Origin of the sequence: Paenibacillus beijingensis (assembly GCF_000961095.1) — a bacterium.
GTDB classification, from domain to species: Bacteria; Bacillota; Bacilli; order Paenibacillales; family Paenibacillaceae; genus Paenibacillus_O; species Paenibacillus_O beijingensis.
Map to the genome: position 1 here is coordinate 1664044 of NZ_CP011058.1, position 115343 is coordinate 1779386.

Sequence of the window (115343 nt, forward strand, 5' to 3'; positions counted from 1 at the left end):
AATGGGCGACCTCAGTTGGCGCACTGCCAACGCAGTAACCATGGTTCTCGCCGCGGGCTGCATCTTGTTAGCAATGGCGTTCTGCAGGCCGTGGGGTGAGCGGTTGCCCTCGTGGCTGGTGGCTCTTCCTGTGTGGGTGGGCACCGGTCTTCTCGTACCTATGCTGCTGCTGGCCCCGATACTCGGTCCGGCCGCCATTACCCGGGATATGGAGGCAGGTACCTCCGACTTCTGGGTCTACGAGCAGATCTTCGTCATGGTCTCGCTGGTCGGGGTCGGTATCTGTCTGCCTATTGCCTTGGCAGGGTACGCCAAGGCACGGTGGCCGGAGGCACTTGGCGGTCCGATCGACTGCGGGGAACTGCCGGGACACACCCGGAAACTCCAGATTACCCTGGCCAGGTTTGTCGCAGGCGGCTGCATCTTGCTTGCCATTATAAAGATATTCTGGGCGACGGGCGGCACTCTCGGCATCGAGCCTGCCATGCTGGATGACCGCGATATATGGTGGCGCCTGCTGTCGTTGAGTACCGGCGTATGGGCCTTCGCGGGGGCGTGGGGCTTGCTCGTGCTTACTACCCGCCGTGGCTCGCGGAGGTTCCTGCCCCCCATGGCGGCTGCATGGATCTCGTCGGGAATGCTGTTCTCTTACAATCTCTTCAACCGCTTGTCCACCTCTCGCCCCGATGCCCAGCCCGCCCCGGAGTACCCGCTGGCACAAGTTCTGACCACGGAGGCAGGGACCGTCCTGGGGGTGATGATGGGGATGATCATCCTTCTGGTGCTGCATGATCGCCGACGCGCCTTGCGGGGCGAATCAGCTTGAGACGTAATAGCAAATACAGCTGATTCCAATTGAAAATAGTAAGAACAACGAATAGCCAGAATCCTATGTAAGTTGTCAAGCGGGGTTTCTTTGTGGACCGAAAGGATTGCGGAAAACATTCCGCTAACGGATAACGACAGCTCAATAGAAGCAATTGCTGCCTGCCGGAAAGGACTGGAACATCCTGCCGGAAGGCAGCTCTTTTTCACTTCAACGGTCTTTGGCTTTATTAAGAAGTATCCGGTTCCGGGACAATCACAGACGCTGCCGCAGCTGCCGAATCTCCTCCAGCAATCGCAGCCGCTCTTCCTCTTCGTCAGGTTCTTCCATGCTCATGAGTTGAGCCAGCCGCAGCTGCAGCTGGACGCGCTCGTTGTCCCGTCCCTGCTCCTCGGGAGAAAGCGGGCGGCTCCGGTCCTTGAAGCGGTATTCGTCATAAGTGCCGGAGAACAGCTGCGGGGCACCGGCTTCGTCCATCACGATCAAACGGTTTGCCGCCCTGCGGATGAAATAGCGGTCATGGCTGACGACGACGAAGGCGCCGGCATACTCCAGCAGCGCTTCCTCCACCCGCTCGCGGGTATCGATATCGAGGTAATTGGTCGGTTCGTCGAGCACGAGCAGGTTGGCCCCGCTGAACAGCAGCATGAGGAAGGCGACACGGCACTTTTCCCCCATGCTAAGCTGACCGATCCTCTTATAGGCGTCCTCCCGCGAAAAAAGGAAGCATCCCATAATGGTGCGTGCCCTCGTCTGCGTCATGTCCGGAAGCTTGAGCAAACTTCCCAAAATCGTTTCCTCCGTCTCGAGATGGTCAAGCTCCTGGGCAAAATAGCCGATTTTCGCCTGTGGATGCAGCCGGACGGCTCCGGCCATCGGCTGCAAAAGTCCCGCGATCAGCTTCAGCAGCGTCGATTTTCCCGCCCCGTTCGGTCCTAATACGGCAATCCGGTCGCCCCGGTTCACCGACAGTCCGAACTGCTTGAACAGCTCCCGGCCGGTCTCATGGGCAAAGCCCACACCTTCCATCCGCAGTAGCGCCCGCGCGGCAAACGATTCGGCAACGAGCTGCATATGAAGCCCTGCGGCCTCGCGCGGCTTTTGGACCCGGGCGCTTTCCAGCCGCTCGAGAGCGGCCTCTTTCGCATGCAGACGGGAGACGTTTTTCTTCGATTTCGACCGGTAAAAATCGTTTTGCCCCGCTGAGCGATGCGCCTGATGAAACCACTCCGAATAACGCCGGATGCTTTCCAGCAGCTTCTCGCGTTCCTGCTCCTGCTTCTTGTACGCCGTTTCCTGCGTTCGCAGCTCCAGCTCCTTCTGCCGGCGGTAATCGGTATACCCGCCCGTATAGCGGCGGCAGCCACCGGCTTCCAGCTCGATCACGGCGTCCGCCGTGCGGTCGATAAATGTCCGGTCGTGGGACACGTACAAAACCGTGCCGGGATAGGCGCGCACCCACATCTCCAGCCAATCGAGCGACTCCTCATCCAAATGGTTGGTCGGTTCGTCCAGTACGATAAATTTCGGTTCCCGGACAAGCAGCGCCGCCAGCTGGGCTCTCGTTTTTTGACCGCCGCTTAAGCTGCAAAACGGCTGCGTCCACAGTGACGGATCGAGCCTCATCAGCCCGAGACTTTTCTCTACCTTTACTTCCCACGCATACCCGTCCAGCTGCACATACCGTTCGTACATCCGGCCGTACCGCTCCAGAACGGTGTCCATCGCTTCCCCGCCGTACATCTCTTCCGCCGCATGCTCCGGCGCTGAATGACGGCCGCTTGCCTGTCCGTTCACCCACTCCGGCGCTGCAGGACGGCTGCTCGCCTGTCCGTTCATCCGCTGCTGCAGCCGCTCTAGCTCCTGCTTGAGCCGGTACAGCTCCGCCGATCCGGACTGCACGAATTCAAGCACCGTATCATCGGGACTTACATCGACATGCTGCTCCAACCAGCCCCAATGCTCGAGCGGAAGTTCCCGGCGGATCGTCCCCTGGTCAAAATCAATTTTTCCGAGCAGTCCCTGCAGCAGCGTCGTTTTGCCGGCGCCGTTGCGCCCGAACAGGGCGAGGCGCTCTCCCTCTCTTACTTCAAAAGAAACCTGTTCGAATAAAGCGGCCCCGCTTAAACTTTTATGAAGATCGATCGCTTTGACAATCAGCATCGACATCCCTCATTTCCGATGAAAAATAAAAAAACCGCGGCCAGCGGCACACGGTCGGAAACGTACGGGGACTGCGAAAAGTACGGGAATGAAGACGCGAGAGCCGCCCTTCCGGCCGGTTGCATCCACCCCAATACTTGTTCACGGCTCTATGATGAGAGAGTCCCAAATCGACACACGTATCCCTGACCGGTTCGCCGCCTGGCGAACGCAAAGCTGACGCTTTGACTCGTTGTCATCCGGAAAATACGTGTTATTTCTTCATCGGTCGATTGGTCCTCCGTTATTCGTCGAAATGAGTTAACATGATGATTATATATTGGCAGACGGCTGATTTTCAAGCGATTGTGCAAAATTGCCTACGAAATCACGCCGGTCATCTTCTCCGGCCGCACGTACTGGTCAAACTGCGCCTCGGTCAGCAGCCCGCTGCGGACGGCGCTTTCCTTCAGCGTCAGCCCTTCCTTGTGGGCCTGCTTGGCGATTTTCGCCGCATTCTCGTACCCGATATGCGGGTTGAGCGCCGTCACAAGCATAAGCGACTGCTCCAGGTTGCGCCGGATCGTCTCGCGATTCGGCTCAATGCCGACCGCGCAGTGCTCGTTGAACGACAGCATCGCGTCCGCCAGCAGCACGACCGACTGCAGGAAGTTGTAAATAATGACCGGCTTGTACACGTTCAGCTCAAAATTGCCCTGGCTGGCGGCAAATCCGATCGCCGCGTCGTTGCCCATCACCTGGCAGGCGACCATCGTCAACGCTTCGCACTGCGTCGGATTGACTTTGCCAGGCATAATCGAGCTGCCCGGCTCGTTCTCCGGAATCGTCAGCTCGCCGATGCCGCAGCGCGGACCGCTCGCCAGCCAGCGGACGTCGTTGGCGATCTTCATCAGGTCCGCCGCCAAGCCTTTGACCGCGCCATGCACCCACACCAGCTGATCGTGGCTGGTGAGCGCGTGGAACTTGTTCGGCGCCGTCTCGAAGCGGGTGCCCGTCAGCGCCGTCACCTCCTCCGCCACGGCGGCCGCGAAGCCGGGATGCGCGTTAATGCCGGTGCCGACCGCCGTTCCGCCCAGCGCCAGCTCGCGGATCGCCTCGACGCTGCTGCCAATCATAGACGCCGACTTCGCGAGCATAGCCTCCCAACCGCTGATTTCCTGCCCAAGCGTAATCGGGGTGGCATCCTGCAAATGCGTGCGTCCGATTTTCACAATATCCGCGAACGCTTTGCTCTTCTCGCCCAATGTCGTTTGAAGTGTCTTCAGCGCCGGCAGCAGCCGCTTCTCGACTTCCAGCACGGCCGCGATATGCATCGCCGCCGGGAAAGTGTCGTTGGAGCTTTGCGAACGGTTCACGTCATCGTTCGGATGAATGCGGTGCGACTGCCCTTTACCCTGCTCCTCGAGCAGCTGGTTGGCGCGGCTAGCGATAACTTCGTTGACGTTCATGTTCGTCTGCGTGCCGCTTCCCGTCTGCCAGACGACGAGCGGGAACTGGTCGTCCCAGCGCCCCGCCACTATTTCGTCCGCCGCGCTCTCGATCGCCTCCGCCTTTGTCTTATCCAGCACGCCGAGCCTTGCGTTGGCGCGGGCGGCCGCTTTTTTCACCACCGCCATCGCATGAACGGCCGCAAGCGGCATCCGCTCCCAGCCGATCCGGAAATTTTCGCGGCTGCGCTGCGTCTGCGCGCCCCATAATTTGTCCGCCGGTACGCGGATTTCGCCCATCGTATCCTTTTCGATCCGGTATTCCATGAACGGTACACCCTCCTTGGCTTCATTCGTACTTTCACCGCACAGGCGTTAATGCAAGCCGTTTCAGCCGGACAAAGATGTATTCGCTCGGGCAGGATTTCCGCCTGTATCGTTTACGAAGTTAACATTTCACGCCGCAGATCTTTCTTGCCGGAAAATATTGCTCACCTAAAAAAAATGCGCATAAAATTTTCTCACGAAAACAGAAAAAAAAACCGCCTTCATAACGAGCGCTGCGGATCATAAAGAAAAAGAAGCCGGAACAAAAATAAGCATCCTGCATGAGGCAAAATGCCTTGCTGCGCCGGTTCGATTCGTTCCGGATGAGGGAGTCGATGGATGCCGGGTTATTTTCTAACGGCTGCCACAGCCTCTAATTTAATGAAAATGACCCCTTTAAAATTCTAACGGAGCTGAGCGCAGCTATTGTATGCAAGAATAGTCCTGTTTCAACGAAAACGATCAGATAAGGTCTCTCACAACCGTTAAGATTGTGCAAAAGGGCATTTTGAGCATCATAACGTCTTTGCAAGCCGTTATCCACAATTCTTAGATTCGCATAATTTCCTAAGCAAACAAGAAATGCTCTGCAGCTTCATTTTCTCACTTGCGCGCGGCGCCCGTCAACAATGGAGGGCTATTTAAAACCCAACAATTCCCAGCATCTGAAACCAGAGCAGCATCATTTCTGCAGCCAAATCAGCAGCATTCCCCGAACGCCTGTACGCTCTACCGCTCCCCCATGCATCACTGTGTCGGCACAGAAAAGCCGTATTTCCGAAAGACATCAAGCGATTCCTCCGATTGCAAATACTGATAAAAAGCGGCGGCAGCGTCACGGTTCTTCGTCGCTTTGACGATGCCGGCCGGGTATACGATCGGCTTGTACAGGGAAGGAGCGACGGCAAAAGCGATTTTCGCCTTGTCTGTCGCAAGGGCGTCGGTGCGGTAAACGAACCCGGCGTCGGCGTTGCCGGTCTCGACGTAGCTCAGCACTTGGCGCACATCTTTCGCCTGCACCGTCTTCAACTGCAGCTTGTCCCACAGGTTGGCGGCGGTAAGCGCGTCGCGGGCGTAGCTGCCGGCGGGTACGCTTTCCGGAATGCCGACGGCAACCTTGCTTACGGCGGGATTTTGCAAGTCCTCCAGCTTCGTTATGCCGCTTCCCTCGGCCGGGACGACCACAACGAGCTCTCCGGCCAGCAGATTCGTCTGCTCGGCGGCGTCAACAAGCCCTTCATCGACGAGACTCTTCATATTTTTGGACGAGGCGGACAAGAACAGATCGGCGGGTGCGCCCTGTGAAATCTGTTTCTGCAGCGTGCCGGAAGCGCCGAAATTAAAGACCAGCTTCACATCCGGATGAGATGCCTCGTAAGCGGCCTTAATCTCATTCAGCGCATCGGTGAGGCTGGCCGCCGCCGAGACGGTCAGTTCCGCGGCCGCACCCGCGTCAGCCGCGCCTTCGCCGGTTCCGCTCTGCGTCCGATCGGGTGCGGCGGAGCCGTTATCCTTTGAAGCGCTGCCCCCTGCTCCGCAGCCTGAAGCTGCCATAACGACAAGCAGTACGAGCAGGCTGATCCAGCCTGTTTTCACTATCACATTCACTTTCATTTTCACTCCAATAGCCTCCTGTTCATACTTCGATGCCGTCCGCAATATCAACTGGATTTAACTAAACATGTTTAATTGTAACAAAATATAATACACTGAATTGAACTTGTAAAATACGAAAATAAAATAGCGAACATTCGTTTGCTATATGTCCCGTTCTGAACTATACTGACATCACCAAAGCAATCGATCACGATACGAGAAAGGCGAACGGAATCATATGAAAGGATCTTCCCATCTCATAACCGGCACCGGCGTCTCGCTCGCCTGTGCCGCTCTGCTGCATACCCCGCTTACTCCCGCAGCAGCCGCTGCGGCCGTTATCGGCAGCCTGCTGCCGGACATCGACGAGCCGGGCGCGCTGCTTCTCAGCCGTTCGCTGCCGAAGCCGGCGCTGCGGCTGCTCAAAGCGGTGCTGCTTATTGCCGCAGCCGCGGTCTGCTGGCTCGCCCGCCCGTACGCGCCGTGGAACTGGGCCGGGTGCGCGCTGCTCGCCCTGTCGGTGTTTGCCACCGACCGGAAGCTGCGGCAGGCGCTCATGCTGCTGATCGCCGCCGCGCTGATCACCGCCGGACTAATCGGCATTCCATGGTTCGTGCTGCAAGGCGGCTTTCCGCAATATATGCTGCTGCCGGGGGAGCCGCTCGCGGCCGTCATCGGAGGGGTGCTCGGCCTCTGCGCACTGCTGCCGCATCGGGGATTTACGCATACGCTGTATGCAACTGCAATCTGGACCGGGCTGCTGTATTGGATCGCGCCGGCGGAGCCTGCCGTTTGGCAGGCCGGCGGCATCGCCTACCTGCTCCACCTGCTCACCGACGCTTTGACCCAGCGGGGAATCCGCCCTTTGCCGCCGCTTGAATGGAAGCTGTGCATCCCGCTCATGCGGACCGGCAAATTCAGCGCAGCCGTATTCGAAACGCTGTTTATCGGCATGACGTTTGTGCTCGTATGGATCGTGTTTGTGCAGATGGGCGGTTGGAGGCTGTGGATAGGGTAAAGCTGCAAAACGAAGTATGGATTGCGCCTGTGGGTAATGTGAATAACTTCTGTGGACAATGTGTATAAAATCCGGTTTATCCCCTGTTAGAGCGGCTGTGGACCTTTTAAAACGCTAATGTTATCCACAACTTTGGCTGCTGCGGTTGAGAACCGGACCAGCGGCTAACGGAGGCTTCCGCCTATAATGCGGTTAAAATAACGGGTCCGGCGGCGGTGACGGCTACCGTATGCTCGAACTGCGCCGACCATGAGCCGTCTCTCGTCTGGGCGGTCCAGCCGTCGCTGCCGATCCACACTTCCGGTCTGCCGATCGTCAGAATCGGTTCAATCGTCAGCACCGTTCCGTCCCGCAGCATTCCCCCGCTGCCCGCCCGCGCCACATGGCTTACTTCCGGCGGCTCGTGAATGTCACGGCCGATCCCGTGACCGACGAAGCTGGGCACGACTGCGAAGCCGCTGCTCTCCGCATGCTGCCGAACCGCTTGGCCGATATCGCCGATCCGCCTGCCGGGAAGCGCCTGCTGGATGCCCCGGAACAGCGCCTGTTTCGCCGTCTTCAGCAAATATTCCACCTGCGGGCTTCCTTTGCCGATCGTATAGGTCCATGCGGAGTCCGCTTTCCAGCCGTCCACATCGGCTACCATATCGATCGTGACGATATCCCCCTGCTGGAGCGGAACGGTATCCGGAAACCCATGGCAGACGATTTCGTTAACCGATGCGCAGGTTGCGAACGGATAGCCCCGGTACCCTTTCTGGGCGGGACGGGCTCCGCGCTCGACCATCATCCGCTCGACAAAACGGTCGATTTCAAGCGTCGTCACTCCCGGAGCGATGCGGCGCGCGATGGCTTGATGACACTCGGCCACAACTCGCCCCGCTTTTCGGATGCAGCCGATCTCCTCCTCCGTTTTCAACTCCGTCATTAACCTGCCCCCTTTTTCACAATCCTCCTCCTACTTTATTCCTCCTGAATGTCCTTCATTCCATCGGACGCGGCGGCAAATCGTCATCAAGTTAGTGACGGCAGCTGGCAGCCGATAATCCTATGCCCCTACCCCGCTCCACAGGCGGCAAACGGCAATGGCCGCAACCGATAAACGGACGAAAAAAAAGCCCTGCCCGCGAGGGAGCCTTGGGTGGCTCCGGTTCGCAAGCAAGACTTGTATGGCCTGTTCGAAAAGTAAGGAAAAAGGTCAGCCCACCGATGAGTTGAGCCTTCCGAGCTCGTGCTCGACCAAAACGGTCAGTTCGTCTTCGTATCCCCCCGTAATCCGGTATTTGCGGATGTATTCCTTGACGAATTTGCGCGGATCTTTCGGCTGAAAAATTCTCGTAAGTTCTTTAAGGCTTTCCTTGACTTCATTTTGGCTGTGCTTCGCCATGAAATCTCCTCCTTAGACGTTGGATGGTCGTCCTAAACAGTTATGACGAGAACGTATACGGCAACTAGCCGCCTCTACCCCCTTCGGTGCAGGCACTCCATGGACAAATTCACAATAATCTTACTTTTCACATTATTATACCACTTCATGCACAACAATGAAAAGAGAATGCATTTTTTACTGCATTTTAATACTCTTTATCCTGAAAATGAAACATATCTGCACAGTAATAAATGAGTTGGTGGCCGCTCACCTCCCCTGTCTGCGCTTTACGATAAAGGCGGCGTGCTGCCCGCTTCCCTTCCGCGCTTTACCGTTTCATCTTATGCGCCGCTTTCGGCAATATTGCCGCAGCTCCCGGGGAAAAACAAACGGCGCCCCGCTCGTTATTGAAGCGCGGACGCCGTTATATCCATCAAGTCATTTAATGGTGCAGCTGCGGCAGCGACGGCAGACCGACGCTCACCTTCGTTCCTTTGCCCGGCTCGCTCTCGTAAACGAGCTTGCCGTGGTGGTTCTCGATAATTTTATAACTCATCACAAGCCCAAGACCCGTACCCTTCGATTTCGTGGAGAAGAACGGTTCGCCCAGCTTGGCAAGCTTCTCCGGCGGAATACCGATTCCCTGGTCCTGCACGGTCGTCCAAATCATGCCGCCTTCATCTTTGCTTACCTTGATCGTAATGGTGCCCCCGCCCGGCATCGCTTCAATGCCGTTTTTGAGAAGATTAATAAAAACTTGTTTTAATTGATTGGCTACTCCGTGCACATATAAGTACTCTTCCGGCACCGTAAGCTCCAGCTGAACATCGTTCATAATCGCCTGCGCCTCGATCAGCATGACCACATCCCGCAGCACCGCATCCAGCGCAGTCGGAAGAAAATCCATCGCTTGCGGCTTGGAAAGCACGAGCAGCTCGCTTACGATCTGCTCGATCCGCTCCAGCTCCATCGCCATGATGGAAATATAGTTGCGCTTATTGTCTTCCTGCATCAGCTTTGTAAACCCTTTCAGAGCGGTGAGCGGATTGCGTATTTCATGCGCGATTCCCGCTGCCAGCTGCCCGACGGCCGACAGCATTTCCGACTTGCGCAGCAGCTCCTCGGTTTCCTTGCGTTCGGTTATATTCTCGGAAATTTTCATGTAGTGAATCGTCTCGCCGCGTTTCAGAATCGGCAGCAGCTTCGCCTGCTCCCAATAGGTCTGGCCGTTGCAGCCGATTCCCGCAAGCTCGCCTTCCCACGAATCCCCGCGGCGCAGCTTGTCCAAAATTTCCGCATACCGGACGCCGGAAGCCTGCCAGTCGTTAAGCCCCTCCAGCGGCTTGCCGTACATGCTCTCCGCGCTGCAGCCGACCATCTGCAAAAACGTGCTGTTCACGAACACGATGCGCCCTTCCAGATCGGTGATCGCCACCATGACCGGGCTTTGCTCCATGGCGTTCGAGAGCCGGAGCAGCTCCTCGTTCATTTCCTTCAACTCCGTAATATCGACGAATGTAATAATGATGCCTTTTGTAAAATGTTCAAGCGTCCGGTAAGGCATCATGCGCATTTTGTACCATTTGCCCGTCTTGCTCTTGATCTCCTTCTCCAACGATCTGAGCAATTTCAACACCTGGGCGGCATCCTTGATGAAGTCGTTGTACAAAAAGTTGTGCGAGATATGGCTGAACGGCCGGCCGATGTCGACGTCGAGCAGGTTGATTTCTTTGGTGACGGCCGGTGTGAAGCGGCGGACACAAAACTGCGTGTCGAGGAAAATTGTGCCGATCTTCGTGCTCACCAGAAACAGATCCATATCGTTGTTCAGTTCGGTTAACTCCTGAATTTTGAACTGGTACTCGGCATTGATCGTCACCAGCTCTTCGTTGACCGCTTGCAGCTCCTCGTTCGTGCTCTGCAGCTCCTCGTTGGCGGCGATCAGCTCCTCGTTTGTGCTCTGCAGCTCTTCGTTGGACGTCTCCAGCTCCTCAATGGCGGCCTGCAGCCTCTCTTCCGTATCGCGGAGCTGCTGCTCCAGCCAGAGCATCTGCCGCCGGACGTTTTCGTCCAGATCGGCCTGGGAGAGCTGGTTCTCCTCTTCCTCCCGGACCGGCTCGAACGTAACGAGCATATATTCGTTGTATGCTTTACCCGAAGAAGAGAACGGCTTGACGAGCACATCGACCACCTCTTCCCCCGACGGTGTTTGCACGAGCCGATTGCGGAAGCGGACCCGCTTCTCTCCGGCGCGGATTTTGTTCGCAGCGGTCACGATCGATATCGCAAGTCCGGGCTCCATCATTTTATGAATATTCCAGCTCGGCCGTCCTTCGGCGGGTGACAGATACGGCTGAATTTTGCCCGTCAAATGCCTCACGTCCAAATTCTCGTCCAGAAGGAGCGAAGGAGGCATATGCTCGTTGACAAAGGTGCTGTACAGCTCGCTGTTTTTCCGGTTCTCCGCGTGCTCCGCCGAAATGCTGAACCTTCGCCGCTCGCGGCCGTCCAGAACGGTCACCCCGCCGGAGCTTCTGTCAACGGGCAAGGGCGGCGCAGAGACCGATTTGCGCGAAGCTTTATGCCGGAACACATTCCACTTGCTGTTGTAAGGCTCGAACATGTGACTGAGCTTGCCGATTGTTTCGCTAGGCCCCAGGAATAGAAACCCTGACGAGCTGAGCGCAAAGTGGAACAGGGAAAGCACCTTCAGCTGCATATCCGACTGCAAATAAATGAGCATGTTCCGGCATGAAATGAGGTCCAGATTGCTGAACGGCGGATCCTTGGTCAAATTATGGGGCGCGAACACGACGACCCGCCGCAGCTCCTTCGTCACCTGGTACGTATCTCCCTGGCGGACGAAAAACCGGGTCAGATAATGCTTGTCCACGCTATTTTCAATGCTGAGCGGATATACCCCGTGATTGGCGTAATCGATCGATTGCTTGTCGACGTCCGTTGCAAAAATGCGCACGGTAAACAGACACGCCAGCTTCTGCTTCTCCAGCTCTTCGATCACCAGCATCGCCAGCGTGTAAGCTTCTTCTCCCGTGGAGCAGCCGGCCGTCCAAATCCGCAGCTCCGGGTTGCCCTTGCCGTTTAACTTTTGCATAATGAGCTGCGGCAGCACTTTCTCTTTGATGATGACGAACGCTTCCGGATCGCGGAAGAAATGGGTGACATGGATAAGCAAATCCTGGCGCAGCGCGGATATCTCGTCCGGATTCTCGTCTAACCACTCGGAATACGCCTGGATATCCGCCGATCCTGTAATGGCCATCCTTTTTTCGATGCGGCGCAGCAGACTGTTTCTTTTGTAATAGCTGAAGTCAATGCAGGTATGCGCCCGCACTTTCTCCAATATGCGCGCGATCGCCTCCTCCGTGCGGGGATCGGGCAGTGCGCCGATCGTTCCGACGGCCGAAGCGCTCGGAATAAGCGAGCTTGGCAATTTCAGCTTCTGCGCGATCCTCTCCGGCGGCAGCACATAGTCGACATGTCCCGTCTCAATGGCGCTGCGCGGCATGCCCTCGAACTTGGCGGACTCTTCGTTCTGGGCGAAGACGATCCCCCCGGCCCGCTTGACGGTGGCGATTCCGCGCGAGCCGTCGCTGCCCGTTCCCGACAAGATGACGGCAATCGCCTGCGCCCCTTGGTCGATGGCAAGCGAATGATAGAAGTGGTCGATCGGAAAATGGATCTCGTCCGGATGCGGATCCGACAGCCACAAGCTCCCCGAGCGGACCGTCAACGATTTGCGCGGCGGGATCAAATAAACCGAGTCGCTTTCAATAACCATCCCGTCACGCGCAATATGAATCTCCATCGTTGTATAGCGGGCCAAAATTTCGTTCATCAAACTTTTATGATCCGGTGACAGGTGTTGAATGACGACAAAGGCTAATCCGGATTCCGTACTCATGTTTTGGAAAAAGTTTTTCAAGCCGTCAAGCCCTCCCGCCGAAGCTCCGATCCCGACGATCCGGACCGGATTAGAAACCGATTCCTGCCGGTCATTCGTTTCGGAAACGGAGCCGGGCTGAATCAGTGTCATACATTTCGCCTCCCCTTGTAGTTTCGCCAGGGCGAAAGCTGCCCTCATTCGCTTCTCGGATGAACGTTGCTTTTTTCCAAACAACACGGTTGTCACTACTATTCTCTGTGCTTCGGGCCGTTTCCTTTTCAGCCTCCGGAAAGTTTTTTGCGTAACGGGAAGCGCATCCTCGCCGCTCCCGATAAGCACTTCTTTTCTCTATGCCAGGCGTTCAAAACCGCCTTGCGTTCAGCCGCTGCCCCTCTTCAAACTCGATTGGCCCGGGAGTTAGCCGGCATCCGCCATAAACGGTGAATTTTCGCGTTTTTTCGCTATGGAAAGACCTGAATCAAGCCTGTAAAATGAACTGGAGATGTAGTCTGAAGGAGATATACAAGGCGCTAACATGCCTGCCCCTTTACAAGCAGCAGTTTGCGCCCTCGCTTCGGTAAACCGGTGAAATGTGGGAAAACATTTGTCGCGGCAGCGGATGAGCAACGGCATCCGGATGTTGCCACTGGCTTATGTAATTTGAACACGATCGGATGTTGTTAAACATTTACCACAAATGGGAATATTTTAAACAGTTCAAGCGGATGATTGCTTTTGACAAGATGGGCTGAAGAAGCGCATCGTCGGCGCCTAAGCAAACGCCGGCCCGCCGGCCTGCTGAGCTTGTCTTTCTCGTTAGCAGACGGACGGGCCTCCCGCGCAGCCTTCTCTTTCGTTCAAGCGAGGCGGATTTCGGTAATGCAGTCTGGCGATTCATATTGTTCGTCGCGGATTGCGTTCGTTACGGGATACGAGCGCAGCTGGAACGGCTCGAGCGGCTGCAAATGCTTGCGCAGGAGGCCAAATTCCTTCACGGAAGGATTCAGCCAGTCGCTCATCCCTTCCTGATCCAGAACGACCGGAAGCCGCTCCTGCCAGAGCGCCATCGGTCCCGCCGAAGGCACGGTAACAAGGGTTACGGCCCGCATCAGTTCCCCTCCCGGGGAGCGCCACTCGTCGTATAATCCGGCCATGCCGAATAGATTGCGGCCTGGAACGATAATATGCATCGCCCGGGGCGCTTTCTCCCCTTCCGTCCGGCGCCAGCCATAAAAGCCGCTGCCCGGAACGACGCAGCGCCCTCTTTTCAGCATGCCGTCAAAATATGATCTGCTCTCCAGCCGGACAGCGTCCGCGTTTACCGCGTCTTTGGCCCAAAAAGGAAACAATCCCCACCTGCAATCGTCGATGATTCTTTGTTCATGACGGTCGTTCATGACGATGGATACCGTTTGCGTAGGCGCAATGTTATACCGGTTTGTATAACAGCGTCCGGCCTTTACAACCCCGAACATGTCCATAATTTCACTGACTTCCGCCGTTAATGAATAACGTTCGCACATTTTGAAGTACCCCCTGGTTTGTTTATAACCAGTATTTGCAAGGGGAGGGACACTATGCGCGGGAGAGGTGAAAAAGGTGAGGCAGCGCTCGGAGAAGGTTTGAATAATTCAATGGACATGCGGCCGCGATTCTCCGAGAAGATCAATAATGCGGTGAAAAGGCGGACGCGGCGCGGCGGGGTTGATCTTACGCTGTTGCAGCCGGATCGTTTGATCGTATCCCTCTAGGGTTACGATCCGTCTAAGCGCATGCTTCCGAAGCGGCTTTCCTTCAGAAAGCCTTCAGGCGAACGCTTCGCTTCTCCAGATTCAACCCCGCCGCTCTCGCTCTCCTTTTTCAGCCTATTCCGTAAACCGCTTGCGGAAGCGGTGCGGCGGAACGCCGGTATGGGCGGCGAACAGGCGCGAGAAATGCGGCGTTTGGCGGAAGCCGGTTTCTTCCGCCACGCGCGAGATCGGCCAGTCCGTCGTCAGCAGCAGCAGCTTCGCCTGATCGATACGGTAATAAAGCAAATATTGCTGCGGCGTGCAGCCGTACACTTCCGTCATGCAGCGTGCGATGTAATTGGCGTGCAATCCCAGCTCGCCGCTCAAATCGGTATTGGTCACTTGAAAACGGTAATGGGCTTTCAAATATGCGGCCGCACGCTCGGCGACCGATACGGCCGCTTTGGCCGCGTCGGAACGCCAGTCTTCCTCCAGCAACCGCAGCAAATCCAAAAACCGCTGCTGCCGGCCCCAGAAAGCGGCATGTGTGGAGCTTTGCGCCGCCTCGTGCAGCTTGGCCAGCGCCTCCCCGATCCGCTCGAAGGAGGACAGCGCCATCATCTTCGGCAGCCGGATCGCATATGTATAGTGATCTCCGCGCAGCGTCGCCTCGCGGCTTCCCCCGCTTTCCTCCCAAGCGCCGGCCGCCTGGAAATGAACCCAGTCAAACGTCGTCCGCTCCCGGCACGGCCGGATTGAATAATGCCTTTTGTCGGGTCTGAGGATGAGCGCTTGTCCCGGCTTCACGGTCCATGCCTGCTCTTCCTCGCCGATATGCAAAGCCCCCTCCTGAACAACGAGCAGGCCGAAAACCCCCATATTGACGCGGCTCGGATGCTCTTCGCCGGAAGCATACGTCACGCGGTTGGAATCGATAAAATAAGGAAGAGGCGGTGAACGAAACGTTACAATAAACGGGTCTGACAACTTAATCTCTCCTGCCTGTACGCTTTAAAGCAGCTAAAGTACTTTACAATTGCTTAGTGCCCTAATTTTGACACTCCGCACGGCTAAAGCCGTGGGATTCTTAGCTAGCCCATGCGTCCGCAGTCCGTTTCCGGTTTGGACAACTGCCAAGTTCGGGGTTATGCCATTAACCCATCCTAAGACAGTGCATATAGCATCTTAGGCTGACAGACTGTTAGCCATCTGTCACAGGCTGCCGCATGATATTGACTGCGCCAACCCGATCCCGGTGGGAGTGAAACCCGCATAAACACCGATACGTTCGATCCGTTGCTTTGTTGCGTTTGCCGCATGCCGGGCATGTTTGTGAAGTGTATGCAGGGTTCACTTCCATCACTTTGATGCCGGCCAATGCCGCTTTGTACGCAATAAACTTTTGCAATTGATAGAATGACCAGTTATGCAGGTTTTTAGCGTTTTTACGACTTGTTCTTGTCGTTTGGCGAATGCTCGTCAGTTTCTCGACTTTGATCACGGAGACTTGCTCTTCGATCGCCAGGTTCACAATCGTTCGGCTGATTTTGTGGTTTTGGTCGGTTATGTAGCGGTGTTCCTTGTTCTGTTGCTTTCGGATCGCAGACAGCTTTTTAAGCTTTCCCATCTTTCTTCGACGCGAATTGTACTTGCGGCGGATGTACTTGTTTTGTCGGCCGTTGCCGACAAACCTGGTTTTGCCTGTTGATGTGACAACGACGGCGGGAACCTTTAATCCCAGATCAATTCCCATCGTGATATCGCCAGCCGCTTCTTTTACTTGCAGTTCGATAGAAAGATGAACATACCACTTTCCCGACTTTTCGACGATTTTTAGTAGCCCGGACTTTCCGCTATCTAGAACATGTTGCTCCCGCTCTTCGATTCGGGCGGATACTGTGAGCCGCCGCACTTTTCCATCCGCCATGACAGGAAATGAAACGGTGTTTTGGCCAATCGTATAGTTCTGATTGTTGACGTAGTAGGCTCTTTGCTTTAGAATTGGGCGCTTTCCTTGCTTCTTTGTCTTTTTATGGATGCTTCGCGCATCTCGAATGGCTTGGTTCCTTATGGCGGAAGGAAGATTGGCCTCAACATCCTTGGATGTCAGTTTTGGAAATACCCCAGCTGTTTCCGCTTGTTCGGTCAGCCGATTCACCGTTTGGATATATTCGTTTCCCATCTCCTTCAATAACGAAACATCGTTTGGAAATATACGTATTTGAACGGTTACCGTTTGCATCGGTTCACCCCCTTGTCTTTTGTTCTTCTACGTGCCGCCTAGTCATTTCGCTGGATACGTTCCCTGCCGTACTGACAAAATAGGCTCGCGTCCAAAGACTCGGCAAGTGCTTTAAATGGTTGAATTCTTGACGCAGCTGCAGTGGTTGGTCCTTTCAATTTGGCCATGATGTCCTCTGGAGGAATCCGTCGGCAGCACGTTTAAGAATAGATGTACAAATCAGGCATCACTTCCATCGCAACAATGAGCAAACCGTTAGCCTTACAAAGCTCTTGCATAAGTTCTTTAAATCGCGACGTCAATACCTTTCTTCGGTATCGCGGAAAAAAAACAAAATGATAGTTGATGAGCGATACTGTCGTTGCTGTTCTTCTATACTCTTGTCCCATACATCAATTGTATTAGCTTATACATAAAACTCCAACAAAAACATTAAAAAAAGTAGGACAATTAAGCTGTCTAATGACAGCTCTTGTCCTAAGCCGATTCATCCCATGCCTGAAGGCCAGGGCTTTCTCGGCTTAGATTCTGTAACAGAGAGTGCTGTCAGGGAACAGGCGCAAGAGGGGGCAGAGCGCAGGGATCATGCAAGCTTAATATCAGCTGTGCCGGAATAAGCTAACTCAAGCTAATATTAGCAAAACCTGAACAGGGGCTGTCTCAGAAGTGTCCATATGAATGAGCAACTCCCAAATCTGACGCAAAAGGACCTCCAGTTCCGCCATGGCAAAGCGGAGCCGGAGGTCCTTCCTCGCTAAACCTGCGAATACAAGATATTATTGATCGTTATTGCGTGTTTGGAGGGAAAACCTGCGATGGGCGATGCGGAGTGAGCCAATGGTACGGCCGAAGCCTAAGCGAAAGAAAATGCAAAAACCGATTGTGGGTATGCAGTGAAATTGCGTGTGGACCGAAGCCCAAACTGCGAAGGCTGTCCACTGTAAGCCAATTGTACGAAGACAGAAGGAAACCGTGAAATTGGGGTAAGTAGGGACGATGTGTGTTAACGAACCGGTAAAGGATCGTCTCTTGACCGGTTCGTTTTTTGAAGCTAAAAAACTTGATTGCTTCTACTAAATATCTGCTTATGGGACAGCCTATTGCAAATCCCGGGAAGCAGGAGGTTGAAACTAATGCGCGATGCAATTCAGGCGCCCTTCCGTATAGCTGCCGGCCATGCAGGTGCCGATCAGCCGTATGTAATCAAGCGCTCTTGCCAAGCTTCCTTCATCGGTCCGGTATACATGCCGGCGGCCGCTCATGACCGAGCATATTTCGATGCGCTGCGGCAGTTGTCCGAAGGCGTTCATACTGACAGCAACCGCCATGTGCACAATCGCCTCCCTTAGCTCCTCACGGTCATCGACAATGAATTTGCGAACGATGGAAGGGCTGCCTTCCTTCGATGCAAAGACCAGATGATACAGCATAGCCAGCTCCTTGCGCAGCTCCGGCACCGGCGTGCTGACCCGCTCGAAAGAAAGGATGGGCTCGTCGTTCTCCGCACCGCCTGCAAGAAACCGGCTTAATCGGTTTGCCGTCTCGCTTTTTACCGTGACATAACGCTGCTTCATGCCGAATAAATAGGCCCGGTTGCTCCATCTGGCTTCCAGCAGCCGATGTACCGCTTTCGCGTCGCGGGCGGTCCGGGGCAATGCATAAAAGTCATTGACGGCATGATTGACGGCATACTGCACCAGATGCTGCCAGCGAAGGGCCGGCGTCCGCCGGTCCATAGGCAGGAAATTTCCCGGAGGAGCGTTCACGGCAGCAACCGCCTCATCTGCTGCTCCCCGTCCGGCTCCCCGCTCAAAAAGCAAATATTGCTCGACGGTATAATCGTCTATGCGTTCCCACGCCCGCGGCTTCATCGCCGTGTCCACCCCGCTTCGCACGTTATGATCCCGCAGCCGCAAGCAGTCCGGCCATCGTGCGTCCCAATGCTCTGCACGTTTCCTTTTCCCCGGACGACGGGTCCAGTTCCAGCTTCAGACTCTCTGCCGCGATGGCAGATCCTCTTTCCTTCAGCTTCTGTTCCAGTTGATCCACCGCGCCGCAAAATTCCGGATAAGAGGAATCGCCCGAGCCGAATACGGCGGCCTGTCGCCCTTCCAGCGAAATATCGTCCAGCTCCTCATAAAAGTCGACAAACTCATCCGGAAGCTCGCCGTCTCCCCATGTGTAGGTGCCGAGAATCATCGCCTTGTAGCTCAGAAGATCAATCGCCGACACGCCGGATACTTCCTTCACGACCGGTTCCGCGCCCCCCTCTCGGACCCCTTCGGCAATCGACTCGGCCATCTCTTCGGTATTGCCCGTCAAGCTCGCGTACACAATAATAATTTTTTCCAAAATGAAACCTCCTTAAGTTTTTGCGTAAGCAAAAACACTTCGTAAGCATAAGCTTAGCTTCGCATCGTTCTCATCGCGTTCCCGGTCTATAAAATTTCATCCACAGGCAATGTTTTGATCCCCTCAAAAATTGTTGCGATATATAGTGAACCGTTCTGCAAGTCGGCGTCCGCTACCGGTCCCCCGAGCCGGACCGAATACATCGTCGCTTGCCCGAGCAGGTAACCGTAGCGGTAAAGCCCTTTGTCCGTGCACAGAAACACATTTTCGCCTTTGTTCATCACATTAAAGACTATCGTTCGACGGTAGTGGACACGGTCAAATCCGCCCTTTTTATTGCCGACAACAAGCCCGCCGTTCTCGGTAGCGCCAATAAGATGCCCGCGATATACCGCCAAACTTGTCACACCTGTGCCAAGATTGAAATCGGCCCAGCTGTCCGTAAGCCGGTCGTACACGGCAATGCCCTTGTCATGCGCCAGAATCAGGTATTGGGGCACATTCAGAAAGTCGTATACCCGCCGTTCCGGGTATCCCACCATCTTCCACGAACCGGAGCAGCAGCTCCACAGCCCGTAAGCAGTGCCGGCATATGCGCATCTCCCAGCGATTCTGAGCTGAAAACACGGAATTTCCAGCTCCTCCATCTCCCATTCGCCTTGCGAATAGGACATCAATCCTTCATTCGTACATATATATAATTTCTCGCGGTAAAGCCTCATCCGGTTAACCGTCCGCAGCTCCTGCGAGTCGTCTGTAATTTCGTGCCACAACCCGCCGTTCTCCTTGCAGTAAATCCCATGGCCCATCGATGCGGCATATATCGAATCCCCGTCCGCCAGTAACGGAAGAAAACGAAAGCGGCAGCCAATTGCGGCATGGTTTTGTTTCGTTCAGCATCTCTTCACTCCTTTCGGCAACATTCCCCGGAATTTGGGCCTATGCGGTCTTAGGCGAACTTACGGGAATTCATCCAAGTCCAATTGGTTGATAATGATTATCACTTTCATGTAGATGATAACCGTTCTCATTTATTCTGTCAATGCCGCATTTTTTATTCTCCGTTTTGTTATTCTCCGTTTTTTCATTCACCAATTTTCCTTTTGTTTTTCATTTCATTTCTTTTCATAGGCTTGATTGACAAAGACTCGTCCTGCGGGGTATAACAAACATGAACGAGAACGTTCGGATATATACGCCCGTCCCCTACCGGGGACGGGATTTTTGCACACTCTAATGATAGAGCTTCTAATAAAAGAATGCCCGGTGCGATTGTCCGGGAAATTGGGGCTGCTTGCGAGCCGCAAACAACAAGGAGAGGACTGAAATGAAGACGATGACTTACCCGCCGACTGGACCGATGAAAATCGAATTGGAAGATATGATACAAGCCCAGATGCACTTGTCCGAGGTCATTACACGCACCCCGCTGCAGCATAACCGGGTGTTGTCCGAGCGCTATGCGTGCAATCTGCTGCTGAAACGGGAAGATCTACAGGTTGTCCGCTCCTTCAAAATCCGCGGAGCTTACCATCGCATCCGTTCGCTGGACCCCGCCTCGCTGGCCAAAGGCGTCGTTTGCGCAAGCGCCGGCAATCACGCGCAGGGCGTTGCCTATTCCTGTCAAACACTCGGCATCCCGGGCAAAATCTATATGCCAAGCACGACGCCGCGCCAAAAAGTAAACCAGGTGGCGTTTTTCGGAGGCAGCCAGGTTGAAATCGTCCTGACCGGCGACACGTTCGATGACGCTTACGCGGAAGCCGTCAAAGCAAGCGAAAGCAGCGGCATGCCGTTTATACACCCGTTCGACGACCCGGCCATTATCGCCGGCAACGGCACGATCGGCAAAGAAATTATGGACGACTCCGCCTCGATTCCCGACTATGTGTTCGTGACGATCGGCGGGGGCGGACTTGCTGCCGGCGTCGCTTCTTACATTAAAGCGGTATCTCCCCGCACAAAAATTATCGGTGTCGAGCCAAAAGGCGCTCCTTCCATGAACGTGTCGCTGAATAAGGGGAAAGTGACGCCGCTTGATACGATCGACAAATTCGTGGACGGCGCCGCCGTCAAGCGGGTTGGAGATTTGACGTTCGACCTGTGCCGGGATCTGCTCGACGATATCGTTCTCGTACCGGAGGGCAAAGTATGCACCACATTGCTTGAGTTGTATAACGAGAACGCGATTGTTGCGGAGCCGGCCGGAGCGCTGCCGATTTCCGCGCTGGACATGTACCGCGACGAAATCGTCGGCAAATCGGTCGTCTGCATCGTAAGCGGCGGCAACAACGATGTGGACCGGATGCAGGAAATGAAGGAGCGCTCGCTCATTTACGAGGGGCTTAAGCATTATTTTATGGTCAACTTTCCGCAGCGTGCGGGCGCCCTCCGCGAATTTCTCGACGATGTACTCGGTCCGGAAGACGATATTACCCGTTTCGAATATACGAAGAAGCATAACAAGGAGAACGGCCCCGCCCTGGTCGGCATCGAGCTGAAGCGGCAGGAAGACTACGCTCCGCTGATGGAACGGATGAACCGGAAAGGCTATCAGGTGATCGAGCTGAATAAAGATCCGATGATGTTCAATCTGCTCATTTGATCGAAGGAAGGAAAATGATAGCCGCGGCCCGTAACGGGTCCGGCTCTTTTTTTGCATGCGCTTCGCGTTACGGCTGGGGTTTGGATATTTGTTTTTGAGCGCATATAATAATGGATAAGGAATATGGCCAGATTAGGCCGTAAATACTTTGAATATGGAGCTGTTGCATGAGTTTAATTCAGGAATGGATATCGAAATTGAAAGGTATGAATTTGCAGGATCTGCAGCAAACGCTGGAAAGCTATTCGGCTTTCGGTCCGCTTCCCGGAATTTTGCTTCCTTTTGCCGAGGCGTTTCTTCCGTTTTTGCCGCTGTTTGTATTCATCGCCGCCAACGCCAACATTTACGGCCTCTGGCTCGGATTTCTGTTCTCATGGATCGGAGCTTCCGCGGGAGCGATTACGGTGTTTTGGCTGGCGCGCAAGCTCGGCGGCAGCTTAGGCACACGTCTGCAAAAACGGTTTCCGCGCGCGAAAGGTTTTTTCAAATGGATTGAACGGCGGGGGTTCACGCCGATTTTTCTGCTGGCCTGCTTCCCGTTTTCGCCGTCGGTGCTCGTTAATATCGCCTCCGGGCTGAGCACGCTGCCGTTTCGCACGTTTGTGATCGCCGTTTTACTCGGAAAGGCGGTCATGATTTTTTCGCTGTCGCTGCTGAGCTTTAATATCGGCAGCCTTGCCCCATGGCGCATTGCCGTCACCGGGGCCGTCGTGCTGCTCATGTGGTACGGGGGTAAGCGGCTGGAAGCGCGTTACCAGCTGAAGTGACAGCCGTTTCCGTTCATAATCCGTTCCCTCCTGGAGCACACTGTTAAGGTATCGTCCGGTATCTTCTGCTGAACATTTAGTGGTCAGACTGTTGTTTTGCTACAACAACGAAGGAGGAAGCCCATGTCTGGTGAACAGCCGTCCGATAAACAGCGTCAAGCCAAAAGTGCCCAATCACTTGCCGACCAAACCGGCCGGGGCAAGGAGCGCGCCAGCAAGCTGCAGTCCGAGGCCGATCTTGCCGCCCTGCTGAAACACGGCCAGTAGAGAGCTATAGCAGATGCTTTCGAAGTGGTTTTGCCATTCGGCAAAACCTAAGCTTATGCTTTCGAAGTGGTTTTGCCATTCGGCAAAACCTTTAGGAGGGAAAAAGATGAGCGAAAAACAGCGTCATTTCGAAATGGAGCCGATGTCCGGCGAGCATGTCGACGTCGACGGTGTGTACAAAAATGAATGGGGTCGCGAGACGAAGCTGAAGCGGGGCGACGTGTTCCCCGCCGATCCCCAGCTGGGAACGACGGAGTGGGAGCTTGCCGAGTTGGACTTCAACAATCATCATCAGGGCCATACCGATCCCCGTCTCGTCCCGCACGACGACGATGACGATCCCGAGGCGCATATGCAGCATCCGCGCCGTCATAACCGCAAGCCGCACCGCGGCGACCAGTAAGCCGGGCAAAGCCGGAGAGGTCGATTCGCGAATTAAAAAGCCTGATCCGCCCCCGCGTACGGACGCGCCGGATCAGGCTTTTTAAACGGCAGATCGGTTACGTCCAAACGAGCCGTTACTTCCATGCGGGAAAATCGTTACTGTTTTCAATTTCGCTAAGTCCGCTTCACTGCGCCTTCTTCGCCGCGCTTTCCGTCCGGTTCAGCACCTGCTCGACAACCCGCTCCAGCCGCCGCAGATGGAAGCCGTATTCGAACAGGCCCGAGGCGACGAACACGAGCCGCATCCGCTCGTCGGGATTATTGCGCAAATAGTCGGTCAGCTGATCGGCCAGCCTCTTTTCCTGGCCCTCTTCCGGCTCAATCGTCACATGCGGCTTCATTTTGCCGTCCATCTTAAGCAAAATTTGCTCGTGGTATTTGGTCAGCTCTTCAATCTGGCTGTCGAAGCTGCGGGCCCACTTGTCCGCACCCGGCGAAGCAAAGTAATGCTCCTCGACCACGTCGAGCAAATCCGCCCCTTTTTGCAAACTTTTAATCATCTGTTTGGCCATCAGCAGCTTTCTGGCCCGCATGATTTTTGTGCTGGGGCGGATGGAGCGCTCCTCGGCAAGCATGTCGTAGCGGTCCTCCAGTTTGCGGAGCATGCCGTGCAGCTTTTCTTTTTCGGCATTGTAGACGCTCTCCTTCATCTCGTCGGAGATCGCGGTGCGCAGCAAGACCGACAGCTGATGGTACGCATCGTAAGCGACCGAATGAAACTGCCTGCGCGGGCGCGGCGGAAAAATAAGGACGTTGACGGCAAAAGCGGATCCCATTCCGATCAGTACCATCAAGATGCGAGGCAGCGCGGACATAATGTCGGATGTGCTCGTTTCCATGACGACGACGACGGTAACGAGCGTCAGCCCGATTGTACTTTCCATTTTGAGCCGGATGTTAATGAGAATCATGGCAATGCATACAAGACCGACCGCAATCGGCGTATGTCCGAATACCCGCAAAGCAAGCAGCGCCATCCCGGCACCGATTACGTTGGCTTGAACCTGATCGGTCATCTGCTGCCAGGAACGCTGCACGCTCGGTTGGATCGCAAATATGGAAGCGACAGCCGCTACCGTAGGTACAAAATGAAACAGTTCGCTTAAATAGATCGCCAAGGCGACGGCCATTCCGGTCTTAAGCACCCGGGCGCCAATCGTCATAGGATGAGTGCCCCTTTCGTTATCGCAGCAAGCGTTATTTTGGGCTTCTTGTCTTCCGCGTCATGTTAGCCGCTACTCATTATAACGGAAGCCCCGGCCGCTTTCCAGCCGCAGGCACACAGCTGCCGCGCAGCGGGCATTCATTCGTCAACCTTCTGCTCCCGCTTTCGCATGAGGCAAAATAATTTGAAAGGACGTGCCCTTGCCGAGCTCGCTTTCCACGTTTATTTTGCCGTTGTGGTTATCGACGATTTTATAGGAAACCATCAGACCGAGCCCCGTTCCTTTTTCCTTCGTTGTATAAAAGGGCTGGCCCATCTTCGACAGCTGCTCCTCGTCGATGCCCGGCCCGCAGTCCACGATGGAGATGACAATCTCTTCGTTTATCGGCTGCAGCGTGATGGCAATCGAACCGCCCTCGACCATCGCTTCAACCGCATTTTTCAATACATTGATAAAAACCTGCTTAATCTGCGTCTCTACCCCGTATATCCACAGCGGCGATTTGCCGAGGTCCGCCTGAATCTCAATGCCAAGCAGCGCGGCCTGCGATTCCAGCAGCGTAATCGTATCGGCCATAATGACCCGGACGTCCATATAATTGAGCTCATAAATTTGCGGCTTGGACAGCATCAGCAGCTCGCTCACGATCGTCTCGATGCGGGTCAGTTCGGACTTCATGATGTCATGGTAGTTTTTTCCGAGCTGACGCCCTGAAGACATGAGCTGCAGGAAGCCCTTCAGCGACGTAAGCGGATTGCGGATTTCGTGGGCGATTCCCGCCGCCAGCTGGCCTGCCACATACAGTTTCTCGGAGTTGATCAGCAGCTCCTCGTTCTTCTTTCGCTCGGAAATATCGCGGATAATCGCTTGAAACACCTGTTTGCCGGAGAAGAAGGACTTGGTCAGGATCAGTTCCGTATGGAGCTGCTTGCCTGTCGCCGTGTACCAGTCAAGCTCCAACAAACCGGTCGCATCCTCCGGGCACGCTTTCTCATTGCCGGTGTCATTCAATAGCTTACGAATATCTTCGTGATGCTTCGGATGAAGAAACGGATAGATGGATTGGCCGGCAAGCGGGTTGGCGGGATCGACCTCGAACATCCGCATGCCGGCCCGGTTCACATACTCCCATTTGCCGCCTTTAATGAGCGCGATCATATCGAGAGAATTTTCAACCAGCAGCTTGTACCGCTCGTCCATCTGGTTGTACCGCCGGTCCGCGAACCATGCCGTCAGGCTGAACGCCAGTATAAGCAGCGCGGCGATGCCGAGCAGCAGCGCCATAATCATGACCGATTGGTTCAGCCGGTCGGCGGTCAGCACATCGGTATATTCGACGATTAACGCTTTCATTGCCATCAGGTGCATGCCGAGCGCCGATGCGCCGAGCAAGCAGCTGCAGAGCAGCTTGAATGAGCGCGATTTGCGCTCGAATAAATATATTGTAACCGCCGCACCGAGAAAAATAATCAGCGCCGACAAAACGGCAGGAACGCAGTGGAGCTGAGCAGCGTTAATCGGATTGACCAATACGGTAAAATAGTGCTCCAGCAGCGAACCCAAGCAGATCAGCAGCGCCGAAGCGGGGATGCGGATGGGCGAGCTCCTTCGGCTTCTCAGCACCAGGAAGGAAAGGTATGCCCCGATAGCGGGCATTAACATTGCGGGAAAGGACGGCCAGCGGACATTAATCATATAATCCGAAGCCAGCATCGCAACAAAATGCATCGCCCAGTTGCCAAGCCCGAATACCGCAGCCCCCCCGAACAGCCAGTAGCGTTTGCCTTTCGGATGGCTTTGTTTCAAATGCTCGATCATGCTGAACATCGTATAGGATGAAAAGGTGATAATAATAAAAGCGAGGAGCAGATACACAATATCATTGGCATTATGCATACGTTAATAGCTCTCCCCGTTTTCAAAATTGGACGTCGCCATTTCTTTTCGACAATATCGGCGGAAATCCTTTTCCTGCTGTCGTATGTGACTTAAATTATATCCAAGCGGACGCTTGACGCGAAAGGGACGTGTCAGAGAACGGCAGATTCGGTTATAATAGAAGGCATTCAACTTGTAGGAAAGGATTGGCCTTCTATGAAATGGATTAAGGAATTTAAAGAATTTGCAATGCGCGGCAACGTGATCGATCTGGCCGTCGGGGTTATCATCGGGGGAGCGTTCGGCAAAATTACGACATCGCTCGTCAACGACATCATTATGCCTCCGATCGGCTTGCTGCTGGGGGGAAGCAATTTTAAAGATTTGTACCTGTACCTCGGCTGGAACAACCCTTACGCTTCCTTGGCCGAAGCAAAGGATAATTCAGCTCCGATCATTACGTACGGGCAGTTCATCAGCACCGTGCTCGACTTTATTATCGTGGCGTTCTGCATCTTCCTCATTGTAAAAGGAACGAACACGCTGCGGCGCTTCCGGCAGGACGATCAGCCCGCTTCGGAGAAGCCGAAGGATAAGGAATGCCCGTACTGCCTATCCAAAGTTCCGGTTAAAGCGACGCGCTGCGCCTTCTGTACCTCCCATCTGGAGCCCGAACAGAAAAGCGGGATGATGACCGATACCGACGGGACCGTGAAAGGATAACGGACCGCTGAACCGTTCAAACCGCCGCCATTATTCGCATAAAAAGGAGGGGCCTGCATGGGCACCGAGTTCTTCGATATTTACGATGAAGAGTGGAAGCCGGCCGGCATCGCCAGCCGGGCGGATGTGCACGCGCACGGCTGGCGCCATATGACGTTTCACTGCTGGGTGACGCGGCGCGAAGGCGGCCGCCATTATGTATGGTTTCAGCTGCGTCAGAGCAGCAAAGATACATTCCCGGACTGCTTCGACATTACCGCGGCGGGCCATCTGGCTGCCGGGGAAACCGTTCGGGACGCGCTGCGGGAGCTCAAAGAAGAGCTCGGCATTGACGCAGCGTTCGAATCGCTGCTTCCGCTCGGCTCCCACGACGAGGTAACGGCCGGCACTGCCGGCGGCGTCCCGTTCATCGATCATGAGCGCAGCCATGAGTTCGCGCTTCCCGTCGATGTGCCGCTGTCCTCGCTCAAGCTGCAGCATGAAGAAGTGGCCGGCGTATATGAAGCGGAGCTTGCGGCTGTAATCGACCTGTTTGAAGGCAGACGGAGCGAAATTATCGCGCGGGGAGTCGAATCCACCGCCTCCGGAGAGCTGCTCCCTGCCAAGCGGACGGTTACGGCGGACCGCTTCGTGCCGCGCGACGGCGGCTATTACGCCGAGCTGTTCCGGACGATCCGGCGGCTCACCTGATTGACGGGCGCTTTGTTATGGTTTATGGCTGGCCAATCAGGTGAGTGTCGCCCTGCGGATAACTCGGCTTCCCCCTAAAGCTCTTTCCATCAGCATATGCAGGCAAAACGGTGCTGGTGTTGCATTCTGGCTGCGAGGCACAGTTGTTCTGTTCCCAAAACAGCAAGCGCGTGCCCCGGTCCGGGAAACACGCGCTCTTTGGCTATACGTATCGGTGTAGGGCTTCTCCGCCCTTTTTCTCTTCCGGCTTGTCGCTTCTCGTTACCGGCTGACGAACCAAATCACAACACAGGTCCAAAAAGGAAGCGAAAGCACAAGTCCATTGATCGTCCCGACGATTAAGCTGCCTTCACGTCTGATCATAAGCTCATCTCCCCTGCTTGCCGTTTCTGTTAACCATTGTGTCCCGGATTCAGACTTTGCAAACGCGGTATAGTTCTATTATAACCATTAAAGCGCAGACATTAAAGCGTTTTCATGAATGTTTGGTGCGATTTTCTCTTCTTATTTATATGGACCGATCTTGACGAATATGCCGCATTTCGAAGGAAGGGCCGGAAGCCGGGAAAAAGAAGAACAAAAAATAAGCATCTGCACGAGGCAAACGGTCTTGCTGCGCATCATACCGGCAGGCAATCCGCTTGGCAGCAAGGGCGCGCCGCGCCGGGTTAGACCTTCCAGCGATCCCGCACGTTTAGGCTCCGTTCGAGTCCGCCCGGTTCGATTCAGACCGGTTCGACTCAGCCCGTTCGATTCGTTCCGGATGAGGGAGTGATGGATGCCAGGTTATTTCCTAACCAGGTTATTTCCTAACGGCTGCCATTGCCGCTAATTTAATGAAAATGCCCCGATTAGAGTTCTAACGGAGATGAGCGCAGCTATTGGCTGCAAGAATAGCCCTTTTTGGGCGAAAGCCATCAGATAAGGTCTCTCACAACCGTTACATTTTGCAAGGGCATTTTGAGCAAAATAACGTCTGTGCAAGCCGTTAGCTCTCGAAGGTCATGGAGTGCAGTTCCCCGCGCGAGGTTGCGGGCTGAACCTGCGACCCATCGCTGCCAGCGATGTGCCCGATCCACAATTCTTAGATTCACATAACTTCCTAAAACAATCAAAAAGCGCGGCTTCCGATTAATCCGGAAAACCGCGCTGGAACTGTTGATATGGAATGGTGCTGATGAGAGGACTCGAACCACCGACCTACGCATTACGAGTGCGTTGCTCTACCACCTGAGCTACATCAGCACAACGCTTATTATAATACACAGCGGCGGAAGCAAAGTCAAGCCTTTTCCGGCTGTTTTTTTGTTCCAAAATGGTGGTTTTTTGAGTCCCGGCCTACCAGTTCGTTTTGAATGGGCGCTCTTCGGGTAAAGATGGATGAGGCTGTCAGTCCTTACTATTACCGAAGTTACTGGAGGCGTTAAAGATGCCCTACACAAAAATTTTGGTCGGTTATGACGGCTCGGAGCAGTCGGTGCGGGCGCTGCGTTCGGCTCTGGAGCTGGCTTCTTACTGCAAATCGCTGATCGAAGTCGTTCATGTTTATAATATTACCCCGATCGTGATCGGTGATACGGTGGCGGGAATGCCATCGGCTGTGCAGGAATCGACCAAGCTGCAGGCGGAGACGGTTGCGGCGGAAGCCCGCACCATAATCGCATCCAGCACCGACACGCCGATTGATGTGTCCATTGTTGAAGGCGATCCCGGCAAAACGATTGTGAAGACCGCGCGCGAACGCGGGTCGGACCTGATTGTGGTCGGCAGCCACGGCAAAAACGGGATCAAGGAGCTGTTTATGGGCAGCGTCAGCCATTATGTGGGACAGCATGCTCCGATGCCGGTACTGATCGTGAAATAGCGCTTGCGCTGCAAAAAGAACCGGATCAACGTTTGCTTCCATCAGCCGGCGTGATCCGGTTCTTTTTGATGATGCGGCCCGTTTTGGTCCGTCAGCTGCGGGACGGGCGCGCTGTATTTCACGGGCAGACGCAGCGTGAAGACGCTGCCCTTTCCTTTTTCACTCTTGAGCTCAAGCTTTCCGCCGAGCAGTCTGGAAAGCTGCAGGCTGATGGACAAGCCCAGGCCCGTTCCGCCGTATTTCCGGGTGACGGCGCCGTCTTCCTGCTGAAACGCTTCGAAGATGAGGCTCTGCTTCTCTTTGTCGATGCCGATCCCGGTATCCTTGACCGAAAAGCCGACCCACTCCGGTTCCGCAGCCGTCACCGGCTGGATGTTTACGACAGGGCGTTCATTTCGTTGGAAGCGAAACTGCCCCCAGCCCCGTCCTTTGCCGCGCTGGGAATGCGCCGGCAGCGCCCCCTTTTCTTTCCGCTTATCGGCGAATACCGACAGTTCGACGCTGCCCTGCTCGGTGAATTTGAACGCGTTCGTGAGCAGATTGCGGACAATTTGGCTGGCGCGCAGCGCGTCCGTCTCGATCGTATGCGGAACGTCGGAATCGACCGCCACCTTGAACTGAACGCCGCTCCGCTCCGCGACGGGCATGAACTGGCATTGGATCGTGTGCACCAGCTCATGGGGAGAGGTCGGCTCCGGATTGACATCCATTTTCCCCGCCTCCACTTTCGACAAATCGAGGATGTCCTCGATCAAATGCAGCAGTTCATGACCGGCTGTATAAATAATGCCGGCATGCCGTACATCTTCTTCGCCGTATTCCCGCTCCTCGTTCTCGCGGATGAGCTGCGAGATGAGCAGGATGCTGTTAAGCGGCGTCTTCAGCTCGTGAGACATGTTGGCCAGAAATTCGGATTTGTAGCGGGAAGCCAGCATCAGCTGCCGGGCCTTCTCTTCCAGCTCCCGCTTCGCTTCCCGCAGCGCTTTCGTTTGGCGCCGCAAGATAAGATTCATATTTCTCATCTCTCCGAAGCGCAGCTGCTCCTTATGAAAATCCCGGATCATATAAACAAAGAATGCACTTAACACAAGTGCCGGCAGCAGCGTCAATCCTGCGATATGCTCCCAGTAATAACGAAACGGGATGACGCCCAGCAGCGAAATATTGAGACAGTTGAGCGTGTTGATCACGGCGATGCTGGCCCCGGCCTGCCATAAAAACCGCAATTTCGATTTTTTAAGCACAACGTGCAGCAGCGCTCCTGCCAGTCCCAGTATCGCCATGTTAGCCACTCCCGCCCACGCGGCTTCGCCCACTCCAAAAAACAACCTTCCGAGCCCGATGCCGAGCCCGATAACAAATATGGTAGGGGCGCTGTTAAATACGAGCACCGCCATAATGAGCGGGATGAAACGCAAGTCAAACAGCGCGTTGTCTGACAAACGCAGCCCGAACAGCATCGTGAGCCAGCCGGCGGCAATGAACATGACGATGGCGGCATATTCTTTGGCAGTGTCGCTCAAGCGGCTGAACATTGTTTTGTACCCGAGATTAAACAGATAGGCGAGCGCAATCAGCAAACAGATATTGTTGAAGAACACTTTGAAAAATGCCATGTAATCCTCCTAAAGGTTTTGCCGAAGGCAAAACCACTTCGTAAGCATAAGCTAAGGTTTTGCCGGAGTCAAAACCACATCGTAAGCATAAGCTAAGGCGTATATGGACCATTCGTATTCGTGTACAACGCATATCGTCTACTCTATTTTACGATAGAATGCCGTTTCAATCACCACCGGGCGAATGCCCGCATATGGTGCTAGTAAATGGACTACAGGAGGACGATGATCGATGGCTGAGCAGCAATACCCGGCTCCCCCCGCAAACGGACTGTTTCCGGCCGTTCTGTATAAAGCCGCGGAGAACCACGGCGGACGGATCATGGATATCCGCAGCAAAATGGCCGACGTCTGCATGCGCCACAAACACCGGCATATCCGCGTGCAAACGGTGGACGGCCATATATATGAAGGCTCCATCCTGCACGCCGACCGCTGCTTCATTTATTTGCAATGCACCGCGCGCGGCAGCCGCGCTTTCTTCGGCCCTTATAACGCGATTATTCCGCTCGTGCTTTACGAGCTGCTGGTCATTACGCTGCTCAGTACGTAGTTGTCGCTGCCGGCAGCCTGATCCGGCGGAAGCTCTTCAAGCAGTCGATCAAGCTCCACGGCGCATTCGGCAGCGCTCCGGTACCCCGATTCATCTTCGGTGAGCAGCTTCCGGATCACCCGAGCGATCTCCGGAAACAGCTCAAGCTCCTCCTCCCAGCTGCGGGAAGGAGCGTCCTCTGGCGGCTTATAGCCGGAGTAGAGAAGAAACAGCAGCAAATGTCCGGACCCGTGCAGATCGCTCGCCGGATAAGGTCTTCGCATCCGTTGCTTGAGCGAGCCCCCGGCATCTTCCGGCTTGTCCTGCTTAGCGGCCGGGTCGTCCGCACGTTCCTCCCCGATCGGACAAGCCAACCCGAAATCAATTAACGTAATTCCCGCCGCCCCCATCATAACGTTAGGAAGCCGGACGTCCCGGTGTACATACCCGGCTTCATGCAAGCCGCTCAGCGTCTGCATCAACTGCCGCAGCACAACCAGCGCCTCCCGCTGTCCGAATACTTCTCCCTTGTCCATGATCAGCCGCTCCAGATCGTTGCCCTGCACGAGCTCTGTCACGAGCGCTTCCCGCCGTCCACAACGAAAATAATCGAGCCGCTGCGGAATGCCTGGCAGAAGGAGCCTGCACATGATTTCATCCTCTCGCCGCAGCAGATGAATGCCGAACCGGCCCTTACTCGGCTTGTTAAGCTTGAGCATCACTTGCCGGCCGCCGCTGTCGCGGGCGGCATACGCCTGTCCATAGCTGCCCATCCCCAGAAAGCGCTCAATCCGGTAACGTTCCGCAATCGTTTTTCCTTCCCGAAGAGGGTAATCCAGCCACGTTTGCCTCACATTCCGTATCCATGTCCCGATTCCAGCCATGACATACCCTCCGTTCTTTGCTTCATTCTTTTACGGGTGCCGGCAGCATTCGTTTCGAAAGCGTTTCGCGAAAAGTGAAACTAATTACCCGCTTGGACGTATAAAGAAGCAGCAAGCAAAAGTCGAAAGGAACGGAGGTGGAATTGATGCTCAAACATCTCATCAAAAAACTTCTTCATTCCGCGACAGGCCGTCACCATTCCCATAACCATTACAGCAGCAGCGATTACAAGCACCATCGTCGTCCGGGATCGTACCCGCCCCCGCGCAAAGGAAGCGGATACTACGGTTCATCCCGTTACAAACGCAGAAGCAGCAGCAGCTATTCCAGTTAATCGACTCTGCACGAAGCTCATAGGAGAACAAAGTGAGACCGCCTCCCACTGCAGGCGGTCTCACTTCGGTGCGCTTGCCAAAAGCTGCAGTTACCAAACGGTTGGCAAAGCAATCAGCTGCTTGACGTCTCTTTCATATTCCGTAATAACGTTTAATATACACTATCTAATCCTACTATTTATCCTTTTCAATTTTCACTCGGTGCATGAAGCGATCGTCCGAACCGTCCGATCAGGAGGTGAAGATCAATGATGAACATCATCCGATTCAAAAACCGGTCCGTTCCCGTCTATTATACGCCCGGACAAGAAAGCTCGCTTAAGATGCTGCCGGAAAAACTGTACGAGATGGAAATGGACTTTGAGTTCCGCAAAAGATGGAAGCGAATCAAGTCGGTGGAAATGGTGCGCGATGTCGCTATTTTTCAATACAACGACGGAACGAAGCTGTACCTTGAAGTTGGCTAAACCGTCAACGGTCCCCGCTTAACGGGTCGGCCAACATGAAACGAAAACAGACGCGAAGCATGGGCTGCCTCGCGTTTTTTTCTTTTATTATGCCCGGGCAGTCCCGGATCGCGCTTCCGGACCGCCGGCTATTCAAGAGACGGACACAACGTTTAACGGATAGCCTTCTTCGATATAAATGCCGGCTTCGTATTCGTCGAGCCGGTTGTCCGTAATGATCTCGTCGAACGAATCGAGGCTGGCGAAGATCGCGAGCGAGTTGTAGCTGAATTTGGCGGCATCGACAAGCAGGACGCTTTTGGCGGCCGCGTTCATGGCGGTCTGGCGCGCGCCGACGAGCATCGGCGACCAGGCCATGGCGCCTTTGGCATGGGATACGGCCTCGCATGTCAGAAACGCCACGTCAACCGTCAACGAACTAAGCATTTTCTCCGCATAAATGCCGTCGAGACTGTACGCCCACTTGCTCAGCCTGCCCCCCGTGCAGTAGACATCGAAGGTGCCGAAGCGGTCTTCGTTCGAGAGCAGCAGCGCGGTATGCAGATCGCGGGTAATGATTTTCAGCCCCTTGAACCTCTCGAGCTCCTCCACCATGGCCGCGACCGTCGTGCCGGCGTCCAGAATGACGCTCATCCCGTCCTGGATATGCTTGACCGCCTCTCTGGCGATTGCCATCTTCTCCGCTTTATGCTCATTCGCGCGCTGATCGTAGTTGGCGCCCATAAATCGTTTGACCTTGATCGCGCCGCCATGGGAGCGCTGGACTTTGCCTTCGGATTGGAGCAGATCCAAATCGCGGCGTATTGTCATTTGCGATACGTTGAACTTCTCCGCAAGTTCAATAATCGTAACTTGGCGCTTCAGTTCGAGCAGCTTCATTATTTCATGACGTCGCGTCCCCGTAAGCATAAGGTGATTCCTCCCCGAAACTTGCTTTGTATGGTTGCAATTATATCGTTCCCAGGCCGTCGTTGTCACTACGAACTCATTCCATAATTTTGTTAAAACGCACTATACAAACTTTCGTTTGTGTGATATAAGTAAAACATATTGATAGTTTTATGTTCATTTGGTGTTAGAAATTGTGACTCATTACACAGGAACAGCATTGGTTTACCCCCTTTTTTTCTTCGTTCGGCTATCGGATTTTACATTCATATATTTCATGTGAGGTGAGGTTCATGGGATTCAGATATACCGGGAATGCCTACGATCGCCGCTTTCTGCCCCGGTTGACGACGAAAGAAATTGAAGCGATGCCGAAAGATGAAGTCTTAATCGTTCTGCCTGTCGGCGCCATCGAACAGCACGGGCCCCATATGCCCGTCTACACGGATACGCTGCTTGGAGAAGCGTTGATGGCACAGGCGTTCGAACACCTTCCCGAAGAAGCTCCGATCTGGCTGCTTCCCTCCGTCAATTATGGCAAAAGCACCGAACACGCGGCGTATCCCGGAACGATCACGCTGTCGGCCCAGACGCTCATGATGGTCCTGCAGGATATCGCCGCCTCTCTCGCTCGCAGCGGATTCAAGAAGCTGCTGCTCTTCAACACCCACGGCGGCAACGCCGATCTTCTCGGCATGATGGCCAGAGAAATCCGCATCGCGACCGGCCTTGCCGTCTACCGGCTTGACCCGGGCTCGGTCCGCTACAGCGATTCATTCACGGACGATGACGAGAAAGCAAGCGGCATTCATGCCGGAGACGTGGAAACGTCCCTGGTGATGGCCGTCTGTCCGGACTGGGTCCACCCCGAATTGGCGCTGCGCGAGATGCCGCAATTTCCTCAGTCGCCCTCGTTCTCTTTCCGCTCCAAATCGTTCGCCTGGATCATGAGCGACATCTCCCGCAGCGGGATCGCCGGCGACGCAACGAAAGCAAACCCTGAAAGAGGCAAGGAGATGCTCGAAAAAGCAGGCCCGCTGCTTGCCGAAGCGTTAATGGAAATCGCGGCGTTCGATATGAGATCGCTGCAACAATAACAGAGCGGAGGTGCGTCAGCGCATGGAAGCAGCTATGAGCACAAAAGAATGGGTGCGGATGGAGAGGCTGTCCAAGGTGTACCCGAACGGAACCGTCGCCGTCCAGGATGTCAACCTCTCGATTCGCGAAGGCGAATTTCTCTCTTTCGTCGGCCCGTCGGGCTGCGGGAAATCGACGATCTTCAAGATGATTACCGGTCTCTCCGAACCGACGGGAGGATCGCTCGAGGTTATGGGCACTTCTCCCAAGCAGGCCCGCAAGCAAAGCGACACGGCGTTCGTCTTCCAGGATCATACGCTTCTGCCGTGGAGCTCCGTCATCGATAATGTGGCGCTCCCCTTGGCGCTTCGCGGAATCTCGCGCAAGGAGCGCAGGCAAGAGGCGGAACGCGTGTTGGAACTGGTCGGATTGAAGGATCATACGAAGTCGATGCCGCGGCAGCTGTCAGGGGGCATGAAGATGCGGGCTTCGATCGCCCGGGCTCTCGTCTCGAAGCCGAAGCTGCTTCTAATGGACGAACCTTTCGGAGCGCTGGACGAAATTACCCGGCAGACGCTTCAGCTTGAGCTTCTCGATCTGTGGCACCGCGACAGAGAGATGACCATCTTGTTCGTCACGCATAACGTATTCGAGGCCGTGTTTCTTTCCACCCGGATCGCGGTCATGACGCCCCGGCCGGGAAAGGTGGCCGCGATGATCGACGTCCCGGTGCCTTTTCCCCGCGACGAAACGTTCCGCACCACACCGGAATTCGGGCAAATTGTCCGCTCCGTATCGGAAGCGCTGAAGCATTGAAACGCCGAATGAAGCTGGGAGGTTGATTCGCTAATGACGGTTGACTGGACGAAAGAAATGCTGGACGTCGTCGGGGAGGAGCATCTGCTCCTAAGCCCCGATCAGCGGGATAAGCTGTCCAAAGATTATTACTGGTACTCGCCGGTGCTGGAGCCGCTGCTGCGCGACAAACGGGCGGACGGAATCGTACTGGCGGAGTCGGAAGAGCAGGTCGCACAGGTGCTTGCCGCCGCTTACCGCAGCAATATTCCGGTCACGACCCGGGGAGCGGGAACGGGCAATTACGGACAGGCGGTTCCGCTCGAGGGCGGCATCGTGCTGGATCTAAGCCGGATGGACAAGGTGCTGGAAGTGACGGATGCGTACGCCCGCGTTCAGGCCGGCGTCCGGCTCGGGGCGCTGGAGAAGCTGCTGCGGGGGCAAGGAAGCGAGCTGCGGATTTATCCCAGCACGTTCATGAAGGCGACGGTCGGCGGATTCGTTTGCGGCGGCTCCGGAGGGATCGGCTCGATTACATGGGGCAATCTGTGGGACGGCAACGTGCTGGAGGCCGTCGTGTACACACTGGAGGAGACGCCCCGCAGGCTCGTCGTACGCGGGCCGGAGCTCATCGCTTACATTCATAATTACGGCACGAACGGCGTTCTGACGGAGCTGACCATTCCGGTCTCTTCCAGCGTCCCCTGGAGACAGACCGTCGCGCAATTCGACGATTTCGAATCGGCTTGCCGCTTCTCCCATGCGGTAGCGACCGACGACTCCATCCGCAAACGGCTGGTCGCACCGGTCGAATGGCCGATCCCTTCCTTTTTCAAACCGATCGTCAAACAGCTGGAGTCCGGCGCAAGCGCATGCCTGCTCGAAACCGAAGAAGGGACCGAGGACGCGCTTGCCGCCCATGCCGCATCGTTTAACGGCCGGATCGGTTACGTCATTCCTTACGAACAATACCGCAAAACGATCGGGCTGTCCGACTTTACGTGGAACCATACCACTTTATGGGCTTTGAAGACAGACCCTTCGCTCACCTATTTGCAAGCCGGGTTTCATCCGGTCGACTTCCTCGGGCAAATCGGCCAAATCAAGGAAAAATTCGGCGACGAAGTGCTGATGCATTTGGAATTTATGCGTTCGGGCGGCGTCGTCGTGCCCGCAGCGCTTCCGATCGTCCGCTATACGACTCATGAGCGTCTGTACGAGATTATCGGCTATTTCCGTTCGATCGGCGTCAGCATCAACGATCCCCATACGTGGATGCTCGAGATGGGAGGGCGCGGACAGCTGGAGGCGATGCTCGCGGCCAAACGGTCCAACGATCCGCGGGGGCTTCTTAACCCGGGCAAGCTGAATACTCCGGTAACAGAACCGATAAGGAGCGATGAACCATGAAGGATACGATATCCGAAAAGGCGACCGCAGGCGTTCACCCCCGCAAATCGGCTTCGGCGCCGGGAAGATCGTCCTCGAAAGGGAGAGCATTTTGGGTCAGCAAGCTGCCGCCCGTTTCGGCGTTCGTCGTGTTCATCGGCGGGTGGGAGCTGTTCTGCCGGCTCGCCGGAATGAAGCCGTATTTGCTGCCCAAGCCGTCCGATATCGTCAGAGCCGCGTCGGAGAACGCCGCGAATTTATGGGTTTCCGTGTACACGACCATGATCGAATCGGTGCTCGGATTTCTGATCAGCATCGTGCTCGGGGTCGGTTTCGCCATCATTCTGGCCAGCTCCAAGCTCATCGAGAAGAGCATTTACCCGTACGCCATCATACTTCAGACGATTCCGATCGTCGCCGTCGCCCCCATCATCGTCATATGGTTCGGGGCCGGAATAAACGCCATCGTCACGATCGCCTTCCTGATCGGTTTTTTCCCGATGCTGTCCAATACGCTGATCGGCCTTAATTCTGCCGACCACAACATGAAAAATCTTTTCTACCTGTACAACGCTTCACCCCTGCAAACGATGTTCCGCTTGCGGATACCGGCCGCTCTTCCCTACATCGCCGCAGGTCTCAAAATCTCCTGTACGCTCGCCGTTATCGGCGCCATCGTAGGCGAATATATCGCAGGCATCGGCGGAGGCAAAGGCGGTCTCGGCTATGCGATTACCGTTGCCGCTTCCCGTCTCCAAACCGCTTATCTGTTCGCCTGCGGCCTTTCGGCATCCCTGCTCGGGATCGCCTTCTTCCTGATCGTGAACGGCCTCTCCAAATGGCTGCTCAGCTCCTGGCACGAATCCGAGATGAACTCCTCGGAAGGTTAATGAAATTAGAAGCGGAAGGAAGGTGACGGCCATGCCGGAGCCATCGGCGAATATGGAAGCCGTTAACGCAAGATTGCCGCTTGCGGACGGCGGCGGATTGTACAAACTGACGATCAAGGACGGAAAGTGGGCTTCGGTGGAGCCTCAGGCAGGTCCGGTCGTATCGGAGAGGCACGCGCCGATCTCCGCGATCGGCCCCGAGCGGCTTGGCGTATCCCGAGAGATCGACCTGCAAGGACGGGTGCTGCTTCCGGGCTTTGTGGACGTTCATATGCACCTGGACAAAGCGTACTCGATCTCCCATGTCCGCAACCGGTCCGGAACGCTGCTGGAGGCGATCGAGAACTACCGGTCGGTCGCGCCGTCGTTCAGCAAAGAAACGATCCGGAGCCGTATCGTCAAGACGGCGCTTCAGGCGGCGTCCTTCGGATCGGCGACATTGCGCAGCCATCTGGACGTTCCGATTCACCTCGGCCGGGACATCGCTTTCCGTACGATCGAAGCGGCTTTGGAAGCTCGGGAGCTCGTGAGCGGCTTCATCGACATCCAGTACTTCCCGATGTATTTCTACGAACCCGGGATAGAACGCGAGCTGTCCGAATTCGCATCCGAAACGCTGAGAATGGGCATCGACGGCGTCGGCGGAGCCCCTCATCTGTCAGCCGATCCAATAGCGAATATCGAATGGGCGTTCCAGCTGGCCCTTGCGTTCGACAGGCCGATCGATCTGCACAGCGACGAGTCCGACGATCCCTCTGTGAAGACGATTGACACCTATTGCGACCATGTGCTTCAAAACGGTTACGCCGGAAAGGCGACAGCCGGGCATCTGTGCTCGCTGTCGGCGATGGATCAGAACGAGGCCGACCGTCTGATCGCCAAGATGGCGGAAGCCGGGGTTGGGGCGGTTACGCTTCCCGCGGTCAATCTATATCTGCAAGGACGGGGAGATAAGGGCAACGTCAGACGCGGCGTCACCCGGGTGCGGGAACTGTCGGAAGCCGGCGTTCCCGTCGCAGCCGCTTCCGACAACATCCAGGATCCGTTCCATCCGTTCGGCCGCGGCGATATGCTGCAGATCGGCCTGATGACCGCCTATGCGGCGCATCTGGCACGCGAAGAGGACATCGGTCACGTGCTGCGGATGCTGACGCACGTTCCGGCAGCCATTGCCGGTCTTCAGAGCTATGGAGTCGCAGCCGGTAACCCGGCAAGCTTCGTCGTCATCGATGCCCTGTCGGCGGAGGAGCTGTTCCAGGAATTGCCTGCCACACGCTGGGTGTACAACAAGTCGCGCTGGATCTACGCTTCCGAATTGAAGAAGCAAGGAATCGATCCGCAATGGTCGGCGCTAGCCGGCGGCTCCCGTTAACGTGACCGGTCTCCTCATGGTGACTATCCGCACAGAAGCGGATGCACAAATAGATTCTTATAGGATAAGGGAGGAAGAAACATGCTTACGAAAGATTTGTCCGGCAAGAGGTACAAATTAGGTGCGCTATCGGTTATGCTGGCCGTCGTTCTGAGTATCTCCGCATGCGGTTCCGGCGGCAACAACTCCGCATCCACAAACGGCGGATCGACAAGCGAATCTTCAAGCACGACAACCGAACCGGCCGCACCATCCTCTTCCGACTCCACAACGACTACCGAGACCAAGCTGACGGCCGTTACCCAGGTGACCAACTGGTTCGCGGAGCCGGAGCATGGCGGACAGTACGCGGCGGTTTCCAAAGGGTTCTACAAAGAAGCAGGTCTTGACATGACACTGCAGTCGGGCGGTCCGGGCATTTCTTCGACACAGATCGTCGCTTCGGGCAAAGCCGAGTTCGGAATGGGTTCCGCGGACGAAATTTTACTGGCACGGCAGAACGGCATTCCGCTCGTGGCGATTGCGGCCATCTTCCAAAAGAACCCGCAAGGCATTATGTTCCATAAAGGAAAGTACAAGGATCTCTCCGAGCTTAACGGCAAAAAAGTTTATGTAGGCAGCGGATCCGCATACTGGGAATATTTGAAAAAAGCGTACAAGCTCGACAGCGTCCAAGAGTTGAAATACACCGGATCTCTGGCCAACTTCGTCGCCGATCCGGAATCGGCAACGCAAATTTACGTCACGTCCGAGCCGTTCACGATGCAGCAGCAAGGCGTGGAGGTCGAATATTTCCTCAACTACGATCTCGGCTATAAGCAGTACGGCAACATTTTGTACACGACGGAAGATTACATCAAGAATCACGCCGACATTGTCAAAGCCTACGTCGAAGCTTCCATTAAAGGCTGGATGTACTACAAGGACAACACCGAAGAAATCAATAAAGTGATGCAGGAGAAAAACCCCGACCTGAAGCTGGAATCGATGGCGTACGGCGCCAAAGCCCAGGAGCCGCTCATTTACGGCGGAGACGCGGAAGCGAACGGTGTCGGCTACATGACGCCGGAAATTTGGGAAAGCCTGCAGAAGCAGCTGGTGGATATCGGCATGCTGAAAAAAGCCGACCCAATCAGCAGCGTATTCACAAACGATTTCCTTCCTGCCAAATCGTAAAGGCCGGCAAAAACAGAGGGGGCTGCGTGCGATCGCGCCGCGGTCTCCTCATTTTTCAAGGATGGGAGGAATCCGGATGGCTAAATTGCTGGTCGTTTATTTCAGCGCATATGGGCATATTCACCGCATGGCGGAAGCGGCTGCGAAGGGGGCTAGTGAAGACGGGCATACGACAAGGATTGTGCGTATTCCGGAATTTCGCTCCCCCGACAATATAACGGCATTGCTGGATCACCCCAGCCGCAGACAGCGGCGCGATGATGATGATTCTCTGTCCGGCACGTTCCGCATCGGAGCCAGATGGAGCAAGTACGAGGCGTCCCAGGAGGAGCAGAAAGGCGTGCCGGAGGCAACCGCGGACGATCTGCGCTGGGCGGACGGTATCGTATGGGGATTTCCGACTTATTACGGCTCGATGCCGGCTCAGGTCAAGTCGTTTCTCGATATGTCGGGAAGCTTGTGCGCCGGCGGAGAATTGGAAGGCAAGCCGACGGGAGTCATGACGAGCGCGGGATCGATTCATACCGGCCACGAAGCGACCATTCTGACTTCAATTGTGCCGCTGCTTCATTTCGGGTTGATTTACGTCGGTCTTCCTTACTCGCAGAATCCGGAGTATTTGACGGCGGACGCAATCGGAGGCTCGCCATACGGACCTTCGACGCTGGCCGGTCCGGACAGCTCGCGGACGCCGGACGAACGGGAATTGCTCATGGCCGGCAGACTGGGCGCAAGAGTAGCCCGATTTGCCGAGGCAACCAAAGGAATTAAATAAGCTCAGCGGGGATAAACGATGACGAACACATATGAATTGATAATCCGAAATGCCCGATTGGCAGGCAGCGGCGGGAGGCTCGACCTCGGCATCCGCGACGGACGTTTCGCCGCGATCGGCCAGTTAGCGGCGGCCGAAGCCGAAGCTGTCATCGACGCGGAGGGAATGCTGCTGCTTCCGCCCTTCACGGAACCGCATGTCCACCTCGATACGACGCTTACAGCCGGCAATCCCGTCTGGAATGAGAGCGGGACGCTTGCGGAGGGGATCTCCATCTGGACCGCGCGCAAAGCGGCCCTCACGAAGGAGGACGTGATCGCCAGGGCGGAGCGGACCATCCGAATGTATATCGGGTACGGCGTCCTCCACCTTCGCTCGATGGTCGACATCGGCGACCCGAAGCTGACCGCGCTGGAAGCGGTGCTGGAGCTCAAAGAGCGTTACCGCGAGCAGATCGACATCCAGGTGACGGCCTTTCCCCAGGACGGAATCGTATCGTGCCCGGATAACGAACAGCGGATGGAAGAAGCGCTTCGCATGGGAGCGGACGGAGTTTCCGCCGTCCCGCATCTGGAGCGCACCCGCGAAGACGGCGTCTTGTCCCTGCAGAAAGCGTTCCGGCTTGCGCAGCGGCAGCAAGCTTACGTTCATGTGTTCTGCGACGAGACGGACGACGAAGCTTCCCGCTTCCTCGAGGTATGCGCTTCTCTGGCGATCGAAACCGGCCTGTTGTCGCGGGTAACGGCGGCCCACGCAAACGCCGCGGCTTATTATAACGAACCGTATTTTCAAAAAATTGTCGGGCTCGTCAAGCAGTCCGGCCTCTCGATCGTCGCTTGTCCGCTCATCAACAGCGTCATGCAGGGCCGTTACGACGCTTATCCGAAAGGAAGAGGCATTACGCGCATCAAGGAGTTTGTGCGCACAGGCGTCAACGTCGCCTTGGCCCACGACGACATCCGCACGCCGTTCTATCCGCTCGGAACGGGCAATCCGCTTGATGCCGCCCACATGGCCGCGCACCTGGCTCATATGAGCGGACGCAGCGAGCTGCAGGAGCTGATCGGCATGATCACGGCGGGCGGTGCGGCGGCGATGAACCTGGGGAACGCTTACGGATTTTCGGGCGGAGCGTTTGTGGAAGGAGCTCCCGCTTCGTTCCTGCTCTTCGACGCGGAAGATGCGGGCGACTTGATCCGCAATCGCCCCTCTCCCCGTTATGTCGTTCGCAGCGGACGCGTCATCGCAGAGACGCTGCCCGCCGTAACGAAAATTGTTGGCGGCTGATGAACACGGGTATCGCACCCGTCCGCACGCTGTACTGCCAAGAGCACGACTAGCGCGATTAACGCATGGCTAGCACCCGTTTCGCTCTCGTTTAGCTCATGACTAGCTCACGATTAGCGCACGTTTAGCTCATGACTAACACACGATTAGCGCTTGACTAGTAGAACGATCCCGAAAAACCGTTACGGTTACGGGTTGTTCTTGGATGCTAACGGAAGCAGTGGACGTTATTCAGCTCATTTTGTTCGATTTGTAAATCTAACGGAAGTATCGGACCTTATTTCTGTTAGTCGGTCTGAACGTAACCCATTTTAAAGAGATTAAGTGCTGTGAGTTCCGTTAGCTATCCAAATGGGCTCATAAATGCAAAATAAGAGCACTGATTTCCGTTAGATCATCGGAAGGTTTTTCGGAGCGATCTACTTGCGCACGACTTGCGTACGACTGCGCACGACAAACAAACCCGGCCGCACGTTGGCCGGGTTTGTTTGTCGTCAGGTTTGCCGTCAGGCTTGCACTCAGGCTTGCACTCAGGCTTGCACTCAGGCTTGCACTCGCTTACTCCGGCTGCGCCAGCACGGTTTCGATCCGGATCAGCTCTTCGTCGGTGAACGTAAGATTGTCCAAAGCTGCGACATTGTCTTCGATTTGGGAAACGCGGCTTGCCCCGATCAGCGCCGACGTCACCCGCCCGCCGCGCAGCACCCACGCAAGCGCCATTTGGGCAAGCGACTGGCCGCGCTCGCGGGCGATATCGTTCAGCGAGCGGATCTTGGCCAGCTTCGCCTCGGTAATTTGATTGCCGCTTAAGAACACGCTTGGGCCGGCCGCACGCGAATCGGCCGGAATGCCTTCCAAATAACGGTCGGACAGCATTCCCCCTGCAAGCGGCGAGAAAACGATCGAACCGATCCCTTCCTCATCCAGCACATCCTGCAATCCGTCCTCGATCCAGCGGTTGAACATCGAATAGGAAGGCTGGTGGATGAGGCACGGCGTTCCGAGCCGCTTCAAAATGACTGACGCCTGGCGGGTCTGCTCCGCGCTGTAGCTGGAGATGCCCGCATAAAGCGCTTTCCCCGACCGGACGGCGTAATCGAGCGCCATCATCGTTTCCTCGAGCGGCGTGTCCGGATCCGGACGGTGGGAATAAAAAATATCGACGTATTCCAAACCGAGCCGCTTCAGGCTTTGATCCAGACTGGACAGCATATATTTGCGCGAGCCCCATTCGCCGTAAGGACCCGGCCACATATAATAGCCGGCTTTGGTCGAAATGATCATTTCATCGCGGTAGGCCGCGAAATCCGCTTTCAGAATGCGGCCGAAATTCTCTTCCGCCGATCCTGCCGGCGGACCGTAATTGTTCGCCAGATCAAAATGGGTAATGCCGAGGTCGAAGGCACGGCGCACCATCGCCCTTCCGTTCTCATAGCGGTCATTGCCGCCGAAATTGTGCCACAGCCCCAGCGATACAGCCGGGAGCTTCAGGCCGCTGCGTCCGGTGCGGTTGTAAGTCATTTGCTCATAACGTTCGTTTAACGCCTGGTAAGACATGAATGACAATTCCTCCTCGTATGTAGTGGAAGATCTGCACCGCCGGATGATTGCGGTCTCTTTATTGTAACGTACTGTCCATAGAAGTAACAGCGCTTTCTTATTCTTTACCGGCGGCGTGAGAGCGCTCATGAAAAATTAATATTAACGGCCGGCAGCGCTTTTGTCCTGCAAAAACGGCTCTTTTCCGAGGCTCTATTAACATACGGCCCAAATAAAGAGTTTAAAAATTGGATCCGTAACTTTTGAAGCGGTGCCGTCTGTGATATGCTGATAAAAAAAGTTTGATCCTCCGGATCCGACAGAGGGAGTGAAACGATGAGCACCAATTACCGGGTTGCCATATACAAAGAACAATATACGATGGTCGAATTAGTGGAAGAGGACAGCCGCTCCAGCGTAACGATTTGTCCCGAAAGAGGCGGAATCGCCATCCAGTGCCGGTTGAACGGATATGAACTGTTCTACCTGGACAAGGAAACGTTTCTCGATCCCGAAGCGAATATCAGGGGCGGCAATCCCGTGCTGTTCCCGATCAGCGGTCAGCTCGAAGACGGGCAGTATGAATGGAACGGCACTACATATACGATGAAAAATCATGGTGTTGCGCGCACCGAGCCGTGGGAAATTGTCGAAACGTCATTCGACGGACGGGCTTCAGTTACGCTGAAGCTGACCAGCAGCGCGAAAACGAAGGAACAGTTCCCGTTCGATTTCGAACTGCTCTTTACGTACACGCTGCGCGGCGGGGAACTTCTCATCGAGCAGCAGTACCGGAATCTTTCGGATACCCCGATGCCGATGTATCCAGGGTTTCATCCGTACTTCGCCACCAATGAGAAGAACATCGCATACAAGACGGACGCCACGCGTTACTTGGATTACAACGACATGATCGAAAAAAAATACGAGGGCGCTTTGAATTTGGAAGGCATGAAGGAGTCTGCCGCACTGCTGGATCCCGTCAAGCCCGAAATTTCGTTTGAGCTGTCGGACGCCGTCAACGTCCGCATGAAGTACAGCGACCTGTTCAAAACGGTCGTGCTCTGGTCCGTCGACGGCAAGCCGTTTGTGTGCGTCGAGCCTTGGATGGCGCTGACCGGCGAGCTGAACCGCCGGGACGAGCTGGTCTTCGTTGAGCCGGGAGACGCCGTAGAGGCCGAGCTGACCTTCTCGTGCGAGCCCCGCTCCGCCGCCAAAACAAACTAAGCCGCTAAAAAGCTGCTCCTTGCTCCAACGCCCCCCTTTTTCACGATGCCTTGCGCATCTTTGAAAGGGGGTTTTTTGGCGTTCACGGTGGACATCCGTTTGGCACGTATGAAATCGGTTCAGCCGTTCCAAAATAGGGTAATGGCCTCAAAGAACGGCACGATTGCCGTTACAGTCCATTCTGCCGCATGAAAGGCAGGTTAATCGAAGGAGGTAACGATCATGTCTAATTCGCAAACGGCCCCGGCCAAAACCACATTCCCGCCGCAGCATCAAAACAAGCAGCCGGGAATTGAATCGGAGATGAACCCGCTTCCCGTCTACGATTCGCCGGATTATCGCCCCGGCGGCAAATTGGCAGGCAAGAAAGCGATTGTGACGGGAGGCGACAGTGGGATCGGCAGAGCTGTAGCCGTCGCTTTCGCGAAAGAAGGCGCCGATGTCGCCATCGTCTACCTAAGCGAACAATCCGATGCCGAGGAAACGAAGCGGGTCATCGATAAGCTTGGCCGCACCTGTATGCTTATTCCGGGCGATGTCGGCGATGCCGCATTTTGCGCGCAGGCGGTGGAGCAAACCGTCCGGCAGCTCGGGCAGCTCGACATTATCGTCAACAATGCCGCGGAACAGCATCCGCAGCAACGATTCGAAGATATTACGGAAGAGCAGCTGACGCAAACGTTCCGTACCAATATTTTTTCGATGTTTCATATGGTTAAAGCGGGCTTGCCTCACTTGAAGCCGGGCGCCGCGATCGTAAATACCGCTTCGATCACCGCTTATAAAGGAAACCCGATGCTGATCGACTACTCCTCCACCAAAGGAGCGATTGTCACGTTTACGCGGGCGCTGTCGAACCATCTGTCCGAACGCGGCATCCGCGTCAACGCCGTTGCGCCGGGTCCGATCTGGACGCCGCTCATCCCCTCTACATTCGACGCGCAGCAGGTGTCCCAGTTCGGAGCCGACACGCCGATGAAACGGGCCGGACAGCCGCATGAGCTGGCGCCCGCCTACGTCTACTTGGCTTCCTCCGACTCCTCGTACGTGTCGGGACAAACGATCCATGTCAACGGCGGCGATGTCGTGAACGGGTAAACGGACAACGAACCGATCAAGGGGCATCCTTGGCCGGTTCGTTCGTTTTTCAGTGGAAGCCTTCGCAATTTGGGCTATGGTACACTCGCAGCTCCATTGCATCCCCTCCCGCTATCGGATCGGGACTTGTTTTCAAACGCTGCAATCGCTCTGCACGAAGGGGGAATTTTTGAAATACATGCGTTCGTTCGGAATCCGCGCTGTCAACGGAGCGGGAGGTCCTATTGCCTCCTATTTGGGTCTTGCTCGTTCATGCAAACAGTTATGAAACAGCCTCTTTCTTTTTCGAAACGTTGCCTGCTCTGTTGATACTTTCGGCACCTCGCGCAGTTCGCCGCGCAAGGTGCGACGGCGCGTGATGGCTGTCAACCTCATACCCCGTATGGATAGCAATAAAACGCGGCTGCCTCCGGATCACCGGATCGCCCGCATCGCCGGAACGGCCGGCATCGCCGGCAGCTGCATGTTCTAGCTAAGAGCAAAATAAAAAACGCTCCTTTTCAGCGGAACTTGCGTTCCGTCTTCAGGGAGCGTTCTTGTCTGTTTAAGCTATTGGCGCTATCGCTTACAGCTTAACAACGTTCTCGGCTTGCGGTCCACGGTTGCCTTGAACAACGTTGAATTGAACTTGTTGTCCTTCGTCAAGCGTCTTGAAGCCTTCGCCCGTAATCGCGCTGAAATGCACGAACACGTCGCTTCCGCCTTCAACTTCGATAAAACCAAAGCCTTTCTCCGCGTTAAACCATTTTACAGTACCAGTTTGCATGGAGTATGCCCTCCTTTTCCCGCAATTTTGATCATTTTATACCGAAAAAAAGATCCACACACTAAGGGACATCTTGAACCCCCAGCACGTGAATCAGGTTTCAAAATAATCAATATGTAGTTATCCTACCACAACCGATAACCATTTGCAACCTGGACTGGATAGAAAGGTAAAATTTTCTGTTCTTTCCAGTTCCGCTACTGCTTTTTCTGATCCGCTGCGCCGATGACCGGAACGGCATCTCCAAAGTATTCCTCCAGCGTAATGCCTTTATCGTAAATTTCCTGCGCGATCTTTTTGCCGACATAGCGAATATGCCACGATTCGTACATGTATCCGGTAATCTTTTCTTTGCCTTCAGGGTAACGGATGATAAAGCCGTATTCCTGCGCATGCTTCGCCAGCCACTTCGCAGCCTCGGTGTCGCTGAAGCACTGCTCTGCGGCGCATTTGCCGTCGCTGCCGGCCATATCGATCGCCAGACCCGTCTGATGCTCGCTGTACCCCGGCTTGGCGCTGTACCGGTTCGCCGCTTCGATGCCGTCCTTCTTCGCATAGTTGTCAAACAGCGTCTTCTGCCGGGCTTCCGAGCGGTAGCCGGATACGCCCGCCAGCGCTACCCCGTCCGCCTTGGCCCCGGCGACAAGCTCCTCCAGCGCCGCAGCCGCTTCCTTGCGCAGCTTGCGCTTATCGATCTTTTCCGTAAAGGTGAACGGAATATCGGGATAGACGAGATCGTCCGGCACATACCCTTTGGGCAGCCGGTACGTTTTGTTGACAAGCACGGATTCGCTCTCCGCGTTCGCTACGACCTGCTCCGCCTCGCCGTCGCTGCCGCTTGATGTTCCGCCGGCTGTGTCCCCTTTGTCCGCCCCGGAACCGGAGCTGCCATCGTCTTTGCTTCCGTCCGGCCGGCTTCCATTGCCTTCCGAACCGCTCCCGTCGCCGCCCGCTGCGGGTGGCGTGCTTGATGCCGGGTCAGAGCCCTCAGCCGGCTTTGTCCCCGGCGCGGTTTCTGTGCCCGGCGCAGGAGCCGTGCCGTCCTTGGCGTCCGCTTGCGAACTTCCGCCCGCGGATGCGCCGTTGCCCGCAGATGTGCCGCTGCTGCCGCCCTTTCCGTTCTCCCCACCGCTCACGGATTGTCCTCCGCTGGCAGCGGAAGTATCCGGATTATGCCGATCCGCAGTCCCTTCCAAGAATATCGCCCCGCCGCTCTTCATCCACGCGAAAAGGCCAACCGCGATGATTGCCATTACGATCAGCGCGGAAAAAGTCGTTTTTTTCATCATGCCGCTCCTTTCAAGTCCATACTGCTAACCGATTGTTATACGATACAAAACGATCATAACGGCCGATAAGTTGCGCCTTAACCCGTACCATCATATCGCGTGCGGACCCAAAGAGACAAGGTTCACTTGAAGCGGGCGACCGGGAAGCTTATGCTTGAAAGTAAGATTGGTTTAATATGGGGAGGGTATGCTATGGAAGAACGTACGATTGTAACGGAGCCGTTTGTCATTGATCTCGGCAGCGGACTCAAAGTACGGGGAGAAGTAAGATGCGCCGGATTGCCCGGGCTGAAGCCGGTCCTGCTGATCGCGCACGGATTTAAAGCGTTCAAAGATTGGGGCTTCTTCCCTTATATCGCGGAACGGTTTGCGGCCAGCGGTTTTTATACCGTTACGTTCAATTTCAGCTGCAACGGCGTGAACGAGACCGATTTTGACGAGCTGGACAAATTCGCGGTCAATACCTACTCCCGCGAACAGGGGGATCTGGCAGCCGTCCTGCACGCTGTCCAGCAGCGGCAGCTGCCGCTCGCAAGCGAGGCCGACGCCCGCACGGTCGCGGTGCTCGGCCACAGCCGCGGCGGCGGAAACGCTATTCTGTTCGCCGCGGAGCATCCGGCGGTGAAAGCGGTCGTGACCTGGAACGGCGTCGCGCGCGCCAATCTGTTCGACGCATCGTTTGAGGCGGAAGCGGCAAGCAAAGGCGTCGCTTATACCCCCAATGCCCGGACAGGCCAGCAAATGCCGATCTCGCACGTTTTTTTCGAGGATTTGAAGTCCCAGGGGGAACGGTTCAATATTGCGCAGCGGCTTTCCCGGCTGACAGAGCGGATTCCCGTTCTGCTTGTGCTAGGCAGCGCGGACAGCGAGCGCATCGTCACCGGCTTCGGGGCGCTGCGGGAAGCGGCCCCCGCCGCCCGCCATCATCTGATCGAGGGCGCCGCGCATACGTTCGGCGCCGTTCATCCGTTCGCAGGAACGACGCCCGCGCTGGAGGAAGCGCTGAACGTATCGGTACGCTTTTTTGCGGAAAACCTATAACAGATGGATGATATAACCAGTCCTTTTTTATCTCTTCTTAAGGTTTAGGCGGTTGTTCTCTGTTATAGTTGCACTCAGGGCTGCTGTTAAAACATGCATCTTAGACTGAAGGGAGTTATGCAAGGAATGAAAGAGAAAGATTTCAATCCACAAGACGAGAATCAGCGTAATGCAACAGAGGAAGAAGTTGCGGCGCAAACGCCGGAAACGGCTTTGGAAAGTGGTGAGAAGCCGTCCGCGGCGCGGAATGGCGACGAAGACCGCGAGCTGGAAGAGACGGCTGAAGCGTCGGCCCTGTCTCCGCTCGGAAGCGCCGTTTCGGGCGCAGCAGCGGAAGAGGAGCGCGAACGCGCACCGAAAAAATCCGGTGCTTCTCTCGGCTGGATGATCGTTTCACTCGTGCTTGCAATTCTGCTTGTCGTCGTTCTGATCAAGCCGCCGTTCGGCGGAAGCGGGAATGAAACCGTTGCAACGGTCAACGGCGAGAAGATTACACAGGATCAATTATATGATTCGCTTGTCAAATCCGGCGGCAAAAACACGCTTGATTCATTGATTACCGAGAAGCTGGTAGATCAGGAAGCGAAGAAACAGAACGTTACGGTAACGCAAGCCGATCTGGACAGCGAGCTGCAGGAAATTAAAAAACAGTTCGGCACCGAAGAGCAATTCAACGCGGCGCTGCAGCAATACGGCATGACGCTGGACGATCTGAAAAGCCAGATGAAGGCGCAGGTTCAAATCCGCAAAATTTTGCTGCCGAAAACAAATGTGACGGACGAGCAAATCAAGCAGTATTTCGAGGAAAACAAACAGTCGTTCAATACGGCGGAGCAGGTTGAAGCATCGCATATTCTGGTGGCCACCGAGCAGGAAGCCGACGCGATCATCAAGCAGCTGAACGGCGGTGCCGACTTCGCCGCCATTGCCAAAGAGAAATCGACCGATCCGGGCTCCAAAGATAACGGCGGCGCTCTCGGCTATTTCGGCAAAGGAGCGATGGACCCCGCATTTGAAGAAGCAGCCTTCAAGCTGAAAGTGGGCGAAACCAGCTCAGAGCCTGTGAAGTCTTCGTTCGGTTACCACATCATTAAAGTAACCGGGCATAAAGAGGCCCACACGGCGACGCTGGACGAACAAAAAGAAACGATCAAGAAGACACTCCAGGATCAGGCGATTCAATCGATGTCCGCTTCGTGGATGGCCGATCTCAAATCCAAAGCAACCATTACGAACACCTTGGACAATGCGGATGAAGGCGCGGCCGCTCCGGGATCAACCGATACCGGTGCGCCGGCGGCTCCGGAAGCCGAAGGTACGAAGTAATTCCCCTGTAAGGAAAGTAAGCATCACGTTTATGAAAAAGAATAGCGGCGCCGATACAGGCGCCGCCGGACAAACCGCCGGAGCGATCCGGCGGTTTTTTTCTTCTTTCCTTGAAGCACGGTGAATAAGCAGCCGAAGTGTCGATACCCTTATTCGCGTTTCTTCCGCCGGATTTGGGCAAGCGTCAGCCCTGTCAGTCCCTCGTGCTGCCCAAACGCCCGGTATTTGCCGGAAGCGATGCGCTGCGACGTGTAAATGCCGCTGTGGCCGGAGAACAGGTAGCTGACCGAGCAGACGATAAAAAGCGGGATCGCGCCTTCGGCGCCGAACAGCTCCAGCCCGAGAATAAAGCAGGCGATCGGCGTGTTCGCGGCGCCGCAGAAGACGCCGATCAAGCCAAGCGCCGCCATGAACGGAACGGACAGTTGCAGCAGCGGCGCAAGCGCGCTGCCGAGCGTCGCTCCGATCACGAACAGCGGCGTCACTTCTCCGCCCTGAAAGCCGGCACCGAGCGTCAGCGACGTTGCGATCGTTTTCCACAGAAACGCAAGCGGATCGGCCGCTTGGCGGAACGCTTCCTCCAGCAGCGGCAGGCTCAATCCGATGTAGTCCCGCGTTCCGAGCAGCGCCACGAGTCCGATGATGAGAACGCCGCCGGCAAAGCCGCGCAGCGCCGGATTGGGCACGGCAGCGGCGTAAGCACGCTTCAGCGCATGCGTCAGCTCGCTGAACAGCCGGCTGGTCAAGCCGAATAGAATCGATGCCGCCGCCACTTTGGCAATAACGGCGGCCGACAATGCGGGAACGGCTCCTATGCTGTATGCGGAGTGGCCGATTCCCCACGCTCTCGTCGTCCAATCGCCTATTAACCCGGCGCTGAGACACGGGATAAGCGCTTCGTAGCGGAGTATGCCGATCGCCGCCACTTCAAGGCCGAACACCGCCCCCGCCAGCGGCGTGCCGAACACCGCGCCGAACCCGCCGCTGACGCCGCACATGAGCAGCAGCCGGCGGTCGTACGCATCCGCGCGGATCAAGCGCGCCAGCCCGTCGGACAGCGCCCCGCCCATCTGCACCGCAGTCCCTTCGCGTCCGGCGGACCCGCCGAACAGATGGGTCGCGATCGTGCCCGCAAGCGTGAAGGGCGCCATCCGCAGCGGAATCGTTTCCCCGCCATCATGAATTTGCTCCAATATGAGATTGTTGCCTTTACCCGAATTGCCGCCGAACTTGGCGTACAGCCAGCTTACCGCCGCTCCGGCAATCGGAAGCAAATACAGCAGCCACGGATGATTGACCCGCGCGCCGGTCGCCCAGTCCAGTCCCGCCAAAAACAAGGCGGACGCGGAGCCTGCAAGCAGGCCCACCGCTCCGCCGAGCACGATCCATTTCACAAATGCAGCCGGCAGCGTCACATAGACCGGCTTGCCCCCATCCTTCATTCCTTCCCGCTCCTTCTCATCGTAAGCACAAACTTCTGCCAGACGCATGCGCCGGCGGGAGTCAACGGCCGCAGCCCGGCGTTATCGCACATCCTTTTCCTCAAAACGACGTTTCCCTCACATCGCGGCGGTGCGCCGCCCGGCTGCGCCGCACGAGATCGAGCAGCGAAGCCGGGGCGGGAGCGGCATAATAGCCCGCATCCTCATCAGGCGCAAGAATGACGCCCAGCTGATGGTGCTCGCCTTCATAGCGGGCGCGTTGCGTAAATTTCAACTGGCCTTCCAAATTGAACAGTTCAAGCTTGCAAAAGGCGGAATTGATGTGCAGCGCGGCGTGCAAATCCTCCTTCGTGCGGACGCGCCGCCCGTTCACCTTATGGAGCACTTCGCCCGCCATAATGCCCAGCTGCTCCGCCGGCGTTCCGGGAACGACGCCCAGCACGCGCAGTCCCCTCTCATCATGGACATACAGCGGACTGCGTTCCCGTTCCCTGCGGACGCCCATCCGGATCAGCACCTCGTGCAGAACAAGCGAACAAATCGCGGCGGCCGGCACAAGCGGCGGCCAAAAGACCGAACCTGCGGCCAGCGCCGCCAAAATCATGCTGTACACCAGCAAATTGCGCGCGGTAAGACGCGCCTGCGAGCCGGGGACGACGGAACGGGTCAGCTCCGTGAAGCCGATAATGGCGGGCAGCGCAATAAGCGTCCAGCCGCCCGACCCATCCGTGCCGCCGAGCAGCGGCGTCCACGGCAGCCCGATTCCTGCCGCCGATCCGCCGGCCGCGGCGGGCATAAGCAGCAGCAGCGGAACCGGCCAGTAGCCTTGCAGCGCATAGCCGCCGACCAGCTTCCCGCGTTTCCCTTCCAGAAACAGCGGCGTAGCCAGCCGCGCTCCTTCGGCCCGTACGAGCAGCGCCTCGGCCGCATGGAGCAGCGCCACAAGCAGCAGCAGACCGGGAATATCCAGCTCCGCCAGCGAGCGGACGAACGTTCCGATGACGCCTTCATGGCTGCCGAGCGGCGTGAAGCCGGCCCCCCACTGCAGCAGACCGAGCAGGCCGGCGCTGTATGCGAAGCACAAATAGCGGACACGGAGGAGCAGCAGCACGAGCGTCATTCCCCACAGCCACAGCGTCGCATCGGGCGTGAGCGTCAGCCCGATAAACACTCCGGCCGCCGATACCGCGGCTCCCGCCAGCGCGCCCGCAACGATCGCACGCACAAGCAGGCGCGGCCAAATGTGCAGACGGACATGGAACAGCTTTCGCTCCATGCGCGTCTGCCGTATATAATGAAGCACAATGAGCAGACCGGCTACATAATAGAAGGGCTGCGCGATAAGCCCCATTAACGCTCTCCAAGCCTGCTCCAGCAACTCCTGTGCCGTTTCCAACATCTCATCCCCTTTGTCGATTCGGTTTCGCAAATCTATTGCTCAAGCATGATGCTTCGGCATGATACCGGTTAACGAATGCTTTCCGATCGTTGTGACGAAAAAACTTGTAAAGAAAAAGGTTGGCTCCGCAGGGCGCGAAGCCAACCTTTAACCCATTCGACATAAGACCATGATTTCCTGCCCGGGATAAATCGGGTATGCCGGCAAGATTCGCCCCCCGTTATCACTGCCCGCCGCCGAGCCGCGCTTTCAACGTCTCGATTGCTTTGGCCAATTGGCTGTCGTTCTGCGGACAACGCACCCATTTCCTTGCCGCCTGCTCAAGCGACTGCTGGGTCTTCACATCGGCAATTCCGGTCGGCTCCAGACCGCCGCTCGTTTGGAAGGCCATAACCGCCTCTGCCGTCTCCCGGCTGTAATAGCCGTCTTTGCGGCCGGGATCGAATCCGAGTCCCTGCAGCATCGTCTGCAGGCTTTTCACCTCGTCCCCAATCGTATCCGGCTGCAGCGTCTTCGCCTTGGCCAGCCGGGCTACCGTATAAAGGGAAGGCGGAGCCGCCGGCACATCCGGCTTGATGCCTTTCTCATGCACCCAGTTGCCATCCGGCGTCAGCCATTTCGCAACCGTCATCTTGACGAGATCGCCGCCCAAACCGTTATCGTAGCTGATCTGAACCGTGCCTTTGCCGTAGGACGTTTCGCCAACCACTACCGCTCCGGCCGATTCCTTGAGCGCTCCCGCCAATATCTCCGAAGCGCTGGCGCTGCCTTTGTTGATCAGAACCGCGATCGGGTACGATTTGCCTTTTCCCTTGGAAACCGCCCGTTCGGCGGGTGCACCGCGATACTGGACCTGCACGATCGTTTTGCCGCTCGGGATGAGAGGCTCGACGATTTTTTCGACGACCGGCAGCACGCCGCCCGGATTGTTGCGCACATCGATCAGCAGCGCCTTCATCCCTTTTTTCTCCAGCTCGCCCAGCTCGTCGGCAAACCGTTTCGCCGTGTTCAGGGAGAATTGGCGGATTTCGATAATGCCCACTCCGTCCGGACGCAGGCTGCCGTACACGGTCTCGACGTCAATGTCGTCCCGTACAAGCACAAGCTGAATCGGCTGCGCCATGCCGGCCCGGCGGATCTGCAGCTTCGCCTGACTTCCTTTCGGACCGCGCAGCTTGGCGACGGCTTCCTTAAGCGGAAGCCCGCTCATGCTTTGCCCGTTGACCGACAGCACGATATCTTTGGCAAGCAGCCCCGCCCGCTCGGCGGGTGAGTTTTTGATCGCGGACACGACGACGATATTGCCGTCCTCCATCGTAATTTCCGCGCCGACGCCGGTAAAGGAGCCTTCCACCGTTTCGGAAAACTGCTCGGCGATGTTTTTTTCCATGTACGTGGAATAAGGATCGCCCAGCGCCTCCACCATGCCGCTCAGCGCCCCGTCTACAAGCTGCTCCCGGTTTATATCCGTAAAATATTTGTTCTCGATCAGCTCCATGACGGTGTTCAGCTTGTCCAGCTCTTTGGGCGTGAGCCCGCCCTTCCCTGCCGCGGATGACGCAGACACAGCGCCTGCCGCCGGGGCCGGAGCCGTTAAAGAGAAATACTTTTCCGTTACGGTCAGCGTGATCAGCACCGAACCCGCCATCGTTAACGCCATAAATGCGGCGACTGTACGACCTTTAAACAGCAAGCTTCCACCTCTTTCCCTCTTCTTCCAGTTCCATCAACATCGCCTAGTATATGACAATCTTATCCTAAATATTTATACCGGCTGATGGCAAGAGGAACGTCCGTACCCGGGAGAATGACGGGACAAGCAAGAAGGTGCGCTCGCTATTTCAAATACGGCATCGGGTTGACCGCTTCGCCGTTTTTGCGTACTTCAAAGTGCAAATGGTTGCCCGTCGATTGGCCGGTGGAGCCGACTTCCGCGATTTTTTCGCCGCGTTTGACGTTCTCGCCCTTTTCCACCTTGATGCCTCCATTGCGGATATGACCGTACACCGTCCACAATCCGTTGCCGTGGTCGATAATGACGCAGTTGCCGTATCCGGTCATCCACTGGGCGAGAATGACGACGCCCGATTCCGCCGCGTAGATCGGCGTTCCCTCCGGATCCGCAAAGTCAACGCCGGCGTGCAGCTTGCGCTTGTGCGATATCGGATGAATGCGGTAGCCGAAAGAAGAGCTGATCCGGTAATCGCTCTTCAGCGGCACGGCCAGCTTGCCGCCCGTGTAATACGTTCTCACGCGCTGCCTCTTGCGGATCAGCTCTGCTTCCTTCTTCGCCAAGTCCATAACGAGTTGCTGCTGGTCTTCGCTGATCTCCTCAAGTTCCTCCAGCTTGGCATTATAGCTCAAAATCATAACCTGCTTCTGCGATTCCTTGGACCCGAGCAGCGTCTTGTAGTCATTCAGCTTGGCGTACATCGTCTTCACTTCCGCAAGCGATGCCTCCACTTCCTTCTTCTTCTCAATGACCAATTCCTTGTCTTTCTTGTGCTGTTCCAAAATTTCCTTGTCCTGATCCATAATGGAGTGCAGCGAATCCATCCGGTCCAAAAAATCGCTGAAGCTGGAGGCGCTCATCAGCACGTCCAGATAGGAGACGACGCCATTCGTGTAGCTCAGCCGAATCCGGGACTGCAGCAGCTCGTCGCCGGACTTGATGCGGGCTTCCGCCTCATCCAGACTGCGCGCCGCATCTTCGAGCTTAGCGGACGTTCTGTCGATTTGACCCTGCACCATATTGATCTGGTTGCCGACCGTATCGATCTGATTGATCACATCCTGGAGCGACTGAGCCGTCTGCGCTTTCAATGATTGCACGACGCCGCTGTCGTGCTCCGCCTGTTTCTGGCTAAGGGCCGCCTGCTGCATCTGCTTGCGAACCTGCGCAAGCTCTTTGTTGATCTTGTCCACCTGCGAAGCCGCTTGCCCCTCGGCCGGCACATACATAAGCGAAACGAACAGCAGGGCTGCGAGCAGAAAAATGCTTTTTCTCAACGGGTTCACCTACACTTTCAAATACTTGCGCACCGATATCGTGCTTCCCCAAATGCCGATGACGGTTCCGATTCCGATAATGAGCGCTGCGATAAGCGGTCCCGCTTCGCCGACGTTAACGAGCGTGATCATGTTCAGTCCGAGTTCCACTTGAGAAGCATTGACCAGTCGGTAATACCCGTACAGCACGACGCCGGCCGTCAAGACGGAGGAAATGAATCCGATGAGCGCGCCTTCGACGAAGAACGGCCACCTGATGAACGAATTCGTGGCTCCGACCAGCTTCATAATGCCGATCTCGCGGCGGCGGTTCAAAATCGTAATTTTGATCGTGTTGGAAATAAGAAACATCGCCGTCACCGCAAGCCCAAGCACAATGGCAAGCCCGACGTTGCGGACGAGCCGGGTGATCCGGAACAGCGTTTCAACCGTTCCCTTTCCATACTTCACGGCGAGAAAAGGCGGCGTATCGCCCGTCTTGTTCATCGCTTCGATTTGCGCTGCCGTTTCGGCTACGGTCTGCGGATTGAACAGTTCGATCGTAAACGAGTCCGGCAGCGGGTTATTATCGCCGCTGTAGCCTTGCAAAAGCTCCTGCCCGTCTTTGCCCAAGTTTTGCTGCAGCATCTTAAGCCCTTCCTCCTTGGAAACGAACGTCACGTTCTTTACCTCGGGAATATTGCGGATTTTCGTCTCCAGGCTGTCAATCGTGTTCTGTTCGGTTCCGAGCTGCAGGTAAGCGCGGATTTCGACTTGGCTTTCAAATTGGGCGGCCAAATGGTTCACGTTCAGCGCCAGCAACATAAACACGCCGAGAATAAACAGCGAGATAAAAATCGAGCTCATGGAAGCAAACGACATCCAGCCGTTGCGGATGACGTTGCGGGATCCCTCTCGCAAATGGCGGACGAAGGTACTAGCTTTCATAACCGTACTCCCCTCTTACCTGGTCGCGGGCGATGAGACCGTCCTCAATGGCGATTACGCGTTTGCGCAAACGGTTGACGATCTCCCGGTTATGGGTGGCCATGACGATCGTCGTGCCGCGGAAGTTGATTTCCTCCAGCAAATTCATAATGCCCCACGACGTCTCAGGATCGAGGTTGCCGGTCGGTTCGTCGGCGACGATCACCGTCGGGTTGTTCACGATGGCGCGGGCGATCGCGACGCGCTGCTGCTCGCCTCCGGAGAGCTGGGCGGGCAGGCTGCCCATCTTGTTCTTCAGTCCGACCAGCTCCAGCACCTCGCTTGTCCGTTTCTTCATGATCCGGCGGGGAGCTTCGACAACCTCCATTGCAAACGCGACATTTTCATAGACGGTAAGCTTGGGGAGCAGTCTGAAATCCTGAAAAATAACGCCGATGTTGCGGCGGACATACGGGATCTTGCGGGGCTTGAGTTTGCCGATATTAAATCCGTTGACGGAGATTTGACCCTTAGTCGGAAACTCCTCCCGGTAAATAAGCTTCATGAAGGTCGACTTGCCCGCTCCAGAAGGGCCGACCAAATACACGAATTCATTGCGGTCTATGCGAACGGAAACGCCGCGCAGCGCGTGAGTGCCGTCGGCGTACGTTTTCCAGATGTCTTGCATTTCAATCAACTATGATCACATCCTGTTCATTTTCAGAATGTACTAGTTCGACAGAAAGCGTTGAATTCCTCTTAAAACGGATGGATTTCCGCAATTTTCACGATTCTCATAATCGGCTCGTGAACATTTCCCGCCGGCTTACGCTGATATTTTTCGACAATCAGCCAGGGTAAAGGACTAAAAACGCCGGCCGGCGCGTATATATGCAGTGCGGCAAGCACTCTCCCGAAGGAGGAGTGAACGATGAAACGATTGCATCTGGCGCTTATTGTGCTGCTTGCGCTTCTGCTGACGGTTTCGATCGGTTGGGGAATGGTCTGGCTTTATGCGGCAAAGGATACGGTCCCCCATGTGAGCGCGGACGGCTCGGGCAGCGGGTGGCTGAGGGAAGCAAAACAGTCCGCAGCCGGACCGGGAATGGCAAGAAGCCGTTGACGGCTTTAAAGGAGGGTAACGAAGCAGCAAATAAGGGAGGGGTGCATCCGTGGATGCCCCTCCCTCTTTATGCGGCGCTTTGCACGCCGGACTGTTTGGCTTGCCGGCCAAATCGGGCCGGTACCGGTCCGAACAAAATCCAAGACCATCCGAGCAGCCGGTATGCGGCCAGCAGGATTACGATCGATCCCCCGAGCGCAACCACATATCCTCCGGCAATCCAGGAGTGATAGATGAGCGGCTGCGCCGATCCGGGAGGAAATTTACGGTAAACGTACAATATGAGCGGATGAACCAAATAGATGCCGAAGGAAAGCGCGCCCAGATCGGTCAGGGCGGATACAATCCACTGCGGCCCTTTGCGGTACAGAAAACCGCATAGCTTCATGAGCGCGAGCGTGGTGAGCACGGTGAACGCGCTGTAGCCGGCCTCGTACCAGTAGCCTTTAATGACTACGCCTCCCGAGCGCAGCTCATAGTACATCCAAATAAAAGCCGCCGTTACAGCCAGCCAAAGCGCGGTCATGACGACCGTCCATATTGTACGCCGCCTGCCTGACTCTCCGCCGTTCCCGGCCTCTTCCCCGCTTCCGAACCAGCGCTTGAAAACCGGATAACACATGCCGAAGAAGGCGCCGATCAAAAACGGGGTGAAATACGACAGCGACCAGCTTCCTTTGGAAGCGACATGAAGCACGTTGCGGTTGAGCAAATAAAACCCCCACTGGATGATCAGCCCGAGCGGAACCGCCAGGCGCACCGACATTTTCAGCCGTTGAAAAAGCAGCAACAGAAGCGGAAACAGCACGTATAGCTGAATGGTAATAATGACATAGTAAAGATGCGTGTAGGCTTTGCCTGACAATAAGTGCTGCCAGAACAGCGAAAGCATCGCGCCTGGATTCCATGCCCGATGATTCGCCATATGCCCGAGCAGTTCATACCCTGCCGAGATAACGATATATGGAATCAGCAGCTGCGTCAGCCGCTTCCAGTAAAAATTGCGGAGCATGCCCAGCGTCAGCGGTTTATCGTAATAGTTGTAGAAGAGCACAAACCCCGTTAGAAATATAAATGCAGGTACGCAAAAGAGCGCAAATGTATTCAGAAAAACATAGACGCCCAGCATCGGCGAGTCGTGAACGCGGACAACCGCAGCCGAGGTGGCGTGCACCATAATGACGCCGAGGATAGCGAGCCCCCGCAGCAGCTCCAGCTCCGGAATTCTCTCCTTGCGCATGGCCCCGTGCGAGGCGCCTGCTCCCGCATTCCGGTCCGAACGGGATAATTCCGCGCCGCTCTGCTCCTTCACGGAACCCGCCGCAATTTTTGTAGTTGCCATAAGAATTCGGAGTACCTTCCTTTCGCTCAATTTTGGATGAAATAACCAACCGACAGTTACTTCCAATCTATCACAGACCGTTTCGTTTGGCACCCCTTTATTTTTGCAAATGTTTCTTAACGGCTCCTTAAATGTGTTAAATAATGGGGCGCATTCCCCCGAATAATTAACGATTTAAAAGCCGCGACCGTTCCGGGCGCAGCCTGATTCCAAACCCATATTTAGTTTGAATCTATGACAAGCACTTCGGTCAAATCACCCAGTCGCCGATCGGATCCTGCGTAAACTCCTGCGGCGCGCGCCCCTGGATGATAAGCTCCGGATTTTTCATCGTCACTTTAGCGCCTGCCGGAACCGACTTGGAGATGGACACGTTGCTGCCGATGACGACGCCTTTGCCGATCACCGTCTCGCCGCCAAGAATGGAAGCGCCGGAATAAATCGTGACATCATCCTCCAGCGTCGGATGGCGCTTTACGCCGTTCAGCGACTGCCCGCCCCGCAACGAGAGAGCGCCAAGCGTAACGCCATGGTAGATTTTGACCCGATCCCCGATCACGGTGGTCTCCCCGATTACAACGCCTGTTCCATGATCGATAAAAAACGAGGAGCCGATGGTAGCGCCGGCATGAATGTCGATCCCGGTGACGCTGTGCGCGTATTCCGTCATGAAACGTGGAATTAGCGGTACTTTCAGCACATACAGCTCATGCGCAAGGCGGTAGATGCTCGCGGCAAAAATACCGGGATACGAAAAGATGATCTCATCGACGCTGTTGGCGGAAGGGTCGCCGTCAAAGGCGGCCTGCACATCGGTCGCCAATACGTGCCGTATGGCCGGAATTTTACTCAGAAACTCGTAAATGATCCGTTCGGTTTCCTGCTCCACACTGCCGCTGAACGGGTTGTTCGGATTGACATGATGCCGCAGAACGCGGCTGACCTGCTCCGACAATTTCTCATAAATTTCAATCAGCACCTCGCCGATCCGGTACTCAATTGTCGCGTTAATAATATTCTGCTTGCCGAAGTATCCCGGAAACAGCAATTCCCGCAGCAATTGAATGATTTCAATGATCGTATCTGAGTTAGGAAGCAAACTGGAGTCCAGCGAAATTCTCAGCGGCAGCTCGCGATGACTGTAAGCAATCTCGGAGATGAGACGATTGATTTGGTTATGAAAAATGTTGTTCATCCTTGCCTCCTTCTTGTTCTCGGCAGAAAGTTATAGGGAAAAAACCGGACGCAAGTCCGGTTCCTCCCCTAACATGATTACACTATACTTGATAATACCGGCTGCCGCTCGTCAGCTTCTGCAGCACCGACACGAGCGCATCAATCTCCCCGCAGGTATTGTAAAAAGCGAGCGAAGGCCGCACGGTGCTCTCCTGACCGAATCTTCGCAAAATAGGCTGTGCGCAGTGGTGACCCGAGCGTACCGCGATCCCTTCGCGACTAAGCGCGCTGCCCACTTCTTCCGTTTTATAGCCGGAGAGTACGAAGGAAAGGACGCTCGCCTTGTTTTGGGCCGTGCCGATCAGCTTCAAGCCAGGAACTCGCCGCAGCGCTTCCGTACCGTATTCCAGCAGAAAATGCTCGTATTTGTTAATCGTCTCAAGGCCGATCGCCGTAACATAATCAATGGCGGCCCCAAGCCCGACGGCATCCGCGATATTGCCCGTTCCGGCCTCGAAGCGGAAAGGCGCCGGATGAACGACCGTTTTCTCGAACGTGACATCGACAATCATATTGCCGCCGCCCTGGTAAGGCCGCATCGATTCGAGCACTTCAGGCTTTCCGTATAATGCCCCGATTCCCGTCGGACCGAACACCTTATGACCGGAAAAAACGTAAAAGTCGCAGTCCAGCGCCTGCACATCAACCTTCAAGTGGGAGACGGCCTGCGCGCCGTCCACAAGCACCTTGGCCCCGTAACGATGAGCAAGGCTGACGATCTCCTCCACCGGCGTTATCGTGCCGAGCGCGTTCGATACATGCGTCACCGCCACAAGCTTCGTCCTCGGGCCGAGCAGCTTCTCGTATTCGCTAAGCACTATTTGTCCGGTCTCATCGACCGGAATGACGCGCAGCTTGGCCCCGGTTTCGGCGCATACCAGCTGCCATGGGACGATGTTGGCGTGATGCTCCAGCCACGAAATGATGATTTCGTCGTCCTTCTGCAGGAAATGCTTGGCGTAGCTGTGCGCCACCAGATTAATCGCTTCGGTCGCCCCGCGCACGAACACAATTTCCTTCGCCGAAGGCGCGTTCAGAAACTTGGCGACTTTCTCGCGTGCGGCATCGTATGCGTCCGTCGAGCGCGCAGCGAGCTCATGCGCCGCCCGGTGCACGTTGGAATTCTCATGCTCGTAGAAGTAGGAGATGCGGTCGATGACCTGGCGCGGCTTATGCGTCGTCGCCGCATTGTCGAGCCAGACCAAATCCTTCCCGTTCACCTTCTCCTCTAGAATCGGAAAATCTTTTCGGATCACGTTGACATCGAACCCGGCGAGGTTCGCGGACAGGTCCGATGCCGGCACGATGATCGGCGAGAAGCCTTGTCCTTTCGTGGTCAGGCTCGGCTCCGGCTGTGGAATGCCGCCCGCAAAGCCGGGAATAATCAGATCGCTGTGGGCGGGCGCTGCGGGATGCGCAGGAAGATTGTGAATCTGTGGCTGGTCATACGAATCGGCGGAATCGGCGGAATCGGCAATCGCCTGCAGCCAATCCTTTTCGCTCAACACCGTTCTCGATGATAGCGCCGTCGGCGCGTAGGATTGCCAAGCCGGACTGGTGTTAGAATTAGGATTGGGTGAAGCGTTAAATTCCGGGAAATATTCGTTTGCCAGCGCCTCCAGCACCGACGGGTCCAGAAACCGGTTATTGGTAGTCATAATAGTTACCTACGTCTACGTCTTCCAGCACCGCGACCGCATCATCGGCCAGGATGGCTACCGAGCAGTATAAAGAAAGAAGATAGGAACCGATGCCGTTTTTATCGAGGCCCATAAACCGGACCGACAGCCCTTTGGACTGCTCGCCGGGAACGCCTGCCTGGTAAAGGCCTACAACGCCTTGTTTCTGCTCGCCGGTGCGGACAAGCAGAATGTTCGTTTTCCCGCCTTTGCCCTTCGGCGATTTCTGACCGTCCACGAACAGCTTGTCCGTCGGAATGATCGGTATGCCTCTCCACGTCAGAAAGTGCGCGCCGAAGAGCTGCACCGTTTGCGGTGGAACGCCGCGTCTTGTGCATTCACGGCCAAACGCCGCAATCGCCCGCGGATGCGCCAGGAAGAAGGAAGGCTCCTTCCACACCTTGGAGATCAGCTCATCGAGATCGTCCGGAGTCGGCGGGCCGAAGCGCGTCTGGATGCGCTGCGATTCGGCGGCATTTTTCAGCAGGCCGTAGTCATCGCTGTTAATCAGCTGGCTCTCCTGTCTTTCCTTGATGCTTTCGATGCTAAGACGGAGCTGCTCTTTGACCTGATCATAAGGACTGCTGTACAGATCGGATATATGCGTGTGTACATTAACGACCGTTGAAATGGCGTTCAGCGTATATTCGCGAGGCTTGGAGCTGCAATCGACAAAGCCTTCTGTAATGTTGACATCGTCGCTCTGGCTGCACAAAATATCGAGCGTCGTCTCGCCTTCATTGACTTTATTCAGCCTGAATATCCCCGTCTCCAGCCCCTTCCACTCAAACAGCCGCGTCAGAAATCTTGGTGTGACCGCTTCGAATACCGGGGCTGTTTTCGTTACATTAGCAAGCTGGTAGGCTGCGGACGAGCCCAATGTCTTTACGCTATTCTCTTGTTCTGCCATTTCATATCCTCTCCTGATCCATGCAGTAGTGTAGTCAAATTGCGGTTAATATATGGCAATGCTCGGGTCGATTTCACTCGCCCACGCATTAATCCCGTCTTTAAGGTTGAGCAGCCGGCCGGTATAGCCTGCCTTGCGCAGCGCCCGGATCGCCAGGATGCTGCGCTGCCCTACTTTGCAAACGACAACCGTATCGATCGCGGGGTCCAGCTCTTCCTGCCTGCGGACAACCTGGCCGAACGGAACCGCCTTCGTTCCCGGAATTTTGCCGATCGCCAGCTCATGCGGCTCCCGGATATCGATGACCTGCACCGGCTCGCGGCTGTCCAGACGGCGCTTCAGTTCCGCCGGCGCAACCTCCTCAATCGGTTCCTCCTGCTCCGCCGGCGGCTTCAAACCGCAAAACTCCTCGTAATCGATCAATTCCGTAATCGTCGGATTTTGTCCGCAGACCGGGCAGTTCGGATCCTTGTTCAGCTTCAGCTCACGGAACTTCAGCTTCCAGGCGTCGAACAGCACAAGGCGATTGATGAGCGGCTCGCCTTTGCCAAGGAGCAGCTTGATCGTCTCATTCGCCTGGATGGTGCCTACGATACCGGGCACGACGCCCAATATGCCTCCCTCGGAGCAGGTCGGCACGAGTCCCGCCGGCGGCGGAGACGGATAGAGACAGCGGTAGCAAGCTCCCTTTTCCGCGTGAAATACGCTGGCCTGCCCTTCAAACCGGAATACGGACCCGTATACATTCGGTTTGCCGAGCAATACGCAGGCATCGTTCACCAAATACCGCGTCGGGAAATTGTCTGTGCCGTCCACGACTACGTCAAAATCTTTGATGATGTCCAGGGCGTTCTTGCTGGTCAGCTTCTGCTCGAAGGCGACGATGTTTACTTTCGGGTTGATGTTTTTGATCCGGTCCTTCGCCGAAGCGATCTTCGGGCGGCCGATATCGCGCGTTCCGTGAATGATCTGCCGCTGCAGGTTCGTCTCATCGACAAAATCGTAATCGACGATTCCGAGCGTCCCGACCCCGGCTGCCGCCAAATACATGGCAAGCGGTGCGCCGAGCCCTCCCGTTCCGATGAGCAGCACGCGGCTTTTTTTTAACTTCCGCTGTCCTTCCACACCGACTTCCGGCAAAATAAGATGGCGGCTGTAACGCGTCACTTCATCATGGGTCAGCTCGGGCAGATCGGCGGGCTCGTTGGTGCCGCCCACGACGGGCTCGTTGCTCGCGGCATACCCGTGATTGCCGGTGGCAGCAGACTCATGCGCGCTGCCAGCGGAGGACTTGTGAGCGCTGCCCACGCCGGAGCCGCCCGCAATAGAAGGCACAAGCAGGATCGTATCACCGTCCGAGACCGGGGTTTGAAGACCGTCCTTCTGACGGATGTCATCCTCGTTTAAGTAAATATTGACGTAGCTGCGGAGCTTGTTTTCTCCCGTGAACAAATGACGCTGCAGGTCATCGAACCGTTCCGTTAACCGAGCCAGAGCCTCTTCGATGGTGGCGGCCTGCACCTCAACCTCCGATAATCCGTCTGTGAACGATCTTAAAGCAGTAGGTATGAATAACGTTACGCTCATCGCTTTACTCTCCTCGTATGATGGTTTCGGCATTAAAAGCGGACCGGTCATGTTTCAATTCCCAGGAAGTCAAATCCCCCGCCTCGCCTGCACGGACCGACACAATGATGTACGAATACAGCGGCCACGCATGCTCCAAATCGAATGCAGAAGGGATGGCCGGATGATCCGGGTGCGAATGGTAGAAGCCCACAATGTCCAGACCATGCTTGCGGGCGTACAGCTCGCTGCGCATAAGCTCCTCGGCGCTGATCAGAAAACGGTTATGCTTCGCTTCGTCCTGCCGCGCATTGGAGCTGCGCCGAAGCTGCGTGACGGTTTTGTTGTTATCCGCCCCGAACTGACCAAACAGGATGCCGCAGCATTCGTAAGGATAATCCTCCTCGGCATGCTTGTTAATCTCCTGAATCTGTTCATCCGTCAGCCTGATCATGTTGAACTCTCCTTTGCCCATAGCCCGTCGCTAAGATAGCGCAGCCCGCTGTCGCACAAAATCGTAACGACCACCGAGCCCGGCGGAAGACCGGCGGCAAGCTGCAGAGCCGCGGACACATTAGCCCCGGAGCTGATCCCGACGAACAGCCCTTCCTCCCGAGCCAGCCGCAGCTGCATCCGCTGCGCCTCCTCCGTCGATATATCGATCTGACCGTCCGCTACCTTGCTGTCATAGATGCCGGGCAGCAGCGTCGTTGCCAGATGCTTCATCCCTTCAAGCCCGTGCAGGGGCGAGTCGGGCTGCATCGCAATGGTCCGTATGGAGGGATTGAGCTGCTTCAGCCTCCTGGAAGTTCCGATGAACGTACCGGAAGTGCCCATGCCTGCGACAAAATGAGTAATTTTCTTATCCGTCTGCTCCCAGATCTCCAGCGCGGTGCCGTTATAGTGCGCCTTCCAATTCTCCGCGTTGTTATACTGGTCGGGATAAAAATACTTCTCCGGCTCCTCTTCAGCTATTCGCTTGGCGGCAAGCTGAGCGCCGTCCGAGCTTTGCAGCGGATCGGTTTCGATGATCTCGGCTCCATAAGCGCGCAAAATGCGTTTTCGTTCGATATTCGCGTTTTTGGGAAGACAAAGCGTAACGCCGTAGCCAAGAGCAGCCCCAATCATGGCATAGGAGATGCCGGTGTTGCCGCTCGTTCCGTCGATGATCGATTTCCCTTCGGTCAGCTGTCCCGAACGGATCCCATCCAGAATCATCGCTTTGGCAGCCCTGTCTTTCACGGACCCGCTAGGGTTCAAGTGCTCGGCCTTGACATAAACGCTGACACCTTGCCGCTCCAGCTCCCCCGTTACGGTGGAGAGCCGAAACAAGGGAGTATTCCCTACGCATTCCACAATGCGGTAGTTGGTATGCACGCAGATGATTCCTCCCGGTCATGAACGTATGTATGATTATGATTGCTTTTAAAGCCCTATAAGCAGCCTGGTTTATTCCTTACTATTCTTATAGGATTTATCATATTATAATTTGGGATGAATTTTCTGTCAATTAAATGTTTTAAGGACATCACAAAAAAGACTGCGTCCGGTTGGACGCAGTCTGATTCAGTCTGCTTTACAATTTCATTTAAACGATTATGTGCCGTGTTGACGTGTAAAACCTAGTTCCGCGCCGCGTATTCTTCGACCCAGGAAGCGGCGGATGCAAGCGCGCTCTCTGCGCGTCCGATCGCCTCGGACACCTGCTTCTTCGCCGTGCCGCCGTACACGTTGCGGGCGTCAACGACCGCTTCCGGCTGCAGCACCGCATAGATGCGGTCGTCGAACAGCTCGGAGAACTGCTTGAACTCGTCCAGCGTCAGGTCGAGCAGATATTTGTCCTGCTGGATGCAGTACAGCACCGTCTTGCCGATCACTTCGTGCGCCTGGCGGAACGGCAGCCCTTTGCCGACGAGGAAGTCGGCGATATCGGTGGCGTTCGAGAAGTCCTGGTTGACCGCCTTTCGCATCTGCTCCTTGTTCACCTTCATCGTAGCGATCATCGGCGCGAACAGCTGCAGCGCGCCCTGAAGCGTGCGCACCGTATCGAACATGCCTTCCTTGTCTTCCTGCATATCTTTGTTGTACGCGAGCGGCAGCGACTTGAGCACGGTCAGCAGGCCGACCAGATTGCCGTAGACGCGGCCGGTCTTGCCGCGGACAAGCTCCGGCACATCCGGATTTTTCTTCTGCGGCATAATGCTGCTGCCCGTACAGAACGCGTCGTCCAGCTCGACGAAACGGAACTCGGTGCTCGACCAGAGGATCAGCTCCTCCGACAGACGCGACAGATGCGTCATAATGAGCGAGGCGTTCGCCAGAAACTCAACGATAAAATCGCGGTCGCTTACGGCGTCCAGACTGTTTTCGTAGACGCGGTCAAAGCCGAGCTGCTCCGCCACAAAGTGACGGTCAATCGGGAACGTCGTGCCGGCTAGCGCGCCCGCTCCGAGCGGCAGCACGTTGATGCGCTTGTAGCTGTCCTGCAGACGCTCCAGGTCGCGGCCGAACATCGAGACGTACGCCATCAGATGATGCGCGAACAAAATCGGCTGCGCGCGCTGCAAATGCGTGTAGCCCGGCACGATCGTGTCGAGGTTCGCTTTCGCCTGCCCGATGAGCGCTTCCTGCAGCTTCTGCAGCAGGCCGACGAACTCGACGACCCGCTTGCGCAGATACAGATGCATGTCCGTCGCCACCTGATCGTTGCGGCTGCGGCCCGTATGCAGCTTGCCGCCGACCGGCCCGATATCGTCGATCAGCGCTTTTTCAATATTCATATGAATGTCTTCATCGGATACGGAGAACTCGAGCTCACCTTTGCGGATCCGCTCCAGCACGCGCTGCAGGCCGCCCTTGATCGTCTCGACGTCCTCGGCCGGCAGAATGCCCTGCTTGCCCAGCATCGTCACGTGCGCGAGACTGCCTTGAACGTCCTCTTCGGCCAGTTCCTTATCGAACAAAATCGATGCCGTATATTCTTCCACCAACTGGTCGGTTTTTTTGGTGAACCGCCCACCCCACAATTTGCTCACTTGGCTACGCTCCTTATTGCTTTTTGCTCTGTTCCACGCCCGACGATACTTTCAGACGGAGCGCGTTCAGGTGAATGAAGCCGGTCGCGTCGTTCTGGTCGTATGCCTGGGAAGGATCGGCCTCCATCGTGGCGATATCCGGGTTGTACAGGCTGACCGGGCTTTTGACGCCGGCGCCGATGACGTTGCCTTTATACAGCTTCAGGCGGACGACGCCCGTCACGTTCTTCTGGCTTTCCGTTACAAGCGCCTGCAGCGCCAGACGTTCCGGCGCAAACCAGAAGCCGTTGTAAACGAGCTGCGCATATTTGGAAATGAGCGAATCGCGAAGGTGCATGACGTCGCGGTCCATCGTGAGCGACTCCATTTTGCGGTGTGCAGTGAACAGGATCGTACCGCCCGGCGTTTCGTACACGCCGCGGCTCTTCATGCCGACAAAACGGTTCTCGACCATGTCGATGCGTCCGATGCCGTGCTTGCCGCCGAGCTCGTTCAGCTTTTCCATGACACCAAGCGGGTTCAACCGTTCGCCGTTAACGGCGACGCAGTCTCCGGCTTCGAACGTCAGCTCCACATACTCGGGCTGATCCGGAGCATCCTCCGGCGCCACGCTCAGCACATACATGTCCTTATTCGATTCCGCGCTCGGATCGAACCAAGGATCTTCCAGCATGCCGCTCTCGAAGCTGATGTGCAGCAGGTTGCGGTCCGTGGAGTACGGTTTGGCGGCCGAAGCCGTAACCGGAATATTGTGCTCCTGCGCGTAGGCGATCATCTCGGCGCGGCCTGGGAACTGCTCACGGAATTCGTTGCTTCTCCAAGGCGCGATCACTTTGATTTCCGGCGCCAGCGCGGCGGCCGTCAGCTCGAAGCGCACTTGGTCGTTGCCTTTGCCCGTTGCGCCGTGGGCAATCGCGGTTGCGCCTTCGGCGCGGGCGATTTCCACCATGCGCTTGGCGATCAGCGGACGCGCGATCGACGTGCCGAGCAGGTATTGTCCTTCATACAGCGCGCCCGATTGGAACATCGGGAAAATGAAGTCCTTCGCGAACTCTTCCTGCAGGTCGTCGATATATACTTTGGAAGCCCCGGTCGCAAGCGCTTTGGCTTCGAGACCGTCCAGCTCCTCCTTCTGGCCGATATCGGCGGTAAAGGCGATAATTTCCGCGTCGTACGTTTCTTTCAGCCATTTCAAAATAACGGATGTGTCGAGGCCGCCCGAGTAGGCCAGCACGATTTTTTCTTTTGCCATAATAGTCCTTCGCACCTTTCTCATGCTCAAAATAATTGCTCACACAAACGCGGGAGGCGTCCGCTTCTGGCGCTGCGGCCCTCCCGATGTGTAACCCGGATCCGGAAACTCCGACCGCCCGGGTGAACTTACATAATCGCCGCCATAATGGCTTTTTGTGCGTGCAAGCGGTTTTCCGCCTGGTCGTAAATGATGGAGTTGTGGCCGTCAATGACGCCTTCGCTCACTTCTTCGCCGCGGTGGGCGGGCAGACAGTGCATGAACAGGTAATCCTTGTTCGCGTATTTCGCCAGCTCTTCGTTCACCTGGTAGCTCGCAAAAGCCTGCTCGCGCTCTTTCTGCTCCTCCTCGAAGCCCATGCTCGCCCAAACGTCGGTGTAGACGACATCGGCGCCGCTGATCGCTTCTTTCGGATCGCGGCATATGACGATACCGGCTCCCGTCGCCGAGGCGACGTCCTTCGCCTGGTCAACAAGCTCCGGATCGGGCTCGTAGCCTTCCGGCGTCGCAACCGAAATGTTCATGCCCAGCTTGGCCGCGCCCATGATGAGCGAATGGACCATATTGTTTCCGTCCCCGATGTAGGCAACCTTAAGCCCTTCCAGCCGTCCTTTGTGCTCAAGCACCGTTTGGTAGTCGGCCAGCGCCTGGCAAGGATGCGAAGCGTCGGTCAGGCCGTTGATGACGGGAACCGTCGCTCCGCGCGCCAGTTCGATTACGGTGCGGTGAGCGAACGTGCGGATCATGATGCCGTCCAAATAACGCGAAAGCACTTGCGCCGTATCCAAAATCGGCTCTCCGCGCCCGATCTGCAGATCGTTGCGGGACAGGAACAGCGCCTGGCCCCCGAGCTGGTACATGCCCACTTCAAACGATACGCGCGTGCGGGTGGACGATTTTTCGAAAATCATACCAAGCGTTTTCCCTTTGAGCGGATGATAAATTTCGCCCGCTTTTTGCTTATGCTTTAAGTCGATCGCCAAATCGATCAAGTAGCGGATTTCCTCCGGCGTGTAATCGGCCAGCGCCAGAAAATCCCGCCCCTTCAGATTGACGGCCATACTTTCTTTGATGGTGTTTTGCATGGGATGCGATCCCTCCCTTAATGGTGATGGATGTCCGGGAAAGCGGACGCTGCGCGGCTGAACTTGATCATCCGATCGCTGTTGTAGCCGGATCGTTTTGAACTTTTAACCCCTAACAGCATTACGATCCGTCTACAAAGCGTATGCTTCCGAAGTGGCTTTCCTGCGGAAAGCCTGTAGGCGAACGCTAACGCTTCTCCAGTCACAAGTCAGCCGCTCCGCTCCTTTTTCCCGGTATAGTGGTGTAGCGAAAAGCGTTAAGAAGCCGCTACCGTCTTCTCCGCCAAAACTTCAGCCAGCACGCGTACCGCCTCGTCGATCTCCTCGTTGGTGACCAGCAGATTCGGCAGAAGACGTACAACGTCCGGTCCGGCCGTCACAACGAGCAGGCCGCGATTGCGGGCTTCCGTCACGATATCGGCCACAGGCTCCGCGCATTCGATCCCGATCATCAGGCCTAAGCCGCGGATATCTTTCACGAACGGGTTGCCGGCGAGCTTCTCGCGAAGCTGGCCCATCAAGTAATTGCCCGCTTCCAGGGCGCGCTGCGGCACTTTGTTCCCGATAATCGTTTCGACCGTTGCTTTTACGACAGCGGACGCAATCGGCGTGCCGCCGAACGTCGTGCCGTGACTGCCCGCGCTGAACGCCTCGCGCAGCTTTTCCTTGCCGAGCATCGCGCCGACCGGGAAGCCGCTGCCGACCCCTTTGGCCACGGTGAAAATGTCCGGTTCGATCCCGTAATGCTCGTGTGCAAACAGCTTGCCTGTCCGGCCCATGCCAGTCTGAACCTCGTCGATAATAAGCAGCAGACCGTTGTCCTGGCAAAGCTTCACGATAAATTGCATAAACTCAGGCTTAACCGGATGAACACCGCCTTCGGCTTGCACCATCTCGATCATAATGGCGGCTGTGTTGTCGCTCACTGCCGCTTTCAAAGCCGCCTCATCGTGCAGCGGAACCGTTACGAATCCTGCGGGGAGAGGAAGGAAGCCTTCCTTCACCTTCTGCTGTCCCGTCGCGGTCAGTGTAGCCAGCGTCCGCCCGTGGAACGACTGATGGAACGAAATGACTTCGTAGCGTCCCGTTCCGAGCACTTTTTGATGATAACGTCTGGCAAGCTTGATCGCCGCTTCATTGGCCTCCGCACCGGAGTTGCAGAAGAATACCGCATCCGCGCACGTATTGTCCGTCAGCAGCTTGGCCGCAGCTTCCTGCCCCGGGATATGAAACAGGTTGGAGACGTGCCACAGCTCGTCAAGCTGCTTCACGAGCGCTTCCTTCACCGTCTGCGGCACGTGACCGAGATTCGTTACGGCCAGTCCGCACATAAAATCCAAATATTTGTTGCCCTGATCATCCCACAGCCAGCTTCCTTCGCCCTTCACAAGCGAGACCGAGTATCTCCCATATGTTGGAAAAAGAGAATGTTCACCACTCATTATCATTTCCACCTTTCGATAAGTATAGTGACAAAACGGGAGCCGCTTTTTGAACTCCTTCTGCCACCGGCCCTCTCGCACATCCGGGTCGGTTCCGGCTCTCCTGCTTGTCTTTCGGGCGTCGCCGGGCTGAACGCATCATTTGTTCTACGCGTGCCAGCCGCCCGGCGGTCATACCGCCTTGAAATACCGTGTGACCGCTCGGACTGCGCTTTGTGCAGCCGTCCTGCGGGCAGGTCGGACCGGCATTCCCGCCATCCTGCCCGCAGGTCGGAGCCGGCATTCCCGCTGTCCGGCAGCAGCCGGCGCCGGCGTTCTAGCCGCCGGCGATCACCGTTCCGACTCCGCCTTCGCGAACGACGCGGCTGAGCACATTCGGCTCTTCGCCGCTTACGATCACGACTTCGCGGACGTTGCCGTGCAGGCACTTCACCGCCGCACGCACTTTCGGAATCATGCCGCCGTAAATTTCGCCGCTTGCAATCATCTCATCGATCTCGGCAACGGTAATGCTCGGCAGCACCTTTTTCTGTCCGTCCACCGTCTTCATAATGCCCGGCACGTCGGTTACCACGATCATCCGCTCTACGCCGAGCCGCGAAGCGACCGCTCCCGCAGCCGTATCGGCGTTAATGTTGTACCGCTGTCCGGCCCCGTCAATGCCGATCGGCGCCAATACCGGGATGTACCCCATCGCCATGACGCCTTCGATCACTTCCGCGTTCACATCCGTCACATCGCCCACATAGCCGATGTCCACGGCGTTTGCCACCGGCTGCGCTTGAATCAGCATGCCGTCGACGCCGGATAAGCCAAGCGCCTTCGCGCCGCTTTGCTGAATTTTGCGGACGATCTCCTTGTTGATCGCCCCTGCCAGCACCATCTCCACGACATCGAGCACGTCACCGGTCGTCTTGCGCAATCCGCCCACAAACTCGGTCTCGATGCCGAGCTTCTCCAGCGTGGAGGAGATCGCCGGTCCGCCGCCGTGCACGATGACCGGACGCACGCCTTCGGCCTGCAGCCGCCGCAGGTCGGCGAAGAACGAATCCGGAAGCGCCGCCAGCGTGCTGCCGCCGCATTTCATAACAAACCGTTGTTCCATCCCCATACTTCCCTTTCGTCTGTCAAAAATCGTGCCGCATCCGCTTCATGAGTTAATACCCTGCAGACGCCTTTAAAAAGCGACCGGCTCCGCTTGCGTTTCAAGAAGTCGTCCAATCAAGTCCGGTAAGCGGCGTTAATCCTTACATAGTCGTAGGTCAAATCGCAGCCCCAGGCGACCGCTTCGCCGCCGGCCATATGCAGATCGACCGTAATGACAACAGTTTCGCCCTTCAAATATTCCAGCGCCTCTTCTTCGTCAAAAGCGATCGGACGCGACTGCTCCAGGGTTAAAATCGTTCCGAGCCGGATGTCGACCGTCTCCGGATTAACAGGCTGTCCTGCGCGGCCGACCGCCGCGATAATCCGTCCCCAGTTCGCATCGGCGCCGAAAATGGCCGATTTCACAAGAGAGGAACCGATAACCGTCTTCGCGATCGCCGCCGCGGAGGCGTCGCTCTCTGCGCCGCGCACCTGCACTTCAACGAGTTTCGTCGCGCCTTCACCGTCGCGGGCGATCGCCTTGGCAAGCACTTCGCATACGTACCGGAGCGCGGAAGCAAACGCCGCCCAATCCGGATGCTGCGGCGTCAGCTCGCGGTTGCCCGCAAGCCCGTTTGCCATCGCCACGAGCATATCGTTCGTGCTTGTATCACCGTCGACCGTAATCATATTAAATGTCAGGTTGGTCGCTTCCCGCAGCAGCTGCTGCAGCGCTTCACTTCCGATCAAGGCGTCCGTCGTTACGAAACCAAGCATCGTTGCCATGTTCGGGTGAATCATGCCGGACCCTTTGGCCGCGCCGGCGATAAGAACGTCCCGGCCGTCGACGACGAGCTTGACGCAAACCATCTTTTGCACCAAATCGGTCGTCAAAATCGCCTGGCAGAAGTCGTCGCTGCCTTCACGGCTGCCCAGCAGCCTGCCGGGAAGGCCGTCGATCCCGCTTCGCACCCGATCCATCTTCAAATTCTCGCCGATCACGCCGGTCGAAGCGACGGCGACATCGTCCGCTTTCACGCCGATCGCTTCCGCAAAACGGCTGCGCATCTCATAGGCATCAGCTTCGCCCTGCTTCCCGGTGCAGGCATTGGCATTGCCGCTGTTGACGAGCACCGCCTGCAGCCGGCCGTCCTGCCCGATGCTGTCGCGCGTTACTTTCAGCGGCGCCGCCTGAAACACATTCGTCGTATAGACGCCGGCAGCCGCAGCCGGAACTTCGCTCACAATGGCGCCCAAATCGTGGCGGGTCGTTTTTTTCAAGCCGCAGTGCAGCCCGCCCGCTTTAAAGCCGGCAGGCGTCGTGACGGACCCGTTCTCAACCACGGAGAACAGCCGTGGATATTCGTGTGACATAAGCCGTTATCGATTCCCCTTTGACGCCGTATTAAGGATAGACCGGAACAAAGTTCAAACCTGTCAACTCGTCCCAACCCATCATCAGATTAAGATTTTGGATTGCTTGCCCTGCCGCTCCCTTGACCAAATTGTCAATGACCGAAATAATCGTAACCCTGCCCGTACGGCTGTCGACCGCAAAGCCGATGTCGCAGTAATTGGAGCCCGAAACTTCTTTTGTCGCCGGCCAGATTCCCTCATTCCGGACGCGTACGAACGGGCGGCCGTGATAATAATCGCGGTAAAGACCGATCAGGTCCCGATCCGTGCGGCTTTCGGTCAGCGAAGCGTAAATCGTCGCCATAATACCGCGCGTCATCGGCACAAGATGGGTCGTGAACGTTGCCGTTACCTCACGCCCCGCCACATCGGTGAGCACCTGTTCGATCTCGGGAATATGCTGGTGCTTGTTCAGCTTGTAGGCTTTGAAATTCTCGTTCAATTCCGAGTAATGAGTGCCCAGGCTCGCCCCCCGGCCTGCTCCGGAGACGCCCGATTTGGCGTCGACGATAATGGTCGACGGGTCGATCCAGCCGGCCGCAAGCGCCGGAACCAGTCCGAGCAGCGTTGCCGTCGGATAACAGCCCGGGTTGGAAATAAGCTCCGCACCCTTCACCTGGTCACCGTACACTTCCGCAAGTCCGAATACCGCCCGCTGCAGGTCGTGCTCTGCAGCCGGCTCCTTTTTATACCACTGTTCATATACTTCAGGTGACTTCAAACGAAAATCGCCCGACAAATCGATCACTTTCAATCCCGCTTCCAGCAGCTGCGGCGCAAGCTTCGAAGCCACGCCTGCCGGCGTCGCGGTGAACACGACATCCGCCTTCGCCTTGATCGCTGCGGGATCAATCCCGTCAAGCAGATCGGTGCGGATTTCGCTCAAATGCGGGAACCCTTCTGCAATCGGCGTTCCGGCGCTTGAAGATGAGATGACCGACGTCACCTCCGCGAGCGGATGCGCCTCGAGCAGACGGATCAGCTCCACTCCGCCGTATCCGGTAGAACCGACAATCGCTACTTTCAACTTGGAACCCATTCCTGTCTCTCCTATCCGATAAGCCGTTCTGAATATTTATTGTACAATAGTTGGTTACCCGATGAAATACCCTAGTTTAGCTTTGTGTTATTATACATCCGTATACATAAAAATACAATACGTTTCTCTGCCTATTCCTTCGTTGAAAAGAGCCCCTTTTTCTGCAAAAAGCCTTTATAATCCGTTCATTTTCCGATATAAAGGCTGCCGGCACCTATGCAGGCTCCGCTCCGTTCCAGCGGCTGTCCGGCGGTATATGTATACGTTTATGCACTGCCGGACCTTTATCAGCCGAATGATGCGTATGCATCCGTGCTGAATATTGCCGCATTAAGCCGCATACACCGGGATTCTTAGCCCATTTTGAAGCCCTTGCCGAGCACTTCGGCCGTATGGCTGATTATGACAAACGCATCGGAGTCGGCGCGCTGCACGATCCGCTTCAGTTCCGCCACCTCGTTCTGCCCGACGACAACCATCAGCACGGTGCGGGCATCGCCGGTATAGCCGCCATGGGCGTCGAGCCGGGTCAGCCCCCGGTCCAATTCGTGCAGCACCGCATCCGCCAGCTCCTCCGCGCGGGACGAAATAATAAAAGCGACCTTCGACAGCGCCGGACCGGTCTGCACGATATCGATCGTTTTACTGGTGACGAACAGACCGATTAAGGCATAAAGCGCCTTTTCAGGGGATAGCAAAATGCCTGCGGCAGCAATAATGCATCCGTCCAGACATGCGACGGACAATCCGAGCGGCATGCCGGTGAAGCGATGCAAAATTTGTGCCGCCAAGTCGATTCCGCCCGTCGAGCCGCGCCCCCGGAACACGAGTCCGAGACCGGTGCCGACGCCGATGCCGCCGTAAATGGAGGCGAGCAGCGGGTTATGCGTCGGAACGGGCCAGTGCGATGTGAGCAGCACGAACAAAGGAAGCACGACCGACCCGGCCGCCGTACGGACGGCAAAGCGGCTGCCGAGCGTGAACCAGCCCGCAAAGAAGAGCGGAATATTGAGCGCCCACTGCGTGTATGCCGGCGGGATGCCCTGCATCCGCTGAACAAGCACCGATATACCGGACACGCCGCCCGAGGCGATTTCATTCGCGAGCAAAAAACAGTTAAAGCTGACCGCCACAATAAAAGCTCCCGCCACCAGCAGCAGCCAATTGACGTAAGCCGGACGGACCCGCCCGAATCGTCCATTTTTTCCGTTCCCGGCCTGTCCCTTCAAACGATCGCCTCCGCAGCACAAAAAAAGAGTTCCACACCTTATCAGTGTTGGAACTCTTTCACATCCGTATGCACGGGATGACGCCATCGCACTCTTCTTTTCGTAGCGCGGTTTAGCATAAAGCCGGGCGTCATGTTTATGAATCAGCGGTTTATACCCCCGGCTCCTCTTGGCGGATCTGATGCCGCAAATATCCGTCGATGAAGGCGTCCAGGTCGCCGTCCATCACGGCGCCCACATTGCCGGTTTCCACCGAGGTCCGGTGGTCCTTCACCATGCTGTAGGGATGGAACACATAAGAACGGATCTGGCTTCCCCAAGCGATATCCGACACTTCGCCGCGAATTTCCGCCAGTGCCTTCTGCTGTTCTTCAATCTTGCGTTCATAGAGCTTGGAACGAAGCATCTTCATCGCGCGCTCGCGGTTTTGGATCTGGGACCGTTCCGTCTGGCAGGCAACCACGATTCCAGTAGGAATGTGGGTAATCCGGATCGCCGATTCCGTCTTGTTGACGTGCTGGCCGCCGGCGCCGCTGGAGCGGTACGTATCGACCTTCAGGTCCTCAGGGCGGATTTCGATCTCGACATCGTCGGAAATTTCCGGCATGATGTCGCACGATACGAATGACGTATGCCTGCGGCCCGAAGCGTCGAACGGCGAAATGCGCACCAGCCGGTGCACCCCTTTTTCCGCTTTCAAATAGCCGTATGCGTTATAACCTTTCACCATGATCGTAACGCTCTTGATGCCCGCCTCGTCGCCCGGCAAATAGTCCAGCACTTCCACCTTAAAGCCGCGCTTCTCGGCCCAGCGTGTGTACATCCGGTACAGCATTTGGCCCCAGTCCTGCGACTCCGTTCCGCCCGCCCCCGGATGCAGCTCCAAAATGGCGTTCAGCTTGTCGTAAGGCTGATTGAGCAGCAGCTGCAGCTCGAACTCGCCGGCCTTGCGGACCAGCTCCGCCACGCCTTCCGCCAGTTCGGCTTCAAGCGCCTCGTCGCCTTCTTCTTCCGCGAGCTCCAGCATCGTTTCCAGATCGCCGTGCTCCTGCGCAAGCTTCCCGTACTGGTCCACAACGGACTTGACCGCATTTAATTCCGCGATGACGCCCTGGGCCCGATCGTTATCGTCCCAAAAATCGGGCGCCGTCATTTTTTCCTCGTAGTTTGAAATGATCTCCTGCTTGAGATCTAAGTCAAAGAGACCCCCTGAGTTCTTGGAGCCGCTTCGCCAACTCGCGCAGGTCCTGCTTAACCGATGCGTCTATCATACGAATGCTTCACCTCAATATAAAAAATTGCCGCCGCTGCTGCAGCTTTAGCGTATCCCCCGCCAATGTCCACAACGCGGCGAGCTCAATTGCGGATACAAACGGACGCCGATCCTTCCGTGCGGACACGAAAGGATCGGCAAGTCCCGCGGGAGCCTCCTTCTAAGCCGGGGAGGCTGGAACGGGACCCGGCGGAACTTCCCGAAGGCCCCTTCAATTTCATCTGCTTACTCGTAGGCTATGCCTACTTAAGCGCAGCCGTTACTTGCCGTGGCACAGCTTGTACTTCTTGCCGCTTCCGCAAGGGCAAGGATCGTTGCGGCCGACGCGCTCTTCCCGCTTGGCCGGGCGCTTCGCCTGCGGCTCGCTGCTGCCGCCGGACTCCGTCTGGCCCTTGGCCACTTCCTGGCGCTCCAGGTTGTTCTCGACATGCGCCTTCATAATATATTTCGTGACTTCTTCCTGGATATGTTCAATCATTTCCTTGAACATTTCGAAGCCTTCGAACTGGTATTCGCGCAGCGGATCGGTTCCGCCGTAAGCCCGCAGATGGATGCCTTGGCGCAGCTGGTCCATCGCGTCGATGTGATCCATCCACTTGCTGTCGACCGCACGGAGCACGACCACCTTTTCGAACTCGCGCATCATTTCCGGTCCGATCGCTTCCTCGCGCTCGTTGTACAGCTGTTCGACCTTTTCAAAGAGGAGGTCGGCAATTTCATTCGCTTCCTTGCCCCACAGATCATCCTTCGTAATCATGCCTTCTTGAAGGAACGTTCCTTGCGCGTAATCGACGATCGCCTGCAGCTCCCAGTTCTCCGGCACCTCTTCCGACGGGCAGTGGGCTTCGACAATCCGGTCAATCACCGGGCGAATCATCTCCATGACGATCTCGCGAATATTTTCGGAGTTCAGCACTTCGCGGCGCTGCTTGTAAATGATTTCCCGCTGCTGATTCATCACGTCGTCGTACTGCAGAACGATCTTCCGCGTATCGAAGTTGTTGCCCTCGACCCGTTTCTGCGCCGATTCGATCGCACGGCTGATCAGACGGCTTTCGATCGGCTGGTCTTCTTCAAACCCGAGCCGCTCCATCATGCCCATAATATTTTCGGAACCGAAGCGGCGCATCAATTCGTCTTCCAGCGATAAATAAAATTGCGACGAGCCCGGGTCGCCCTGACGTCCCGCGCGTCCGCGCAGCTGGTTATCGATCCGGCGGCTTTCATGCCGTTCCGTACCGATAATATGCAGCCCGCCGACATCCGATACCCCGTCGCCGAGCAAAATATCCGTTCCGCGGCCGGCCATGTTCGTGGCGATCGTAACCGATCCCGGCTGACCCGCGCGCGAAATAATTTCCGCTTCCTCGGCATGGTATTTCGCATTGAGCACTTTATGGCTGATGCCGCGCTTCTTCAGCATATCCGACAGCTTCTCGGAATTCTCGATCGAAACGGTACCGACAAGGACCGGTTGGTTCTTCGCGTGCCGCTCCACGATTTCCGTGACGACCGCCTTGAACTTGCCTTCCTCCGTCTTGTACACAACGTCCGAGATGTCGTTCCGGATATTGGTCCGGTTCGTCGGAATTTGCACGACTTCAAGTCCATAAATTTTCTTGAACTCTTCCTCTTCCGTCTTCGCCGTACCGGTCATACCGGCCAGCTTGCGGTACATCCGGAAATAGTTCTGGAACGTAATCGTCGCAAGCGTCATGCTCTCGTTCTGCACCTTCAGCTTTTCTTTCGCTTCGATCGCCTGGTGCAGTCCGTCGCTGTAACGGCGTCCGGACATGATGCGGCCCGTGAACTCGTCAACGATAAGAACCTCATCGTCCTGCACAACGTAATCGACGTCGCGTTTCATAATGGCATGCGCTTTGAGCCCCTGTTGGATATGATGGTTAAGCAGCACGTTGGCATGGTCGAACAGATTCTCAATGCCAAAAGCGCGCTCGGCCTTCTCCACCCCTTCTTCCGTCAACGTTACACTGCGCAGCTTGATGTCGACCGTGTAGTCTTCCTCTTCCTTCAGCCGGGATACGAAACGGTCCGCAGACGTGTACAGCTCCGTCGACTTGGCCGCTTGTCCGGAAATAATGAGCGGCGTACGCGCTTCGTCGATAAGGATCGAGTCCACTTCGTCGATAATGGCAAAATAAAGCGGACGCTGCACCATCTGCTCCTTGTAGAGCACCATGTTGTCCCGCAGATAATCGAAGCCGAACTCGTTATTTGTCCCGTATGTGATATCGCAGGCATAAGCCTGCTGTTTCTCTTCGTGGCTGAGGCTGTTCAGGTTGCAGCCGACCGTCATGCCCAAAAATTCATAGAGCTTGCCCATCAGGCTGCTGTCGCGCTGAGCCAAATAATCGTTGACCGTGACGACATGAACGCCTTTGCCAAGAAGCGCATTCAAATAGACCGGCAGCGTTCCGACCAGCGTCTTCCCTTCACCGGTCTTCATCTCCGCGATTCGGCCGTCGTGCAGCACGATACCGCCGACCAGCTGAACGTCAAAATGGCGCATGCCCAGCACGCGCTTGCCCGCTTCGCGCACCGTCGCAAACGCTTCGGGCAATATGTCGTCCAACTCCTCGCCTTGTTCGAGGCGTGCTTTGAACTCCGCCGTCTTCGCTTTCAGTTCTTCATCCGATAAAGCCGTAAATTGCGGCTCGATCTCATTTATCTGCTCCACGGTGCGCATCAGCCGCTTGACCTCGCGCTCGTTCGCGTCACCGAATATCTTCTTCACAAGTCCGAGCATGGTCTTCCCCTTTCGTGTTCCACCTGTTTGCCTTAAATTGTAACAGTTTGCAGACCCCGCCGCAACGCGCGGCCGGGGATTTCCAACATTATATACGTTGCTCGGCTGCACTTCGTTGCTCCCTATTTTTGGGCAGCAAAATATAAAGCCCTTTCTCGGGTTGGAGAAAGGGCTGACTTGTTTGATTATCGACAAAATGTGAGCATTTTTGACATTGTGGCCGGACAGTCCTTGACATCGGCTCGCGTTCCTGTTCGACGCGTTATTCCTGTTCGATCAGACCGTACTTTCCGTCATGACGTTTGTAAACGACGCTAACTTCTTTCGTGTCCGCATTGGAGAATACAAAAAAATTGTGCCCAATCATGTCCATTTGTAATATGGCTTCCTCAACATCCATAGGCTTCAGTATGAAGCGCTTCATGCGTACAACTTCAAGATCGTCCTCTTCATCTGCGACCCTGATGGAGCCGCTGTCTTCCTTCAACAACGTTTTGATGCTGCCTTCCTGTCTGAACTTACGGTTGATTTTCGTTTTGTGCTTGCGAATTTGACGTTCCAACTTGTCGACCACTACATCAACAGACGAATACATATCGCTGCTCTTGTCTTCCGCCCGGAGCATCGTCCCTGCCATAGGAATCATCACTTCCACAGCATGCCTACCTTTCGTAACAGACAGCGTAACATTTGATTCGGAGGTTAAAGGTGCTTCAAAATACTTTTCCAATCGGTTCAATTTCTTCTCGACGTAATTACGCAGCGCGTCCGTCACCTGAATTTGTTGACCTCGAATGTTGTATTCCATTGGGCACTCCTCCTTTACTTGCTTCGTGTTTATCATATCATACTGAGAAAACCATTTCAAAATAATTATTTATTTTTTATGAATTTTCTGAATATATTTGGCGAATGGTGTATAATGATTAGTTTATACATCAAACACTGCCTATAATTACGATAAAATTGACAAAAAAAGAGGCCCTGATATTCAGGGCCTTCGATTAGGCACATTGTCAATTCTCATCCATCTATCCTGTGGCTTAAATAAGCCGGATGATTACAGTTTGACTACGTTAGCAGCTTGTGGACCGCGAGCGCCTTCAACGATGTCGAATTCGACCGATTGGCCTTCTTCGAGGGTTTTGAAGCCTTCGGATTGGATTGCGGAGAAATGAACAAAAACGTCGCCGCCTTGCTCAGTCTCGATGAATCCATAGCCTTTTTCTGCGTTAAACCATTTAACTTTACCTTGCATTCAGAACGTTCCCTTCATCTTCAAATAGCTGTGAGACGCTTTGAAGCATGGCCCACATTTCGACTATACCACCGACTTCATATAATTGTCAATCTTTTGGTGAAAGCGAATACAACGCATGTATAGGACAGTTTAAATTGGATGTGTACCTTATATTTTTTACCCATCCGATGAATATTTTGGAACTAAACTATTCGGCTGAACGCAAAAGCTAATGAGCAAGGAGGAGAGAATCAACAACATGAATCTTAATTAAAGCATGGAATCAGGTATCTCCTGATATGATTGTTCTGTTTTATGTTGTATTTCTTGAATTAACGCAATTAGATCTTCGTCTTGGTGCTGTATTTGATTGAGATACTGCAGAGCTTTTTCGTATTCATCAATTCGATAAAATATAAAGCCCAAATTATATAATGTGTCCGCATCCTGATGATTAATTTCCAAAGAACTTTGAAGGAACGGAATCAAGTAATTATAATGATTGCGTTGATATAACGCATTCACCAGCATATTATAAACTTTTTGAGGGTACTTAAAATGACCCTTTATATGTTGATTAACGACATCAAATATATCCTCGTTTTGAATAAGCAAGTCTATCAATTGATTAATTGTTTCCGGATCAGCCTGTTCATTGTCCATCCGAAGCAGTTTATCTAAAATTAAATGTTCCACAGCCGGCTGTGCGCTCACCCGGAATAAATATTGATACGTTCTCATTTCCTGACTTAAATGTTTGTTGGAGGTCAATTGCTGCAGTTGATCTATAATATATTGGTCCGCAGAGCTGCCCTCCAGCGTAACACTTCCAATATCAATATTATTAAATCCGGCTCTTTCAAACATTTTAATCATTTCTTTTCTGGTAAAGAATCGGACGTGCGTTCTATCCATTAAACCCGCATCCTGATAAGTCCAGTTACCTTCCAGCATGTCTCGAATAACACTAAAGTGAGACACATTGGGAAGACTAACCAACATTTTTCCGTCTTCTTTCAAATAATTCTTTGCATTTTCGACGACTTTCCACGGGTCATACAGATGCTCCAGAACATCTGCGAAAATAATGTAGTCAAAAAAGTTTGCCGGATAGGATAACGTCGTTTCCACATTATCGGTTCTCACATCCGCAAACCGATTAGCGATCTGTCCGGAGGCTTGATTCAGTTCAATGCCATAAAGCTCGGCGTTTGGGTACATATCCTTTATTTTGAGTAATGTTCCACCGCAGGCACAACCAACCTCCAATACTCTGATCGGTGCAGAGGCAGATTTCAGCTCAATTAAATTGATAATTTCATGACGAATAAATGTGGAATACTCTGATCTGAACCCCCATTTTTTCAAGAACCTGTCACTGTTCGTTTTCATTAAATCCGTATACTTTTGGGGTACTGAAGCGAATGTAACGCTGCCGTAATGGTGGATAAACGTATCTTTGCAAAGTAAAAGCGTGTATCCAGCCATTAGCATGCGCATTGAATAATCGTCATCTTCAAAGTTGCCCATTTCAAAGCATTCATCAAGCATTCCGATTTTATCAACCACTTCACGCTTGATAATCATACAAAATCCAACCAACTTTAACCGCTTTTCCCACCTTGACTGATCGGAGATGTTATTACCGGCTGCAAACTGCTGCATGTCTTCCACTGTTTCGTAGTTCGTTTCAATGCTTTGGTAGTAGGAGCAACTATTTGTAATTGGCCCTGCCGCGCCCACATTAGTAGAACTATTTAGGGCGGTTAGCAAATTAGAGAGCCAATTCATTGTCACAACAGTATCGTTATTCAATAAAAGGTAATATCCTCCTTTTGAAATCTCTATTCCTTGGTTGCATCCTTTGGGAAAACCTTGATTGGTTTCATTTAAAATAGCTTTAATATCTTCCTGTTTCGCCAGCCATGCTTGTGTACCGTCACTAGAAGCATTATCAACGACGATAATCTCGTATGTACCGGGTTCAGTATACGTTCGGATGCTCTCTATACATTGTTTGGTGTAGAGTAATTGGTTATGTGTCAATATAATGATGCTCGTTAATTGGTTGAAGCTATTGTTCGTCCCCACGTTTATATCCCCCATCGGTTCTCATGGTAGTAGCGCTATAAGTGTTATCGTCATTTCAGTTTGTTTCGATTAACTTTTTTGGCGTGGCCTGGGTTACCGCTTTCTATGATTAGCATTCCTAATAAAAAGGGTCAATTATGACGATAAACAATATTAAACTACGTATTCACCCAGGAGAATGAACGATGCTAATCTCATTATGTATGATTGTCAAAAATGAAGAAGAGGTGCTGGAACGCTGTCTGGACAGCGTTAAAGATATTGCAGATGAAATCATCATTATCGATACGGGATCGACCGATCGGACGAAGAATATCGCTGCCAAATACACCAAACATATCTACGATTACGTCTGGACCAATGACTTTGCAGCAGCCAGAAACGAAGGCATACGCAGAGCGAATTCGAAATGGGTTCTCGTTATGGATGCCGACGAATATTTCAATCCCGCAGATGCATTAAAGCTGCGGAGTTTTCTGGAAACCGAGACTCCGCAGGAGAGCGTCATTTATGCCGTTAATGTCGTAAGTTTTATCGGTAGCTCAATGGAACAGAGCATGATCAATACGGGCGAAGTTCCGCGTCTTTTCCCAAACCATTCCAACTTATTTTTCACGCGGCCTATTCACGAACAACTGCACTCTCTCAACGGAACGGCTCTTACCGTTTATTTGGCCCCTGTGTCCATGTATCATACCGGTTACTTAAAAGGCGTGGTCGAAGCCAAAGAGAAATCAAAACGGAATGCGAGTATTTTCACGGAGTTAAAAAAAACGACCGGATATTCGGCGTATGATTATTACACAATCGGCAACGAATACGGCATTAAAGACGATATTCCAAAAGCAATCTACTACTACGAAAGAGCTTTGAAAAAATCGGAAAAGCTGACAAGCCGCTCCTGGTATCCCCGCTGCGTCATATCGCTGATTCAATGTTACCTGCTTCAGCACCGTTTTTACGATGCCTGGACATTGATAGAACAACGGCTGTCTAACTGGCGCCAATATCCGGAGTACAACTGTTTCAAAGGGAATATTTATTATTATTTGGGGCTTTTTGAAGAAGCTAAGCTCGCTTACGAAGAGACGATCACGGCTGCAGATGAACTGGCGAAATCGACTCATCTATTTTGGCTGGACAGCGCGGAATTTGCATCTACGATCCCTTTGCAAAAATTATTGGAGATCTCAAATGCTGAAAATAATACGGAAAAAACCATCTATTATTTAACCAAATTGCTGATGCAAAACCCTTATGATTATAAGGCATTGGCACAATTAATGGAGCTGCTTTTGCTCTCGGACCCGCCCGCTTCAGTTATGACGTTTTTGAGTCGTACGTATAATGAAAACGATGTTAAACATCTTCTCATTTTGTTTAAGGTGAGTTTATCACTTGGGTCAGAAGAACTGGCTGCCCATTACTATCATCAATTAAAAACGAACGATCAAGAGCTTAAGCCTGCCGATTTGCTGGACTTTTATTTGCTTGTTGGCGACCGGAAGCGGTATGAATCAACGCTGCAGCAATTTGAAGCCCATATGAAAATGAGCGAGGAGCTGTTAGTCAATCGAATATCCGCTTCGCTCATCTGGAACGATTCCGATTATTATAACCGTATATCCATTGAACAGAATGACGGCTTGTTCACCACGTATAAGACTTATCAGCAGATAATTAATCGTGAAAATATCGATCTGGAGTCGATTCAAGTTTCGCTTATCGTTTATAAGCTGCTATCCAGACTCTTTCAATTAAGACAGTATGAAATTTATGATCAGCTGGTGAATAAGATCAGCAATTCCGATATCGTCAACTCTCTTGCAAATTTTCTGTACAAAAAGAAACAGTTCGACTTATCTATGAATTACTACTCGATTCTGCTGCAGGAAAACCAGCTCGACGGTACAAGTTTGGAAAATCTGGCCTTTTATCATTTTAATAATGGCTTTGTCTCTGAAGGGTTGGAGTTTCTTGAAGCGGCAATCGAAAAACGTCCCCATGAGCCATACCTTTATGTATTGTACTTGCAGCGTTGCACCGATCGCGTTAAAAAAGAAACATACCGTCAGCAATTCGGATTTAACTATCCGCAGCTAAAGAAAATTCCCGCTATTAATAAATTCCTGTAATTGAACTGAATCTTAGAGCCGTTTATGAAGTAAAAAGGGATTCTCATCAGCCGTCATGAGAATCCCTTTTATTATTATTTTCGTTTGTCGAAAAATGAACTTCCTGCGTTATAATCACCATCATAAACCTTTTTTTGCATCCGGGATTGTTGAATTTTTTGCAGTCCAACCGATGCTTCCACTTTTAATTGATTCATTCTCCCAAGAATAGCCCCGTCAAATTCGTTTAACTTGCTTAGCGTTGTTTGATCCGATTCATTTATTCTGTTTAACGTTTGCATCTCAACTAACGCACGCTCACGAAGCTCCACAAGATGAACCAGTCGTTCATAATCAACGGAAGATAAATCCTCCATGAGTGCAGCCGTTTCCTTAAACAACATTTCCAACGTTGATAAGCTCATGATGCGGCCTACGGACTTGCAGGGACTGCTGTCTTCGAAATTTGCTTCCATGCATCCCTTAGTTCTTGAAGTAGCCCAAGCACCTCTGTCGCGATCCTTGCTTCCTTCTTAATATTTGCTTGAATAAGCTGATAGAGCAAGTATTCATAGATCCGGGCAAGATCTTTGGAAATGGGATAATTAAAATCCAACGCTGCGGTTAATTCATGAATAACGGATTCGGCCTTGCATAGATACTCATTTGCATGCTCATATTGTTTGGTTTCTATGCCGCTTATGCCTTGCTTGGTAAAGCGAATCGCGCCATCGTACAGCATCAGAACGAGTTGGATCGGCGTCGCGGTTTGGGCGGATAATTGCTGGTATTTCTGATAAGGCGATTGAATCAAACCGGATCACTCCTTCTTACTTACATGTTGCCGGAAAATGCTGACGATTGTGAACTATATCTGTTTATCGCCGTTTCCATTGCCGTAAATTGTTTATAATATTGATTTTCTTTACTCATCAAGTAGCTGTTCATGTTATCGATGCGCTTCTGCAAATCGCGAACCTGTTCGCTTAACATCGAACTGGCAATAAAAGCCCCGCTTTTATCCGTGCTGTAAGATGACGTTCCCGCTTTTTCAGACAATCGCTGGAGAGAACTCATGACCGTATCACTCAGTTTATTAAACAAACCCGTATCGGAGCTTGCCGGAGAACTGTCGGATCCTTTTGCCGTAAATAACGCCATCACGGCATCCGGATTTTGTTCGATGGACTGACGGAGCTTGCTCTCATCTTCAATCACTAATTTTCCGTATTCATTCCACTTTCCCGTATTAATACCTACCGATTGAATATTTGTAATGGAACTGTCTCCCGTCGAAACGACCGCAACGGCTGCCACCCGCATATCGGAAATCATGGACGATAAAATGGTATCGTCGCTGATTAGGCCGCTTCTGGCCTTCTTCTCCCAAAGCTCGACTTCGCTTTCCTTCATGTCGGCTTTCTGAGCATCGGATAAAGGGGTAAAACTGCGGTACCTTTGTTCGTTCAGCTTGCCGTTTACTTGGTCAAGAACGGAATTGTAATCGGTGATAAAAGATTTAATGGTGTTTAAAATCGAATCGGTGTCCACTTTCGATGTGATGGTCGACGCGCCGCTGCTGCCTGACTCCGCCTTAAGCTGCAGACTAAATCCATTAACCGTAACATTATTGCTTGCGGATTTCATGCTTAGGCCGTTGACCTTATACTGTGCATCCTCACCGGCAGTAACAGCTGACGAAGTAATACCACCCATGCCGGAAATCGTGATCGATTTGTTTCCGGTCGTGTTGGATGTAATCGACAGCAAACCCGATTGGCTGTCCAGCATTGCGGTAACATTAGCACCTTTATCCGCGTTAATTTTGGCGAGGACGCCGCTTAAGGTATCATTTTTATTATAAACGATATCCGCCCCGCCTATCGTTAACTTGCCGCTGTCCGGATCAGAAGAACCTGAATCTTGAACAAACAGACCTAAATTCCCCATCGTTTTGGAGGAATCAATAGGCGCACCATTAAGCTGAACCATCGTATTCGCTGCAGTCGCCAAGCTTCCTACCGTAACCGAAAGCGAACCGTTGGCGGCACTGCTTGTCGAAGTAACGGATACGGATGACGTGTTTCCTGTAACCTCTGAAGTTCTGGCGCTCATACTGGTTGCAGTATTATATTTCGCCAACTTGTTGTTCCGAAAATCAACCAACGATGTGCTGACATCCCGGTAAGCTTCCTGCTGCCAGTTGATCGTTGTTTGTTTTTGTTTTAACTTGTCCAGCTTGGAATTTTCCGCTTTCATTAACGTTTTCACCATTGCGTCAATATCAAGCCCCGATGTAAAACCGGATATTCTTAACAGGTCGCTCACTCTCCCGCTGCCTCCTTCTATACTTTATGATCAATTAAAATCCCTGCGATTTCCATCATTTTGGCCGCTATATCCAGCGTTTTCTCCGACGGAATTTCACGAATCATTTCGCCGGTGTCCTTGTCTAACACTTTGATCATAATGGCATTTGTTTCTTTATGAACCGAAAACTCAAATGTGGTGTGCGGACCTTCCATCGCCTTGATCGCGCGGTCGACCGCTTTAATTTTCTGTTCATCGCCGATTGTTATTTTTTCGCCCCGAAGCTGAGCCAGGCGAAGCGCTTCCGTTGTATTGATTAACTGGTTTTTATTACTGTCGGATTTAAGTGATTCGTTGGTGTTTGTGTCTGTAAGCATCGGTTGTCCTGTACTGACCGAAGTAATTTTCATTGACATAACCCCATCCCGATTTAATTCTTTCTATAAGTTATATCGGCTGCTGTCGGTAAGGTTTTAATATGTATGTTTTTATTTTGCGTATCTCATCGTTGAAAGACGGTTCTTCGCCTTGTCATATCCTAATTCCGCTGCCGCCTCGTAGCATGATTCGGCTTGCCGGGCATGCTCCGTCATTTCGTAGTAAACTCCTAAATTGTATAAAGCAGCATACGATCCCGTACCGGATACGCAGTCGTAACGGTCCGTTTCGCCGATCGCAATACAAGTTTTATAAGAAAGCTCGATTCGGGATAAAAGATGAATATATCTTTCCGGATTACTCAGAATGAAATCCAGATAAAAAATCCCGCAAGCAAAATGATAATCGGGAAATCCTTGTACGAATGAATGGTTTTTTTCAATGATGGAAATAGCTTTCTCAAACTCCCGGGCAGCTATTAAGGCATATAAATACTGCACGACTGCGTTCGGGGCATATCTTTCCTGGCCGGTTAAGTTTTCATAAGACAACCGTAAGTAATGGCAGGCTTCATTCAGCAGGTTAATGCCTTTATATTGTTTGCCTAATTGGTAATAGTTGTATGTATTGTTTTGATCCTCTTCAAGCTCTTTCAGCAATAAAGGAATATTCCGCTGCGATTTATCCGTGTTCAAATAACCGTCGTGACGAACCGTAATAGGTACTTTAACTCGCAGCAAGTCCGAATCGGCCTGTTCGTGTATACGTCCCTTAAACATCACGCCGGCAGGAAGCAAACGGGTTATAAAATCTCGCGATTCGTTGAATTCACCATCGTCAACCGTTTCGCTTATCAGTTCAATTCGGCCTAATCCTTTCGATTGCGCCATAAATTGCCGGATGGCTTCACGGTTGAAATGCGTCATATATTCGTCCGCATCCAAAACAAGATTCCACTTAGAAGATGATTGGGACAGCGCATAGTTACGAGCTTCAGCAAAATGATCATTCCATCGGCAGTCAAATACGGCGGCTCCGTAATTCTTTGCAATCGACTGTGTCCCGTCCGTTGAACCCGTATCGGCGATGATGATTTCATCAACGTAAGGAGATGCGCTCTCTAAGCAGCGGGGCAGCTTTGCGGCTTCATTGCGTACAATCATGACCAGAGACAGCTTATTCATTCGTTTTCCCCTGTTCATTCGAAGTAAAAAGGGACCTCAGAAGTAAATTCCAAGGTCCCTCTTTCATGAAAAAAATGACGATTAGCGAAGCAGCGACAGTACGCCTTGCGGCGCGGAGTTGGCCTGAGCCAGCATCGACTGCGAAGCTTGAAGCAGGATGTTGTTTTTGGTGAGCTGTACCATTTCTTTTGCCATATCCGTATCGCGGATACGGGACTCCGAAGCGGTAAGGTTTTCCGTCGTTGTTCCCAAGTTGTTGGACGTGTATTCCAGACGGTTTTGCAGGGCGCCCAGTTTGCCGCGCTCGGAAGCAACTGCTGTAATCGCAGTGTTGATTTCTGCGAGCGTTTTTGCCGACCCAAGTGACGAGAAACTTGCAGTTATAATCGTACCAATCGCAATAACCGTTCCTTTATCGTCAGTCGCGATGCTGGCACCCGCAGTAATGCTGATACCATTAAAAGTAGTGTTGTTGATAATGTTATCGATTTGCGAACCGAGTGCGTTCAATTCCAGATCGATGTTGTCTTTATCTGCCGTTTGGTACGTGCCGTTCGCTTTTTGAACGTTCAGCTCTTTCATGCGGGTCAGCATTGCGGATACTTCGTTCAGCGCGCCCTCAGCCGTTTGCACGAAGGAGATGCCGTCTTGCGTGTTGCGTTGAGCTTGCTCCAGGCCGCGGATTTGGCCGCGCATGTTCTCGGAAATGGAGAGACCTGCAGCGTCGTCGGCAGCGCGGTTAATGCGCAGACCGGAAGATAGCTTCTCCATGTTTTTGCTTGAGTTAGCTTGGTTCAATCCCATGTTGCGGTGCGTGTTTAATGCGCTAATATTGTGGTTGATAATCATGAGAATATTCCTCCCTGAATGGTTAAGTTAGTCCCGCATCCTTGCGGTAAAGCGACATCAGGTCGGCCGCCCTTTATCAGCTCTAAACTATATATCGGCGAAAATGGTCGATTGTTTAGTTCTTCTTACAAGTTTTTCAGACCTTGAAACTGCTTTTTCAAGTCGGTTATGGATAAATTCGGCTGCAGGGCGTCACGGTTGGAATCGGCAACGGAAATGAACAGTTCTTTCCGCAAAATGCCCACTTCCTTCGGAGCGGATATCCCGATTTTCACACCGTCGGAGGTAATTTCCAGCACGCTGATTTCGATATCGCCGCCGATCAGAATCGCCTCGCCTTTTTTGCGTCCAAGCACGAGCATCAAGACCCCTCCTTCTGATCCGCTTCATTGTGAAACAAGGCGTGTCTTGTGCTGTAACCCGTGTTTTCTAAAATGACTTGAACGGCCTTTCGGTTAGAGGCGTTCATCACAATCGGAGCAACCAGGTTGGTCGTCGCTTCTTCGAGATTGCCCTTTACACTGACGATATTAAACACTCTGACTTCCTCGATCGATTTCACTTCCAGTTCACGCTCTACATGATCGGGCAGTTGGAATTCATACTCAGGATAAAACTCAAAAGGCGAAATGGATACAAACGCAAGATCGCCGTTCTCCACCGATTGAATATAAAAGAACGGACTCTCTTCCAGCGAAATGATCGTATACTTCTTGAAATTTTGAAAACCCGGAATCCCATGCGGAAAAAAAACGATCTCGTTCGGGTCGAATTCGAGTTCTCCAAATCGTGTCGTCTGAATTAACATAACAGCACTCTCCTTCGTGCAGTCCTTCATGCTTAAAGAGCTATAAAATCGCGGTTTTCACGACTTTATAGCTCTTCCGGTTAGACAAGTTAACCGCGCAAATCGACAACGGGCGGGGGTACAATCGTAACCGATGGGTATTGCTCCATATAAAAATGGACTTTTCCCGGTGTGAATCGAATGTCCACCGGATGCGTTTGAACGTCTTTTTCAATATAACCCGGTGTTACTTTTATTTCCGGTTTGCGTACCTGCGGATCGAATTTGGTGTTCATAACTGACGCAGGTCCGTACACGGGAAGCGCGGGCCGCTCCCGCCCCAGCTCTTCACGGGCAAGATCCGGAATCGGATTGTGTTTCGTTGATAAATCGGCGATCCGCTGCCATTTGTGATTAATATCTATCGTGTGCCGCTTCATATACTCCCCCGTCTGAGAGTATATACGCTGTATGAAAGCCTCCGGCTTTCCCCCGTTAATCGCATCCCATGTAAGTGACTGATCGATGACAACAACCGGCTGCGATGATGTAATGTCAACTTGCGTTGGAACCGTATGAAATTGCTGCTCTGCTTGCTGCTGATGAATACTTACTTTTCCCCATTCCGTTCGAAATCCGAGTTTGGCTGGCTGCTGGTAAATTTGTAGCTGAGGCAGCTTCATCTCAGTTCAAAAAATTAACGAGCGAAGGAGTTATAATCTTTGCTCCAACCGATAAAGACGCCTGATACACATTTTGACTGACCGTCGAATCCATATACAGCTTCTCTACGTCCGCATCCTCTGTTTTGGATTGCAGGGATGTCAAACTCAATTTCATATCGGCAAGCCGGTCCTGCATCAAATCGACGCGATTGGTGCGGGCACCGATCTCGGAGCGGGCGGTAATGATTTTATTCAAGCGGGAATTAACGGAGGCAATCTCCGCTTGAATTGCGTTATAATTGCCGCTGCCCAGCGCAGAAGAAAGACGATCGAATACGGAAAAAACATTGTCGGTTGTACCGGATGAATCCGCATCTCCAAACACTTCGCTTGCGGTTAAATTAACGGGCATTTGAATCCCTTCGCCGATTGCATAGATAACGCTTCCCTGATCCGGGCTTACAGATTTGGCGTCAAATCCGGCAGAGCTTTTGTCAAAAGGGATTTGATCGAACTTTTGTCCGTTAAACACATATTTCCCGTTAAAATTGCTGTTTGCGACATCTACCATTTGCTGCTTTAATATATCGACTTCGGACTTTATACTGTTAAGCGACGTCTGGGTATTCGTGCCGGTTGAGGCTTGGACAGAAAGCTCGTTAATCCGCTGCATAATTTTCGTTGCCTGATCCAATTGGGAATCGTTGAAATCAAGCCAGGACTGAGCGGAATCTACATTTCTTTTGTATTGTTCATTTGACGCGATTTCCGTCCGGTAGCGGAGGCCATATGTAATTCCTACAGGGTCATCGGACGGCTTGTTAATTTTTCGGCCTGTTGAGATTTGATCCTGCTGATCGGACATCTTGCCCATGTTCGTATTTAAATTCCGTATGAGCTGGGAATGCATCATTCCCTGTGTAACGCGGAATGCCATCTTATTCCCTCCTCTTATTAACGGCCTACCGTTCCGGTTCCGTTAATGAGTTTTTCCAGCATTTCATCGATCGTTGTCATGAATCTTGCAGCCGCGTTGTACGCATTTTGAAACTTGATCATATCGGACATTTCCTCGTCCATCGAAACGCCGCTTACCGACTGGCGGCTGCTGTCCACCTGGGCAACCATAGCGGTTGCATTGTCGTATTGCCGCTGCGCCTCTTGCGATTGAACGCCAATTGCACCAACGAGTGAATTATAAAAATTACCGACGGTTGCGTTTGTGACGGGTCCGCCGGTTGCCGTCTGATCAAATTTAAAGGCTGCGTCCTTGGCTTCCGACATCAACAGCGCCAGACTGTTGTTTCCTTTAATGACGGTAGTCACTCCCGATGAATCGGTAGACGTACGCATTGAAGTGGCGATTTTATTGCTGTCCGTATAAATCGCAGGGTTCAAGCGGATACTGGCGGCCGTGATGCCGCTTGCGCCCGCAGTCGCATCGAAAGTAAAGAAATCCTGACCGGCGGTTGCCGGAGACTCCAGCGTATAGCCAAGCTTATGAAGACCGTTAATGCCTTTAACCGTCATCGGAGTATCGGCAGCAAGAGGCGTCGTTGTTCCGGGTAATATGGATCCTTTCGGAATGGTGACTTGAAACTCCCCATTGGCAAGTGTATTAGCCAAAGTATCCAATTGAGCTTGAAAATCAGCCAGGTAGGCATCTCTTGATCTTATCGTACCGAAAATCTCGCCGCCATTGAGGTCGCCGGATTGATAAGCGCCGGTTAACGTTGCATTGGTAAGCGCGGTTGCTACAGCTCCATTCACAAGAGCCGAATTTCCCATTGAAATGCTGTATCCGTCGGCTGTATCATTAACCGTCACGTTCACCAGCTTGGATAATTTGTCTGTCAACAGATCCCGTTTATCGCGAAGATCGTTGGCGTCGTCGCCCAATGCTTCAATCTTCTTAATCTGTACATTCAAATCTGAAATGGACTGTATCATCGTGTTCGCTTGTGAGGCCTTTGCGTCAATACTTGCAGACAGATCAGCGTTTAAGTCTTCCAGATGCTCGCTTGTCTGATTAAAGGAGTCCACTAGTGCCAATGCATTTTGCTTGACGATCTGGCGGTTGGTTACATTTTCCGGATCTTTGCTTAAGTCCGACCAAGAGGACCAGAACTTTTCGAAAACCGTGCGAATCCCGTTGTCCGACGGTTCGTTAAGTACTTTCTCGAGCTTGTCGAGCGTCTCGGACTGAATTTGCCAGCTTCCAAGGAACTTGCTTTCATTCCGGTATTGTTCGTCCAGAAAAGCGGTACGGATCCGCTCAATGGAGGCCGCCTCAACCCCCGTACCCAGTTGGCCCGTTGCAGTTGAACGATTTAATCCGTAAGCCTCCATCGGTTTGGACGCCGTCATCGTAACCCGCTGCCGGGTATATCCTTCCGTATTGGCATTGGCGATATTATGTCCTGTCGTGCCCAATGCTGTCTGCTGAGTAAACAAGCTCCGTTTGGCCGTTTCAATGCTGTGAAAAGTAGACGCCAATGACATGTCCCTCCTTTATCCTCTCGTGTCAAACAGGCCGGCCCGCGGTCCCCCGCTAAGACGATTCATTGGATGCTGGTATGTAAAATCGTCGCTGGGATTGTCGACGACAAGCTCCAGCGAGTACTCGATAAAATCAAGCGACTGGCGGATGAGCTGCTGGTTGTGTTCGTTTTTGCGCTGCAGCTCCGTCAGTCTTGCCGCCAGCTCGCTTTGGATGTCGATCAGCTGCTGCTTCTCACCCGGATGATTGACCGTCCGGATCATGTCGCTCAGCTTGCCGCTGCGCAGACGGAGGGAAAGGCGCGAAAAATAAGTATTTGTCAGCATGCTCCGCCGCAGCTCGAGCTCATCCGCCTTTTGCACCAATTTCCGCTCTTTGCTCATAATGACGTTCAGACGCTCGATATCATTTTTGACCAGAACGGGCGTCTTTTGCTCCGCCGTTTCAAGCAGCTGCCCGTAAAGTTCCAATTGCTCCCGCAGCGTTTCCAGTACCGCTTGTACGGACATTGATCGTTCACCCGTTCATTAGGATTTCAAGTAAGGCCACATTTTCTCGGCAATTTTGCCCGCATCGACATGGTACGTTCCCGAAGATACCTGCTGTTTCAAATCGGCCACGCGCTGCGCACGATCGGCGTTCTGCGCCTGGCTGCTCTGCAGCATTTCCTTCGCTTCGGCGGAAATTTCTACCTTATCGGTCTGCTTCTTCCGGGCGGTCTCAGCAGTATGCGTCTCATGCTGCTTCCGGTACGTATTGACGGCATTCAGCCGCTGGGTTTCGTTAATTTTCAACTTCATTCACCTCGTTTATCAGTTCTCTAAATAAAAAACCGATAACATTTATGAAAGTATTATCGGCTTGACAATAAGGTTTCTTAATAGACCGGGAGTACCAAACGTGAACCGTTGCTTAAGGAAAAAAGGTCCATTTTGCAAGATCGGCGGCAGTACATATCATTTCTTAATCGTACACATCATCAGCAAATTACCGGTCTTTGAGCCGTTCATTGATCTGGTAGGATAGCCGGGAAGCGGCGGCGCGGCTGTCATCGGTGTTCACGCCTTCCAGCCGGTTCACTTCCTTGATCAACCGGGAACGGCAGGAGTTGCACATATTATTTTCACGAATCATATCGCCGCATACTTCACAGGGATAGCCTAAATTGTAGGCTTCTATTAGCGAAATACGCCCTTCACGGATAAACCGCGTAATCTGACGAATCGAAACGTTCGTATGCTCCGACACCTCGTAAATGATTGCCCCTCTGTTTTTACGCAGAAATTCGGCGCAGCTCTCGTACTCCTTATCGATTTCCCTCATGCAAGAAGGACATATATCACGAAAATTTTTGGCAAACAGTTTACCGCAGCGGGGGCAGTTGTCCAGATTCATCGCGGGTAACCTCCTCTATTATACCTTTTTCTACCTCTATTGTATCGGCAGAAACAGCGGAATTTGCCAGCTTTCTTGAAAAAAAGCGGAGGATTCGCGGATTAACTATGAGCGCGCCCAGGTCAAGGAGTAAAGCTCGAGCTTTTCCGGCAAGGCTTCTTCCAGCGCCCTCGCGCAATCATGAAGGGTCCCGCCCGTCGTATAAATATCATCGATAATCAGAATGCGCAGCGGACGGTACTGGAAAACGGGCATTTCGGTTGAGGTGGAACAAGTCCATTTTCGTAAAACGGATGATGCATCCGGTAAAGCCCGAAACAGCGCCGAAGTATCGCGGAGACGCTCAGAGCGCGTCTTAAAGCTTTGCTTGCCGGTATGGCGCGCTCTTTCCAGCAGCGGCACGACCGGTATCCGGTACCGTTCTCCAAGTGCCGATGCAAACCGCTCCGCCTGATTGAACCCGCGCTCCTCCAGCCGCTCCAAACTGACCGGCACGAAAGTAAACATGTCCCACACCGGCTCTGGTGCAGGCTGGCGTGGCAGGCGTATACTTTTCCACAAGCCGGAGAAACGGGAGAGGGAGAAAAAGGGTGCCTTCATCATGGCAGAGGCTGCCATCTTGGCAAAGGCCGCCTGATTGGCAAGGACTTCCTTCATGGCCATGTGAGAATTAGCGGTCGGGGCGGTTACCGGGTTGGCCCGGAATTGTGAAGATCGTTGCATCAAGTCGGCGGAAAGCGCTTCGAAGGCCGGAGACAGCATATCCGCCAAATAGGGAAGAAGACTTTCTTTACCCCGGTATTTATACAAGGCAAGCAGCTTTTTCATCGGATCGTCGTAGCGGACGGCGCTGCGGTTGCGGATCAAAAATCCGTTTTGCCGGCGGCGGCAATCGTCGCAGCGGACGGCACGTCCGCAAACCGCGCATTCGATATGTGTGATCCACGGAACGGAGCCTAGACAATCCGCACACAGTGCGGCGGCAAAAGACGCCGGAAGGCCGGATGGTACACCCGGATTTAGATGATGTGAACGGCAGGCTTTCCCGCACACGGGACAGCTCATCTGCGCCGGGGAAAGCAGTCCGAGTGCCCGTGATGCCCAAGAGGATCTGCTTCCGATTCCGGATGTACTGGGATTTCGCTGGAACATGAACAATACCTCCAAAAGTTTTTTCCGAAGGAAAAACACTTCGTAAGCATAAGCTTAGTTGTATATGCCTATAGGCGCGTATTCAAACAAGCGAGTTGTTCTACTGCTGGGGATGATTAGCTTCTCGGATCGGGGCTTATCTGCGGAAGCAAATATCCCCGGCGGCGGGCGATCCGGTTCATCGTGCGGATTTGCCGGATTGCCGCAAGCTGGGCGCGGTTGCGGGACGGGCTGCAAAAGAAAACCCGGCCGTGAGGATCATCGGCCGAACGGCCTGCCCGCCCCGCCATTTGCACGAGAGAAGCTTCGTCAAACAGCCGGCCATCCGCATCAAGAATAAAAATATCGCTGCGGGGAATCGTCACGCCGCGTTCCAAAATGGTCGTCGTCACCAGAATCCGTATTTCGCGTTTTCGAAAACGCTGCACCTTCTCCGCCCGCTGCGGATCGGAAGAAAATGTGCCGTCGATCGTCAAATGGGCAAAGACGCTCTGGAGCAGATTCACAAGCGGCTGAACATGCCGGATCTGCTGAACAAAGACGAACAGCTGCGCATCCCGGTCCACCGAGCATGCTAATGCGGCAGCCAGCGTCCTCGGCAGAGCCGTGCCGCGCAGCACATCCCGGACGCTTGGCATGCGCAGCGTTTGGGGCACCGGCAGCGGATGCCGGTGGAAACGGACCGGCACCCGCGCGTAAGGCAGCCGGCCTCTGCGCGCCGCACGCTGCAGTTCGGCAGGCGGGGTCGCAGACAGCAGCAAAGTCGCCCCTGCCGTAGAGCAAGCTTTGGCGGCTGCATAATGAAGCATCGGATCGCCGTGATAAGGATAAGCATCAAGCTCATCGATAATGACCAGCTCAAAAGCTTGATAAAAACGGAACAATTGATGCGTCGTAGCAAGCGTAATGCTTCCGCTCTCCCACCTCTGCTCGCTGCCTCCGTAAAGAGTGACGACCGTTTCGTGCGGAAAAGCTTTGCGAATACGCGGATCAAGCTCCAGCACGACATCTCTTCGCGGCGTCGCCAGCAGCGCCCGCCCCCCTCTCAGAAGAACCGATTCAATGAGCGGAAACACCATTTCCGTCTTGCCTGCCCCGGTAACCGCCCATAGCAAAAACTGCGGCGAGAAGCGCGGCTGATCCGCATTCGTATAGCGCGAACTGCCTGCTCCCGGCAGCGGCAGCCACCGTCTCACCGCGTTCTGAGCCCATTCGGCCGCTTGAGTCATAAGCTTCAGCCGGGGGAGGCAGGTTTCGCTTTGAGCGGCCGTTCCTTGAACAGCGGCCGATCGGGAATGCGACCGGCTTAACTTCCAGCTATTCGAGGACGTCAGGGCGGATGCATCGTGTTCGATAAAATGGAGCGCCTGGCCTGCCGCATCCGACTGCGCCGGACTCAGCTGCCACCGGCGTAACCGCTCGGCAGCCGCCGGCAGTCGGCATGCCGCAGTCTGCGGCTGCTCATGCAGAGGTCGTACCTGCACGCCGAGCACAAGCAGCTCGCACTCTCGGCTGCGGCCCATAGTGATGCATGCCTCGCAGTAAGCGCACATGCGGCCGCAAGACGCGCATAATGCGCGCCGCAGTTGGGAACCGCCGCTGCCGCAGCGCAGACATTGGCGCCGCCGGCCCGCGCCAACAGCGACGGCGCTTCGCAGGCGCAGCAAACCGAGCAGCGCCGCCAGCTGAAGCGGCGCGCGCAAGGCGACACCGATTGCCTCTTCCGTGCCTTCGGGGGCTATTCCGCCCATAGTATCCGTTCCGGCAACTTCATTTCCGTCAGCCCAAGTGGCTCTCGTCCATACGTTCCCTTTGCTTCCGGCTCTTGTGTTGCTCGCCGCAGTGGTCGCTCCTGCTGCAAGGCCACCGGCCCATGGGGCGCTGGCTGCTGTAAACGCCCCTGCAGCGCCCCCGCCGCCGGCGGTCAGCAGCGCCTGCACTTCGCCGCGCAGCAGCGCGCGCCCCCGCAAAGCTGCGCCCGCGGAACGGGCCGCAGCCGCAAGCGCCGCCGCCTCGGCGGAAGCGGCAACGGTGCCCGAGCCGCCCGGCCGCTCCGCTTGAGCCGCTGCCGAACGCAGGCTGACGCGGGGAGAGCCGCACTCCCCCGCCGCGGCGTTTCCCCGCCATGCAGCGGCGCTTTGCCCTGCCGGCGGCGATGCGCCGCCCCCGCCGCTCTGCCTTGCTCCAAAAGTAACCCACCGCAGCTGCGGTGCAGTCCGGCTGCCGGAACGTGCCGTCCGGGCGCCGCCGCTCTCGAGCTCGGCCGCTTCCACACATGCGGCAAGCCGATGCTGCGCATCTTCCGCGGAAACTTGCCTTGCCGTCTTCTCCTCCCACAGCTCCACCGCACGATACGCTGCGCCGAGCGGCAGCGCATTTTTGCACAAAAGCAGCTGCGGCGCTGATCCCTCCAGACGAATCCGCCCCGTCCCTTCTCCATCAATCGTTGCCCGAAAATGCTCGTCCAGCCAGTACGAGAGATCAATTCCGGGCTCTATGCTAAACCTTGCTCTCCACCCTTCTTTTGTAAGCACGACGTAAACATACCCTTTCATACCGCGCCCCGCCCCTTCCCCGCATCCCTTTTTCGCCAACAAAAAAACACACCTCAAGCAGCAAGTAACGCTGCCGGGTGTGCTTCACTCCGAAAAAAGGATGTATTTTGTTGCTTAGGTTGCTTAACATTTAATCCGACAAATGGTTTATTCCGTTTGTCTTTCAGTATAGGCCGATTGCCGCACGTTTGGCAACCGCTTCCCTATGAACCGCTTGCATCCATGCAAGTACATCGTGTGCAATTTTTTCCGGCGCGAGTCGGGAGCTGTCATGACGCAGTCTGTTACTCGATACGATCGGGCGAATACACAGGGGTGCTGAATCTGAAACCTTACCGCAGCAATGGCACGTTCCGCCGGCCGCATCATCTTAAGCACCTGCTTATCCGCGCGAGTCCGGTTCCTGCAAATCAATGATTACGGCATGCTCCGCTCCGATGCCAAAGCGCTCCAGCAGACCGTGCAGTGAAAAATGGGGCCCGGGATCGGATCCAGGGTCAGTTTGGGCCTGACCAGCGTCGGCTGGATTCGGTTGGGCCGGATCAGTGTCGGCCGGATCCGGTTGGGCCGAATGAGCTGCGGCATCATCCGCCCCGGCAGCGCTCTGAAACGGCTCCTTACCGACTTGCGGGTTATCCTTTTCCTCTGTAAATAAGTTCTCCACCGGCTCGTAGTCCGTAAACAGCTTAACTCCATCCCCAAGGCGGGAAGCGATAGCGGCTGTATCGTCGACCGAACCCAGGTCCACCACGGTAATGTTCATGTTCGTACCCATGAAAAATGAAAAAAGCTGCAGCTTCCGCACATCGCCTTCCAGCCTCGATTGATTATTTTTCGTCACAAATACATAATGTTTATCCGCCTGCCGCGGGCGACGTTCCGAGATCTTGCAAGTCAAATGAACAGCTGCGGCAACAAGCGCATAGCAGCCCAGCACTCCCGCCAAAATAACCCACATTTCCCGCCACCTCTTTTCTAAAGCAATCTTCTTTGAGAGATCTTTTTGGCGTGATCTTCTTGGTGTGATCTTCTTATTCAGACCTTCTTTGAGAGGTCTTCTTGAAGATGTTTCACCATGTCTTTGCATCGTTTCGTATGCGACAATATATGCCGGGTGAGGGCGGCGGGTTCCGTGCCGGGGCGGACAACCGTGCCGAACGAAAACAAAAAACGCAAGATAGGCAGCTGCCTCCTCCTATATCTCTTAAAGCGGTTGAATTGTTTTATGGCGAATTCAGCTGCTATCATGAACACTGGGAGAAGTATGATGAGGAGAAAATGTCCGGTTAACACGTGATCATTGAACTGAATCTCTCTCGTGATGGTGAGGTACCCGGAGAGGTTCGTTTCGCGTCGAAATATCAGAAAACCGTTCTTATGGCTTACGAACCAAGTCATCGTTAAGATCCCCCCAACGTTAGAGGTTGGCCAACCCCCCATAGCCATAACAAAAACGAGGCGAAAGACCCGCTCCCGCCCCGAAAATTAATAAATTCTATACTGTCAAAAATGTCAAAAAAACCGCGGAAAAACTCCGCGGGTTTGCTGAATCGACTTTAAACCGATCTGTTATGAAATCTCGTTATAAAAACGTTATGAAACAGGGAGCACCTGCTCCTACAACGTCACCCAGCCGTATTTGATCGAGTTGATGACTGCCTGGGTGCGGTCGTCGACCTCCATTTTTTGCAGGATGCTCGATACGTGGTTTTTGACCGTTTTTTCGCTGATAAAAAGGAACTCGCCGATCATTTTGTTGCTTTTGCCTTCGGCCATGAGGCGCAGTACTTCCGCTTCGCGGCGCGTAAGCGGATTGTTGTCCCCGGCTACGAATTTGACGCCGGTTTCGCGGCTTGCCGCCGCCCCGGACACGCTGCCCATCTCATCGAGATAAGTCATTCGGCGCAGCTGATTGATCAGCTTGCCCGTCACCTTCGGATGAATGTAGGCATGTCCCGCCACAACCGATCGAATCGCGTTCACGAGCGATTCCGCTTCCATATCTTTCAGCAGATAGCCGTTGGCGCCTTTGCGCAGCGTTTCGAACACATAGCTTTCATCATCATGAAGGGAGAGGATGATCACTTTGATTTGCGGAAACAGGTCGCGCAGCCGCTCGGTCGCCACGACGCCATTTTCAACAGGCATATTAATATCCATCAGTACGACTTCAGGCTGAATGTGATTGCAGAACTCGAGTACTTGTATCCCGTCGCCGCATTCTCCAATTACTTCCAGATCTTCTTCCATATTGAGAATACGTTTAAGCCCTTCCCGAAAAAGCTGGTGATCGTCGGCAATCAACAATTTGATTGTTCGTTTGCCGCCCGTTGCTTTCAGGTCCATCGTCATGCTACCCCTTTCTTGGATCCACTCCGATTGGAATGTGTATCGTAATTCTGGTGCCTTGATCTTTTGCGGACTCGATATCCATCCTCCCTTCCATCAGCTCGACTCTCTCCCGCATGCCAATGAGTCCGAAGTGAGGACTGTGCTTGGCTCTCGCCTCCACAAGATCCAGCTCAAAACCGTTACCATTGTCCTGGATTGATATTTTGACCATTTGCGACTGGTACGTTAGTTCCAGAGACACGTAGCTGGCGCCGGAATGCTTCATCGCATTGGTGAACGCTTCCTGAACGAGACGGTATATGCCCGCTTCCATCGCGGACGGCAGTCTGATTTCCTTGCCAATCGTCTCAAATACGGTATGAATTCGAGTTTTTTCTTCAAAATCCTGCACATACTTACGAAGTGTAGGAACGAGTCCAAGGTCATCGAGAGCCATCGGGCGCAAGTTGAAAATGATTTTCCGAATCTCCTCTAGTCCTAGACGAACCTGAGTCTTTAAATCTACTAATTCGTGCTGGACCATCTGAATTTCCTGCTTTATGAGCATTCTCTCAGCAATTTCCGTCCTGAGAACGAGGTTTGCCAGCGATTGTGCCGGGCCGTCGTGGATCTCCCTGGCGATCCGTTTTCGTTCCTCCTCCTGCGCCAATATAATTTTAAGGCCGATCAGCTGCCGGTTTTTCGCCGATTCGATAATGCGGGTCACCTGATGCAGGTCCCCGGAAAGATATTCGAGCACGACGTTGATTTGTGAACCGATCGTCTCGGCACGCTCCACAGACGTTTCGACATTCCGCACCCTTTTTTGCAAATCGTCGCGGCGCGCTTTCAAATACGTTTCCTTTTCCCGGTATACCATGAGCTCAAGCTGCAGCTGAGTCGCCTTTTCATAGGCGGCTTTGATGTCCTCTTCTTTATATCGGACAAAGTCGCGGCTAACTTCAGTCAAACGAATACGCGCAAGGCGATACTCCATTTCCAGCTTATCGACTTTGTCGATCGTCTGGATCGTTTCCTGGAGTACCTGGTTCAGCTCCTGTTCGAGCGAGACCAATTCCTTGCGCGCCGATTCGCAGATTTCATATATTTGATATTTGCTGTCTTCCATCACTTGGATCGCATTTTTAATAATTTGGTCCAGGTCGATATTTCGATGATCCAATTTCATCACGGCTGCCTTTCTGTTGGAGGTCAGTGCGGAAACGACGGCGCCGTCTTCTTCGACAGCGAACGTTTCGCAGTGAAAGATGAAGAATGCTCATTTCTTATCTTTAAAAAGGTTTGTACCGCACCCGCGCGGTTCAGGGAACGGTACAATCCTTATCATACCACAGCAGCATGCCGAATCGGTCAAATCATTGAATGGTAATCTTTTTAGTCGTTTGGTCCCAAGTTACTTTTAACCCGAGCTGCTCGGCTACGAGACGAATCGGGACTAACGTCCTTCCGCCCTGCACGATCGGAGCCCGCTGAGCCTCCAGTCTCGTCCCGTTGTTAATGACGTCTTTGCTGCCGATCGTCATTTCCACCAGCTTGCCCGCACGAAGTACGCTTACCCGTTTGGACGCATTTTCAAACATAATGCTGCCGCCGATCGAATCCGATACGAAGCGCAGCGGCAAGTAAGTGGTTCCGTCTTTCATGTACGGTGCCGTATCCAGCGGCAGCGTCCTCGCGCCGACGAGCGCCTTCCTGCTGCCCAGCCTCATGACGATCGTTTCCGTGACAGGCGCTTCTACCGCTGCCGGCAGCTGTACCGAAATATTATCGAACGCAATGGAGCCTTGCGGCGAACGCTCGTCGAATCCTTCCTTGAGGCTGGCAACGTACAGCCTTGAGAGCTTCACCGGGAATACGATCGCTTTACCCGGGTCCTCGATGTCTGCTGTGACATTTTTCCAGCCGCTCCAGTCCACCTGCTTCGCCAGCGTAATGAGATGCTTGCTGCCGGCCGCATCCGTCAGCTCCGCTCTTACCCAGTTCAGGCTGTTGTCGCCGTATACGTCCATGCTGATCGAAGTAGGCGTCCCTGCGATGGAACCGCCGCCGTCAAACACCGCATAGGCCGCTCTCGTATCCGTCGTGCCGGAATTAAAGTCATAGGTTAGATTCAGCGCCTGCGATGCGTTCGTGTCCAGTCCGCTTGCAACTGAAACCGAACCGTTTACGCCTGCGGTGGAAGCGAATGTGATGGCGGAAGACGGATTTTCGAACGTTTCCACAGGCGTGCTGCTGCTTCCCTGCGTCAGTGTGAGCAGCGCCGAATAACCGTCGTAGCGCGCGATGGCGTAACCGGCTTCCGCTCCCGGATTAACCGAGCCGATGATCAGCTTGTCCCCGGACCTTGCCGCCGTAAAACCATTAAACTCCCACTTAACAGATTCGTAAGGAAGCGTATATTTCTGTCCGTCCTTCAGCGTAACGGTGACGACGGGAAATATTTCCGCTCCGGCGGACAGCTCTGCAGCGTTCGAGGAGATGCTCATTTGCGCGATTTGATCGGCCCCGATCACGTTGACCGCCATCGTATCGGACGCTGTGCCCGACTTGACGGTAATGTTCGCGCTGCCGCCTTTGACAGGCACAAACGTGTTGCCGCTAAACGAACCGAGCGGTTTGTCCGCGCTCCATGACGGCGTAAGTCCCGATGCATCCAGAGGGTTATAGTAGGTATCGTAGGCTTTGAGCGTATAAGTTACCGGCTGTCCGATAAAAAGAGTACCGCTGCCGCTGGCCTTAATGCCTTTAATATCCCCCTTAGGCGCCGTCGAATATACTCCGAGTCCGTTGGTGACGAGCCGCTGCGTCGTGCCGAAATCGGTCGGGTGCGACAGCACGAGCGACGTCTCGCCAAGCGGGCGGTCGACCATCGTTGTGGAGCCGCCGCCGTCCAGATTGACGGCTTTCCAGACGCCCAGCGACACCAGCGCCTTCTGCAGCTCCGGCAGCGTCATGCCGCCGCTCGTTCCGCTGTCTTCCGTCGTCACAACATAGACGGTCTTCCCTTCCTTGGCGTAGCCGACCGCCGTTCTGGAGCGCGGCGTTGAACCGCTGATCGAAGCCGTGCTGCGCGAGAACGAGGACGGCTGACCGTCGCTTACGAGAATGGTATGTCCGCCTACCATCATCGCGAACGAAGCCGGATCCACGGACTGTCCGCTCGTTGCGGATTGGAGTGCATAGCTTGCCTGAAGCGTTTGTCCGACCGCCACATGCTCCCGGATAAACTGTGCCGCCTTGCCATGCGTCCGCAAAATGTATCCGTCCGCAGGCGGCGTCATAGGCAGCGCAGCCCCTTCGGATATTTGCTCAACGACGCCGCTGCGCACCAGCACCTCGGTCGGCGTGGCGTAGCTGGCGTCCGCAGGGCGGCTTGCATCCGTCCACGCGCTCGTGTACATATACATCGCGTTGACATGGCTCTGCATGCTGCTTTTTGTGCCGCCTTCAGACTCCGGCGTATACGACGACTGGTTGATGCCCGCCAGCGGGAAGGCGGCCCCGTCCTGCGCTGTCACTTGTCCGTTAAACGTATAGCGGTCAATAACCGCCGTCTTGTCGTTCGTGACGCCGAACATGTACATGCCGCTCAGCTGCATCGGGCTTGTCAGCAGCTTGCCGTCCGTTATTTCGGCGCCCATCGGAGAACCGTCGGACGAGCTCGTTTGAAAAAAGTCCGCGTTGACGCCGGCGACGGCTCCGGAATTTTGAGCCATATTCATGACGGAGCTGCGGTCGGTGACGACACCCGGCGTTCCGTTCATCGCGTTCAGCTTCACATAAGGATTCGTTAAATCGACTTTGATCACATGAACGTTTGCCTGCACCGGCTTGCCGCCGCGGGTGGACGCCCACAAATAATCGATGCGCTGCGCCCCGGACGTCACCATTTCCTGGTCAACGACCGTAAGCTGCGCCGTAGCCGGCGCATCGGCGGCGCTTGCCGTCTTCACCGGCGAAAGCACGGCCGCAGCGCCCGGCAGCGCCGGCGCCATTGCAAAAAGCGGCTGAACAAGCAGCGCCGTTCCCAGCGCCGTAATGAGGATCCGTCTGCCTTTCGGATTACGATTAGGATTGAGACTAGGATTGAAATTCGAATTGCGATTGGAAGCCCTTTCAGACCTATGTAACGGGTAATCGGATATTGCTTTTTTCATCGGATTGCCGCACTCCTATCTGTCTATACTCTACTAATTTGTGATTGTGATTCTACACCAATTAATAGACTGCGTAGACTGGTAAAAGTTACGTCCGATAGAATATTTCTATTATTTGTAATCGCTCCAACAAAAATAGTTATCTATCAATCTCCGGTTTAGCCCATTAATAAAGCGGACCGCGACCTAGATCCGATCCGCTTTTTTAACGAATAGGCTCGTTAACTATTAACCCTGAAAACTAATTATGAAAACTAATCATCAAAACTATTATTTGAAGCGCTCCTTTTTCACGCCTCGTCTAAAAATCCAATAACCTTCAGCATCCTCTCCACCATCAGCACCGCCTCCGCCCGGGTGGCGTTGTCGGTAGCACCGAAGCTGCCCGCCGTCAGACCGTTAACGATGCCGGCTTGAACCGCTTTGGCAACGTCCGTCATCGCCCAGCCGCTTATTTTCCGATAATCTTTGAAGCCTTGCACATAATACATGGAATGGAGCGGCAGCGTGACGGTCTGATTGGCCGACTCCATGGCGCGAATCATCATCGCGGCCATTTCCTGGCGCGTGATCGGACTGTCCGGCTTGAACGTGCCGTCGGCGTTGCCCTTCACGATGCCCGCATTATAGACCGCTCCGATATAGGGAGCGGCTTTCCCGGACCTGCTGACGTCCGAAAACGTCGAAGCAGCGACAGCTTTATCGCCGGCAAGCCCCAACCCGCGCGCCACGAACTCGGCGAACTCGGCGCGGGTAATCGCTTTTTTCGGCTCAAATAACGTTGTCGTTCGTCCCGACACGATATATTTGCTTGCCAGCCGCTCGATGTCCGGCTGCGCCCAATGTCCGTCCGTATCGGCAAATGTTACGGAACCGGTGACCACCGCATAAACGCCGTTCCCCTTTTGCTTAAACGTCACGACCGGGTTGCCGTCTTCGTCTGTCACGCTCGTCGGCGCATAAGTCAATGACCCGGATTCGGAGTCTACCCACACGGCAGCGGACTCGGTGCCGTCAACGGAATCCGCCGCTTGGACGGAGAAGGATACGTAACGGTCGAACTGCTCCAGCGGCTTGATCGTCGTGCCGCTCATGACCGACGCCTCAAAGCTGACGGGACTTACGATCATTTTTGCCCTGGACCGGCTCATGACCGATTGAAGAATGCCGGAAAGCGCGGTAGCGTTCGGATCAATTTGGATTAGCAAATAACCGACCGTGCCTCCCGCATTAAGCATGGAAGCTGTTTTCGGGTAGTTGACCGCCTTTAGCGGCACTTCAAACGAATTGCCGTTAAAAATCACTTTAAACGAAGCGTTTCCGTTTAATGCGAGCGCATCCTCCAGCTGTTTTAACGGAACGGCGACAAGGCCCGCACTCTCGGTTGAAGGAACGGTAAAGGTGACGGCATCCCCGCTGCCCGACGATCGAAGCGCCTGATAAGCCCTCGCTACCCGTTCATTCAGCAGGTTGTAACGGCTGGCTGGTTTTCCCGCCGGCGAGACGCTGCTCGTCACCTGCGCATCTTTTACCGTCAGCACTCCCGGACCGGCCGCCGCCCCTGTCGTTCCGTCTGCCCCTCCGTCTCCAGCACCGCCTCCGGAGCCGGCGCCAGCCGCATCGGTCACATTGGCAAGGGCGGAAGCCGTTATGCCCGCAATCGGGTTTCCGTTAAGCATTCGGAGGCCCGTAACGGTCGGCGTATAGGACAGTAAAACGGATTGACCTTTTACCACCGGCGTGTTTAACGTTAATGTCGCAGCATTCCCCGAAACCGAAACGGCATAAACCGGCACAAGCATTCCGTCAGCCCGGATCGCGAACTGGTTCGCCAAAGGGATATAAGCCGGATCGAGAGCATTGGAAAAAGTCATCTGCAGTATATTGCCGTTCACGATTGCAGCAAGCATAGTGGCAGTGGAAGCAGACACATTTGCCCCGATGCCGCTGAACGAGTCCGCCGTATTTCCGGCTAAATCGCTTATCCCCGGCGTCGCCTGCGCATAGCTGACGGTAACGGCCGCAGACGCGGCCGGAGCTGAAGCAAGCGTCAGCACGAGCGTGCTATTTTCTACCGCAACGCTGCTGATTGCCGCCGGAGAACCGTTAACCATGACCGAGAACTGGCTTTTGTAAGGGACGTTATCCGGGTTTAATCCTTCGTTGTAAGCGAGTATAAGCTTCGCTCCGCTGACCGTTATGCCGGACAGAACCGGCCTCACCTTGTCGAGCATGTTCTGAACATAGAATTTGCCGATCGGCTGCAGTATATTCCCGGCCGTATCCTTAAGCGGAGCCGTTCCCGGCGTATAGCTGACATAAGCGCTGTCGCCCGTCGTTACCGCGCCGGCCAGCTTAAGAGAAAGAGTCGAGCCGCTCACGGTAAGTTCCGATATCCCGTAATTGTAGCCGCCGACATTGATCGTAAACTGATTTCGGGTATTGGGATCGGCCGCCGCCAGTGCTTCATTGAACTGCAGCGTGGCCATGCTGCCGTTTACGCTGCCGCCGAGCAGCTTCGGCTGTGTCTGATCTTCGCTGTAAACCGCCTCGCGACCTGAAAATCCCGTCGCCTTGTCGCCGGTCAGACTGCGCAGCGAATGGTTGTCCGGTGAGTCCGATGACTGCGAATACGATACTTTAACCTTCTGTCCGTTCAAAATACCGCTTGCCAGCGTCAGCGTCACGACGCTGCTGTCAACCGACACGCCTGCTACCGCCCTCGCATTACCGGAATCGTTCACGGTTACGTAATACTGGGCCGGATAAGGAACAAAGCCCGTATCAAGCTCTTTATCGTAGATCAGCGCAATTTTGGATGAACTGATCATCTCTACCTTGCTTAAAGATGGAGCGCCGGCGGATGAGTTCAGCGTTTTGAACGTCCACTGGTATTCGTTGAGAATACCGGCAAACGCGTTTCCGGCTAAATCTTTGACCGTATCCACCCCAATCTCCACATAAATGGAGGTGTTGCCGGGCAGCGGCCCTGCGGGCTGGATGAGCAGCGCCTTCGAATCGGCGGGATCGACGGACGCCGATGCGTTGTACACTTCGGTTATTTTATCGGAGCGGTGAAGGATGACTTTCGGAATTGCCCCAAGCTGGATCTGCTCGTTGAATACCGCCCTCAGGCCGGCTTTTGTTGAAATACCTGCCGATCCGTTCGCAGGTGTCATCGATACCAAAGATGGCGCCTCCGCATCTTTCGATACGGTAAATTTCCAGCTTGTCGCATCATTAATACCCCCATAACGATTGCCCGCCGCATCCTGAAAAGCCTGATTGCCGATCTGGACATAATAAGCGGTACGTTCGGCAAACAACAAACCGGGCTTAATCGTAATCTGATTGGTGCCGCCGCCTGTCACCTGCGCCGACGTAACCGGGATCGAGGTTACGATTTCGCCGCCGGAGGCGCTGCGGATGACGATCGTGCCGCTGCCCGGATAGACCGCCTTATTAAAGGTCATCGTGAGCGGCCCGTCGAGGCTGCCCATAACGGCGCCGTTCCCCGGCTCCAGCTTCGTAACGGAAACGCTCTGATTGTCACTGACCGCCCGAGTAGAAAAATTCCACGCCGATGCATCGGTAATGCCGGCGAAGAGCAGGTCGCCGGATTTGAATGCGCCGGCATCGATCTGCACATAATAACCGGCGCTTCCTTCCAGCGGGGAATGGGGAATGGTAACGGTTCCGCCTTCCACGGCTACGTCCGAAACATTAATGCGCTGAAATATGCTGTTGTCGGTAATCTTTTTAATCGTTATGTATTTGGGAGAACTGCCGCTGCTGTTGCGTTCCACGTCCCGGCTGAAAACGATTTGCAGCGGCGAGTTGACGTCCACTCCCTCACTATTGTCGGCAGGCTGGGCAAACGACGCGGCTATCGGCGCAGGACCGGTCGAGAACGTCCAATCCACGGCGGCATTGTTGCCGGCCATATCCTGAAACGATCCCGGAGGCGCGGTAACGCGGTACGTTTGATCCGGCCCGAGACCGTACGGGGGTGTAATGACAATGGTGCTTGTACCGCCGCCGGTCACACTGGACGACACGACGCCGACAGAGGTAACATCGCCCGTCGACTGATTTTGAATTTGCACCGTTCCGCTTGCAGGGTACACCTTTTCATTAAAATCGATCTTCAGTTGGGAAAAGACCGAGTTGCCGGACGAACCGTTCGCCGGGTTGTAACCGGTGACTTCAGGCGGCGTCGTGTCCGCATCGGATACCGTAAAATTCCAGTCCGTCGCACCGGCAATGCCCGCAAAATTAATGCCGCTTGCCGCACCGACGAAAGCGCCGGCATCGATCAGAACATAATATGCGCCCCCGACTTCAAATCCGCTTGACGGCCGGATTCGCACAACCGCGTTGTTGTCGGGATCGATGGAGATACGGGTATCGCTGGATACCGTAAAATGCTCCACTTCGGTATTGTCGGAAACTTTGCGGATGGAAACGGCTGCCGAGCCCGATCCCTTAACGATCGCTTCGTCAAACGTAAGTACCAGCTGCTGGATATTGGAAGGCACCGCCGCCGCGTTGTCCGCCGGATTTTTGTTCAGCAGGACGGGGCCGGAAGCGGCGGCTGCCGCTGCCCTTCCTTCCTGAACCTGGAACAAGGTCAGTACCGGCTGTACAAAAAGGATCCAAGTCAAAACATATGTAAGCAGTTTACGATAACGAGTAGACGTTCGAATCATCAATGTTGTTCACTCCCCAGAAAAAGACAGTTGATACTTTTTTTTCGGTTTTTCCGGGGCAATTGTTTAGACAAAAAAGGAACAGCCCTCCATTCCTTATGGAATGAAAGGCTGTTTAAGCGTATAAGATTAAACCAACGCTTCGGTTTTGAGCAGCGACGCTTTGTCCACGCGCTCCCAAGGCAAATCGATATCGGTACGGCCAAAATGTCCGTAAGCGGCCGTTTTGCTGTAGATCGGACGGCGAAGGTCCAGCATCTTGATGATGCCGGCCGGACGAAGGTCGAAGTTGTTGCGGATCAGCTCAACCAGCTTCTCTTCTTCCACTTTGCCCGTTCCGTACGTGTCCACGTTAATGGAAACCGGGTTTGCAACGCCGATGGCGTAAGCAAGCTGGATTTCACATTTGTCGGCGAGGCCTGCGGCTACGATGTTTTTAGCAACATAACGCGCGGCATAAGCGGCCGAACGGTCGACTTTCGTCGGATCCTTGCCGGAGAATGCACCGCCGCCGTGACGTGCGTATCCGCCGTAGGTGTCGACGATAATTTTGCGGCCGGTCAAGCCGGCGTCGCCTTGCGGTCCGCCGATAACGAAACGGCCCGTAGGATTAATGAAGTATTTCGTTTTTGCATCCAGCCATTGATCCGGAACAACCGGCTTAATGACATGTTCGCGAATGTCCTTCTGGATTTGCTCCAGTGTAACTTCTTCGGCGTGCTGCGTCGAAACGACGATCGTGTCTACGCGGACCGGTTTGCCGTCAACGTATTCGATCGTCACTTGCGTTTTGCCGTCGGGACGGAGATAGTCGAGCGTGCCGTCCTTGCGCACTTCCGACAGGCGGCGGGCAATGCGGTGGGAAAGCGCGATCGGCAGCGGCATCAGTTCCGGCGTTTCGTTGGTGGCAAAACCGAACATCAAGCCTTGGTCGCCTGCTCCGATATCTTCGTTTTCTTGACGGATGTTTTTGCCGTCGCGGGTTTCAATCGCGGCGTTGACGCCTTGCGCGATATCGGCCGATTGCTCGTTGAGCGACGTGAGTACGGCGCAGGTGGTGGAATCAAAACCGAATTTGGCCCGTGTATAGCCGATTTCCTTGATGGTGCGGCGTGCGATGGCCGAGATGTCCACATAGTCCGCACGGCTGCTGATTTCACCGATAACGAGTACAAGCCCCGTCGCTACGGATACTTCGCAAGCTACGCGGGCATATGGGTCGACTTCCAGAAACGCGTCGAGAACGGCGTCGGAAATCTGGTCGCAAATTTTATCGGGATGGCCTTCCGTTACGGATTCCGAGGTAAACAGATGTTTGCCTTTAAGCGACAATAGGATCAACCTCCTACAAAAAAAATTAGTCAGACAATATAAGCGTTCTTGCGCCTCAAGTCCGGGCTTTGTGGCGTGGGAATGTAAGGGCAAATTGCCTACACAAAAAACGAACCTTTTCCGAGTGGAAAAGGCCGTTTGTCAACTCTTCTAGTACATTATGATACCCCAACTGTCGCTTTGTGTCAACGGCTACCGATTTATGACAGCGTATTTATTGCAGTCCCAACAACGTTTGTTCGGCTTGCGCTACGAGCCGTTTTGTAATGTTTCCGCCAACGCTGCCCGCGTCGCGGGTCGCCAAACTGGACCAGTGAATGCTCCCGCCGCCGCTCGTGCTGCCCAGCTCACCTGCGAACTCCGTATCGGCAGCTCCGGGAACGGACGAAGTCAAGCCCAATTCGGCTGCGATTTCGTATTTCATCTGATTCAACACTTCACGGGATTGCGGAACGACTATTTTGTTGGAAGAACGTCTTGCCATTTGTTCATGCACCTCCAGGTTTAATGGTATCGTCGTTGTGGCTTTAGTATGCCGCGTATACGTTCCCCTGAAGCGCATAACATATTGTCAGTGCGGGCAAAATGTGACTGCATATCTTATGGTTTGGATCCGTCTGCCGGTACAGCCTTCAGCTCATATTCACCCCTGACCATTACCGTCAGGCTGTTCTTCTGGCCCGGATCGGGCGCAACTCCTCTGCCTCCGCGCGGGAAAATGATGAGATGGTTATTGGCAACGGGCTGGCCGCTCTTAATATCTTCTCCGGACGTCACATCGGCGACCCCGTTCGTATCCGGACTGTAGGCGACCGCTTTGCCGACGCGGACGACCGCTTCCGCTCCATCCCCAAGCAGCAGCGTTTGTCCGCTTGGCACGGTGACGATTTTAATTCCTGCAGCATCGGTATCGTCGCCGGATGGATCGCTGCCGGAACCTGTGTTATCAGACGGCGTACCGGGCGGCTGCGTTATCCCCCCGGTTATTGCGGCAATTTTTTGATCAACGTAGCTTTTCGTTACGACGGGATCGTCAACCGATCCCGGCGTCAGACCGCCCGCTTCGCTATCCGCAATGGTCGGCAACTGCGTTCCCGCCCATACTCCGATACCGATTACCGGGATAAGTATCATGATTTTCAGACTTTTATTACGCAAGTTCCGCTGCTCCTCCTTTAATCGAGCCATCCTCCTCTTTGCTCATCGGATCATGCTTGTTTAATGAGCCGCCGCCACCCTCTTCATAAAGAGTGTGCTGGCAGAAACGTTTGTCGCCGTATTTGACCGGCAAACAAAAGATGGAAATCTAAGAAAGTATAAGTATGGAACGTTATACTCTCTTAGATTTTGAAGATAGCCTTATGAAGATAGCCTTATTTAATAGAGTCTACTCTATTTTCCGCCGTGATTCCACCTTACTCCGAGGTCGTGAACCATTTGAGAGATTTGGATGCAAGCAGCAGCTTCGAATCCTGATAGACATCGTATACGTTGAGCGTATAGTTTTCATATTGGTTGATCTTCGACTGGATGTCCGGATCGTTCATCGTCATGGTGATCGCGGTATTCTGGGCTTCTTTTAACAACTCTTCGTTCGTTCCCGGCGCGCTTAAGGCAAACGGCTTCGAATACGTCGTTTTGCTCGAATCATTGTTTACAAACTCGATCAGCAGCTTATGATCCCCGGTAATCGATTCATATTGAGCGTCTTTGGCAAGCGTATAATCGGCCGTTATTTTTAATCCTTCGACATTATACAGACCGGTCGTATTCAAAAATGCTCTAATATGCTTCAAATCCAGCATATAACCGCCGAAGCCGATGCCTGTCAACGAGCTTTGGGTTGTAGCGGACGCCGCTCCGCTGATGGAATAGGCTACGGGGTTTACAACGACCGCCGCATCCGTCTTGCCCGGGTCGGACCCGCCGCTTCCGGTGCCGCCGTCCGAATTAGGCGCTGGTCCCGTGGGATTGCCCGTACTGCTCGGCAGAGACTGCCCGACGATAAATTGATAAGCGGATGTATCGAAATTTTTGGAGATTTTAGCCCAAGCCGAAACAAGCGCCTTGCCGCTGGGACTAATTTTATCTTTCACTTTTGCAAATTGCACCGGAATGATAATGCCGTTCTTATCCTCGATGTAGCCGCCCAAATCGGCAATTTGAGAGGCGCGCACCTCATTATTTACCGCATCGAATTCCGCAT

Annotated in this window: 99 protein-coding genes, 1 tRNA gene and 1 pseudogene (2 of these 101 only partly in view); 28 read left to right on the plus strand and 73 right to left on the minus strand. The window is 54.4% G+C overall.

Going from position 1 to position 115343, the window contains the following annotated elements; genetic code table 11:
• Positions 1-826 carry the 3' portion of a hypothetical protein gene (locus VN24_RS07520; protein WP_238590919.1) on the plus strand. 68 nt of this gene lie to the left of the window's left edge, so 826 of the gene's 894 nt are visible here — the last part of the coding sequence; its start codon lies beyond the left edge, outside the window; its stop codon occupies positions 824-826.
• Positions 827-1081: 255 nt separating this feature from the next.
• Here VN24_RS07520 and abc-f read toward each other — a convergent pair whose 3' ends face one another.
• The 3 genes from abc-f to modA all read right to left on the minus strand — a co-directional run bounded on the left by abc-f (position 1082) and on the right by modA (position 6357).
• On the minus strand, positions 1082-2989 hold the full coding sequence (abc-f, locus tag VN24_RS07525) for a ribosomal protection-like ABC-F family protein (RefSeq protein WP_045669885.1): 1908 nt from the start codon (positions 2987-2989) through the stop codon (positions 1082-1084).
• Positions 2990-3348: 359 nt separating this feature from the next.
• Complete coding sequence (fumC, locus tag VN24_RS07530; protein ID WP_045669886.1) at positions 3349-4743, minus strand: class II fumarate hydratase; 1395 nt, start codon at positions 4741-4743, stop codon at positions 3349-3351.
• A gap of 747 nt (positions 4744-5490) precedes the next feature.
• Positions 5491-6357: a molybdate ABC transporter substrate-binding protein gene (gene modA / locus VN24_RS07535; protein ID WP_082084192.1), complete on the minus strand. Its 867-nt coding sequence runs from the start codon at positions 6355-6357 to the stop codon at positions 5491-5493.
• Positions 6358-6577: 220 nt separating this feature from the next.
• On the opposite strand from modA, the gene VN24_RS07540 reads away from it, so the two are divergent.
• Positions 6578-7357 carry a metal-dependent hydrolase gene (locus VN24_RS07540; protein WP_045669887.1) on the plus strand — a complete coding sequence of 260 codons (780 nt, stop codon included), beginning with the start codon at positions 6578-6580 and terminating at the stop codon, positions 7355-7357.
• A 181-nt stretch (positions 7358-7538) separates the two neighbouring features.
• On the opposite strand, the gene map is transcribed toward VN24_RS07540, so the two are convergent.
• From map to VN24_RS07585, 10 genes and pseudogenes are all read right to left on the minus strand, one after another.
• Positions 7539-8285, minus strand: a complete 747-nt coding sequence (gene map, locus VN24_RS07545; RefSeq protein ID WP_045669888.1) for a type I methionyl aminopeptidase — start codon at positions 8283-8285, stop codon at positions 7539-7541.
• Between the two features lie 270 nt (positions 8286-8555).
• Positions 8556-8744 (minus strand): hypothetical protein, encoded by a 189-nt coding sequence (locus VN24_RS07550; RefSeq protein WP_045669889.1) that lies wholly within the window; start codon positions 8742-8744, stop codon positions 8556-8558.
• Positions 8745-9168: 424 nt separating this feature from the next.
• Positions 9169-12783, minus strand: coding sequence for a chemotaxis protein CheB (locus VN24_RS07555; RefSeq protein ID WP_045669890.1), 3615 nt, complete (start codon positions 12781-12783; stop codon positions 9169-9171).
• A 707-nt stretch (positions 12784-13490) separates the two neighbouring features.
• Positions 13491-14156, minus strand: a complete 666-nt coding sequence (locus VN24_RS07560) for an SOS response-associated peptidase (RefSeq protein WP_045669891.1) — start codon at positions 14154-14156, stop codon at positions 13491-13493.
• 342 nt (positions 14157-14498) lie between these two features.
• Entirely contained in the window at positions 14499-15350 is an 852-nt protein-coding gene (locus VN24_RS07565; protein ID WP_045669892.1) for a helix-turn-helix transcriptional regulator, read from the minus strand.
• 214 nt (positions 15351-15564) lie between these two features.
• Complete coding sequence (locus tag VN24_RS07570; RefSeq protein WP_045669893.1) at positions 15565-16605, minus strand: RNA-guided endonuclease InsQ/TnpB family protein; 1041 nt, start codon at positions 16603-16605, stop codon at positions 15565-15567.
• A gap of 4 nt (positions 16606-16609) precedes the next feature.
• Positions 16610-16994 (minus strand): annotated as a pseudogene (gene tnpA / locus VN24_RS26835) (IS200/IS605 family transposase).
• Positions 16995-17735: 741 nt separating this feature from the next.
• On the minus strand, positions 17736-18476 hold the full coding sequence (locus VN24_RS07575; protein ID WP_045669894.1) for a hypothetical protein: 741 nt from the start codon (positions 18474-18476) through the stop codon (positions 17736-17738).
• Positions 18477-18501: 25 nt separating this feature from the next.
• The gene (locus VN24_RS07580) at positions 18502-18957 is read right to left on the minus strand and encodes a flavodoxin (protein WP_082083664.1); all 456 of its coding nucleotides are present in this window, start codon (positions 18955-18957) and stop codon (positions 18502-18504) included.
• Positions 18958-19043: 86 nt separating this feature from the next.
• Positions 19044-19730, minus strand: a complete 687-nt coding sequence (locus tag VN24_RS07585; protein WP_045669895.1) for a hypothetical protein — start codon at positions 19728-19730, stop codon at positions 19044-19046.
• A gap of 563 nt (positions 19731-20293) precedes the next feature.
• Here VN24_RS07585 and ilvA point away from each other — a divergent pair.
• The 4 genes from ilvA (at position 20294) to VN24_RS07600 (ending at position 22999) form a co-directional block, all read left to right on the plus strand.
• Positions 20294-21562, plus strand: coding sequence for a threonine ammonia-lyase IlvA (gene ilvA, locus VN24_RS07590; protein WP_045673088.1), 1269 nt, complete (start codon positions 20294-20296; stop codon positions 21560-21562).
• Between the two features lie 167 nt (positions 21563-21729).
• On the plus strand, positions 21730-22329 hold the full coding sequence (locus VN24_RS07595; protein WP_045669896.1) for a TVP38/TMEM64 family protein: 600 nt from the start codon (positions 21730-21732) through the stop codon (positions 22327-22329).
• 123 nt (positions 22330-22452) lie between these two features.
• On the plus strand, positions 22453-22596 hold the full coding sequence (locus VN24_RS27805) for a hypothetical protein (protein WP_169751042.1): 144 nt from the start codon (positions 22453-22455) through the stop codon (positions 22594-22596).
• Positions 22597-22702: 106 nt separating this feature from the next.
• Positions 22703-22999 carry a hypothetical protein gene (locus tag VN24_RS07600; RefSeq protein WP_045669897.1) on the plus strand — a complete coding sequence of 99 codons (297 nt, stop codon included), beginning with the start codon at positions 22703-22705 and terminating at the stop codon, positions 22997-22999.
• 166 nt (positions 23000-23165) lie between these two features.
• Here the strand turns inward: VN24_RS07600 and VN24_RS07605 are convergent, their stop codons facing one another.
• Both VN24_RS07605 and VN24_RS26225 read right to left on the minus strand, forming a co-directional pair.
• Entirely contained in the window at positions 23166-24203 is a 1038-nt protein-coding gene (locus tag VN24_RS07605; RefSeq protein ID WP_045669898.1) for an FUSC family protein, read from the minus strand.
• Between the two features lie 147 nt (positions 24204-24350).
• On the minus strand, positions 24351-26102 hold the full coding sequence (locus tag VN24_RS26225) for an ATP-binding protein (protein WP_052702840.1): 1752 nt from the start codon (positions 26100-26102) through the stop codon (positions 24351-24353).
• Positions 26103-26300: 198 nt separating this feature from the next.
• On the opposite strand from VN24_RS26225, the gene mscL reads away from it, so the two are divergent.
• The 3 genes from mscL to VN24_RS07625 all read left to right on the plus strand — a co-directional run bounded on the left by mscL (position 26301) and on the right by VN24_RS07625 (position 28272).
• A complete protein-coding gene (gene mscL, locus VN24_RS07615; protein WP_045669899.1) occupies positions 26301-26807 on the plus strand; it encodes a large-conductance mechanosensitive channel protein MscL in 507 nt (168 codons plus the stop codon).
• 57 nt (positions 26808-26864) lie between these two features.
• Positions 26865-27497 (plus strand): NUDIX hydrolase, encoded by a 633-nt coding sequence (locus tag VN24_RS07620; protein ID WP_045669900.1) that lies wholly within the window; start codon positions 26865-26867, stop codon positions 27495-27497.
• Positions 27498-27978: 481 nt separating this feature from the next.
• Positions 27979-28272, plus strand: a complete 294-nt coding sequence (locus VN24_RS07625) for a hypothetical protein (protein ID WP_045669901.1) — start codon at positions 27979-27981, stop codon at positions 28270-28272.
• 394 nt (positions 28273-28666) lie between these two features.
• On the opposite strand, the gene VN24_RS07630 is transcribed toward VN24_RS07625, so the two are convergent.
• Positions 28667-28742: transfer RNA gene (locus tag VN24_RS07630), tRNA-Thr, on the minus strand.
• A 184-nt stretch (positions 28743-28926) separates the two neighbouring features.
• Between VN24_RS07630 and VN24_RS07635 the strand changes: the two genes are divergently transcribed.
• Positions 28927-29361, plus strand: a complete 435-nt coding sequence (locus VN24_RS07635) for a universal stress protein (protein ID WP_045669902.1) — start codon at positions 28927-28929, stop codon at positions 29359-29361.
• Between the two features lie 41 nt (positions 29362-29402).
• Here VN24_RS07635 and VN24_RS07640 read toward each other — a convergent pair whose 3' ends face one another.
• Complete coding sequence (locus tag VN24_RS07640) at positions 29403-30977, minus strand: ATP-binding protein (RefSeq protein WP_052702841.1); 1575 nt, start codon at positions 30975-30977, stop codon at positions 29403-29405.
• Between the two features lie 232 nt (positions 30978-31209).
• Between VN24_RS07640 and VN24_RS07645 the strand changes: the two genes are divergently transcribed.
• Positions 31210-31530 (plus strand): hypothetical protein, encoded by a 321-nt coding sequence (locus VN24_RS07645; RefSeq protein WP_045669903.1) that lies wholly within the window; start codon positions 31210-31212, stop codon positions 31528-31530.
• On the opposite strand, the gene VN24_RS07650 is transcribed toward VN24_RS07645, so the two are convergent.
• Complete coding sequence (locus tag VN24_RS07650) at positions 31494-32393, minus strand: serine/threonine protein kinase (protein WP_045669904.1); 900 nt, start codon at positions 32391-32393, stop codon at positions 31494-31496. The two genes, VN24_RS07645 and VN24_RS07650, sit on opposite strands and share 37 nt — an antisense overlap.
• Before the next feature lie 146 nt (positions 32394-32539).
• On the opposite strand from VN24_RS07650, the gene VN24_RS07655 reads away from it, so the two are divergent.
• Together VN24_RS07655 and VN24_RS07660 are read left to right on the plus strand one after the other, a co-directional pair.
• Positions 32540-32728 (plus strand): hypothetical protein, encoded by a 189-nt coding sequence (locus VN24_RS07655; RefSeq protein ID WP_045669905.1) that lies wholly within the window; start codon positions 32540-32542, stop codon positions 32726-32728.
• Between the two features lie 249 nt (positions 32729-32977).
• On the plus strand, positions 32978-33196 hold the full coding sequence (locus VN24_RS07660; RefSeq protein WP_045669906.1) for a hypothetical protein: 219 nt from the start codon (positions 32978-32980) through the stop codon (positions 33194-33196).
• Between the two features lie 132 nt (positions 33197-33328).
• On the opposite strand, the gene VN24_RS07665 is transcribed toward VN24_RS07660, so the two are convergent.
• Positions 33329-34105, minus strand: coding sequence for a DeoR/GlpR family DNA-binding transcription regulator (locus tag VN24_RS07665; protein WP_045669907.1), 777 nt, complete (start codon positions 34103-34105; stop codon positions 33329-33331).
• 272 nt (positions 34106-34377) lie between these two features.
• Here VN24_RS07665 and VN24_RS07670 point away from each other — a divergent pair, with 272 nt between their 5' ends.
• The 8 genes from VN24_RS07670 to VN24_RS07705 all read left to right on the plus strand — a co-directional run bounded on the left by VN24_RS07670 (position 34378) and on the right by VN24_RS07705 (position 42845).
• A complete protein-coding gene (locus tag VN24_RS07670; RefSeq protein WP_045669908.1) occupies positions 34378-35181 on the plus strand; it encodes a creatininase family protein in 804 nt (267 codons plus the stop codon).
• Between the two features lie 22 nt (positions 35182-35203).
• Positions 35204-35977, plus strand: a complete 774-nt coding sequence (locus tag VN24_RS07675) for an ABC transporter ATP-binding protein (RefSeq protein ID WP_045669909.1) — start codon at positions 35204-35206, stop codon at positions 35975-35977.
• Positions 35978-36010: 33 nt separating this feature from the next.
• Positions 36011-37366 carry an FAD-binding oxidoreductase gene (locus VN24_RS07680; RefSeq protein ID WP_045669910.1) on the plus strand — a complete coding sequence of 452 codons (1356 nt, stop codon included), beginning with the start codon at positions 36011-36013 and terminating at the stop codon, positions 37364-37366.
• The gene (locus VN24_RS07685) at positions 37363-38235 is read left to right on the plus strand and encodes an ABC transporter permease (RefSeq protein ID WP_082083665.1); all 873 of its coding nucleotides are present in this window, start codon (positions 37363-37365) and stop codon (positions 38233-38235) included. Before VN24_RS07680 ends, VN24_RS07685 begins: the two co-directional genes overlap by 4 nt.
• Positions 38236-38266: 31 nt before the next feature.
• Entirely contained in the window at positions 38267-39607 is a 1341-nt protein-coding gene (locus VN24_RS07690) for an amidohydrolase family protein (RefSeq protein ID WP_045669911.1), read from the plus strand.
• Positions 39608-39688: 81 nt separating this feature from the next.
• Positions 39689-40783, plus strand: coding sequence for an ABC transporter substrate-binding protein (locus tag VN24_RS07695; protein ID WP_045669912.1), 1095 nt, complete (start codon positions 39689-39691; stop codon positions 40781-40783).
• Between the two features lie 76 nt (positions 40784-40859).
• A complete protein-coding gene (locus VN24_RS07700) occupies positions 40860-41558 on the plus strand; it encodes an NAD(P)H-dependent oxidoreductase (protein WP_045669913.1) in 699 nt (232 codons plus the stop codon).
• 18 nt (positions 41559-41576) lie between these two features.
• The gene (locus VN24_RS07705; RefSeq protein WP_045669914.1) at positions 41577-42845 is read left to right on the plus strand and encodes an amidohydrolase family protein; all 1269 of its coding nucleotides are present in this window, start codon (positions 41577-41579) and stop codon (positions 42843-42845) included.
• Between the two features lie 558 nt (positions 42846-43403).
• On the opposite strand, the gene mgrA is transcribed toward VN24_RS07705, so the two are convergent.
• Positions 43404-44402, minus strand: coding sequence for an L-glyceraldehyde 3-phosphate reductase (mgrA, locus tag VN24_RS07710; RefSeq protein ID WP_045669915.1), 999 nt, complete (start codon positions 44400-44402; stop codon positions 43404-43406).
• Between the two features lie 318 nt (positions 44403-44720).
• Between mgrA and VN24_RS07715 the strand changes: the two genes are divergently transcribed.
• Complete coding sequence (locus tag VN24_RS07715) at positions 44721-45611, plus strand: aldose epimerase family protein (RefSeq protein WP_045669916.1); 891 nt, start codon at positions 44721-44723, stop codon at positions 45609-45611.
• A gap of 222 nt (positions 45612-45833) precedes the next feature.
• A complete protein-coding gene (locus VN24_RS07720) occupies positions 45834-46709 on the plus strand; it encodes an SDR family oxidoreductase (RefSeq protein WP_193790103.1) in 876 nt (291 codons plus the stop codon).
• Between the two features lie 565 nt (positions 46710-47274).
• On the opposite strand, the gene VN24_RS07725 is transcribed toward VN24_RS07720, so the two are convergent.
• Both VN24_RS07725 and VN24_RS07730 read right to left on the minus strand, forming a co-directional pair.
• Positions 47275-47475 (minus strand): cold-shock protein, encoded by a 201-nt coding sequence (locus VN24_RS07725; RefSeq protein WP_045669918.1) that lies wholly within the window; start codon positions 47473-47475, stop codon positions 47275-47277.
• 197 nt (positions 47476-47672) lie between these two features.
• Positions 47673-48761: a D-alanyl-D-alanine carboxypeptidase family protein gene (locus VN24_RS07730; protein ID WP_052702842.1), complete on the minus strand. Its 1089-nt coding sequence runs from the start codon at positions 48759-48761 to the stop codon at positions 47673-47675.
• A gap of 195 nt (positions 48762-48956) precedes the next feature.
• Between VN24_RS07730 and VN24_RS07735 the strand changes: the two genes are divergently transcribed.
• Together VN24_RS07735 and VN24_RS07740 are read left to right on the plus strand one after the other, a co-directional pair.
• On the plus strand, positions 48957-49805 hold the full coding sequence (locus tag VN24_RS07735) for an alpha/beta hydrolase (RefSeq protein WP_045669919.1): 849 nt from the start codon (positions 48957-48959) through the stop codon (positions 49803-49805).
• A gap of 126 nt (positions 49806-49931) precedes the next feature.
• On the plus strand, positions 49932-51131 hold the full coding sequence (locus tag VN24_RS07740; protein ID WP_045669920.1) for a peptidylprolyl isomerase: 1200 nt from the start codon (positions 49932-49934) through the stop codon (positions 51129-51131).
• A gap of 149 nt (positions 51132-51280) precedes the next feature.
• Here VN24_RS07740 and VN24_RS07745 read toward each other — a convergent pair whose 3' ends face one another.
• The 6 genes from VN24_RS07745 to ftsE form a co-directional block, all read right to left on the minus strand.
• Positions 51281-52573, minus strand: coding sequence for a voltage-gated chloride channel family protein (locus VN24_RS07745; RefSeq protein ID WP_045669921.1), 1293 nt, complete (start codon positions 52571-52573; stop codon positions 51281-51283).
• A gap of 100 nt (positions 52574-52673) precedes the next feature.
• Positions 52674-53969, minus strand: coding sequence for a PDZ domain-containing protein (locus tag VN24_RS07750; RefSeq protein WP_045673093.1), 1296 nt, complete (start codon positions 53967-53969; stop codon positions 52674-52676).
• Between the two features lie 226 nt (positions 53970-54195).
• Positions 54196-55665 (minus strand): S41 family peptidase, encoded by a 1470-nt coding sequence (locus VN24_RS07755; protein WP_045669922.1) that lies wholly within the window; start codon positions 55663-55665, stop codon positions 54196-54198.
• Between the two features lie 143 nt (positions 55666-55808).
• The gene (locus VN24_RS07760) at positions 55809-56981 is read right to left on the minus strand and encodes a murein hydrolase activator EnvC family protein (protein ID WP_045669923.1); all 1173 of its coding nucleotides are present in this window, start codon (positions 56979-56981) and stop codon (positions 55809-55811) included.
• Positions 56982-56990: 9 nt separating this feature from the next.
• Positions 56991-57908 (minus strand): permease-like cell division protein FtsX, encoded by a 918-nt coding sequence (gene ftsX / locus VN24_RS07765; protein ID WP_045669924.1) that lies wholly within the window; start codon positions 57906-57908, stop codon positions 56991-56993.
• Positions 57898-58584 (minus strand): cell division ATP-binding protein FtsE, encoded by a 687-nt coding sequence (gene ftsE / locus VN24_RS07770; RefSeq protein ID WP_045669925.1) that lies wholly within the window; start codon positions 58582-58584, stop codon positions 57898-57900. Before ftsE ends, ftsX begins: the two co-directional genes overlap by 11 nt.
• Before the next feature lie 234 nt (positions 58585-58818).
• Between ftsE and VN24_RS07775 the strand changes: the two genes are divergently transcribed.
• Positions 58819-59010, plus strand: a complete 192-nt coding sequence (locus VN24_RS07775) for a hypothetical protein (RefSeq protein WP_045669926.1) — start codon at positions 58819-58821, stop codon at positions 59008-59010.
• A gap of 67 nt (positions 59011-59077) precedes the next feature.
• Here VN24_RS07775 and VN24_RS07780 read toward each other — a convergent pair whose 3' ends face one another.
• The 20 genes from VN24_RS07780 to VN24_RS07875 all read right to left on the minus strand — a co-directional run bounded on the left by VN24_RS07780 (position 59078) and on the right by VN24_RS07875 (position 84698).
• A complete protein-coding gene (locus tag VN24_RS07780; RefSeq protein ID WP_052702843.1) occupies positions 59078-60352 on the minus strand; it encodes an acyltransferase in 1275 nt (424 codons plus the stop codon).
• Between the two features lie 250 nt (positions 60353-60602).
• A complete protein-coding gene (locus tag VN24_RS07785; RefSeq protein WP_045669927.1) occupies positions 60603-61547 on the minus strand; it encodes a serine O-acetyltransferase in 945 nt (314 codons plus the stop codon).
• A gap of 82 nt (positions 61548-61629) precedes the next feature.
• Positions 61630-63246: a family 2A encapsulin nanocompartment cargo protein cysteine desulfurase gene (locus VN24_RS07790; protein ID WP_082083666.1), complete on the minus strand. Its 1617-nt coding sequence runs from the start codon at positions 63244-63246 to the stop codon at positions 61630-61632.
• Entirely contained in the window at positions 63233-64177 is a 945-nt protein-coding gene (locus tag VN24_RS07795) for a family 2A encapsulin nanocompartment shell protein (RefSeq protein WP_045669928.1), read from the minus strand. Before VN24_RS07795 ends, VN24_RS07790 begins: the two co-directional genes overlap by 14 nt.
• A gap of 45 nt (positions 64178-64222) precedes the next feature.
• Complete coding sequence (gene moeB, locus VN24_RS07800) at positions 64223-65764, minus strand: molybdopterin-synthase adenylyltransferase MoeB (protein ID WP_082083667.1); 1542 nt, start codon at positions 65762-65764, stop codon at positions 64223-64225.
• 4 nt (positions 65765-65768) lie between these two features.
• The gene (locus VN24_RS07805) at positions 65769-66197 is read right to left on the minus strand and encodes a M67 family metallopeptidase (protein ID WP_045669929.1); all 429 of its coding nucleotides are present in this window, start codon (positions 66195-66197) and stop codon (positions 65769-65771) included.
• The gene (locus tag VN24_RS07810; RefSeq protein ID WP_193790104.1) at positions 66194-67120 is read right to left on the minus strand and encodes a PLP-dependent cysteine synthase family protein; all 927 of its coding nucleotides are present in this window, start codon (positions 67118-67120) and stop codon (positions 66194-66196) included. The genes VN24_RS07805 and VN24_RS07810 overlap by 4 nt, the downstream gene beginning before the upstream one ends.
• Positions 67121-67365: 245 nt before the next feature.
• Complete coding sequence (gene argH, locus VN24_RS07815) at positions 67366-68778, minus strand: argininosuccinate lyase (protein WP_045669931.1); 1413 nt, start codon at positions 68776-68778, stop codon at positions 67366-67368.
• A 13-nt stretch (positions 68779-68791) separates the two neighbouring features.
• Complete coding sequence (locus tag VN24_RS07820) at positions 68792-70030, minus strand: argininosuccinate synthase (RefSeq protein ID WP_045669932.1); 1239 nt, start codon at positions 70028-70030, stop codon at positions 68792-68794.
• Between the two features lie 128 nt (positions 70031-70158).
• The gene (gene argF, locus VN24_RS07825; protein ID WP_045669933.1) at positions 70159-71115 is read right to left on the minus strand and encodes an ornithine carbamoyltransferase; all 957 of its coding nucleotides are present in this window, start codon (positions 71113-71115) and stop codon (positions 70159-70161) included.
• Between the two features lie 257 nt (positions 71116-71372).
• On the minus strand, positions 71373-72557 hold the full coding sequence (locus tag VN24_RS07830) for an acetylornithine transaminase (RefSeq protein ID WP_238590861.1): 1185 nt from the start codon (positions 72555-72557) through the stop codon (positions 71373-71375).
• 316 nt (positions 72558-72873) lie between these two features.
• Positions 72874-73662, minus strand: coding sequence for an acetylglutamate kinase (gene argB / locus VN24_RS07835; RefSeq protein ID WP_045669935.1), 789 nt, complete (start codon positions 73660-73662; stop codon positions 72874-72876).
• A 116-nt stretch (positions 73663-73778) separates the two neighbouring features.
• Positions 73779-75017 (minus strand): bifunctional ornithine acetyltransferase/N-acetylglutamate synthase, encoded by a 1239-nt coding sequence (gene argJ, locus VN24_RS07840; RefSeq protein ID WP_045669936.1) that lies wholly within the window; start codon positions 75015-75017, stop codon positions 73779-73781.
• 31 nt (positions 75018-75048) lie between these two features.
• The gene (argC, locus tag VN24_RS07845; protein WP_045669937.1) at positions 75049-76098 is read right to left on the minus strand and encodes an N-acetyl-gamma-glutamyl-phosphate reductase; all 1050 of its coding nucleotides are present in this window, start codon (positions 76096-76098) and stop codon (positions 75049-75051) included.
• Between the two features lie 353 nt (positions 76099-76451).
• Complete coding sequence (locus VN24_RS07850) at positions 76452-77327, minus strand: YitT family protein (RefSeq protein ID WP_045669938.1); 876 nt, start codon at positions 77325-77327, stop codon at positions 76452-76454.
• 151 nt (positions 77328-77478) lie between these two features.
• Positions 77479-78598, minus strand: a protein-coding gene (gene prfB, locus VN24_RS07855) for a peptide chain release factor 2 (RefSeq protein ID WP_148505209.1) whose coding sequence is annotated in 2 segments (ribosomal slippage) — positions 77479-78525 and positions 78527-78598 — 1119 coding nt in all. Because the reading frame shifts where the segments join, the coding sequence is not laid out codon by codon here.
• Positions 78599-78859: 261 nt separating this feature from the next.
• On the minus strand, positions 78860-81367 hold the full coding sequence (gene secA / locus VN24_RS07860) for a preprotein translocase subunit SecA (RefSeq protein WP_045669940.1): 2508 nt from the start codon (positions 81365-81367) through the stop codon (positions 78860-78862).
• 262 nt (positions 81368-81629) lie between these two features.
• Positions 81630-82175: a ribosome hibernation-promoting factor, HPF/YfiA family gene (hpf, locus tag VN24_RS07865; protein ID WP_045669941.1), complete on the minus strand. Its 546-nt coding sequence runs from the start codon at positions 82173-82175 to the stop codon at positions 81630-81632.
• A 252-nt stretch (positions 82176-82427) separates the two neighbouring features.
• Positions 82428-82625 carry a cold-shock protein gene (locus VN24_RS07870; RefSeq protein ID WP_028599014.1) on the minus strand — a complete coding sequence of 66 codons (198 nt, stop codon included), beginning with the start codon at positions 82623-82625 and terminating at the stop codon, positions 82428-82430.
• A 252-nt stretch (positions 82626-82877) separates the two neighbouring features.
• On the minus strand, positions 82878-84698 hold the full coding sequence (locus tag VN24_RS07875; protein ID WP_238590862.1) for a glycosyltransferase: 1821 nt from the start codon (positions 84696-84698) through the stop codon (positions 82878-82880).
• A 203-nt stretch (positions 84699-84901) separates the two neighbouring features.
• Here VN24_RS07875 and VN24_RS07880 point away from each other — a divergent pair, with 203 nt between their 5' ends.
• Positions 84902-86833 (plus strand): glycosyltransferase, encoded by a 1932-nt coding sequence (locus VN24_RS07880; RefSeq protein ID WP_045669942.1) that lies wholly within the window; start codon positions 84902-84904, stop codon positions 86831-86833.
• Positions 86834-86907: 74 nt separating this feature from the next.
• On the opposite strand, the gene VN24_RS07885 is transcribed toward VN24_RS07880, so the two are convergent.
• The 17 genes from VN24_RS07885 to VN24_RS26240 all read right to left on the minus strand — a co-directional run bounded on the left by VN24_RS07885 (position 86908) and on the right by VN24_RS26240 (position 101545).
• Complete coding sequence (locus VN24_RS07885; RefSeq protein ID WP_045669943.1) at positions 86908-87222, minus strand: hypothetical protein; 315 nt, start codon at positions 87220-87222, stop codon at positions 86908-86910.
• 23 nt (positions 87223-87245) lie between these two features.
• A complete protein-coding gene (fliS, locus tag VN24_RS07890; RefSeq protein WP_045669944.1) occupies positions 87246-87626 on the minus strand; it encodes a flagellar export chaperone FliS in 381 nt (126 codons plus the stop codon).
• Positions 87627-87646: 20 nt separating this feature from the next.
• Positions 87647-89140 (minus strand): flagellar filament capping protein FliD, encoded by a 1494-nt coding sequence (gene fliD / locus VN24_RS07895; RefSeq protein ID WP_052702844.1) that lies wholly within the window; start codon positions 89138-89140, stop codon positions 87647-87649.
• Between the two features lie 17 nt (positions 89141-89157).
• Positions 89158-89532: a flagellar protein FlaG gene (locus VN24_RS07900; protein WP_052702845.1), complete on the minus strand. Its 375-nt coding sequence runs from the start codon at positions 89530-89532 to the stop codon at positions 89158-89160.
• 78 nt (positions 89533-89610) lie between these two features.
• Positions 89611-90684 (minus strand): tetratricopeptide repeat-containing glycosyltransferase family 2 protein, encoded by a 1074-nt coding sequence (locus VN24_RS07905; RefSeq protein WP_052702846.1) that lies wholly within the window; start codon positions 90682-90684, stop codon positions 89611-89613.
• An 81-nt stretch (positions 90685-90765) separates the two neighbouring features.
• A complete protein-coding gene (locus VN24_RS07910) occupies positions 90766-91533 on the minus strand; it encodes a flagellin N-terminal helical domain-containing protein (protein WP_045669946.1) in 768 nt (255 codons plus the stop codon).
• Positions 91534-91658: 125 nt separating this feature from the next.
• A complete protein-coding gene (gene csrA / locus VN24_RS07915) occupies positions 91659-91895 on the minus strand; it encodes a carbon storage regulator CsrA (protein ID WP_045669947.1) in 237 nt (78 codons plus the stop codon).
• On the minus strand, positions 91895-92341 hold the full coding sequence (gene fliW / locus VN24_RS07920; protein ID WP_045669948.1) for a flagellar assembly protein FliW: 447 nt from the start codon (positions 92339-92341) through the stop codon (positions 91895-91897). Before fliW ends, csrA begins: the two co-directional genes overlap by 1 nt.
• An 89-nt stretch (positions 92342-92430) precedes the next feature.
• Positions 92431-93003 (minus strand): DUF6470 family protein, encoded by a 573-nt coding sequence (locus tag VN24_RS28105; protein WP_045669949.1) that lies wholly within the window; start codon positions 93001-93003, stop codon positions 92431-92433.
• A gap of 1 nt (position 93004) precedes the next feature.
• On the minus strand, positions 93005-93922 hold the full coding sequence (gene flgL, locus VN24_RS07930; RefSeq protein WP_045669950.1) for a flagellar hook-associated protein FlgL: 918 nt from the start codon (positions 93920-93922) through the stop codon (positions 93005-93007).
• Positions 93923-93939: 17 nt separating this feature from the next.
• Positions 93940-95481, minus strand: coding sequence for a flagellar hook-associated protein FlgK (flgK, locus tag VN24_RS07935; RefSeq protein WP_045669951.1), 1542 nt, complete (start codon positions 95479-95481; stop codon positions 93940-93942).
• Between the two features lie 15 nt (positions 95482-95496).
• Positions 95497-95994 carry a flagellar protein FlgN gene (locus tag VN24_RS07940; RefSeq protein ID WP_045669952.1) on the minus strand — a complete coding sequence of 166 codons (498 nt, stop codon included), beginning with the start codon at positions 95992-95994 and terminating at the stop codon, positions 95497-95499.
• Between the two features lie 18 nt (positions 95995-96012).
• On the minus strand, positions 96013-96279 hold the full coding sequence (gene flgM / locus VN24_RS07945) for a flagellar biosynthesis anti-sigma factor FlgM (protein ID WP_045669953.1): 267 nt from the start codon (positions 96277-96279) through the stop codon (positions 96013-96015).
• A gap of 193 nt (positions 96280-96472) precedes the next feature.
• Positions 96473-96880, minus strand: coding sequence for a TIGR03826 family flagellar region protein (locus tag VN24_RS07950; protein WP_045669954.1), 408 nt, complete (start codon positions 96878-96880; stop codon positions 96473-96475).
• Between the two features lie 105 nt (positions 96881-96985).
• Positions 96986-98032 (minus strand): ComFC family protein, encoded by a 1047-nt coding sequence (locus VN24_RS26230; protein WP_052702847.1) that lies wholly within the window; start codon positions 98030-98032, stop codon positions 96986-96988.
• Positions 98033-98148: 116 nt separating this feature from the next.
• Positions 98149-100626 carry an ATP-dependent helicase ComFA gene (locus tag VN24_RS28110; RefSeq protein ID WP_052702848.1) on the minus strand — a complete coding sequence of 826 codons (2478 nt, stop codon included), beginning with the start codon at positions 100624-100626 and terminating at the stop codon, positions 98149-98151.
• A 343-nt stretch (positions 100627-100969) separates the two neighbouring features.
• Positions 100970-101545: a hypothetical protein gene (locus VN24_RS26240; protein ID WP_052702849.1), complete on the minus strand. Its 576-nt coding sequence runs from the start codon at positions 101543-101545 to the stop codon at positions 100970-100972.
• A gap of 107 nt (positions 101546-101652) precedes the next feature.
• On the opposite strand from VN24_RS26240, the gene VN24_RS27330 reads away from it, so the two are divergent.
• Positions 101653-101877: a hypothetical protein gene (locus VN24_RS27330; protein ID WP_148505211.1), complete on the plus strand. Its 225-nt coding sequence runs from the start codon at positions 101653-101655 to the stop codon at positions 101875-101877.
• Positions 101878-102204: 327 nt separating this feature from the next.
• On the opposite strand, the gene VN24_RS07980 is transcribed toward VN24_RS27330, so the two are convergent.
• From VN24_RS07980 to VN24_RS08015, 8 genes are all read right to left on the minus strand, one after another.
• Positions 102205-102933, minus strand: a complete 729-nt coding sequence (locus VN24_RS07980) for a response regulator (protein ID WP_045673104.1) — start codon at positions 102931-102933, stop codon at positions 102205-102207.
• Between the two features lie 7 nt (positions 102934-102940).
• Positions 102941-104107 (minus strand): sensor histidine kinase, encoded by a 1167-nt coding sequence (locus VN24_RS07985; protein ID WP_148505212.1) that lies wholly within the window; start codon positions 104105-104107, stop codon positions 102941-102943.
• A 187-nt stretch (positions 104108-104294) separates the two neighbouring features.
• Positions 104295-107096, minus strand: coding sequence for a stalk domain-containing protein (locus VN24_RS07990; protein ID WP_082083673.1), 2802 nt, complete (start codon positions 107094-107096; stop codon positions 104295-104297).
• Positions 107097-107386: 290 nt separating this feature from the next.
• The gene (locus VN24_RS07995) at positions 107387-111805 is read right to left on the minus strand and encodes an Ig-like domain-containing protein (RefSeq protein ID WP_045669956.1); all 4419 of its coding nucleotides are present in this window, start codon (positions 111803-111805) and stop codon (positions 107387-107389) included.
• A 129-nt stretch (positions 111806-111934) separates the two neighbouring features.
• Positions 111935-113137 carry a methionine adenosyltransferase gene (gene metK / locus VN24_RS08000; RefSeq protein WP_045669957.1) on the minus strand — a complete coding sequence of 401 codons (1203 nt, stop codon included), beginning with the start codon at positions 113135-113137 and terminating at the stop codon, positions 111935-111937.
• A gap of 214 nt (positions 113138-113351) precedes the next feature.
• The gene (locus VN24_RS08005) at positions 113352-113621 is read right to left on the minus strand and encodes an alpha/beta-type small acid-soluble spore protein (RefSeq protein ID WP_045669958.1); all 270 of its coding nucleotides are present in this window, start codon (positions 113619-113621) and stop codon (positions 113352-113354) included.
• A gap of 116 nt (positions 113622-113737) precedes the next feature.
• On the minus strand, positions 113738-114295 hold the full coding sequence (locus VN24_RS08010) for a hypothetical protein (RefSeq protein ID WP_238590863.1): 558 nt from the start codon (positions 114293-114295) through the stop codon (positions 113738-113740).
• A gap of 257 nt (positions 114296-114552) precedes the next feature.
• On the minus strand, positions 114553-115343 hold the 3' end of the coding sequence (locus VN24_RS08015; RefSeq protein ID WP_045669959.1) for a hypothetical protein. 1756 nt of this gene lie beyond the right edge of the window; only the last 791 of its 2547 coding nucleotides appear in the window; its start codon lies beyond the right edge, outside the window; the stop codon is at positions 114553-114555.

Bases quoted from the DNA above. Each gene is read 5' to 3' on its own strand.
- VN24_RS27805 (WP_169751042.1), top strand. From the start codon at position 22,453: ATGTCTGGTGAACAGCCGTCCGATAAACAGCGTCAAGCCAAAAGTGCC.
- VN24_RS07575 (WP_045669894.1), bottom strand. From the start codon at position 18,476: ATGAAGCCGCGGGCGTGGGAACGCATAGACGATTATACCGTCGAGCAA.
- fliW (WP_045669948.1), bottom strand. From the start codon at position 92,341: ATGTTAATTCAGACGACACGATTTGGAGAACTCGAATTCGACCCGAAC.
- VN24_RS07700 (WP_045669913.1), top strand. From the start codon at position 40,860: ATGGCTAAATTGCTGGTCGTTTATTTCAGCGCATATGGGCATATTCAC.
- VN24_RS07715 (WP_045669916.1), top strand. From the start codon at position 44,721: ATGAGCACCAATTACCGGGTTGCCATATACAAAGAACAATATACGATG.
- hpf (WP_045669941.1), bottom strand. From the start codon at position 82,175: ATGGAATACAACATTCGAGGTCAACAAATTCAGGTGACGGACGCGCTG.
- VN24_RS07635 (WP_045669902.1), top strand. From the start codon at position 28,927: ATGCCCTACACAAAAATTTTGGTCGGTTATGACGGCTCGGAGCAGTCG.
- VN24_RS07720 (WP_193790103.1), top strand. From the start codon at position 45,834: ATGTCTAATTCGCAAACGGCCCCGGCCAAAACCACATTCCCGCCGCAG.
- VN24_RS07990 (WP_082083673.1), bottom strand. From the start codon at position 107,096: ATGAAAAAAGCAATATCCGATTACCCGTTACATAGGTCTGAAAGGGCT.
- mscL (WP_045669899.1), top strand. From the start codon at position 26,301: ATGAAATGGATTAAGGAATTTAAAGAATTTGCAATGCGCGGCAACGTG.
- VN24_RS07705 (WP_045669914.1), top strand. From the start codon at position 41,577: ATGACGAACACATATGAATTGATAATCCGAAATGCCCGATTGGCAGGC.
- VN24_RS07780 (WP_052702843.1), bottom strand. From the start codon at position 60,352: ATGGCAACTACAAAAATTGCGGCGGGTTCCGTGAAGGAGCAGAGCGGC.
- VN24_RS26225 (WP_052702840.1), bottom strand. From the start codon at position 26,102: ATGCATAATGCCAATGATATTGTGTATCTGCTCCTCGCTTTTATTATT.
- VN24_RS07730 (WP_052702842.1), bottom strand. From the start codon at position 48,761: ATGAAAAAAACGACTTTTTCCGCGCTGATCGTAATGGCAATCATCGCG.
- VN24_RS07680 (WP_045669910.1), top strand. From the start codon at position 36,011: ATGACGGTTGACTGGACGAAAGAAATGCTGGACGTCGTCGGGGAGGAG.
- VN24_RS07570 (WP_045669893.1), bottom strand. From the start codon at position 16,605: ATGCAAACGGTAACCGTTCAAATACGTATATTTCCAAACGATGTTTCG.
- VN24_RS07625 (WP_045669901.1), top strand. From the start codon at position 27,979: ATGTTTGGTGCGATTTTCTCTTCTTATTTATATGGACCGATCTTGACG.
- VN24_RS07670 (WP_045669908.1), top strand. From the start codon at position 34,378: ATGGGATTCAGATATACCGGGAATGCCTACGATCGCCGCTTTCTGCCC.
- VN24_RS07740 (WP_045669920.1), top strand. From the start codon at position 49,932: ATGAAAGAGAAAGATTTCAATCCACAAGACGAGAATCAGCGTAATGCA.
- argF (WP_045669933.1), bottom strand. From the start codon at position 71,115: ATGCAAAACACCATCAAAGAAAGTATGGCCGTCAATCTGAAGGGGCGG.
- csrA (WP_045669947.1), bottom strand. From the start codon at position 91,895: ATGCTCGTGCTTGGACGCAAAAAAGGCGAGGCGATTCTGATCGGCGGC.
- VN24_RS07660 (WP_045669906.1), top strand. From the start codon at position 32,978: ATGATGAACATCATCCGATTCAAAAACCGGTCCGTTCCCGTCTATTAT.
- VN24_RS26240 (WP_052702849.1), bottom strand. From the start codon at position 101,545: ATGTGGGTTATTTTGGCGGGAGTGCTGGGCTGCTATGCGCTTGTTGCC.
- VN24_RS07910 (WP_045669946.1), bottom strand. From the start codon at position 91,533: ATGATTATCAACCACAATATTAGCGCATTAAACACGCACCGCAACATG.
- VN24_RS07870 (WP_028599014.1), bottom strand. From the start codon at position 82,625: ATGCAAGGTAAAGTTAAATGGTTTAACGCAGAAAAAGGCTATGGATTC.
- fumC (WP_045669886.1), bottom strand. From the start codon at position 4,743: ATGGAATACCGGATCGAAAAGGATACGATGGGCGAAATCCGCGTACCG.
- argB (WP_045669935.1), bottom strand. From the start codon at position 73,662: ATGGAACAACGGTTTGTTATGAAATGCGGCGGCAGCACGCTGGCGGCG.
- VN24_RS07595 (WP_045669896.1), top strand. From the start codon at position 21,730: ATGAGTTTAATTCAGGAATGGATATCGAAATTGAAAGGTATGAATTTG.
- ftsX (WP_045669924.1), bottom strand. From the start codon at position 57,908: ATGAAAGCTAGTACCTTCGTCCGCCATTTGCGAGAGGGATCCCGCAAC.
- VN24_RS07605 (WP_045669898.1), bottom strand. From the start codon at position 24,203: ATGACGATTGGCGCCCGGGTGCTTAAGACCGGAATGGCCGTCGCCTTG.
- VN24_RS07790 (WP_082083666.1), bottom strand. From the start codon at position 63,246: ATGACTACCAATAACCGGTTTCTGGACCCGTCGGTGCTGGAGGCGCTG.
- ilvA (WP_045673088.1), top strand. From the start codon at position 20,294: ATGACTTACCCGCCGACTGGACCGATGAAAATCGAATTGGAAGATATG.
- VN24_RS07640 (WP_052702841.1), bottom strand. From the start codon at position 30,977: ATGGCATTTTTCAAAGTGTTCTTCAACAATATCTGTTTGCTGATTGCG.
- VN24_RS07985 (WP_148505212.1), bottom strand. From the start codon at position 104,107: ATGAAATTGGATCATCGAAATATCGACCTGGACCAAATTATTAAAAAT.
- VN24_RS07555 (WP_045669890.1), bottom strand. From the start codon at position 12,783: ATGACACTGATTCAGCCCGGCTCCGTTTCCGAAACGAATGACCGGCAG.
- flgL (WP_045669950.1), bottom strand. From the start codon at position 93,922: ATGGCATTCCGCGTTACACAGGGAATGATGCATTCCCAGCTCATACGG.
- secA (WP_045669940.1), bottom strand. From the start codon at position 81,367: ATGCTCGGACTTGTGAAGAAGATATTCGGTGACGCGAACGAGCGCGAG.
- VN24_RS07735 (WP_045669919.1), top strand. From the start codon at position 48,957: ATGGAAGAACGTACGATTGTAACGGAGCCGTTTGTCATTGATCTCGGC.
- VN24_RS07880 (WP_045669942.1), top strand. From the start codon at position 84,902: ATGATTGTCAAAAATGAAGAAGAGGTGCTGGAACGCTGTCTGGACAGC.
- VN24_RS07820 (WP_045669932.1), bottom strand. From the start codon at position 70,030: ATGGCAAAAGAAAAAATCGTGCTGGCCTACTCGGGCGGCCTCGACACA.
- VN24_RS07540 (WP_045669887.1), top strand. From the start codon at position 6,578: ATGAAAGGATCTTCCCATCTCATAACCGGCACCGGCGTCTCGCTCGCC.
- VN24_RS07665 (WP_045669907.1), bottom strand. From the start codon at position 34,105: ATGCTTACGGGGACGCGACGTCATGAAATAATGAAGCTGCTCGAACTG.
- VN24_RS28105 (WP_045669949.1), bottom strand. From the start codon at position 93,003: ATGAAGCTGCCTCAGCTACAAATTTACCAGCAGCCAGCCAAACTCGGA.
- VN24_RS26230 (WP_052702847.1), bottom strand. From the start codon at position 98,032: ATGTTCCAGCGAAATCCCAGTACATCCGGAATCGGAAGCAGATCCTCT.
- VN24_RS07950 (WP_045669954.1), bottom strand. From the start codon at position 96,880: ATGAATCTGGACAACTGCCCCCGCTGCGGTAAACTGTTTGCCAAAAAT.
- modA (WP_082084192.1), bottom strand. From the start codon at position 6,357: ATGAAAGTGAATGTGATAGTGAAAACAGGCTGGATCAGCCTGCTCGTA.
- VN24_RS07900 (WP_052702845.1), bottom strand. From the start codon at position 89,532: ATGAAAATTACTTCGGTCAGTACAGGACAACCGATGCTTACAGACACA.
- mgrA (WP_045669915.1), bottom strand. From the start codon at position 44,402: ATGTCTTACCAGGCGTTAAACGAACGTTATGAGCAAATGACTTACAAC.
- map (WP_045669888.1), bottom strand. From the start codon at position 8,285: ATGACGGAGTTGAAAACGGAGGAGGAGATCGGCTGCATCCGAAAAGCG.
- VN24_RS07550 (WP_045669889.1), bottom strand. From the start codon at position 8,744: ATGGCGAAGCACAGCCAAAATGAAGTCAAGGAAAGCCTTAAAGAACTT.
- VN24_RS07830 (WP_238590861.1), bottom strand. From the start codon at position 72,557: ATGAGTGGTGAACATTCTCTTTTTCCAACATATGGGAGATACTCGGTC.
- VN24_RS07795 (WP_045669928.1), bottom strand. From the start codon at position 64,177: ATGGCAGAACAAGAGAATAGCGTAAAGACATTGGGCTCGTCCGCAGCC.
- VN24_RS07805 (WP_045669929.1), bottom strand. From the start codon at position 66,197: ATGATCAGGCTGACGGATGAACAGATTCAGGAGATTAACAAGCATGCC.
- VN24_RS07675 (WP_045669909.1), top strand. From the start codon at position 35,204: ATGGAAGCAGCTATGAGCACAAAAGAATGGGTGCGGATGGAGAGGCTG.
- VN24_RS07650 (WP_045669904.1), bottom strand. From the start codon at position 32,393: ATGGCTGGAATCGGGACATGGATACGGAATGTGAGGCAAACGTGGCTG.
- VN24_RS07785 (WP_045669927.1), bottom strand. From the start codon at position 61,547: ATGAACAACATTTTTCATAACCAAATCAATCGTCTCATCTCCGAGATT.
- VN24_RS07995 (WP_045669956.1), bottom strand. From the start codon at position 111,805: ATGATTCGAACGTCTACTCGTTATCGTAAACTGCTTACATATGTTTTG.
- VN24_RS07600 (WP_045669897.1), top strand. From the start codon at position 22,703: ATGAGCGAAAAACAGCGTCATTTCGAAATGGAGCCGATGTCCGGCGAG.
- VN24_RS07620 (WP_045669900.1), top strand. From the start codon at position 26,865: ATGGGCACCGAGTTCTTCGATATTTACGATGAAGAGTGGAAGCCGGCC.
- VN24_RS07645 (WP_045669903.1), top strand. From the start codon at position 31,210: ATGGCTGAGCAGCAATACCCGGCTCCCCCCGCAAACGGACTGTTTCCG.
- argC (WP_045669937.1), bottom strand. From the start codon at position 76,098: ATGGGTTCCAAGTTGAAAGTAGCGATTGTCGGTTCTACCGGATACGGC.
- VN24_RS07980 (WP_045673104.1), bottom strand. From the start codon at position 102,933: ATGGACCTGAAAGCAACGGGCGGCAAACGAACAATCAAATTGTTGATT.
- VN24_RS07695 (WP_045669912.1), top strand. From the start codon at position 39,689: ATGCTTACGAAAGATTTGTCCGGCAAGAGGTACAAATTAGGTGCGCTA.
- abc-f (WP_045669885.1), bottom strand. From the start codon at position 2,989: ATGCTGATTGTCAAAGCGATCGATCTTCATAAAAGTTTAAGCGGGGCC.
- moeB (WP_082083667.1), bottom strand. From the start codon at position 65,764: ATGAGCGTAACGTTATTCATACCTACTGCTTTAAGATCGTTCACAGAC.
- VN24_RS07685 (WP_082083665.1), top strand. From the start codon at position 37,363: ATGAAGGATACGATATCCGAAAAGGCGACCGCAGGCGTTCACCCCCGC.
- VN24_RS07690 (WP_045669911.1), top strand. From the start codon at position 38,267: ATGCCGGAGCCATCGGCGAATATGGAAGCCGTTAACGCAAGATTGCCG.
- argJ (WP_045669936.1), bottom strand. From the start codon at position 75,017: ATGTCACACGAATATCCACGGCTGTTCTCCGTGGTTGAGAACGGGTCC.
- VN24_RS07905 (WP_052702846.1), bottom strand. From the start codon at position 90,684: ATGAATAAGCTGTCTCTGGTCATGATTGTACGCAATGAAGCCGCAAAG.
- VN24_RS08005 (WP_045669958.1), bottom strand. From the start codon at position 113,621: ATGGCAAGACGTTCTTCCAACAAAATAGTCGTTCCGCAATCCCGTGAA.
- VN24_RS07745 (WP_045669921.1), bottom strand. From the start codon at position 52,573: ATGAAGGATGGGGGCAAGCCGGTCTATGTGACGCTGCCGGCTGCATTT.
- VN24_RS07560 (WP_045669891.1), bottom strand. From the start codon at position 14,156: ATGTGCGAACGTTATTCATTAACGGCGGAAGTCAGTGAAATTATGGAC.
- VN24_RS27330 (WP_148505211.1), top strand. From the start codon at position 101,653: ATGTTTCACCATGTCTTTGCATCGTTTCGTATGCGACAATATATGCCG.
- VN24_RS07775 (WP_045669926.1), top strand. From the start codon at position 58,819: ATGAAACGATTGCATCTGGCGCTTATTGTGCTGCTTGCGCTTCTGCTG.
- VN24_RS07940 (WP_045669952.1), bottom strand. From the start codon at position 95,994: ATGTCCGTACAAGCGGTACTGGAAACGCTGCGGGAGCAATTGGAACTT.
- VN24_RS07655 (WP_045669905.1), top strand. From the start codon at position 32,540: ATGCTCAAACATCTCATCAAAAAACTTCTTCATTCCGCGACAGGCCGT.
- VN24_RS07725 (WP_045669918.1), bottom strand. From the start codon at position 47,475: ATGCAAACTGGTACTGTAAAATGGTTTAACGCGGAGAAAGGCTTTGGT.